General features: G+C 39.6%; 94 protein-coding genes, 1 other RNA gene and 2 pseudogenes. 43 read left to right on the forward strand and 54 right to left on the reverse strand.

All coding sequences use genetic code 11. The features are described 5' to 3' along the window. The first annotated feature begins 275 nt into the window (after positions 1-275). Both mnmA and ACKWB9_RS12030 read left to right on the forward strand, forming a co-directional pair. Positions 276-1,466, forward strand: coding sequence for a tRNA 2-thiouridine(34) synthase MnmA (mnmA, locus tag ACKWB9_RS12025; RefSeq protein ID WP_414003266.1), 1,191 nt, complete (start codon positions 276-278; stop codon positions 1,464-1,466). A gap of 4 nt (positions 1,467-1,470) precedes the next feature. Then, complete coding sequence (locus tag ACKWB9_RS12030; protein ID WP_414003267.1) at positions 1,471-2,418, forward strand: NAD(P)H-dependent flavin oxidoreductase; 948 nt, start codon at positions 1,471-1,473, stop codon at positions 2,416-2,418. On the opposite strand, the gene ACKWB9_RS12035 is transcribed toward ACKWB9_RS12030, so the two are convergent. Further along, positions 2,415-5,729 (reverse strand): HEAT repeat domain-containing protein, encoded by a 3,315-nt coding sequence (locus ACKWB9_RS12035; protein ID WP_414003268.1) that lies wholly within the window; start codon positions 5,727-5,729, stop codon positions 2,415-2,417. The two genes, ACKWB9_RS12030 and ACKWB9_RS12035, sit on opposite strands and share 4 nt — an antisense overlap. A 471-nt stretch (positions 5,730-6,200) precedes the next feature. Between ACKWB9_RS12035 and ACKWB9_RS12040 the strand changes: the two genes are divergently transcribed. After that, positions 6,201-7,145, forward strand: coding sequence for a 3-keto-disaccharide hydrolase (locus ACKWB9_RS12040; protein ID WP_414003269.1), 945 nt, complete (start codon positions 6,201-6,203; stop codon positions 7,143-7,145). 318 nt (positions 7,146-7,463) lie between these two features. On the opposite strand, the gene ACKWB9_RS12045 is transcribed toward ACKWB9_RS12040, so the two are convergent. Further along, complete coding sequence (locus ACKWB9_RS12045; protein ID WP_414003270.1) at positions 7,464-8,603, reverse strand: Gfo/Idh/MocA family protein; 1,140 nt, start codon at positions 8,601-8,603, stop codon at positions 7,464-7,466. A 60-nt stretch (positions 8,604-8,663) separates the two neighbouring features. Next, positions 8,664-10,064, reverse strand: a complete 1,401-nt coding sequence (locus ACKWB9_RS12050) for a short-chain fatty acid transporter (RefSeq protein ID WP_414003271.1) — start codon at positions 10,062-10,064, stop codon at positions 8,664-8,666. A gap of 322 nt (positions 10,065-10,386) precedes the next feature. Between ACKWB9_RS12050 and ACKWB9_RS12055 the strand changes: the two genes are divergently transcribed. Then, on the forward strand, positions 10,387-10,761 hold the full coding sequence (locus tag ACKWB9_RS12055; protein WP_414003272.1) for a hypothetical protein: 375 nt from the start codon (positions 10,387-10,389) through the stop codon (positions 10,759-10,761). On the opposite strand, the gene ACKWB9_RS12060 is transcribed toward ACKWB9_RS12055, so the two are convergent. The 6 genes from ACKWB9_RS12060 to ACKWB9_RS12085 are packed head-to-tail and all read right to left on the reverse strand — an operon-like array spanning position 10,756 to position 16,873. Then, on the reverse strand, positions 10,756-12,087 hold the full coding sequence (locus tag ACKWB9_RS12060; RefSeq protein ID WP_414003273.1) for a DUF58 domain-containing protein: 1,332 nt from the start codon (positions 12,085-12,087) through the stop codon (positions 10,756-10,758). The two genes, ACKWB9_RS12055 and ACKWB9_RS12060, sit on opposite strands and share 6 nt — an antisense overlap. Continuing rightward, positions 12,088-13,086: an AAA family ATPase gene (locus ACKWB9_RS12065; protein ID WP_414003274.1), complete on the reverse strand. Its 999-nt coding sequence runs from the start codon at positions 13,084-13,086 to the stop codon at positions 12,088-12,090. Beyond that, complete coding sequence (locus ACKWB9_RS12070; protein ID WP_414003275.1) at positions 13,076-14,296, reverse strand: DUF4350 domain-containing protein; 1,221 nt, start codon at positions 14,294-14,296, stop codon at positions 13,076-13,078. The genes ACKWB9_RS12065 and ACKWB9_RS12070 overlap by 11 nt, the downstream gene beginning before the upstream one ends. Beyond that, positions 14,289-15,029, reverse strand: coding sequence for a DUF4129 domain-containing protein (locus ACKWB9_RS12075; protein ID WP_414003276.1), 741 nt, complete (start codon positions 15,027-15,029; stop codon positions 14,289-14,291). Before ACKWB9_RS12075 ends, ACKWB9_RS12070 begins: the two co-directional genes overlap by 8 nt. Before the next feature lies 1 nt (position 15,030). After that, the gene (locus ACKWB9_RS12080; protein ID WP_414003277.1) at positions 15,031-15,915 is read right to left on the reverse strand and encodes a hypothetical protein; all 885 of its coding nucleotides are present in this window, start codon (positions 15,913-15,915) and stop codon (positions 15,031-15,033) included. Continuing rightward, positions 15,890-16,873 (reverse strand): stage II sporulation protein M, encoded by a 984-nt coding sequence (locus ACKWB9_RS12085; RefSeq protein ID WP_414003278.1) that lies wholly within the window; start codon positions 16,871-16,873, stop codon positions 15,890-15,892. Before ACKWB9_RS12085 ends, ACKWB9_RS12080 begins: the two co-directional genes overlap by 26 nt. Before the next feature lie 34 nt (positions 16,874-16,907). On the opposite strand from ACKWB9_RS12085, the gene ACKWB9_RS12090 reads away from it, so the two are divergent. The 3 genes from ACKWB9_RS12090 (at position 16,908) to ACKWB9_RS12100 (ending at position 18,765) form a co-directional block, all read left to right on the forward strand. Further along, positions 16,908-17,624, forward strand: a complete 717-nt coding sequence (locus ACKWB9_RS12090) for an RDD family protein (protein WP_414003279.1) — start codon at positions 16,908-16,910, stop codon at positions 17,622-17,624. Between the two features lie 3 nt (positions 17,625-17,627). Continuing rightward, positions 17,628-18,233, forward strand: a complete 606-nt coding sequence (locus ACKWB9_RS12095; protein WP_414003280.1) for a trimeric intracellular cation channel family protein — start codon at positions 17,628-17,630, stop codon at positions 18,231-18,233. Between the two features lie 295 nt (positions 18,234-18,528). After that, positions 18,529-18,765, forward strand: coding sequence for a hypothetical protein (locus ACKWB9_RS12100; protein WP_414003281.1), 237 nt, complete (start codon positions 18,529-18,531; stop codon positions 18,763-18,765). An 18-nt stretch (positions 18,766-18,783) separates the two neighbouring features. Here the strand turns inward: ACKWB9_RS12100 and ACKWB9_RS12105 are convergent, their stop codons facing one another. Beyond that, positions 18,784-19,500, reverse strand: coding sequence for a peptidylprolyl isomerase (locus ACKWB9_RS12105; protein WP_414003282.1), 717 nt, complete (start codon positions 19,498-19,500; stop codon positions 18,784-18,786). Between ACKWB9_RS12105 and ACKWB9_RS12110 the strand changes: the two genes are divergently transcribed. Together ACKWB9_RS12110 and ACKWB9_RS12115 are read left to right on the forward strand one after the other, a co-directional pair. Continuing rightward, positions 19,499-20,140: an NUDIX hydrolase gene (locus tag ACKWB9_RS12110; protein ID WP_414003283.1), complete on the forward strand. Its 642-nt coding sequence runs from the start codon at positions 19,499-19,501 to the stop codon at positions 20,138-20,140. The genes ACKWB9_RS12105 and ACKWB9_RS12110 overlap by 2 nt on opposite strands. 24 nt (positions 20,141-20,164) lie before the next feature. Further along, the gene (locus ACKWB9_RS12115) at positions 20,165-20,962 is read left to right on the forward strand and encodes a lysophospholipid acyltransferase family protein (RefSeq protein WP_414003284.1); all 798 of its coding nucleotides are present in this window, start codon (positions 20,165-20,167) and stop codon (positions 20,960-20,962) included. A gap of 5 nt (positions 20,963-20,967) precedes the next feature. On the opposite strand, the gene ACKWB9_RS12120 is transcribed toward ACKWB9_RS12115, so the two are convergent. Both ACKWB9_RS12120 and ACKWB9_RS12125 read right to left on the reverse strand, forming a co-directional pair. Beyond that, positions 20,968-21,618, reverse strand: coding sequence for a hypothetical protein (locus tag ACKWB9_RS12120; protein WP_414003285.1), 651 nt, complete (start codon positions 21,616-21,618; stop codon positions 20,968-20,970). A 4-nt stretch (positions 21,619-21,622) separates the two neighbouring features. Then, positions 21,623-22,117, reverse strand: coding sequence for an RNA polymerase sigma factor (locus tag ACKWB9_RS12125; RefSeq protein ID WP_414003286.1), 495 nt, complete (start codon positions 22,115-22,117; stop codon positions 21,623-21,625). Positions 22,118-22,360: 243 nt separating this feature from the next. Between ACKWB9_RS12125 and ACKWB9_RS12130 the strand changes: the two genes are divergently transcribed. Next, positions 22,361-23,653, forward strand: a complete 1,293-nt coding sequence (locus ACKWB9_RS12130) for an NAD(P)/FAD-dependent oxidoreductase (RefSeq protein WP_414003287.1) — start codon at positions 22,361-22,363, stop codon at positions 23,651-23,653. On the opposite strand, the gene ACKWB9_RS12135 is transcribed toward ACKWB9_RS12130, so the two are convergent. Beyond that, positions 23,650-24,618, reverse strand: a complete 969-nt coding sequence (locus ACKWB9_RS12135; protein WP_414003288.1) for a site-specific tyrosine recombinase — start codon at positions 24,616-24,618, stop codon at positions 23,650-23,652. The genes ACKWB9_RS12130 and ACKWB9_RS12135 overlap by 4 nt on opposite strands. 140 nt (positions 24,619-24,758) lie before the next feature. Between ACKWB9_RS12135 and ACKWB9_RS12140 the strand changes: the two genes are divergently transcribed. From ACKWB9_RS12140 to ACKWB9_RS12150, 3 genes are all read left to right on the forward strand, one after another. Beyond that, entirely contained in the window at positions 24,759-25,274 is a 516-nt protein-coding gene (locus ACKWB9_RS12140) for a hypothetical protein (RefSeq protein ID WP_414003289.1), read from the forward strand. A gap of 129 nt (positions 25,275-25,403) precedes the next feature. After that, on the forward strand, positions 25,404-25,817 hold the full coding sequence (aroQ, locus tag ACKWB9_RS12145; RefSeq protein WP_414003290.1) for a type II 3-dehydroquinate dehydratase: 414 nt from the start codon (positions 25,404-25,406) through the stop codon (positions 25,815-25,817). A gap of 75 nt (positions 25,818-25,892) precedes the next feature. Further along, positions 25,893-27,065 (forward strand): PQQ-dependent sugar dehydrogenase, encoded by a 1,173-nt coding sequence (locus tag ACKWB9_RS12150; RefSeq protein WP_414003291.1) that lies wholly within the window; start codon positions 25,893-25,895, stop codon positions 27,063-27,065. Here the strand turns inward: ACKWB9_RS12150 and ACKWB9_RS12155 are convergent. The 4 genes from ACKWB9_RS12155 to ACKWB9_RS12170 all read right to left on the reverse strand — a co-directional run bounded on the left by ACKWB9_RS12155 (position 27,062) and on the right by ACKWB9_RS12170 (position 30,219). Next, positions 27,062-27,343: a DUF3817 domain-containing protein gene (locus tag ACKWB9_RS12155; protein ID WP_414003292.1), complete on the reverse strand. Its 282-nt coding sequence runs from the start codon at positions 27,341-27,343 to the stop codon at positions 27,062-27,064. The genes ACKWB9_RS12150 and ACKWB9_RS12155 overlap by 4 nt on opposite strands. 83 nt (positions 27,344-27,426) lie before the next feature. After that, positions 27,427-28,818: a dihydrolipoyl dehydrogenase gene (gene lpdA, locus ACKWB9_RS12160; RefSeq protein ID WP_414003293.1), complete on the reverse strand. Its 1,392-nt coding sequence runs from the start codon at positions 28,816-28,818 to the stop codon at positions 27,427-27,429. Between the two features lie 216 nt (positions 28,819-29,034). After that, complete coding sequence (gene msrB / locus ACKWB9_RS12165; RefSeq protein WP_414003294.1) at positions 29,035-29,535, reverse strand: peptide-methionine (R)-S-oxide reductase MsrB; 501 nt, start codon at positions 29,533-29,535, stop codon at positions 29,035-29,037. A gap of 144 nt (positions 29,536-29,679) precedes the next feature. Next, positions 29,680-30,219, reverse strand: a complete 540-nt coding sequence (locus tag ACKWB9_RS12170) for a collagen-like protein (protein ID WP_414003295.1) — start codon at positions 30,217-30,219, stop codon at positions 29,680-29,682. Positions 30,220-30,395: 176 nt separating this feature from the next. Between ACKWB9_RS12170 and glgB the strand changes: the two genes are divergently transcribed. The 4 genes from glgB (at position 30,396) to ACKWB9_RS12190 (ending at position 37,060) form a co-directional block, all read left to right on the forward strand. Further along, positions 30,396-32,291, forward strand: coding sequence for a 1,4-alpha-glucan branching protein GlgB (glgB, locus tag ACKWB9_RS12175; RefSeq protein WP_414003296.1), 1,896 nt, complete (start codon positions 30,396-30,398; stop codon positions 32,289-32,291). Positions 32,292-32,390: 99 nt separating this feature from the next. Beyond that, positions 32,391-34,790, forward strand: a complete 2,400-nt coding sequence (locus ACKWB9_RS12180; RefSeq protein ID WP_414003297.1) for a glycoside hydrolase family 31 protein — start codon at positions 32,391-32,393, stop codon at positions 34,788-34,790. Positions 34,791-34,842: 52 nt separating this feature from the next. After that, the gene (locus tag ACKWB9_RS12185) at positions 34,843-35,652 is read left to right on the forward strand and encodes a M48 family metallopeptidase (RefSeq protein WP_414003298.1); all 810 of its coding nucleotides are present in this window, start codon (positions 34,843-34,845) and stop codon (positions 35,650-35,652) included. A 76-nt stretch (positions 35,653-35,728) separates the two neighbouring features. Then, positions 35,729-37,060 carry an MFS transporter gene (locus tag ACKWB9_RS12190; RefSeq protein WP_414003299.1) on the forward strand — a complete coding sequence of 444 codons (1,332 nt, stop codon included), beginning with the start codon at positions 35,729-35,731 and terminating at the stop codon, positions 37,058-37,060. A 42-nt stretch (positions 37,061-37,102) separates the two neighbouring features. Here ACKWB9_RS12190 and ACKWB9_RS12195 read toward each other — a convergent pair whose 3' ends face one another. From ACKWB9_RS12195 to ACKWB9_RS12210, 4 genes are read right to left on the reverse strand one after another with little or no spacing between them, the layout of a single operon-like run. Beyond that, a complete protein-coding gene (locus ACKWB9_RS12195; RefSeq protein WP_414003300.1) occupies positions 37,103-37,828 on the reverse strand; it encodes a head GIN domain-containing protein in 726 nt (241 codons plus the stop codon). Positions 37,829-37,849: 21 nt separating this feature from the next. Beyond that, complete coding sequence (locus ACKWB9_RS12200; protein ID WP_414003301.1) at positions 37,850-38,941, reverse strand: DUF4097 family beta strand repeat-containing protein; 1,092 nt, start codon at positions 38,939-38,941, stop codon at positions 37,850-37,852. Continuing rightward, complete coding sequence (locus ACKWB9_RS12205; protein ID WP_414003302.1) at positions 38,922-39,482, reverse strand: hypothetical protein; 561 nt, start codon at positions 39,480-39,482, stop codon at positions 38,922-38,924. The genes ACKWB9_RS12200 and ACKWB9_RS12205 overlap by 20 nt, the downstream gene beginning before the upstream one ends. Further along, entirely contained in the window at positions 39,482-40,036 is a 555-nt protein-coding gene (locus ACKWB9_RS12210) for an RNA polymerase sigma factor (protein ID WP_414003303.1), read from the reverse strand. Before ACKWB9_RS12210 ends, ACKWB9_RS12205 begins: the two co-directional genes overlap by 1 nt. Before the next feature lie 327 nt (positions 40,037-40,363). On the opposite strand from ACKWB9_RS12210, the gene lon reads away from it, so the two are divergent. Both lon and cmk read left to right on the forward strand, forming a co-directional pair. Next, positions 40,364-42,814, forward strand: coding sequence for an endopeptidase La (lon, locus tag ACKWB9_RS12215; RefSeq protein ID WP_414003304.1), 2,451 nt, complete (start codon positions 40,364-40,366; stop codon positions 42,812-42,814). Positions 42,815-42,943: 129 nt separating this feature from the next. Further along, entirely contained in the window at positions 42,944-43,636 is a 693-nt protein-coding gene (gene cmk, locus ACKWB9_RS12220) for a (d)CMP kinase (RefSeq protein ID WP_414003305.1), read from the forward strand. A gap of 111 nt (positions 43,637-43,747) precedes the next feature. On the opposite strand, the gene ACKWB9_RS12225 is transcribed toward cmk, so the two are convergent. After that, the gene (locus tag ACKWB9_RS12225; protein ID WP_414003306.1) at positions 43,748-44,128 is read right to left on the reverse strand and encodes a LysM peptidoglycan-binding domain-containing protein; all 381 of its coding nucleotides are present in this window, start codon (positions 44,126-44,128) and stop codon (positions 43,748-43,750) included. Between the two features lie 263 nt (positions 44,129-44,391). Between ACKWB9_RS12225 and rpsA the strand changes: the two genes are divergently transcribed. The 8 genes from rpsA to ppk1 all read left to right on the forward strand — a co-directional run bounded on the left by rpsA (position 44,392) and on the right by ppk1 (position 52,561). Further along, positions 44,392-46,254 (forward strand): 30S ribosomal protein S1, encoded by a 1,863-nt coding sequence (gene rpsA / locus ACKWB9_RS12230; protein WP_414003307.1) that lies wholly within the window; start codon positions 44,392-44,394, stop codon positions 46,252-46,254. A gap of 213 nt (positions 46,255-46,467) precedes the next feature. Continuing rightward, positions 46,468-47,007, forward strand: a complete 540-nt coding sequence (pyrR, locus tag ACKWB9_RS12235) for a bifunctional pyr operon transcriptional regulator/uracil phosphoribosyltransferase PyrR (protein WP_414003308.1) — start codon at positions 46,468-46,470, stop codon at positions 47,005-47,007. A gap of 2 nt (positions 47,008-47,009) precedes the next feature. Then, positions 47,010-47,939 carry an aspartate carbamoyltransferase catalytic subunit gene (locus ACKWB9_RS12240; RefSeq protein ID WP_414003309.1) on the forward strand — a complete coding sequence of 310 codons (930 nt, stop codon included), beginning with the start codon at positions 47,010-47,012 and terminating at the stop codon, positions 47,937-47,939. A gap of 4 nt (positions 47,940-47,943) precedes the next feature. Beyond that, entirely contained in the window at positions 47,944-48,276 is a 333-nt protein-coding gene (locus ACKWB9_RS12245; protein ID WP_414003310.1) for a ribonuclease Z, read from the forward strand. Continuing rightward, the gene (locus ACKWB9_RS12250; protein ID WP_414003311.1) at positions 48,273-49,178 is read left to right on the forward strand and encodes a ribonuclease Z; all 906 of its coding nucleotides are present in this window, start codon (positions 48,273-48,275) and stop codon (positions 49,176-49,178) included. The genes ACKWB9_RS12245 and ACKWB9_RS12250 overlap by 4 nt, the downstream gene beginning before the upstream one ends. A gap of 151 nt (positions 49,179-49,329) precedes the next feature. Continuing rightward, positions 49,330-49,977 carry a pyridoxamine 5'-phosphate oxidase gene (gene pdxH / locus ACKWB9_RS12255; RefSeq protein ID WP_414003312.1) on the forward strand — a complete coding sequence of 216 codons (648 nt, stop codon included), beginning with the start codon at positions 49,330-49,332 and terminating at the stop codon, positions 49,975-49,977. Positions 49,978-49,991: 14 nt separating this feature from the next. Then, positions 49,992-50,480: a SixA phosphatase family protein gene (locus tag ACKWB9_RS12260; RefSeq protein WP_414003313.1), complete on the forward strand. Its 489-nt coding sequence runs from the start codon at positions 49,992-49,994 to the stop codon at positions 50,478-50,480. Continuing rightward, positions 50,477-52,561, forward strand: a complete 2,085-nt coding sequence (gene ppk1, locus ACKWB9_RS12265) for a polyphosphate kinase 1 (RefSeq protein WP_414003314.1) — start codon at positions 50,477-50,479, stop codon at positions 52,559-52,561. Before ACKWB9_RS12260 ends, ppk1 begins: the two co-directional genes overlap by 4 nt. Before the next feature lie 25 nt (positions 52,562-52,586). Here ppk1 and ACKWB9_RS12270 read toward each other — a convergent pair whose 3' ends face one another. Next, positions 52,587-53,168, reverse strand: coding sequence for a MiaE family protein (locus ACKWB9_RS12270; protein ID WP_414003315.1), 582 nt, complete (start codon positions 53,166-53,168; stop codon positions 52,587-52,589). A 169-nt stretch (positions 53,169-53,337) separates the two neighbouring features. On the opposite strand from ACKWB9_RS12270, the gene ACKWB9_RS12275 reads away from it, so the two are divergent. Genes ACKWB9_RS12275 through ACKWB9_RS12305 form a run of 7 tightly spaced genes read left to right on the forward strand, consistent with a single transcriptional unit; the run spans position 53,338 to position 60,084 of the window. Continuing rightward, complete coding sequence (locus tag ACKWB9_RS12275) at positions 53,338-54,168, forward strand: EboA domain-containing protein (protein WP_414003316.1); 831 nt, start codon at positions 53,338-53,340, stop codon at positions 54,166-54,168. A gap of 7 nt (positions 54,169-54,175) precedes the next feature. Further along, positions 54,176-55,084 (forward strand): TatD family hydrolase, encoded by a 909-nt coding sequence (locus ACKWB9_RS12280; RefSeq protein ID WP_414003317.1) that lies wholly within the window; start codon positions 54,176-54,178, stop codon positions 55,082-55,084. A gap of 1 nt (position 55,085) precedes the next feature. Next, entirely contained in the window at positions 55,086-55,985 is a 900-nt protein-coding gene (gene eboC / locus ACKWB9_RS12285; RefSeq protein ID WP_414003318.1) for a UbiA-like protein EboC, read from the forward strand. 5 nt (positions 55,986-55,990) lie between these two features. Beyond that, positions 55,991-57,151: a 3-dehydroquinate synthase gene (locus tag ACKWB9_RS12290; RefSeq protein WP_414003319.1), complete on the forward strand. Its 1,161-nt coding sequence runs from the start codon at positions 55,991-55,993 to the stop codon at positions 57,149-57,151. Between the two features lie 7 nt (positions 57,152-57,158). Further along, positions 57,159-58,358: a metabolite traffic protein EboE gene (eboE, locus tag ACKWB9_RS12295; protein ID WP_414003320.1), complete on the forward strand. Its 1,200-nt coding sequence runs from the start codon at positions 57,159-57,161 to the stop codon at positions 58,356-58,358. Beyond that, positions 58,355-59,725, forward strand: coding sequence for an alkaline phosphatase family protein (locus ACKWB9_RS12300; protein ID WP_414003321.1), 1,371 nt, complete (start codon positions 58,355-58,357; stop codon positions 59,723-59,725). The genes eboE and ACKWB9_RS12300 overlap by 4 nt, the downstream gene beginning before the upstream one ends. A gap of 5 nt (positions 59,726-59,730) precedes the next feature. Continuing rightward, a complete protein-coding gene (locus tag ACKWB9_RS12305) occupies positions 59,731-60,084 on the forward strand; it encodes a transmembrane 220 family protein (RefSeq protein WP_414003322.1) in 354 nt (117 codons plus the stop codon). Here ACKWB9_RS12305 and ACKWB9_RS12310 read toward each other — a convergent pair. Further along, complete coding sequence (locus ACKWB9_RS12310; protein ID WP_414003323.1) at positions 60,073-61,953, reverse strand: DNA polymerase III subunit gamma/tau; 1,881 nt, start codon at positions 61,951-61,953, stop codon at positions 60,073-60,075. The two genes, ACKWB9_RS12305 and ACKWB9_RS12310, sit on opposite strands and share 12 nt — an antisense overlap. Before the next feature lie 107 nt (positions 61,954-62,060). On the opposite strand from ACKWB9_RS12310, the gene rnpB reads away from it, so the two are divergent. After that, positions 62,061-62,375: RNase P RNA component class A (gene rnpB, locus ACKWB9_RS12315), an RNA gene on the forward strand. Positions 62,376-62,430: 55 nt separating this feature from the next. Here the strand turns inward: rnpB and ACKWB9_RS12320 are convergent. The 4 genes from ACKWB9_RS12320 to ACKWB9_RS12335 all read right to left on the reverse strand — a co-directional run bounded on the left by ACKWB9_RS12320 (position 62,431) and on the right by ACKWB9_RS12335 (position 65,159). Further along, the gene (locus ACKWB9_RS12320) at positions 62,431-62,988 is read right to left on the reverse strand and encodes a hypothetical protein (protein ID WP_414003324.1); all 558 of its coding nucleotides are present in this window, start codon (positions 62,986-62,988) and stop codon (positions 62,431-62,433) included. Between the two features lie 173 nt (positions 62,989-63,161). Continuing rightward, the gene (locus tag ACKWB9_RS12325) at positions 63,162-63,698 is read right to left on the reverse strand and encodes an RsmD family RNA methyltransferase (RefSeq protein ID WP_414003325.1); all 537 of its coding nucleotides are present in this window, start codon (positions 63,696-63,698) and stop codon (positions 63,162-63,164) included. Continuing rightward, positions 63,698-64,534: a DUF3822 family protein gene (locus tag ACKWB9_RS12330; RefSeq protein ID WP_414003326.1), complete on the reverse strand. Its 837-nt coding sequence runs from the start codon at positions 64,532-64,534 to the stop codon at positions 63,698-63,700. Before ACKWB9_RS12330 ends, ACKWB9_RS12325 begins: the two co-directional genes overlap by 1 nt. After that, complete coding sequence (locus ACKWB9_RS12335; protein ID WP_414003327.1) at positions 64,512-65,159, reverse strand: hypothetical protein; 648 nt, start codon at positions 65,157-65,159, stop codon at positions 64,512-64,514. The genes ACKWB9_RS12330 and ACKWB9_RS12335 overlap by 23 nt, the downstream gene beginning before the upstream one ends. Positions 65,160-65,261: 102 nt before the next feature. Here ACKWB9_RS12335 and ACKWB9_RS12340 point away from each other — a divergent pair, with 102 nt between their 5' ends. From ACKWB9_RS12340 to ACKWB9_RS12365, 6 genes are all read left to right on the forward strand, one after another. Then, positions 65,262-66,695 carry an ATP-dependent DNA helicase gene (locus ACKWB9_RS12340; RefSeq protein WP_414003328.1) on the forward strand — a complete coding sequence of 478 codons (1,434 nt, stop codon included), beginning with the start codon at positions 65,262-65,264 and terminating at the stop codon, positions 66,693-66,695. Positions 66,696-66,779: 84 nt separating this feature from the next. Further along, positions 66,780-67,352 carry a DUF4126 domain-containing protein gene (locus ACKWB9_RS12345; protein WP_414003329.1) on the forward strand — a complete coding sequence of 191 codons (573 nt, stop codon included), beginning with the start codon at positions 66,780-66,782 and terminating at the stop codon, positions 67,350-67,352. Between the two features lie 203 nt (positions 67,353-67,555). Continuing rightward, positions 67,556-68,269: a 3-deoxy-manno-octulosonate cytidylyltransferase gene (gene kdsB, locus ACKWB9_RS12350; RefSeq protein ID WP_414003360.1), complete on the forward strand. Its 714-nt coding sequence runs from the start codon at positions 67,556-67,558 to the stop codon at positions 68,267-68,269. After that, a complete protein-coding gene (locus tag ACKWB9_RS12355) occupies positions 68,260-68,958 on the forward strand; it encodes an HAD family hydrolase (protein WP_414003330.1) in 699 nt (232 codons plus the stop codon). Before kdsB ends, ACKWB9_RS12355 begins: the two co-directional genes overlap by 10 nt. An 8-nt stretch (positions 68,959-68,966) precedes the next feature. Next, positions 68,967-70,094 (forward strand): iron-containing alcohol dehydrogenase family protein, encoded by a 1,128-nt coding sequence (locus ACKWB9_RS12360; protein ID WP_414003331.1) that lies wholly within the window; start codon positions 68,967-68,969, stop codon positions 70,092-70,094. 105 nt (positions 70,095-70,199) lie between these two features. Continuing rightward, positions 70,200-70,742: a 1-acyl-sn-glycerol-3-phosphate acyltransferase gene (locus ACKWB9_RS12365; protein WP_414003332.1), complete on the forward strand. Its 543-nt coding sequence runs from the start codon at positions 70,200-70,202 to the stop codon at positions 70,740-70,742. On the opposite strand, the gene ACKWB9_RS12370 is transcribed toward ACKWB9_RS12365, so the two are convergent. From ACKWB9_RS12370 to ACKWB9_RS12430, 13 genes and pseudogenes are all read right to left on the reverse strand, one after another. Continuing rightward, positions 70,739-71,248, reverse strand: coding sequence for a hypothetical protein (locus ACKWB9_RS12370; protein ID WP_414003333.1), 510 nt, complete (start codon positions 71,246-71,248; stop codon positions 70,739-70,741). The genes ACKWB9_RS12365 and ACKWB9_RS12370 overlap by 4 nt on opposite strands. 245 nt (positions 71,249-71,493) lie before the next feature. Then, a complete protein-coding gene (locus ACKWB9_RS12375; protein WP_414003334.1) occupies positions 71,494-74,697 on the reverse strand; it encodes an efflux RND transporter permease subunit in 3,204 nt (1,067 codons plus the stop codon). Then, positions 74,694-75,911: a signal peptidase I gene (lepB, locus tag ACKWB9_RS12380; protein WP_414003335.1), complete on the reverse strand. Its 1,218-nt coding sequence runs from the start codon at positions 75,909-75,911 to the stop codon at positions 74,694-74,696. Before lepB ends, ACKWB9_RS12375 begins: the two co-directional genes overlap by 4 nt. A 64-nt stretch (positions 75,912-75,975) precedes the next feature. Continuing rightward, on the reverse strand, positions 75,976-77,478 hold the full coding sequence (locus tag ACKWB9_RS12385; protein WP_414003336.1) for a TolC family protein: 1,503 nt from the start codon (positions 77,476-77,478) through the stop codon (positions 75,976-75,978). After that, positions 77,468-80,533 carry an efflux RND transporter permease subunit gene (locus ACKWB9_RS12390; protein ID WP_414003337.1) on the reverse strand — a complete coding sequence of 1,022 codons (3,066 nt, stop codon included), beginning with the start codon at positions 80,531-80,533 and terminating at the stop codon, positions 77,468-77,470. Before ACKWB9_RS12390 ends, ACKWB9_RS12385 begins: the two co-directional genes overlap by 11 nt. Next, positions 80,534-82,513, reverse strand: a complete 1,980-nt coding sequence (locus tag ACKWB9_RS12395) for a discoidin domain-containing protein (protein WP_414003338.1) — start codon at positions 82,511-82,513, stop codon at positions 80,534-80,536. It lies immediately after the preceding gene. Positions 82,514-82,522: 9 nt separating this feature from the next. After that, entirely contained in the window at positions 82,523-83,605 is a 1,083-nt protein-coding gene (locus ACKWB9_RS12400; RefSeq protein WP_414003339.1) for an efflux RND transporter periplasmic adaptor subunit, read from the reverse strand. Between the two features lie 111 nt (positions 83,606-83,716). Beyond that, positions 83,717-83,797 (reverse strand): annotated as a pseudogene (locus tag ACKWB9_RS12405) (hypothetical protein); the annotation flags it as partial. A 173-nt stretch (positions 83,798-83,970) separates the two neighbouring features. Further along, positions 83,971-84,747 carry a hypothetical protein gene (locus ACKWB9_RS12410; RefSeq protein WP_414003340.1) on the reverse strand — a complete coding sequence of 259 codons (777 nt, stop codon included), beginning with the start codon at positions 84,745-84,747 and terminating at the stop codon, positions 83,971-83,973. A 2-nt stretch (positions 84,748-84,749) separates the two neighbouring features. Further along, positions 84,750-85,856, reverse strand: a complete 1,107-nt coding sequence (locus ACKWB9_RS12415; protein WP_414003341.1) for a 6-bladed beta-propeller — start codon at positions 85,854-85,856, stop codon at positions 84,750-84,752. A gap of 122 nt (positions 85,857-85,978) precedes the next feature. Continuing rightward, entirely contained in the window at positions 85,979-86,209 is a 231-nt protein-coding gene (locus tag ACKWB9_RS12420; protein ID WP_414003342.1) for a hypothetical protein, read from the reverse strand. A gap of 232 nt (positions 86,210-86,441) precedes the next feature. After that, positions 86,442-86,666 carry a hypothetical protein gene (locus tag ACKWB9_RS12425; protein ID WP_414003343.1) on the reverse strand — a complete coding sequence of 75 codons (225 nt, stop codon included), beginning with the start codon at positions 86,664-86,666 and terminating at the stop codon, positions 86,442-86,444. Between the two features lie 59 nt (positions 86,667-86,725). Further along, on the reverse strand, positions 86,726-86,869 hold the full coding sequence (locus tag ACKWB9_RS12430; protein WP_414003344.1) for a hypothetical protein: 144 nt from the start codon (positions 86,867-86,869) through the stop codon (positions 86,726-86,728). A 241-nt stretch (positions 86,870-87,110) separates the two neighbouring features. Between ACKWB9_RS12430 and ACKWB9_RS12435 the strand changes: the two genes are divergently transcribed. Continuing rightward, positions 87,111-87,377: a transposase gene (locus ACKWB9_RS12435; RefSeq protein ID WP_414003345.1), complete on the forward strand. Its 267-nt coding sequence runs from the start codon at positions 87,111-87,113 to the stop codon at positions 87,375-87,377. Between the two features lie 74 nt (positions 87,378-87,451). After that, the gene (locus tag ACKWB9_RS12440; RefSeq protein ID WP_414003361.1) at positions 87,452-88,222 is read left to right on the forward strand and encodes an IS3 family transposase; all 771 of its coding nucleotides are present in this window, start codon (positions 87,452-87,454) and stop codon (positions 88,220-88,222) included. 256 nt (positions 88,223-88,478) lie between these two features. Here the strand turns inward: ACKWB9_RS12440 and ACKWB9_RS12445 are convergent, their stop codons facing one another. From ACKWB9_RS12445 to ACKWB9_RS12505, 13 genes and pseudogenes are all read right to left on the reverse strand, one after another. Further along, a complete protein-coding gene (locus tag ACKWB9_RS12445; RefSeq protein WP_414003346.1) occupies positions 88,479-88,889 on the reverse strand; it encodes a hypothetical protein in 411 nt (136 codons plus the stop codon). After that, entirely contained in the window at positions 88,886-89,950 is a 1,065-nt protein-coding gene (locus ACKWB9_RS12450) for a BF3164 family lipoprotein (protein ID WP_414003347.1), read from the reverse strand. The genes ACKWB9_RS12445 and ACKWB9_RS12450 overlap by 4 nt, the downstream gene beginning before the upstream one ends. Positions 89,951-90,471: 521 nt before the next feature. Further along, positions 90,472-91,227, reverse strand: coding sequence for a redoxin domain-containing protein (locus tag ACKWB9_RS12455; protein ID WP_414003348.1), 756 nt, complete (start codon positions 91,225-91,227; stop codon positions 90,472-90,474). A 9-nt stretch (positions 91,228-91,236) separates the two neighbouring features. Next, positions 91,237-92,346: a 6-bladed beta-propeller gene (locus tag ACKWB9_RS12460; RefSeq protein ID WP_414003349.1), complete on the reverse strand. Its 1,110-nt coding sequence runs from the start codon at positions 92,344-92,346 to the stop codon at positions 91,237-91,239. A gap of 205 nt (positions 92,347-92,551) precedes the next feature. Continuing rightward, positions 92,552-92,758, reverse strand: coding sequence for a hypothetical protein (locus ACKWB9_RS12465; RefSeq protein WP_414003350.1), 207 nt, complete (start codon positions 92,756-92,758; stop codon positions 92,552-92,554). Positions 92,759-93,259: 501 nt separating this feature from the next. Then, complete coding sequence (locus ACKWB9_RS12470; RefSeq protein WP_414003351.1) at positions 93,260-93,466, reverse strand: hypothetical protein; 207 nt, start codon at positions 93,464-93,466, stop codon at positions 93,260-93,262. Between the two features lie 12 nt (positions 93,467-93,478). Then, positions 93,479-95,686 carry a hypothetical protein gene (locus ACKWB9_RS12475; RefSeq protein ID WP_414003352.1) on the reverse strand — a complete coding sequence of 736 codons (2,208 nt, stop codon included), beginning with the start codon at positions 95,684-95,686 and terminating at the stop codon, positions 93,479-93,481. A 177-nt stretch (positions 95,687-95,863) separates the two neighbouring features. After that, positions 95,864-96,322 carry a hypothetical protein gene (locus ACKWB9_RS12480; protein WP_414003353.1) on the reverse strand — a complete coding sequence of 153 codons (459 nt, stop codon included), beginning with the start codon at positions 96,320-96,322 and terminating at the stop codon, positions 95,864-95,866. A 20-nt stretch (positions 96,323-96,342) separates the two neighbouring features. Then, a complete protein-coding gene (locus ACKWB9_RS12485) occupies positions 96,343-97,533 on the reverse strand; it encodes a DUF4221 family protein (protein WP_414003354.1) in 1,191 nt (396 codons plus the stop codon). 98 nt (positions 97,534-97,631) lie between these two features. Next, positions 97,632-97,865, reverse strand: coding sequence for a hypothetical protein (locus tag ACKWB9_RS12490; RefSeq protein ID WP_414003355.1), 234 nt, complete (start codon positions 97,863-97,865; stop codon positions 97,632-97,634). A 396-nt stretch (positions 97,866-98,261) separates the two neighbouring features. Further along, positions 98,262-98,930, reverse strand: a complete 669-nt coding sequence (locus tag ACKWB9_RS12495) for a response regulator (protein ID WP_414003356.1) — start codon at positions 98,928-98,930, stop codon at positions 98,262-98,264. Between the two features lie 7 nt (positions 98,931-98,937). After that, positions 98,938-100,842, reverse strand: a complete 1,905-nt coding sequence (locus tag ACKWB9_RS12500) for an O-antigen ligase family protein (RefSeq protein WP_414003357.1) — start codon at positions 100,840-100,842, stop codon at positions 98,938-98,940. 379 nt (positions 100,843-101,221) lie between these two features. After that, a pseudogene (locus tag ACKWB9_RS12505) lies at positions 101,222-101,327 on the reverse strand (IS982 family transposase); the annotation flags it as partial.

Below are 101,327 nucleotides of genomic sequence, written 5' to 3' on the forward strand. Positions count from 1 at the left end.
TATATTTCTTCTTTAAAAAAAACTTAGTTGTCAACGGGTTTAATTTGTATGCTAAAAGGAGCTTACCTGTTGTTAGACCTCTAAAAAAACCTTTCCCGTTCATATTTTCGGTAAGTTCAGCATTGACATCCCATTGACATCCGAATAGGGTCTATCCTTGATTTGCCCCGGCAGTTTAAAATATAAAAGTATAGGGGAGGGTAATTTCATATTAAAATGGATGGTCTATCCCTTGGCATGTAATTTTGTATTTTTGTATCCACTTAATGTGAGTTATGAAAAAAGTTGTTATTGGACTTTCTGGTGGAGTGGATTCCAGTGTTGCCGCATATTTGTTAAAAGAACAGGGATATGAGGTAATCGGTCTTTTTATGAAGAATTGGCATGATGAATCCGTGCTGATTTCCGAAGAATGCCCTTGGTTGGAAGACAGTAACGATGCCCTTATCGTAGCGGAAAAATTGGGAATCCCTTTTCAAACGGTGGATTTAAGTGTAGAATACAAGGAAAGGATTGTAGACTATATGTTTCGTGAGTATGAAATGGGCCGTACTCCTAATCCGGACGTACTTTGTAATAGGGAAATAAAGTTTGATGTGTTCTTAAAGATCGCATTGGAACTTGGTGCCGATTTTGTGGCTACCGGTCACTATTGTCGAAAAGGAACCACACTTCATTCCGATAATACGAAAACCTACCAGTTATTAGCGGGCAAGGATAATAATAAGGATCAATCCTATTTTCTTTGTCAATTATCGCAGGAGCAGTTATCAAGAACATTATTTCCCATAGGGGAACTTACCAAACCGCAAGTACGGCAAATAGCTGCCCATATGGATTTGATCACGGCGGATAAAAAAGATTCCCAGGGCCTGTGTTTTATCGGTAAGGTCCGGTTACCCGAATTTTTACAGCAGCAATTGAAGCCCAAGACCGGAAAAATTATAGAAGTTCCTGATTCTGTGGAGCATTACAAAAAGGAGGTACCCGAATTTTTTACCAAGGAGGAAGAACTTGCCTTTTATGCTGAAAAACCATTGTACCATATAGAAGACGGAAAAATAGTGGGGGAGCACCAAGGGGCGCATTATTTCACCAAAGGACAGCGTAAAGGCCTGAATGTCGGGGGGACCAAAGAACCCTTATTTGTGATCGAGACCGATGTGGAGAACAATGTAATCTATACGGGGCAGGGTAAATCACATCCCGGTCTTTACAGGCGTACCTTATTCGTTAAAGAGGAAGAAATTCATTGGATTCGCCCGGATTTAAAATTAAATACGGATCAAACGTTGGATGTTGCCGCCAGGATCAGATATAGGCAAAACCTTCAGGAAGCAACCTTGTATAAGATTGAAAATGGTATTTATGTGGATTTTAAAGAAGAACAATCTGCCATTACCGAAGGTCAGTTCGTGGCCTGGTATCTTGATGATGAGCTTATTGGATCGGGAGTAATCAGTTAGTATCATGCAAAATAGGATCACTTCCCTTTTTAACATTGATTATCCTATAGTTCAGGCCGGTATGATCTGGGCCAGTGGCTGGCGACTTGCCGCCGCCGTATCCAATTCGGGGGGATTGGGAATTATAGGGGCGGGATCCATGTATCCGGAAGTGTTGAGGGAGCACATTCAAAAATGTAAAAAAGCCACGGACAAACCCTTTGGTGTGAATGTTCCTCTGCTCTATCCCCAGATCGATAAGCTCATGCATGTCATCGTAGAGGAAGGTATTAAAATCGTATTTACATCCGCCGGAAATCCCAATACCTGGACTCCTTTTTTTAAGGGGAACGGCATTATTACCGTTCATGTGGTCAGTAGCGTCAAATTTGCCATAAAAGCCCAAGCCGCAGGAGTAGATGCCATAGTTGCCGAAGGTTTTGAAGCCGGGGGGCATAACGGCAGGGATGAGACTACCACTTTGGTATTGATACCCGCTGTAAAAGAAAAAATTACCGTTCCCGTAATAGCTGCCGGAGGCATATCTTCCGGAAAATCCATGTTGGCCGCCATGGTTTTGGGTGCGGACGGGGTACAGATAGGGAGCCGTTTTGTAGCAAGTGAAGAAGCATCTTCACATCTTAATTTTAAACAAAGGGTTATAGCTGCGGGCGAAGGTGATACCCAGCTCACCTTAAAGGAATTGACTCCCGTGCGATTGCTTAAAAATAAATTTTATAACGATGTACAACAGGCATATGCCAATTGTGCATCACCAGGGGATTTAAAAAAATTACTGGGCAGGGCAAGGGCCAAAAAGGGAATGTTCGAAGGGGATATGGAAGAAGGGGAACTGGAAATAGGTCAAGTTTCAGCCCTGATCCATAAAATCCAGCCTGCCGAACAGATTATCGATGAAATAATGAAAGAATTTCTACTCACTCAAAAGAGTACCGCCCTATTTACTTACTAGGTCCCTTTTTCTTTTTTTAAACTACTTAAATATTCCACTAAATCACGTAACTCCCTCTTACTGATCATGCGCCCCATAGGTGGCATTGAAGAAACTGAATTTTCCCTTTTCTTGATTCTTCCCAATGGAACTTCCATAGGCTCTGCTTCGGAGGTACGAAGCAATATGCGACTCTTATTTTCCTTTATAGGTACGCCTCTTACCTGTTGGCCATCGGTTAATGTAAGGGTAACGGTTCCATAACCGGGTGCCAATCGGGCACTGGGTTCTATGAGTGATTCCAGAATCTGTTCCCTTGTTAATGTATTGCCGATATTGTCCAGGGCCGGACCCACTTCACCACCAGATCCCCCCACGGCATGGCATCGTACACATTGGGCGGTAGGATTGTTACCAAAAACATCTCGGCCATTTGCCCAATTGCCACCGTAAAGCGTTTCTTGATAGGAATCAGTTGTATACCCTACTTTTTTTAATCTGTCCAATTGAGTTATAAGCAGGCTATCCTGAGTATCTTCCACTGCCTCCATCAAGTCAAGGATTACCCTTTGATCCATCTCCTTTTTGGATGCTTTCTGAATAAGCTTGGATAAAATAGTACTGCTCTTTTCTATTGTCAAATTACCCAGAACACTCAATATTTCCTGCTGTTCCCCTTTTGAGCCTTGGGTAAAGATGGGATCGACCAGATCAGGTAGGCTTTCTTTTGATAGGTCGAGTTTGGTCAAAAGTCCGATTGCCGTTCTACGTACTTTTTCTTTAGGGTCTTGCATACCTTTGGCCATAACCTGTTCCATCTGGTCATAATTGAGATTGCCCAGTGTCTTTAGAATGGCGGCCCTAACTTTTGGCGACTTATGTTCCATAAATATCCTGTGAAGTTCCTTATTGTGGTCGGTAATCCCTAAGTTTCCTATAGCCTTTGCCGTTTCTATTATAATTTCAGGATGTCGGCTTTCTAAAAACCCTGGAATATCTGTTTTGACCTTTCGCTTTAAAATACTGTTATCCCTAGCGATCTCTCCACGATAACGCCCATCTACCCTATCCAAAACAGAGGGGTTGCTCCAGGTTCCCAAAGCTGCCAATGCCTCGCTTCTCAAATGATTGGGTAACGTTTCCCGTTTTGCGAACTGTATAAGGAATTCCAATTCTCTTTCCGAACCTACCCTTAGTGCGGCATTTATGGCTCTCCGCAATAGAGGTTCCGATGAAAATTGATCTTCGTTCAATATAGCGGCCAAGGCAGGTAGCGCCCCCTCAATAGACCAATCGTCATTAATGGCCCTTGCCGCTTCGGTAACAATATATTCGTCCTTATCGTGTAAAAATTTAGAGACTCCGGGATGTCGTAATTTTCTAAGCACAAGAACTGCGGCCAAACGTAGGCTTTTATGGTCGTTGTTCACCAGATTTAGTAAAGGATCCGCTTCACCTATTCGAGACAATGCCAATACTGCAGCATGTCTTAAATAATGGTCTTTATCCGCATTGTCGGCGATCATTTTCAATAAGGGTGCGATCGCTCCTTTGTGTTCAATGCGCCCCAAAGCCTGAGCGGCATAAAACTTTACACGGTCGTTCCGGTGTCCTAGTAATTCAATATACTTCTTAGCTGAATCTTCATACTTTAAATCGCCTAGAACCTTTGTGGCCTGTACTATTATTTCCGGGTCTTCATCATCCAATAGGTCAATCAAAACTTTTGCCTTATTCTTATCGTTTGCCGCTATCTGTCCTATTCCCCATATGGCATGGATGCGGGCAAATTGATTTTCCTCTGTTACAATGGCTTTTTTAAGTGCCCTATAGCCCCAAAACGTCCGTTTTGCCAATTCAAATTGTGCTTTTTTACGAATCCGCATATCCGGATAGCCAAGCAGCTTGACCAGGGTCTCGGTATCCTCTTCCCCATAGTCATGTACCATTAGTTTCTGGGTTGTAGCGCGTTCTTCGACCAAATCGTTTTCAGCTTCGGTTACATCCAATTTCCAAACTTTGCCATAGTTTTTTGCCTCCCAACCACTGATCCAATCCGCTATGTACAAAGCTCCGTCGGGACCAAACTCGATTCCCGTGGGAAGAACACCACTTAAAATATCCTGTTCCGTGTTCAACTCAAAAGAAGCTCCTTTGTGTTTTAAATCGAAAGCCCAAATATGTGAACCATTGGGGCCTCCGACAAATTCTACCAAGAAAAACTTATCCTTCCATTTTGCCCCTAAAGCCGTTCCCGGATTATAGGTCATTCCCGTAGGGCCATTGTGAAAATTGGTGATGGGAGGAATAATATAAGCGGCCTGTCCCTCCCATCTGGGTATGTATAGTTTTTCATCCATCCAGACATTATATCCATTGTTGTTAGAATCTGTGTATTTGCCATATTGCCAATTGGCCCTCCATCCGGCATCCGAACCTTCTACAATGTGCACCAATCGTTCGCTTTCGCCTTTGTGGTCCCCGTCGTTATCGGAAGAAATAATGTTTCCATAGGCATCAAAAACAAATTCGTGGGTATTTCTAAGGCCATGTGCGAAGACCTCAAAGTTGCTCCCATCGGGATTACTGCGGACGATTACACCTTGGTTGGGATATTTAAAATTTTCACCCGTTGCTGTTGTAATATTGGCCCCAATGTCCCCGATGCCCCAATAAATTTTGCCATCAGGACCTTCAATGGCACCGGACATGCCATGGCCTCCAAACCCGATGTGTACACCAAAACCGGAAGCTATGCTCGTTTTTTCATCCAGGATTTGATCTTCATTGGTATCCCTTAATCTATACATATCCGGTCCAATACCTAAGAACACATCTTTTTTTCTGACAAGCAGGGCACCCGCAACATCATTTACCTCATTGTTAAAGTCATTTAATATCCGGGTCGAGATATCGGCCAGTCCATCTTGATCTTGATCTTCCAACATCCATATTTCATCTTTTTCAACGGCCAAATCCTTCCAGTCGTGGACAGCGTCCTTATTCAAATCTTCCAACCAATTGTTTTGTTCACTTAATTCCGGAGCAAAGGTCTTATGCAAAAAAGCCCTTCGTTCTTCCACGGATTGCAGTGCTATGGAAGATGTCATCCAATCCCTATGCCCGCGAATGTCAAACTCCGAGTTTTTTTGTCGGTTAGAACGGGTGAGGTAAATTTTACCATAATCGTCAATATCCATTGCAATGGGATCGGGAGCAAGAGAGTCCGAGGCCCATAAACTTAGCTCTAGTCCTTTTGCCATTATGGCGGTAATACTTTTTCTGGCCAACTCCGCCTTTTCTTTTATGGTTACGGAGTCTTCATAAATCACGATGGGAGTTTCCTTTGGTTTTTTATTTTGGCAAGATGTAAAAAGACATATATAAAGAAGGAAAAGTGATTTAAACAAATGACGACTGAAATTCATTTTCGGAAGCTTAATTTTAAGCTTTCAAAATTAAGGAAATCCAAGGGATTCAAGGCGTATGAAAAAAAACGAAAGGATTCTAAAATACATATCCTTATTTTGGCCGGTTTGGGTTCAAGATACTATAAATCTACTATAGATTTTTTTGTATTATTCTGTTAATCAGTAATTTATTTATACCTGGAATTTAAAAATCCATTGGCTTTATGTAGCTTATTGTTCTTGTAATCCGTGAATTTTTATGATCCGGGTTTTCTGTTAATCTATAGTTAAAATTAATCCTTTGCCCATGTTTTTGTCTTTTTCACATCTCTATTATAAAACTCAAAAAAATTAAACGAGTTCATGGTATATTTGCGGAAAGCCAATTTAAAAATGAACAAGACATTTAAATATTGTTCCGTATGGATCGGACTCCTGTTTTTAATAAACGTGAATGGCCTGACCGCCCAAAAGACGGATTCCTTGGAAGGGCAGTGGAATTTGACCATTTTCCAAGAAGGGAAGGAATTGCCTGGCTGGTTGGAAATTAACCATTCAGGTGTCAGTACACTTACTGGTAGGTTTACATATGCCTTTGGAAGTGCAAGGCCTATTGCCGAAGTGAAAAAATATGGGGATACCTTCTATTTTTCCATTCCACCGCAATGGGAACCGGGCGCGTCCAATATGGAATTTGAAGGAAAAATGTTAGGAAACGAACTTAAGGGTACTATGATCTATGCCGATGGCAATACATACCAATGGAGTGCAAAAAGATCTCCTGAACTTTCGTATACGGAGCGTCCGAAATGGGGAAGGACAAAGACGCTTTTCAATGCCAAAAATTTAATGGGTTGGAGAACGAATAGAGAAAACCAATGGCAAGTGATCGACGGAATTTTAACAAGTTCCAAGCCTGGGGTAAATCTTATAACGGAAGAGGAGTTTATGGATTTTAAACTGCATGCGGAGTTTAGATATCCGGAAGGGAGCAATAGCGGACTTTACCTTAGGGGGAGATATGAGGTTCAAATAGCCGATAACAAAGGATCGGAACCTTCCCCAATTTTGTTTGGTGGTATCTATGGGCTGCTTACTCCAAATGAAATGGTCGCCAAAAAAGCAGGTGAATGGCAAACGTACGATATTACCTTGATCGGAAGACGTGTTACCGTTGTTGCCAATGGGAAAACCATTATTTCCGAGCAGAATATCCCTGGAATGACCGGTGGTGCTTTAAATAATGACGAAGCTGCTCCGGGTCCAATTATGATTCAGGGTGATCATGGACCCGTCGAGTTCCGTAAATTGGAGATAACGCCTATTTCCGAAAGATAGGATTGAGTTTAAAAATTATGGAAAACCTTTATTTAAAGGTTTTCCATATGGTTATTTCTAATTTCTGTAATTATTTCCTTGACCCTGCCCACTTCATCCGTATTTGCATAGGTTTCTATGGGTTCATGGGTCAAACCAAAACCTGCCAATCGTGCCGATTCCCCTTCGTTCTTACTAATCTGGATGATTCCAATTTCTTTAATTCGGCCTTAACCCTTTTTCCCATTAAAATATTGTCCGTATAAACTTTGTGATAATCGATTTTCATCAAATAATATGTATTCTAAAAAGATATATTGAGGGTATCAATTTGTGATGTTAATCGGTTATTTCTATCGTTTTTTTCTTGGTTGCGCTATCTATGGCCGCTTGTAGAATTTGCATGGTGATCATATTATTTTCCAGGCTATAGGGGTCAAAGGAATCCAAGATCAAACTCCCGTTTACAACCGAAGCAAAAACCGAAAAAGGATCATCGAATGGTTTTTCCCTTTCGGAAAATTTCATTCGTTCTTCTGTATAATTGCTATAACCTTCTGAAATTCGTAAGGTCAGGTTATTTTTATCCTCGGCATATATGGCACCTTTTTCACCGTAAATTTCCATATCCTTTCGGCCTATGGGCCAGTTCCATGATGGTTCTAAAATGGCCATGGACGATTCATAGGTGAGTATAATAGTGGCATCGTCATCTACCTTTGGATTGTTTTCTGGCTGGAGCTGTTGTGTAACGGCCGTTACAGTTTTTGGTCTTTCCCCATTTAAGATCCAAGTCATAAGGTTGGCCCCGTAGCAACCAAAATCCATTATAGCTCCCCCGCCATTAAGAACGGGATCCGTAAGCCATTCTAAAAATTCCGGGTTTACCCCAATTTTTTTTGGGCCTTTATGACCATCCCGTACAATAACTTTTCTCAAGTCGCCTATAACACCTTCCGTAAGTAACTTTTTTGCCCTTTCATTGGTGGGATACCAGGATGTCTCATAATTTGTGAGTAAATGAATGTTGTGTTTTTTCGCCAGGGAGGCCATCTTTTTAGCATGTTCCAAACTAACGGCCAATGGTTTTTCTACCATGACATGAATGCCTTTTGGCGCACAGGTTTCCACTATATTTAAGTGATCGTATATCGTTCCGAAGGCGGCGACCGCTTCGGGCCGGGTTTGGGAGATCATGGTATCCATTGTATCAAAGACCATATCTATATTAAAATTATACTGTTGAGCATAACGTTGCGCCAATTCCTTGTTCGGTTCCACAACGCCCACCAGATCGATATCGCCCATATCTTGCCGACTTAAAATCCAATGAACATGGGAATGGGTCAGCCCTATAACACCGAGTTTTACTTTCTTCTCTTGTGCATAACTTTGGAACATCAATAAAATAAGCAAAACGGGAATCGTTATTTTTATATGGGCTGTTTTGTGCCTATAAGATGTTTCAACTAGATCCATAATGGGATATTTTTTTTAAATATAGAAAACTGCCTGTGAAAATTGTGCGTTGACCCATATTTAAAATGGAACAAAAACCACTAAGAGTGATTGAATGCCAAAAAATAGGATAAATGGAATGACCAGATAACCAACAATATCCCTGGCCTGTAACTTGACACCTATACCCATAATAGGAAAAACAATGAGCAAATAAAAGGGTTGCAGTAAGTTGCTTAGACTTTCCCCGTAAGCAATGGACATGGCCGCACGGGCCACCATTTTGGTCGTTTCCAAAGGAGATATATGGGCCTCTAGGGCCAAATTTTGAACGGCCTGTACAACACTTGGCCCGATTACGGCAAATTCCCCACCTGCGGAGGGAATGGCAAAATTGATCAGTCCGCCCGATAAATAGGCGAAGAAAGGAAAAGTTTGTAGCGTAGCTACCTCACTTATTTTATTGCCTATAAGTTCTCCTAATCCTGTTGAGAGCATTATTCCCATAATGCCGGCATAAAATGGAAATTGAAATAAAATACCGGATATATTTTGACTGGCCCTTTTCATGGAAATACTGTATCGCAAAGGTGTCACATGAAGAAAGAGGCCCAACATCATAAAAATAAAGATCATAATATTGAAATTGAGGTCAAAACCGCGAGTAATAAAATGATAACCGATATAAACGAAACCTACAATGGCTATGCTCATTTGAAGCCAAGCCGCATTGTTGAGCATGTCCGACAAAGCACGATATGGTAATTTATAGGAATTGGCCTCTTCTTTTACCGTTTTTTCTTCCGTGACCTTTTTGTTGACCAAAAGATCATGCAACTCCTTTCCTTTTGCCTTTGGGGCCAATACTATAAAAAGGAAGGGGCCTAAAAGAAGAAATACGGTAATCATGGTAACGTTTAAAAAGCTTCCTAAGGTCAATGCTGTTGGAATGACATCGGCAAGTATTTTTTCTTCGATCAAAAAATTATTGGGCGTATTCAGCAATAACGAAATGGAACTTGAGGCACCACTTACCCAGCCATTCATCGAAAAATAGACACAGGCGATCAGAAAGGGATAGTTGACACCTTTAATGTGCAATGCCAGGGCCCTGGCCAAAATAGCGACGACAACGATCATCCCAAAACTGACAAGCGATAAGGCCCCTCCGATCAAAACTACCCAGAAATAGACCTGTTTAGGGGTTTTTATATATTTTGAAACATAATCTATGCCTTTTTCGACCGGTGCCGATTGTGCAATACTGTAGGCCGTGACTATAATCAGGGCAATCTGCATTCCAAAAGTGAGCAATGACCAAAAGCCCCCATACCAGCCGGCAACAATTTCCATGAATCCCGTTGCTGTTATAAAGAAGGCGCATGCACCGGTAATGATGGTCAATAATAAAGCGAACACATAAGCACTGGGCATGTATTTAACAAAAATATCCGCAAATTTTTGACCTAAACGTATAATCATATGTAAGTGCTATAAAATAGCCATGGAAAAATAGACAATTAATTATACTTTTTGATTAAAAAGGATTTTAATTGCCTTTGCCGAACAGGACAATGGGCAATATCTGCATTTCAATTATGCATTAGTAAGAGTCGTTAAACCTCGATTGTTCTAATATTGGGAACGTTCAACGAAAAAAGAAAGCATATAAAGATTCTTGGTGTAGTTTTAAGACCGATTAAACCCCGATATAGCATGAAAAACATAACAGCGTCCATATTTTTCTTCCTATTTTATGTTTTTGGAACTGTACAGGGTGTTGAAAATGCGGCAAAACATGTAGGTGCCTGGAGCCGTTGGCGGATATGCCGCCCATAAAATATTTAACGGACAACGGGGATGGACCTGGGCCGGAGCGGTCGGGAGCAGCCTTGTTGCGGGCCTTGTCAAAGAGACCGACCGATCAAGGAACGGTGAATGGCAGACAGACGATGTGCTGTACACCACCTTGGGAGGAATTATTTCCGGTCTGACTGTGGATTTGTTGTTAAAGAACAACAAAAGGAGAGGAAGCCGCCGACGTGGAAAAAACTGTGGTTGTTTGATCGTATATTATCCCAGTACCAATTTTGGGGCTTTTATGGGTTTTGCCGAAAATGGCTCATGGGACCTGGGGACGGCTATGCAGGCATCCTATCTTATGGACAGAGGTTTATAGTAATCCCCTTGCCTTTATCTCCAGATATTTATTGATAGCGTTAATGGTGAGTTCTTCCGGTCTGGTAAGTATGGTTTGAATACCATAATTCTGAAGTTCCTTTTGCATTAATTTTTTCTCCAATGAAAATTTTTCCGCAATGGTCTTATGATATATGGCCTGAAGATTTTCGGCATCGGAGGAAATAAGAGTTTCCAGTTCCGAATTTTCAAAGAATATGACAACAAGTACATGTTTTTTTGAGAGTGCCAATAAAAAGGGCAGCTGTCTTTTTAAAGCGGATATATGCTCAAAATTAGTGTAGAACAGCAATAAACTTCTATGGTTGATCTTGCGTTTGATATGACCGTATAATATGCCAAAATCGGAATCCGTGAATTCCGTGTCAATATTGTAGAGTTGTTCCAGAATGGTATTTAGGTGTGTCGGTTTTTGGGCCGCGGGAACAAAGGTCCCTATATTTTTGGAAAAGCCGATCAACCCTGTTTTATCGTTTCTTTTTAAGGCTACATTGGAAAATGCCAAGGTACTGTTTATGGCGTAATCTAGAAGCTTAAGCCCGTTAAAGGGCATTTTCATTACCCGACCTGTATCAATGATCGAATAGACGGGTTGTGATTTTTCATCCTGATATTGATTCACCATTAACTGATGCCGTTTTGCGGTAGCTTTCCAATTTATGGTGCGGATGTCATCTCCCCGAACATAATCCTTTATTTGCTCAAACTCCTGGGTATGGCCTATTCTTCGGATTTTCTTCAATCCTACGTCGGATATCCGATTACTTATGGCCAAAAAATCATATTGTTGCATTTGTACAATGGATGGATATACGGGTACCATCCGGTCTTTTTGAAAAGTGAACCGTCTTTTAACGATCCGCAAAGGGGAGGACGCATAAATGTTGAGGTTGCCAAAAACATATTCTCCCCTGTCCACGGGTCTCACATTATATTCAAATGTTGCCTCATTTCCTTTAATCAGTATAGTTTTATATTCAAAATCGCGCTTTTGAAACTGAACGGGCAATTCATCAATAACGGAAATCCAGGTTTTAAACGGATATTCGGTCTTAAAATTAACGGTTACGGGATTCAGGTCACTGTTGGATAGTTTTTTCGGAAGCAATCTGTCCGCCCCTATCCCTTTTGCGGTGCCATAGAGCAAAAAAATGTCAAAAAGGAAGAGACCTATCAATACCAATGTCAATAACCAAGCAATAGGATATAGGCTCTTAAACCCATAGGAAAGTATAAAACAAGCCGAGAGTATCGCCAAATATTTGAAGAAGGTATGATGTATGTAAAAAGATTTTAGAAATTGCATTTAGCGTGGAATTTCAACACTTTCGGTTATCATTTGAACGACGCTTTCCGCCGTCATTCCTTCCATTTCTCGCTCCGGGGTTAGTATAACCCTGTGGTTTAGCACGGGTACCAAGGCTTTTTTTACATCTTCGGGAATTACAAAATCCCTTCCGTTGATGGCCGCAAAGGCCTTGGCCGAATTTAAAGCGGCAATAGAGGCCCTGGGAGAACCTCCCAGGTATAAATGAGGATGATTACGTGTTTTTCCGATGATATCCGCAATGTACTTGAAGATTTTTTCTTCTACTACCACTTTCTGGATTTGTGCTTTGAAGGTTGCCAAAGCCTTAGGTTTCAAGATATCCTTGATTTCCGTTTGCGGTAGTTTTCCCTTTCGTTCATGATGCGTTTTTAAAACGAGAATTTCCTCGTCTAGAGATGGGTAATCTACTTTTATCTTAAAAAGGAATCGGTCCAATTGGGCTTCCGGTAATGCGTAGGTCCCTTCCTGTTCAATAGGGTTTTGCGTGGCCAAGACCATAAATGGGGTTTCCATGGTATATGTTGTGCCGTCTACGGTTGCCTGGCGTTCCTCCATGGTTTCAAAAAGTGCCGCCTGTGTTTTGGCGGGCGCACGGTTTATTTCATCGATTAAAATGATATTGGAGAAAATAGGACCTTTTTTGAATTCAAATTCCGTGGATTTTACATTGAATATGGAGGTGCCCAAAATATCACTGGGCATTAGGTCCGGGGTGAACTGTATTCTGCTGAAATCGGTTTTTAGGGTTTTGGCAAAAAGTTTGGCGGTGATGGTCTTTGCTATGCCCGGAACACCCTCAATAAGCACATGGCCATCTATCAATAGGGAAACGATCAGTAATTCTATAAATTTTTCCTGGCCTATGATGACCTTGGCCAATTCGGATTTGATGTCGTCTACGGCCTTTTGCAGGTTTTCCAAGGGTATGCGATTGTCAAATTTTAGGTCATTGATATTTTCTTCATTATGCTCCATGGGATCCGGATTTAAATTTTTGTATTAAGGTGTTCAATTTTATGAGTTCGGCATCGGACACTTGTGGTTTGTTCCTGATTTCTTCCATGAACAGGAAAAAAAATCGTATCCATTGGTAAGAATGTCCACTTCGGGAAGCCAGGTTCTTATATAAGTCGTCCTTTTTTGTAATGGTTCCCAAATAATAGGTAGAGCGAATTTCATCCAAAAAATAATTGATCCGATGTTCCGCAATATTCTTTTGATCTCCCTTTTCAAAATACATATCCGAAATTGTTCTCGTAAATGCAAGTGTCCGATTTTTTAATGGCATTACTACAGGTACGGCCCGTTGTTTTCTTTTTCCTTCGGACAGAATATAAATGAACGCACCGATGAGGACGATGTAATAGGCCCATTTTAATTCTTTGGTGTTTAAAAAAATGTATAGGGGCGATGTATAAAAGGATTTCCCGCTTTTGTAGTGATTGTCTACATAAACAGGCCCTGTGTCTTTTAGGTAGGAGAGAAGCCCCGTAGTGTATTCCCTGTTGTTTTCTTTTAATATAAAATAGTTGGTAAAGGCTTCTGGAAAGGTAGATAATATAAGTTGGCCTTTTCCAAACGATTGCCGAACGGTAGTGCAATTTTCCCGATCGTGGAGCTCGGCATTTTCGCTAGCGGTTCTTACGGTTCCCAAAACGGTCGTTCTTAACGTATCCAAACTACTGAAAAAGGAAGTGTACGTATTTTTACCAAAAACAACGGAATCCGAAGTCTTTAAGTTCGGATTGACCAATTGGTGCCATTGTTTTTGGCCGACCTCAAACCCTCCGTAAACATTTCTGGTTTCTAATTTTAAAGTGTCCATTAATTTTTCCTCAAAACTTCTGGAAGCCATAAAAAGGGTATTGCCTTTGGAGGTCCAGTTCAAGAGTTCCTCCAGTTCGGTTTTTTCAAAGGTTAGCTTATCATTTATAAATAGATAGGTGCCTTTTATACTATCTTTTTTGCTTAAGAATTCAAAAGGAGGGGTATGCACTTGCTGTATTTGTCCTGGTAATAGTTTTGGTAAGAATGAATTAAGAACATAGGTCCCGTAGGGAATTTTATGGGTTGCTACATAAGACCTGAACCAGTTTATTTTTTTTGGTTGGTTGTATTGCAAAAGCATGAGTATCCCTATGGCCACTATGGTAATAACAACATATACCATGGATTTCTTACGCATGTGGCAACAGGTTTTGCAAGGATTTAAAAGAAGATTCTACTTTTATATAGTTGCCTTCGTCAATGGGGAAATCCCCGTACCAAATATAATCGTACAATCGGGTAATCGTTACAAAAGAAGTTTTTAGTTCTTTGTTCTTGATTTCTTTGATATAATCATCGTTCGTTTTCTGAAGCTGCCAGTCTATCAATTCTTTTTTGCTCATTAATTGTAGCATATACAGATAATAATAGCGTACGGCCAGGCGATAGTTTTTATTGGACAATGCTTTGGAAATCAACTCCTGAATGTCCTCATTTTTGATGATATGCTCCTCATCCGATAATGTTACGGCAGATGAGTTTTTTTGGGCATGAACAATGGCTCTTGCGTTTACGTTCAAGAAAAACTTTATTAGGATAAAAAGTAAAATAACGACCAATACATAAGGAAGAATTTGCAAGAAAGTATGGAAGGCACCGGCAGCTCGTTCAACACCAAAAAGCCACTCAAAAACCCTGAGAAAAATATTACCTATCCAATTTTTAAAGGCGATCCACCATTCGGGGACCTCATTCTTGGCAACTTCATAATCGAACTTCGGATCTTCTTTGAATAGGTCCAACTCCCCATCTTCAATACTGAGTTTATGAAGTACGATAGTATCATATTTTAGATGGAGCGAATCTTTTTGTCCCCGAACAAGAATAGTATTACAGATAAGGAAAAGTATGATACAAAGGTGTTTCGGCATATTAATTTTCCGGTGTTTGTCCTAAACTTTCAATGCGCTCATAGGTTCCAGTAAAGTTCTTTTTTTCGTTCAGGTTAAAATAGATAAAGACCCCTGCGATAACACTTATCAGATTCAAAAGAAACTGCCCTATTGTTGCTATAATGTTCAATAGAATATAGATAGGGTCCTTAAAGACATTCAGCATATTTTCGGCATCCATTGCCCCAGAGAAAATTCCCATTTTCATCCATTGGTAGATGGCCGTTGGTATAGCAAATGCATAGGTTGCGATTACCACAATGATCCCTACCACAAAAAAAGTGGCAAAAGTCATCCACCATTCATCCTTAACGAGCTTAAAAGTATAGCCATAAGCATCCGAAGCTCCCATTCTGTTGAATACCAATACACTAAATGAAAGTGCCAATGGCACATAAAGATAGACGCCCGGAAGAATACAGAGCATAAGCCCTATTCCAATGGATAGTCCCGCCATGATACCCAGACCTATAAAACTCCAAAAACTGGCATATACTTCTTTTTTGATCGTTTCAAAATCGGTGATTCCGTTACCATTGGCATAGGATTTTATATAGTGCAATACCGTAGATTGAGACATGGTATAAACCGCTACCATAGATAACAAATAAATCAGGGCGATAAGAAAAGTTACGGCTATGTTGTCCGCTTCATTTCCGTTACCAAGAAATATGCCACTGAAAGCACTGCCCGCATAATACATATAAAGCACGAGCGAAAGAATCATAACCATTAAAAATGGGCCTACTACCTTAAAATAGGTAGTGAAAAATGGTTTATACTCTTGCCTTAAAAAAGCAAAGGTGTCCGAAAGTATTTCTCCTAATTCCCGTTGCTTTTTAAATATTACGTAATCGGTTTTCATGTATGTTCAAGTTTTTATTCAGTTGGTATGGATATATAATGTAATAAAATAAAATCAAGGCCAATGACCCAAGGATAATGATGAGCGCCAACCAGTCCGGCATTTCGGTGTGCCGTGTTACAAAACCTTCCAGAAATCCGGCAATAATAAAAAAAGGAACGGTACTTATCATAATTTTAAGTCCGTTTTTTACTCCTCTTTTAAAAGATTCCAATCGTGTGTATGTTCCGGGGAAAAGCATTCCGTTCGCCAAAACCAGGCCTGCACAACCCGCGATAATGATTACGGAAATTTCAATAGTACCATGGATCCATATCGTTCGGACAGACTCCCAAAGCAATCCCTTTTCGTAAAAAAAATATTGAAAACTCCCGAGCATGATACCGTTTTGCAACATGACCATCAAAGTGCCTATGCCCAGCATAATACCGTACACGAAAGCCATAAGGGCAACACGGATATTGTTTATGGTGATTCCCAGGAACATATTAAATTCGCCCATTTTCTTATATACGGCCATGGGATCGCCATTTTCTATATTGTCCAGGGTCATATTCACATAGGCATCCCCTAAAATGGAACGCACAAAATTACCTTCATTGGCTGCGGAATAGGCTCCCACGAAGGAGAAGAACAAGAACACCAAAAAGGCGATGAGCAATTCCCTATGGTGATGGGCGAACATATGGGGAAACTCGGTTTTCCAAAAACCAATGATCCTGTTTTTTGGTTCCCGTTTGGTCCTGTATATTTTTTGATGTGCCTGAGACGCTAACGAATTCAGATAAAATGCTGTATTACTGGAAGGGTAGAAGGTCTTGGCATAGCTGAGGTGGTCCGTAATTTCAATATAAAGGTCGGACAATACATCCGGTGCCAAATTCGTTTTGTTAGCCAATGCATTTTCAAAAGTAGACCATTTGTCCTTATTTTGCTTTACAAAGGCAGCCTCGCGCATGAACTGATAGGGTTTATACCAAAGAAACAAAACAATGGAACAATTTCAAATAGAAACGGCTCAAAATATAAGTATAGACCAAAATACGGCCCATTTGGGAGATCGTATGCTGGCCTATATAATAGACACCTTGATCATTGTTATTTATTATGTACTTATGTTTTGGTTCTTACTGGCCTTGGATATGGAACCTGGCGATCAGTGGGCCATATATATGTTAATGGGCCTTCCCGCTTTTTTGTATTATGTGCTTATGGAAACTTTTATGGATGGCAAGACCATAGGAAAAAACCTGATGCAAATCCGGGTGGTTAAATTGGATGGTACCAAACCTAGTTTTGCCAGTTTCTTTGTGAGATGGATACTTCGTATATTGGATATTTCATTGAGTTCGGGAGGTATAGCCGTTTTTACCATTTTAATACGGGGAAAAGGACAACGAATCGGTGATATAGCGGCCGGTACTACTGTAATTAGCGAGAAAAAAAGAATTTTCTTAAAGGATACGCTCTTGAGGGAGCTTCCAGAAACGTATAGCCCTAAATTTCCTCAGGTGACCGTTTTTAAGGATAGCGAAATGCAGACGATTAAAGAGCTTTATGATAATGCAAAGCAAAATGGCAATCATAATATTGTCCTTTCCCTAAGCGAACGAATAAAAAAAGTAACCGATATTGTTACGGATTTAAAACCGATCGATTTTGTAGATGTGGTGATCAAGGACTATAATTACTATACGCAGCAACCGTAGCTTATGTTTTATCTGGTGATAGATATTTTGGGAACCGTTGCTTTTGCCATATCGGGCGTGTTGGTGGCCATGGAAAAGAAACTGGATGTATTCGGTGTTTTTATCATTGCCTTTGTAACCGCTGTAGGTGGTGGCACCTTACGGGATTTGTTGATTGGAAACACCCCTGTAGGTTGGATGAAAGCACCTATCTATATATTTACCATTTTGATTACCGTAATAGTTGCCATTCTGTTTGTACACCAATTAAAACATTTTAGAAAATCCCTGTTTTTATTTGACACCATTGGGATCGGTCTATATACCATGATCGGTATAGAAAAAGGATTACTTGCTGAACTTACACCGATTATATGCATTGCCTTGGGAACCATGACGGCAAGTTTTGGGGGTGTTATCCGGGATATCCTATGCAATGAAATTCCGGTAATCTTCCGAAAGGAAATCTATGCGACGGTGTGCATTTTGGGAGGAATTATCTATTTTGTTTTGATTCAGTTTCCTATAGATGGAACCATAGCCTATATTGCTGGAATCCTTTCCATTATTGCCATGCGTTTATTGGCCGTGAAATTTAAAATTTCACTACCGAATATTTATAGGAGTTAGTCGATAATTGATTTTTTTTAAATACCGGGTTCATTCCAATAAAGAGCATTTCTTAGTGCTAAATGATATTTTATATTGATCTCCAGACCCATATTGCACGACGTTACGTGACTCTATCTCCCGATTAACGACTCCTTTTTCCGGTAAGGTGTTTTTGGGCGGGGTGCCGTTAATCGAGTGGATTTTACACTTAATCCGAGCTTTTGCCCGATAACGAGAATCGGGTGCCCTTCACCGATCCACGACCCCTTGAAATACGCTTGCGCAAGTTATAATAGTGTAACAAACGCAAGTCATGAAAACAATAGCCACCATCATCTTCACCATCTTCATCGGGATCGCCGCACAGGCACAGTCCACCACTGCCGAAGTCAAGGTCGAGACTATTGGGATGACCATCGTTACCGAGACCGCTTACGGGTTGGATACGGAGACCAAGGCCGAGGTTGCCAGGTTGTACAAGTTCAAGAACGCCAGGGTAAAGAAGGCCCTTTCCTTCACTACCAAAAGGAACAAGGCCAAAATGGCTTAATTCATTAGAACTCTTTAATTACTCAATAACTTCCGCTTTTTCAATATAAATATTCTGTGATGGCCAATCTCCTTTGTCAACAGGTCGGTTATTGATCTTATCAACAATATCCATCCCTTGTATTACTCTTCCAAAGGGTGTGTAATCTCCATCCAGGTGATAAGAGCCTGGTTTGGTCACTACAATAAAGAATTCATATGGGGAGGCCAACATATGCGGATTGTTGATCTCACTACTGGGCATGGATACCGTACCCCTGTGGTGTTTATATCCTTTTCGGGTATCCGGGGGAAGCAGGTAACGACCTATCTCCCGTCTTTTCCTTGCAGTTTTCTTATCGTCCGAATTGCCCCCCTGGATAATGAAGTTCTTGACCACTCTATGAAATTGTGTATAATCAAAATAACCTTTACGTGCCAGATAAATAAAATTGGACTTGTGATAGGGGACGTTATCGTAAAGGGCTATGGTAAAACTACCCAAATTGGTCGTTATTTTTACCTTATCCGCTTTCAGCGTTTTATGATAATCAAAAAAGAAATCTATAGCGTTGTCTTCCGTAAGTATAAATTTCTCTTCTTTCTTTGATGATGAAATAGGATCTTTGTCTATGACCAGATCTTTTTGGATCTCTTTTTGACTTTTTGTTGTTTCTGATTTGTTCGGATTATCTTTGCAGGCCCAGTATGGGATTGAACATAGTAATAACAGTGACCATAATTTAAGCAGACGCATGGATTTCGAAATTTTTGAGCAACGAATTTCAAAAATAAAAGATCTGCCCCTTCCGGGCGAAGCTTCACATTATAAAATGGCTCCGGAAATACGTGTCAAGGAACTTTTGAAAGCCAGGTCACAAAAGAAAATCCCCAGAAGGGCCGCTGTGCTGGCCTTATTTTATCCAGATAGACAAAGACGGACCCATCTTTTGTTCATATTGCGAAAAACCTATGAAGGGGTGCATTCCGATCAGGTAGCCTTTCCGGGAGGTAAAACAGAGGAGGAAGATGAAAGCCTGGCAAGGACCGCCCTAAGGGAAACCCATGAAGAAGTGGGCGTTCATCCCAATGATGTTACTTTGATACGGGAAATTTCGGAAGTATATATTCCGCCCAGTAATTTTGAGGTATCCCCTTTTATCGGTCTATATAAGGAACCCCGGCCCTTTGTCCGTCAGGAATCCGAGGTAGCCGAACTTTTAGAGGTTTCTTTGACCGATTTTCTTTCGGACACAAATATTGTTACCAAAAGATTGAGTACTTCCTATGCAAAGGAAATCGATGTACCTGCTTTTAAATTAAACGGTTACATTGTTTGGGGGGCCACGGCCATGATGATGAACGAGATTAAGGTCCTGTTGAATCAAGTGTTGTAAACCTTATTTACTATTTTAGCATTTATGGGATTGTTTAAAAAGAACCCTTTTGGGCATAATCTTTTTCTGAAAAAATGGTTGATACGCATTTTGGCGATGATGTCACATCAACGTTATAAGCGATTCAACAAATTGGAAATAGAAGGATCGGATATTATTCGGAACCTTCCGGATAACAATGTACTTTTTGTGAGTAATCATCAAACTTATTTTGCCGATGTAGTGGCCATGTTCCATGTTTTTAATGCGAGTTTGAGCGGGCGTGAGGATTCCATCAAAAATTTAGGGTACATCTGGCAGCCTAAATTGAATATGTATTATATAGCGGCTGCCGAGACCATGAAAAAAAGCCTTCTGACCAAAATATTGGCCTATGCCGGATCCATAAGTGTTGAACGTACCTGGCGATCAGAAGGTAAAGAGGTCAACAGGCAGGTTAAAATGAGCGATATTACCAATATAGGGACCGCTTTGGACGATGGTTGGGTCATTACATTCCCACAAGGGACTACAACACCGTGGAAACCCCTTAGAAAGGGTACGGCACACATTATCAAAAAATATAAGCCCCTTGTAGTACCTGTGGTCATTGATGGTTTTAGGCGTTCTTTTGATAAAAAAGGGTTGCGTGTCAAGAAAAAGGGCATCCTACAGTCTATGGTCATCAAGGAGCCCTTGGAAATAGATTATGACGAGGAATCCACGGTATCCATTATAGAGAAGTTGGAATATGCCATTGAGCAGCACCCTTCCTTTTTAAGGGTTATATCCAAGAAAGACCTATTGGCCTATGAGGAGGAGAATAAGAAGCGAAAATGGTAGCTTACTTAAATTTCAAGCTGTTTTAGTTCGCTGTAATTCTTCTTCAATTTTCTGAGCAACAGGCCGTATAATAAAAAGTAGATTCCGCCCATAAACAAGGTAAGCAGCACCCCAAAAACACCTATGGCCAACATTAATGTGAATTTGAGTTTTTCTGGCGAAATAGTTTCAAGCTTACCGGTGAACTCCGGGAAAGCACCTGCGATATCGTTACTGAGAAATATTCCTATGACCATCATTAATACGGTCACCATAATCATGGACAAGGAAAAAATTATGTAGTGTTTTACGGTCTTTCTGGTCTTGATGATTTTTTGCATCAGGCTTTTGGAATCGTCCAAAACGGATATTTCCTTAAATCGTTTATAAAACTGAAATATAAAATAGATGGCGACACCATAAGTGAGTATAGATGCTATAAAGAGATAATTGGAAATGCCTATGTTTTTATATACCTCCATACCCTCCCGCATAGAAGGCAATAAATAGAGTAAGTGTGGTAATGTAAACTCCAAAATACTGATAACCAATATCCAACGTACTATGGAAGATGATTTTTTCCAGATCATCTTGTGAATATCCGAATAGGATAATTTGGGCAGTTCTGTACTTTTTTTCTGCCAGTCCCTCTTTAATAATTCCAGTTCATCCGTCATAACCTCAAGGATTCAAAATGGTTCTTAATTTTGTCTTTATACGGTTCATTTTCACTCGGGCATTCACCTCGGTAATACCCAGGGTTTCCGAAATTTCGGTATAGCTTTTATCTTCCAAGTACATAAAGACGAGTGCTTTGTCTATATCACCCAGCTGTTTTACCGCCTTATACATCAATTTTAATTGTTGCTCTTCCGTTTCATCATATTCGTCGGCCTTTATTTTAAAAATTACCGATTCATAATTTTGTGTATCGATTCGTCGCTTGGATTTTCGATACAGCGTAATGGCCGTGTTCAAGGCTACCCTATACATCCAGGTGCTAAATTTGGCCTCGCCCCTAAACTTGGGATAGGCCTTCCATAGCTGGATCGTTATTTCCTGGAACAGGTCATTATGGGAATCACGGTCGTTTGTATATAAGGTGCACACCTTGTGGACAATATTCTGATTGTCCTGAAGTTCCGTCACAAATTGATGTTCCAGTTCTTTATTCACTGTTGGTTGGTTGTTCTTACGGAATAAGTAGTTTATTGATCTCTTTTGTTACAGCTTGGGCAAGGTTATTTTTAGGACGTGTGAATTTATTTGATTCATTAAATATGCCGATTTGGTTTCCGTAATCAAGTATAGGCTTTTCATTTGAAACATTCCACGGAACTGGTTTATAAATGTACTAAAAACCATATATCCTTTTCAATTGGGAAGTGATTGATTAATTTTACGGGATAGATATAGACTATGAACATACCACGCTCTAGCCATCCTAGAATCGTTATTATTGGTGGTGGCTTTGGAGGAATTTCCTTGGCTAAAAAACTCGGTAAAAGAGAGGTACAGGTAGTGCTGTTGGACAAAAATAACTACCATACGTTCCAGCCGCTTTTATATCAGGTATCCACGGGAGGCTTAGAGCCGGATTCCATTGCTTATCCCTTAAGAAAAGTATTGATCGGTTATGACAACTTCTTTTTTAGATTAGCGGAGGTAACCGAAATTCTACCTGAAAAGAAGACGTTACATACCACTATAGGGGAACTTACCTATGATTACTTGGTGATAGCAACGGGTTCCAAGACCAATTTTTTTGGCAATACGGAATTGCAGGAACATGCCATGGCCATGAAATCCATACCACAATCATTGAACCTGAGAAGTCTGATCTTGGAAAACTTTGAGCAGGCGTTATTAACGGACGACTATCACGAAAGGGAAGCGTTAATGAACTTTGTGATTGTTGGGGGAGGGCCTACAGGAGTGGAGCTCGCCGGGGCATTGGCCGAGATTAAAAAAGGAATATTACCTAAGGATTACCCTGATCTGGATACAAGGCGTGCGCAAATTAATTTGGTACAGGGCGGAGATCGGTTATTGGATGCCATGAGCGAACAGGCTTCCAAAAAAGCGGCCGATTTTTTGGAAAAACTTGGGGTACAGGTATGGAAAAACGTGCGTGTTACCGGTTACGATGGTAAAACAGTGACCACCCAAAACGACTTATCATTTAATACGGCGACCTTGGTTTGGGCCGCAGGCGTCATGGGGGCCACCATCAAAGGACTGGAGGCCAAAAAACTAATTGCTGCGGGAAACAGATTAAACGTTAATGAATTTAATCAAGTTGATGGGCATCCCGAGATTTTTGCGATAGGCGACATCGCCTGTATGCAAAACAGGGAATATCCAATGGGACATCCCATGATGGCACAACCTGCCATTCAACAGGGAAGGAACGTTGGCGAAAATTTAATTCGTTTACTGGCGAATAAACCACTTAAACCCTTTATTTACAGGGATAAGGGCAGTATGGCCACAGTAGGACGAAACAAGGCTGTCTGTGATTTAAAACAAATTAGGTTTCAAGGTGTTTTTGCCTGGTTTGTATGGATGTTCGTACACTTATTCTTTTTGATAGGGTTTCGCAACAGGGTCGTGGTCTTTGTGAACTGGGTCTATAATTACATTCGTTTTGATCGTGAAGCCCGGTTGATAATCCGTCCATATAAAAGGGATTACGATCAGTTTAAGAATTAGTGTTTATCTTGTTCAATAGCGTCTTGTTGGGTAGAACTTTGTTCAGCAGGGTCCAGTTTAGGAGTTTCGGTCCTTCTTGGATGGTAATTTTGAAGTACGTCCGCTAAATGGGTACGGTCTACGTGCATATACACCTCTGTGGTGGTGATGCTTTCATGGCCCAGCATTTGCTGGATCGCCCGGAGGTCGGCCTTATTTTCCAATAAATGGGTGGCAAAAGAATGTCTGAACGTATGCGGGCTTATATTTTTGTTCAGCTTTATTTTTTCCGAAAGGTTTTTTACAATGGTAAATATCATGGCCCGCGTAAGCTGTTTTCCCCTTCGGTTTAAAAAAAGGATATCTTGAAACCCTTGCTGAATATTTTGATGTACCCGAACTTCATACCGGTAGATATCGATATATTTTTTATTGACTTTGCTAATAGGTACAAAACGTTGCTTATCACCTTTGCCCGTAACTTTTATAAAATCCTCATCAAAATAGAGGTCGGATATCCGTAAGCCGATCAATTCCGAGACCCTAAGGCCACAGCCATATAAGGTCTCCAACATGGCCCTGTTGCGTTCCCCTTCGGCCTTGCCCAAATCTATAGCATCGATTAATTTATTTATTTCCTTAAATGTAAGTGTATCGGGCAATTTTCTTCCAATTTTTGGGGATTCTATCAGATCCAGGGGATTATCGGCCCTATAATCCTCAAAGACCAGATAGTTGAAGAAACTTTTTAAGCCCGAAATAATACGTGCCTGCGATCTGGGGTTTACGATCTTTGCCGTCTCGTAAATAAACCGTTGAACGGTATCCTTATCAATTTTGGTCGGGGATTCCACAATATGGCACGCTTCTAAAAAACGGGTCAGTTTCTCCACGTCCAAAATGTAGTTTTTAATGGAGTTTTGAGTCAGGCCACGCTCTAATTTTAGATAGTGCCCATAATCCGCTATGGCCTGTTTCCAATTCATGCTATAAATATAGTGCCTTTTGTACGCTATAACATTATACAGAGGTTTAACAACATATTTTGGATCGATCACAACTTAAATTATCCAATGGGGATAGAGATAGTAAATTTGTGTCTTAATCAACCAAACTATTTTAATATATGAAAGTATTTTTGACAGTATGGGCATGCATTGCTACTTCTTTTTTGGTGCAAGCACAAGTAGATCGTACAAATTTTAGGGCCGGTGTAAATGCCGGTTTGGTCATTGGGGATTTTTCCGAAGCCTATAGCCTTTCTTTAGGATTGGATATTTATCAACATTGGGGCGTTTCAAGGGAATTGGACGTGGGCCTTACCACTGGTTTTTCCAATGCTTTTGGGGAGAAACAGAGCGTATCTGCCGGAGGTGTTGTCGTGGAGACGGAATTTGATAATGTTCAGTTCATACCCGTGGGCGGTTCTATACGGGTTTACCCCACTTCTGGTTTTAAATTTGGAGGTGATGTTGGTTATGCCGTGGGAATCAATAAGGGAAACCAGGGAAGTTTGTATTATAGACCTTCTATAGGTGTGGATTTGAACGGGGGAAGTTCAGAATTGAACATTTCCTATTTTGCCGTGAACGACGATGTTGTTTTTTCAACGGTATTGGTAGGATTCTTGATTCTTTTTTAGAACGGGTATCTATTATAGAACGAACATTTTTTTCTTGCCCTTTTTAGGGTATAAAACATAAGGTGAGGAAGCGGTAATCTATGGTTGCCGCTCTTTTTTTGAGGCAAAATTATTAGTACTTTTATCCGCATGCGAATTATCATAATAAATGGCCCCAATCTTAATTTATTGGGAAAACGTGAACCTGAGGTTTACGGAAGCAAGACCTTTGAAACCTATTTTGCCGAACTGCAATTGCGGTTCAAGGAAATTACCCTGGAATATTTCCAGTCCAATATAGAGGGTGAACTGATTGGTAAAATTCAGGAAACGGGATTCTCATACGATGGTATCGTGTTAAATGCCGCTGCATATACGCATACTTCGGTAGGAATAGGGGATGCCGTAAAAGGAATTGAAACGCCCGTAGTGGAAGTCCATATATCCAATACGCACAAAAGAGAGGATTTTAGGCATGTTTCCTATATCTCGTCAGGTGCCAAAGGAGTTATCCTGGGGTTTGGCCTTCAAAGTTATGACCTGGCCATAGCGAGTTTTTTATAAGCTTCCATTGATTCGGTCCCGGTCTTACGTCTAAAAGGATTCTTTCTTTCGTACATAGTATAAACCCCCGGAGTTATGCTAAAATTCCCTTTTATTCTTATAACTGCCATACTACTGCTTTTTTGCTCTTGCAATTCGGATAGTAATGTGGTACCGACACCTGTTCCGGATGACAGTTTAGACCTTATCAATGCATTTCCCAACCTCGGTTTTTCAAGGCCCTTGGATTTTCAGAGTCCATCCGATGGAACCGATCGGGCATTTGTGGTGGAACAGGGTGGAAGTATAAGGGTATTTCAAAATGAAGCCTCCGTATCCGAAGTTTCGGAGTTTTTAAATATTGGGGATAGAATCGTTAGTTCGGATGAATTGGGCCTTTTAGGTCTTGCCTTTCATCCCGATTATGAAAACAATGGTTTTTTCTTTGTTACCTATACACCTTCGGAAAACTTAGCCGTTGTCTCACGGTTTAAAGTTTCGGATACAGATGTCAATATGGCGGATCCAGGTAGTGAAACCGTCTTAATGCGGATTCCCCAACCCTTTACCAATCATAATGGGGGGCAGTTGGCCTTTGGGCCGGACGGCTATTTGTACATAGCCTCTGGAGATGGAGGTTCGGGAGGTGATCCGGATGGAAACGCTCAGAATTTAGGGAATCTGTTGGGGAAAATATTACGGATAGATATAGATAACACCGATGATGGATTGGAATATGCTGTTCCAAATGACAACCCTTTTATAAATACCGCAAATGCAAGAGGTGAGATCTATGCATATGGTCTGCGCAATCCCTGGAGGTTTAGTTTTGATGTACAGACCAATAACATCTGGGCAGGTGACGTGGGCCAAAATAAATTAGAAGAAATAGATATTATAGAGAAAGGAGGGAATTACGGTTGGAATATTTTGGAGGGTACATCCTGTTTTGGTTCCGATTCCTGTGATAGTTCCGGTACAATAGCCCCCGTATTTGAGTATGGGCATGAGGCCAATGATAGATCCGTGACCGGGGGACATGTATATAGGGGAACCCTAGTGCCCTCTTTAAAAGGGCTTTATATTTATGGCGATTTTATTTCCGGTCGTATATGGGCCTTGACCACAGATTTGAACAATACGTTAGACAACCAATTGTTGTTGGATACCAACATAAATATCTCCTCATTCGGCACCGATAATAACAATGAGATATACATCTGCGGTTTTGATGGAAAAATCTACAGGTTTGAAGAAATTAGTAACTAAACCGGTTCTCGAAGGTATTTTTTCTCCACATAAAAAGTAGCGAATGGCAAAAGGGAGGCTATTCCAAAAATAATGAACCGTTTCATGCCCCACTTTTTATACAGGCACAATAGCAGGGCCAGTAGTACAAACAATATAAAAAGGGCACCGTGAATATAACCTACAGTTTTATTGGGGCCTGTTATTCCGGCCAAATATTTTAAGGGCATGGTTATCCCAAATAGGGCCAAATAAGAAATTCCTTCTAAAATGGCAATTATCCTAAAAAGTATCAACATTCTTTTTAAGCTTATAGGTTGATGGGTCTATGAACGAATTTATACTGCGGATAAATCCGTCTGATCATAAACAAATAAATATTTTATAGATGAATTACCTCATCATAGGCATCTGCCACGGCCTCCATTACAGCTTCGCTCATGGTAGGGTGCGGGTGTACCGCTTTTAAGACCTCATGGCCCGTGGTTTCCAGCTTACGTGCCAAAACGGCTTCTGCGATCATATCCGTTACACCGGCACCGATCATATGGCAACCTAACCATTCACCATATTTGGCATCGAAAATCACCTTTACAAATCCGTCCGAGGCACCGGAAGCTTTTGCTTTTCCACTGGCCGAGAAAGGAAATTTACCTACTTTGATATCCATACCTTTTTCCTTGGCCTGTTTTTCCGTTAATCCTACGGAAGCTATTTCGGGAGAGCAATAAGTACATCCGGGAATGTTTCCGTAGTCCAATGGCTCAACGTGCATTCCCGCAATCTTTTCCACACATAAGATTCCCTCCGCGGAAGCTACGTGGGCCAATGCGGGTCCCTGTGTAACATCGCCAATGGCATAATACCCCGGGATATTGGTCTGATAGTAATCATTGACCAAAACTTTGTCCCTGTCGGTAGCGATCCCAACATCTTCCAAGCCTATGTTTTCAATATTCGTCTTTATCCCAACTGCGGACAATACCATATCCGCTTCCAAAATTTGTTCTCCTTTGGATGTTTTTACCGTTGCCTTTACGCCTTCACCGGAAGTATCAACGGCAGTAACCTCCGCAGAGGTCATTATCTTTACCCCTGATTTCTTAAAACTGTGTTCCAATTGTTTGGAAACCTCTTCATCTTCTACCGGAACGATATTGGGAAGGTATTCTACAACGGTAACCTCCGTTCCCATGGCATTATAGAAATAGGCAAACTCTATGCCAATGGCACCACTGCCCACTACGATCAATTTCTTGGGCTGTTTGTCCAGGCTCATTGCCTCACGATACCCGATTATTTTTTTGCCGTCCTGTGGCAGACTGGGAAGCTCACGACTCCGTGCACCTGTCGCAATGATAATATGCTCCGCACCGTACACGGCCTCTGAACCGTCTTCCGCCTTTACGGAAACTTTTTTCCCCGATTTTAAGGTTCCATAACCTTTAATGACTTCGATTTTGTTCTTTTTCATCAAAAATTGAACTCCCTTGCTCATACCATTGGCAACACCACGGCTTCTTTTAACAACGGCATCAAAATCTTTGTCCACGCCATCCGCAATTAATCCGTAATCACCGGCATGTTGTAAATATTCAAAAACCTGGGCAGATTTTAATAGCGCTTTTGTAGGGATACATCCCCAATTCAAACAAACACCACCTAGACTTTCCTTTTCAACGACAGCCGTTTTTAATCCGAGTTGTGACGCCCTTATAGCGGTAACATATCCTCCTGGTCCGCTACCCAAAACAATAACATCAAAAGTACCCATATCTTTAGTTTTATGAATTTTAGTAAAGTTGCCTTAAAGCCGTGCAAAAATACAAAACCAAAGGATAAAGGCAATGTTAGAAAAGGAATTTTAAAAAGGGCCCGAAGGCTATTTCTTAATTGCATAATTCCCTACGGTCGTTGATTTTGTCAAAAATAAAACCGGATGCCCGCCAACATTAGTGGGCATCCGGTTTTTTATAAGGAATTTTGAATATTATTTAGAAGCAGGGATAAAATTCAGCGCTACCCCGTTGATGCAATGCCGCTTTCGAGTCGGAGCGGGACCATCATTAAAAACATGTCCCAAATGTCCCCCGCAGGTAGCACAATGCTCTTCTGTACGGGCATAACCTATTTTGTAATCCACATCATAGGCTACGTTCCCTTCTATTTCCTGATAAAAGCTGGGCCATCCGGTTCCGGAATCAAATTTTGTGCTGCTTTTAAAAAGCGGGGTTGCACAAGCTGCACAGACATAGGTGCCTTCTTTTTTATTGTCCAGGAGTTCACTGGTAAAGGCGTTCTCCGTTGCCGCTTTTCGCAATACATAAAATTGTGCATCGGTCAGTTCCTTTTTCCATTCCTCTTCTGTTTTTTGGATCGGGAACTCTTTTTTTGTTTTCATGGTAACATCCGAGGCCATTTCCTTTTTCTGTGTTGTTCCCTTACAACTGGTGAACAGTACCAAAAGCACAGTTAGAGCTTTTAAATTCATAGTTTTCATTTTCTTTTTTTGACGAAATTTTTAAACCAACCTTTCAAAAATATTTCACATGCTCTATTTTTTGGATACGAGACCCGTTAAAAACCAATTCCGTAAATTTTAAGGGTTTATGGAATTGGTTTTAGTAGCAAGGGTCTAATCCAACCTTATTTTTTGAATGTCCTTTTCGGAAATACCAAACCTACCCATTACCGCATGAATATTTGAAGTGTCCAATTTACCCGTTTGCAGTGCTTCCGCAGGTAGAACGGCTATTCTAAATACTTGATTGTCCGTATCGCCCGGCAGTAACGTGCTTAAATCGAAGTCGGACTCCAAAAATATATTTACGTCCAGGAACGTATGGTCAAAATTATATTGCAATAACCCTTGATCCAAAATACGGGTTTGTGGCAATAATCGCCAAATATCCACGGCTTCCCCATTGGAATCTTCGGTTTGGTCCCATAACAGGTATACGAGGACCACATCAGTTTCAAAAACCTCTATGGTCTGGGGGAATTCATATAAAATGCTGTATTCATTGGTTGCATCAAATGTACCTTCTATATCAATGACCGTACCCGTTATATTAACACCATCTTCACCATCTATACCGTCTCTTCCATCAAGACTTTCGCACGAGATAAAGAGTAGGGTCAAAAAGGCACCTAGTAAAACGCTTATTTTTTTCATAATGTATAATTTTTTTGGTTCAAGAGAATCTAAATTTCAATTACCTTTTCAAAAAGCGTTCCATTTTTGGTGGTTTAACATTTAAATCGGAAATTATATCAAATTATAAAGTAAAATAATGAACACAAAGTAGTTAATCCAAAGTTGATTAGATTTGCCGCTTAATACTAGAATATATGTCCAAAATAATTTCGCATTCCTTGTTTACCGATTTTGATATCGATCTTTTTAAAGGAGGTAAGCATTATCGGCTCTATAATAAATTAGGTTCGCACCCTATTGAGTTGGAGGGACAACAAGGTACTTATTTTGCGGTATGGGCGCCATCCGCCAAATCTGTTTCCGTAGTGGGCGATTTTAACTTTTGGAATGAAAACGAGCATAAACTTAATGTGAGGTGGGATTCCAGCGGCATCTGGGAAGGGTTTATCCCCAATATAGGTCAAGGAGAAAAATACAAGTATAAGATACAGTCCCATAATAGTGATATATGGACGGAAAAGGCAGATCCCTTTGCCCGTTTGTGCGAACACCCTCCTAAGACCGCATCGGTCATTTGGTCGGCGGACTATGAATGGAAGGATGGGGATTGGATGGGATACCGAAAAGAGAAGAACGGATTGGACAGGCCCTATTCTGTCTATGAAGTGCATTTGGGATCCTGGAAACGGGATGAGGACAATAATTTTCTTTCCTATAAACAATTGGCCAAAGACCTGGTATCCTATGTAAAGGAAATGGGCTATACCCATGTGGAGTTCATGCCCGTTATGGAATATCCCTATGACCCTTCCTGGGGATACCAGCTAACAGGTTATTTTGCACCTACCTCAAGATTTGGAACACCGGAAGAGTTTAAATTATTGGTAGATGCATTTCACCAAAACGATATAGGGGTTATTCTGGATTGGGTCCCTTCCCATTTTCCCGAAGATGCCCATGGCCTTGGATTTTTTGATGGCTCCCATTTGTACGAACACCCGGATCGGAGAAAGGGATACCATCCCGATTGGAAAAGTCTGATTTTCAATTACGGACGAAACGAGGTGCGTGCGTTTCTCATAAGCAATGCCCTTTTTTGGTTGGAGCAATATCATGTGGACGGGCTTCGGGTAGATGCGGTAGCCTCTATGCTCTATTTGGATTATTCCCGGGAAGATGGGGAATGGGAACCCAATATGTACGGAAACAATGAACATTTGGAAGCCATATCCTTTATTCGTGAACTGAACCGGGAGGTTTATGCCAGTTTTGATGGAGTACAGACCATTGCCGAAGAATCCACCGCTTTTAAAGGGGTTTCCAAGCCTGTTGATTTGGGTGGTCTTGGTTTTGGTATGAAATGGATGATGGGGTGGATGCACGATACACTGGAATACTTTAAAAAAGAATCCGTTTATAGAAAACACCATCAGAATGACATCACTTTTAGTATGACCTATGCGTTTACGGAGAACTTTATGTTGCCCTTCTCCCATGACGAAGTGGTTTATGGCAAACAATCCCTGATCTATAGGATGCCCGGGGACGAATGGCAACGTTTTGCCAATTTGCGGTTGCTCTTTGGTTATATGTTTACGCATCCGGGTACCAAATTAATGTTCATGGGAGGAGAATTCGGGCAGACCGCCGAGTGGAATTTTCAACAAAGTTTAGATTGGCATTTATTGCAATATGGGGGGCATGCCGGCGTACAACAATTTGTAAAGGACCTGAACAAACTTTACAGGAATGCCCCGGCACTGTACGAGAAACAATTTAGCGGGGAAGGGTTCCAGTGGATAGATTATGGAGATCATGAAAATTCCGTATTGATCTATATGAGAAAAGGGCACGATGAGAAAAACGATATGATAGTGGCCTGCAATTTTACACCCGTTCCAAGGGAAAAATATAGGATAGGGATTCCTAAAAAGGGTAGGATAGTTGAAGTTTTAAATAGCGATGCAAAAGAATATGGTGGAAGTGGTCATTTAAATACGATCATAAAATCATCTACAAAGGCTTGGCACGGGCATAAGAAATCGGTAGAAATAACGATTCCTTCCTTAGGAATTGTCATTTTAAAGTAGCTTTCCTTATAGATATCGTTATAGTTTATAATTGCTTGGATTATATTTCCTTTTTTCCCGTTTATATACTTTTTTTGTTAGGTTTTAAATACGAGTACGATGATCACGAATACAGAATTAGAATATAAAGGGAATTTATATCCCAACCAGATAGTAGCGTATAAGCAGGATACGGATAAGATTTATTTCACTACCGAAAATGGGGTGATTTTGCAAATTACCATTCTTAGGGGAAGTTTGATTCGCTTTAGGTATGCTACCGGTCATAACTTTGAACCCGATTTCTCTTATGCCATAGACCGGAAAGCTACCCTGGGATATAGTGCTTTAGAGGTTGATGAGACCAATACCGAATATCTGGTTAAAACGGCCAAGCTCCATATTTTGGTAGATAAAAAGACGTTACGGGTTCAAATTTCAGATTTGGAAGGAAATATTATCAATGAGGATGAATTGGGTTTTCATTGGGAAGAGAATTATGAATATGGGGGCAATACCGTAAAAATGAGTAAGATTACCCAGGCGGGCGAGAGTTTTTATGGAATGGGGGATAAATCGACCCATAGTAACCTTAAGGGAAAGAGGATGCATAATTGGGTTACCGATCAATATGCTTACGGTAAGGACCAAGACCCCTTGTACAAAGCTATTCCTTTCTTCATTGGACTTACCAAGGGAACCGCATATGGGATTTTCTTTGATAACAGCTTCAAGACCCATTTTGATTTTGCGCACGAGAGAAGGAATATTACCAGTTTTTGGGCGGATGGCGGAGAAATGAACTATTACTTTTTCTATGGCCCTAAGATGTCGCAGGTAGTAGCCGCTTATTCCAATCTTACGGGTACCCCGGAACTACCCCCTATGTGGGCTTTGGGTTATCATCAGTCCAAGTGGAGCTACTATCCCGAAAGTAATGTAAAGGAGATTACAAAGCAATTTCGCGATTTAAAAATACCCTGCGATGCCATTTATCTGGATATAGATTATATGGACGGTTTCCGATGTTTTACCTGGGACAAGAACCGTTTTCCAGACCCCAAACGTATGATCGGTGAATTGGAGGAAGACGGATTCAAAACGGTAGTGATGATAGATCCCGGGATTAAAATAGATCAGGATTATTGGGTATATCAAGAAGCCATGGAAAAAGATTATTTCTGTAAACGGGGCGATGGCCCTTTAATGCAGGGCAAGGTTTGGCCGGGAGAATGTAATTTCCCCGATTTTACCAATCCAGAGGTTCGTGAATGGTGGGCAGGGCTGTATAAGGAATTTATGTCCGATCTGGGCGTTCATGCCGTTTGGAACGATATGAACGAACCCGCCGTTATGGAAGTACCTTCAAAAACGGCTCCTTTGGATACCCGGCATAATTATGACGGTCACCCCTGTACCCATAGAAAAGCACATAACATATATGGTATGCAGATGGTAAGGGCCACGTATGAGGGGGTGAAAAAATATGTATATCCCAAAAGACCGTTCGTTATTACCAGAGCGGCCTTTTCGGGCACCCAACGCTATTCCTCTACATGGACCGGGGATAATATAGCTACCTGGGAACATCTTTGGATCGCCAATGTTCAGATGCAACGTATGAGCATGAGCGGATATTCCTTTGTAGGGTCGGATATTGGTGGTTTTGCGGAACAACCCAATGGCGAATTATTTGCCAGATGGGTACAGCTGGGGATTTTTCATCCTTTTTGCAGGGTGCATTCCAGTGGCGATCACGGCAATCAGGAACCCTGGTCGTTCGGTACGGAGATTACGGATATCGTTCGGAAATTCGTAGAGATACGCTATCAATTATTGCCTTATCTCTATACCATGTTCTATAAGTATAGCAAAGAGCAAAAACCCATGTTGCAATCCTTGGTATATTTTGATCAGGAAGACACGCAAACACATTTTAGGACAGATGAGTTTATTTTTGGGGAAAAGATTTTGGTCTGCCCTATTCAAGAGCCCAATGCCCAAGGTAGGAGAATGTACATTCCCCGAGGGAAATGGTATGATTTTTGGACCAATGAACCTGTTGAAGGTGGTGTGGAAAAATGGGTGGTCGCAGAACTGGATAAAGTACCGATCTTTATAAAAGAAGGGGCAATTATTCCAAAATACCCTGTACAGCAGTACGTGGGTGAAATTAAGATAGAGGAACTTATTTTAGATGCATATTACAAAGAAGGCGTAGAATCTTCCGAAGTCTATGAAGATGCCCAGGATGGTTATGATTATAAAAAAGGACGGTATTCCTTTAGAAATTTTAAATTAACGGGAAAAGAAAGATCGTTGAGCGTCCAACAATTTAAGGATGGAAGCTTTTTGACGGAATATCAAACCTTAAAATTTAATTTTCACGGTTTGCCCTTTGAGATTTCTAAAATACTGGTAGACAACGAAGAGGTGGATATCAAAACTATAAAACCCAATGGGGAGAATAGTTTGCATATCGACAAAAACTTTAGCTTGTTGCATATCCTGGGAAAATAATTATTTTGTATTTTTCTAAGGAACAAAGTTCTTATACTAAACACTATACAAAATGAAAAAGTTAATTTTAATAACCACGCTTTGCTTAGGGGTCTCGGCATGTAAGGTAAATCCTTTTACGGGCCAAAAAACATTGAATTTTTATCCCAATAGCCAAATTTTTCCTATGGCTTTTGCCCAGTACGATCAATTTTTGGGAGATAATAAGGTGCTAAAAGGGACAACGGATGCGCACATGATTACCAAGGTAGGTCAGCGAATTTCTGCTGCTGCAGAGCGTTGGCTGTCCGCAAATGGCTATCCAGGATACTTAAAGGATTATAAATGGGAATATAACCTAGTGGATGATAAAACCGTGAACGCATGGTGTATGCCCGGGGGAAAGATTGTGTTCTATACGGGGATTTTACCGATTACACAGACAGAGACAGGTGTTGCCGTGGTCATGGGACATGAGGTAGCACATGCTTTGGCAGACCATGGGGCACAACGTATGAGTGCCGGAACACTCCAACAAGTGGGTGCCGTGGCCGGAAATGTTGCGATAAAGGACCCTAAAAAAAGAAATATGTTCAATCAGGCATATGGAATAGGTTCCCAGGTGGGGGTGATGCTACCTTTTAGCCGTGGTCATGAGACCGAAGCCGATCGTATAGGATTGCAAATCATGGCCATTGCCGGATATAATCCCGATGAAGCCGCAAACCTTTGGAGGAGAATGAAGGCAAATAGTGGAGGGCAGGCTCCTCCCGAATTTTTGAGCACGCACCCTTCCAATGATACCAGAATAAATAATTTAACCGTTTGGGCTCCATTGGCCAAGGAAGAAGCTGCAAAATTTGGTGTAACCAGTTACAAATAACAGGTATTATTAATTTATTGTATATTGAAAATCGTTCCCTAGGAACGATTTTTTTTTGACCGATAATCAATGATCTATGACCAAGACTATAGCACTAAAGGGGAGTAAAAAACTATTGAACGCATGGGCGTTCTATGATTGGGCCAACTCGGTATATAGCCTGGTCATTACATCCGCTATTTTTCCTATATTTTATGGAGCGTTGTTCCGTGTTGCGGAGATTGAGAAAGTAAGCATTTTTGGAGGTGAGATCGCACGGGCCCCTTTAATAAGCTATACAACTTCTTTGGCCTTTGTTTTTATTGCTGTCGTTACTCCATTGATTTCAGGAGTAGCGGATTATCTGGGGAACAAAAAGGTATTTATGCAATTCTTTTGTTACTTGGGAGGCCTGTCCTGTATAGGGCTTTACTGGTTTTCTTTGGAAAACGTTTATATAGGTCTGTTATGTTATTTCTTCGGTCTTGTTGGTTTTTGGGTGAGTTTTGCCATTAACAATTCTTATCTGCCGGATGTAGCTTTTCCGGAGCAGCAGGACAAAATTAGCGCAAAAGGTTTTTCCATGGGGTATATAGGTAGCGTAATCCTATTGCTGTTCAATCTGGCCATGGTCATGAAACCCGAAGTATTTGGAATCGTTTCGGATGAAGGAGGGGTTGCCGAAATTAAGGCCATGAAATACTCGTTTGTCTCCGTAGGGATTTGGTGGATCATTTTTGCACAATATTCCTTTTTTCATTTGCCCAAGGGGTATAAAAAAGAAGGCGTCAGGACCAATGTTGTTCTAAACGGGTTCAAGGAACTAAAGCAGGTATGGTATCAATTAGGGACGCAAACAAGGCTCAAGCGTTATCTGGTAGCATTTTTTGTATATAGTATGGCCGTACAGACCGTAATGCTTATCGCTACTTATTTTGGCGAGGAAGAAATTGCCTGGGGGTCGGACAGTGAACGCACGACCGGGCTTATTGTTAGTATTTTGGTGATACAGTTGGTCGCCATTATCGGAGCTACGGTTACGGCCCGGGCTTCCAAACATTTTGGGAATATCAAGACCTTGATCGTAATCAATGCTCTTTGGGTAATCATCTGCATCTATGCTTATTTTTTGATTACCCCTATGGATTTTTACATCGCAGCCGGATGTGTGGGAATTGTTATGGGAGGTATACAGGCGTTGTCACGATCTACCTACTCCAAGTTTTTACCGGATACCACGGATACGACGTCATTTTTTAGTTTTTATGATGTCTCCGAAAAGATCGGGATTATCATTGGTACTTTTTTGTATGGTTTTGTTGCCCAGTTTACAGGTAGTATGCGGAATGCCATTATTTTTCTCGGGCTGTTCTTTTTAATGGGGATGTTCTTGTTGTTCAGGGTGAAACAAATAAAAAAGCCCCTATAGAAGAGGCTTTCCCAGTTGTTGATTGTTCGTTGTTTTGATGTTTTAACTTTTGGAAATATCTCCCGAACCGGAAGTTTTTGTATCTACTTTTTCAGGATTTCCTTTATAGGTGATATCGCCGGAACCGGAAACCCTTGCCTTTAACGTTTTGTTGGCCGTAACCTTAATGTCCGCGGATCCTGAGACTATGGCCTCAACATTGTCCGCCTGAAGACCAAAAGCCTTTATGTCTCCACTACCGGAGATGGAAGCATTAAAATTAGAGGTGTTCCCGCTCAAGGTAATATCCCCCGAACCGGACATGGCCGTTTCTATAGCATGGGCCTCTATCCGAAGCGTAATATCCCCGGAACCCGACATTGCCGTTTTTAGATTGTCCGATTTAATGGTTTTTTTACCAACAATATCGCCTGATCCGGACAATGAAATAGCATGTACGCTTTCAACGGGAACGGTTATGCGTATACCGCTGTTCCAATTGGAAGGCCTTAAGTTGATTCCCTTTTCGGTTTTAATAACCAATTTGCCATCTTTTACATCGGTTTTGATGTATTCCAATAAATTGGATTCACCTTCTAATGTAAGTTTACCTTCCTTACCGTCCACCAGATCTACATCAAACCAACCTGCTACCGCTATGGCGTTGTAATCTCCCGTGGAACGATTAATGGTAACTTTATTACCGTTTCCTTTTACCCTTTTTTCCCATTGCGCTGTACAAGAGCTGGTGAATATTGCTACTAAAATAAGTACTGCTAAATTTTTCATTGTTCGTTCGTTTTTTGATGGTTATTTTTTTGAAAAGTTGATACTTCCGTAATCACTGTTCAGGGTAATAAGATTTCCACTTCCCTTGCTTCCATAGTAACCTACATAGTGTTTTGAGGAAGATCGTTCCTGACTAATACTTATTTCAAAATTATCCTTACCGCTTACACCGGCATAGTCCGTGGTAATGTCAAAATCAAAATGATATTGGGCATGGTATCCTATTTTAATTCCGGTATAGTCCGTTCTTATGGATACGTCACCTGCATCTGCTGCCAGTTCATCAATTCGTATGGAACCGTAGTCCGCAGTGATATCCACATTGCCGTGTACGGTTCCCATTTTTACCGCAATATAATCGCCGTTTCCCCTAATATTATTTACCTCTCCAATCTCCATAGAACCATAATCACAACTGTAATCCAGGTTATCCATCGTTTCGATCTTGGCGTTGGTATAATCTGCGTTTATTTTTAGATCCCCCGCCTTTTCAATGGTAATCCCTGAATAATCTGCACGGATTTCTCCACTGTTGATGTATTCTATTGTTGATTTGGAGGAATAGTCAAAGTTCAATTGATTGTTTCTTCCTCGCAATTCACCTATTTCCAAACGACCATAATCACAGTTTATCTTGGCATGGCCATCAATACGGTCCAATAGTATATTTCCATAATCATTGTCCAGGTGTATGCTATTTTTTACGGGTAATTTAATAGTATAATTAATTTGCATACTTACATTGTTGTTCTTGCCCCAGCTCCAGCCCCAGTTGTTTTTCTTTGCGCCATAGGTGGTTTTTGCATAGACCATACTGTTATTTGCTTCAAAATTAACCGAGATGTCGTCTAATTTGCGCTGTACTTTTTCCTCGTTGTTACCATTTGTTTTAATGTGAACTTCAATTATAATCCGGTTTTCGTTCCAGGAAGTGATATTAAGGTTTCCGTAATTGTTGTTCACTTTGAGCAAAGCATCGGTATTTACATCAAATTCCTTTTTGATGGTCTTCTCTTTGGTGTATTTGCCCCTGAATTTGCCATGATCGGCCATGATGAGCCCCGGACTCATCATGATCAATAGAAAGGTATATTTAAATAGTAAAGTTCGCATCATTATAGTTTTTTATATTCTTAATTGTTTCAATTTGGCCAAGAACATCGTTTAATAAATCTATTCTTATTTGAAAATTGACGACCATGGCACTCAAGATCAATTTACTATTGCCGCCTTTTAGGAGTTCCCGTTTAAGATCGGTATAGTCCGTTTCCAGGCTTTTTAATTGGATCAACGTATCGGAAATGATTTTTTCCGTTTCGGGGGTGCTTTCTTTTTTCAATTCCTTCACCTGTTCCTCTATTAAGCTGGCGAAGTAGAATTGTGTTTGGCCTACCTCCGGGGAAATCTCTGCAACTTGTTCATCAATACTTTGATTATTTCCCAATTGGGAGAACGCCCACCCACAAATTATCGCAATAGAGGCGGCAATGGATATGGGTTTCCACCAATTGATCTTCTTTTTATCCATAACCGTGATTCCCTCGGCGGCGTTTAGTTTTCTTAAAAACCGCTGTTGATGTCCCTCGGCAGGATTTTCAATGTCCAAAGTGCCATCAAGTCCGTTGAATAATTCCTCTAAATCGTCTTTTTTCATTAGTTTGCGATTAATAGTTGCTGTCTTAGGCTTTCCTTTGCCCTGGAAATGGTAGTTCTGCAATTTGCATAACTAATATTCATTATTTGACTGATTTCATTATAATCGTACCCTTCTATTAAATGTAAGGTCAAAGAAAGTCTGTAATTATCTTTTAAGCGCTTCATGGTCTCCATTACTTTTTGAGCCTTTAGTTCCGTAAACACATGATCCAAAGCGATTCCGTCATTATCTTCGACCTTGTACATTATGTCTTCCAATGCCACCTCATTCTTTTTTTGTTGCTTTCTGTAATGATAGATACTATTGTTTATCACGATCCGCTTTAACCAGGCCCCAAAGGTTACTTCTCCCTTAAAGGAATACAGTTTTGTAAATGCTTTCAAAAACGATTCCTGCATAACATCTTCGGCTTCCGCACCATTCTTTACAATGCGCAATGCCGTGTTGTACATGGCTTTGTAATACCGATTGTAAATTTCCAGTTGTGCATTTTGTTTTCCTTCCATACACAATTGCAATAGCACATCTATATGTTCCTTTTTATGGCTCAAAAAGTGATCGGTTTGTTATAGAGATGGTTGAATTTACAGATTGTTACAGTTTGATGGAAAAGATTTTTATCCTCTGCCAGTTAGGTTTTTGAGGATTTTTTTGATCGAAAGGAGCTTCTTGGGGCTTGCCTCCGAGGTAATAGGCCTCAAGAAATTCTTTATTCTATTGTGATTTTTATTGATGTTGGCATAAGAATTGAATTATGGTTTTGAAAAAAAGAACCGAAAGCTCGTAAAGCCTATAAAATAGGCAAGCTTCATAGTAATAATAAAGATAAATAATTTGAGTCACTGTCAATTTAATGACAGAATGACCGATACATAGTTATGGGAGATTCCAAATTTTCAAATTTTGACAATATGTCCTTACAGGGAATTGATGAGGATTCAGAATTAATACCCTTGTTGACGGCCGAGGATGAAGAACAAATGAATAGTGAACTGTTGCCGGAGACCTTGCCTATTCTACCGTTGAGGAATACCGTTTTATTTCCGGGGGTGGTTATTCCCATTACGGCCAGCAGGGATAAATCCATTCGTTTGATAAAAGATGCGAACAACGGTTCCAAGGTGATAGGGGTAGTATCCCAAAAGGATGAGGAAACGGAAAATCCGGATGTCAAGGATATAAATACATTGGGAACGGTGGCCAGGATACTTCGTGTACTCCAAATGCCGGACGGTAATACTACGGTCATTATACAAGGTAAAAAACGATTCGAGGTAGCAGAGGTACTGACCAAGAAACCCTACATAACGGCTACGGTAAGGGAAACCCCAGAGATCCGTCCTGAAAAAACAAGTAAGGAGTTTTTGGCCATTATAGAATCTATTAAGGATTTGTCCCTAAAGATCATTCGTGATAATCCGAATATTCCCAGTGAGGCTTCCTTTGCCATTAAAAACATTCAGAGCAATTCTTTTCTTATCAATTTTGTCTCTTCCAATCTTAACTTGGATGTTAAGGACAAACAGGAACTGCTGGAAATAGGTGATCTTCAGGAACGGGCCTTGGCCACTTTAAAGTATATGAACGTGGAGCTTCAGAAATTGGAGCTTAAAAACGATATACAGTCCAAAGTACGTAATGATTTGGACCAACAGCAGCGGGAGTATTTTCTACATCAGCAAATGAAGACCATCCAGGAGGAACTGGGCGGGGTCTCCTATGATGAGGAATTGGAAGAAATGCGTGCGAGGGCAAAGAAGAAAAAATGGGCAAAAAAAGTAAAGGAGCATTTTACCAAGGAACTTTCAAAAATGCAGCGCATGAATCCGCAGGTGGCGGAATATTCCATACAACGTAACTACCTGGACCTGTTATTGGATTTGCCGTGGAACGAATTTTCTACAGATAAATTTGATTTAAAAAGGGCGCAAAGAATCTTGGACCGTGACCATTATGGCCTGGAAGATGTAAAACGAAGGATCATTGAATACTTGGCGGTCTTAAAATTACGGAACGATATGAAATCGCCTATTCTTTGCTTGTACGGCCCTCCGGGAGTGGGAAAGACCTCATTGGGTAAATCCGTTGCGGAAGCTTTGGGTCGGGAATATGTACGGATGTCGTTAGGTGGGCTGCGGGACGAAGCGGAAATAAGAGGCCATAGAAAGACCTATATAGGCGCAATGCCGGGGCGTATAGTGCAAAGCCTAAAAAAAGCAGGGACGTCCAATCCCGTCTTTATTTTGGATGAAATAGACAAGCTTTCCAATAGCCACCAGGGAGACCCTTCTTCGGCCATGTTAGAAGTGTTGGATCCTGAACAGAACAGTGAATTCTATGACAACTTTTTGGAAATGGGGTATGACCTATCCAAGGTTATGTTCATTGCTACGGCCAACAATCTGGGGAGCATTCAACCCGCATTGCGGGACCGTATGGAAATCATTCATGTAAACGGCTATACGATCGAGGAAAAAGTAGAGATCGCCAAAAAACATTTATTGCCCAAGCAATTGACAGAACACGGCCTGGATTCTAAACATTTGAAAATTGGTAAGCCACAGCTCGAAAAAATTGTGGAAGGTTATACCAGGGAGTCCGGTGTGCGGTCCTTGGAAAAGCAAATTGCCAAAATGGTACGTTATGCGGCCAAATCCATTGCTATAGAGGAGGATTATAATGTTAAGGTGAGCAATGGAGATGTTGTTGAGGTATTGGGTACCCCGAAACTGGAACGCGATAAATATGAAAACAACCAGGTTGCAGGAGTGGTAACCGGTTTGGCGTGGACCAGTGTAGGCGGGGATATTTTGTTTATTGAATCCATATTGTCAAAAGGTAAGGGAACACTCAGCATTACGGGGAATCTAGGAAAAGTGATGAAAGAGTCCGCTACGATTGCCATGGAATACATAAAATCCAATGCAGATCGGTTTAACCTGAACCCTGAAATCTTTGATAAATACAATGTGCACATTCATGTGCCGGAAGGCGCAACGCCCAAAGATGGGCCCAGTGCGGGGATAACAATGCTGACATCTTTGGTCTCATTATTTACACAACGTAAGGTAAAGAAGAGTTTGGCCATGACCGGTGAAATTACCTTAAGGGGAAAAGTGCTGCCCGTAGGTGGCATTAAAGAGAAAATTTTGGCGGCCAAGAGGGCCAGGATAAAGGAAATTATTCTTTGTGAGGATAATCAAAGGGACATCAAGGAAATTAAGGAATCTTATTTAAAAGGGCTCACGTTCCATTACGTAAAGGATATGCATGAGGTAATAGATATTGCCCTGACCAATACCAAAGTCAAAAACGCAAAAAAATTGTAACCTTTTTATGGTGTTCTTCCCTAATTTGATAAGCGAATAAAAAGTGAGATTTTAGTTGTGTGGGGATAGGAAACGAATCATTTTTAGGATTTTTAATTTGAGTTGCAATTTCTCCCTATTTTTGACTTGATGAAAAAAATCACCATTGCCGTAGACGGTTTTTCCTCTACGGGGAAAAGTACGTTGGCCAAACAATTGGCAAAAGCTTTAGGTTATATCTATGTGGATACCGGGGCCATGTACCGGGCAGTAACATTGTATGCCATGCGTAAAGGATATATCGGTGAAGAAAATCAAAATATTCCGGACCTGATAAAAGCGCTTCCCCATATGGAGTTGAAGTTTGTTTATAATGAAAATCTTGGATTTTCCGAAATGTATCTGGACCATGAAAATGTGGAACAGGAAATACGAACATTAGAAGTTTCCAAAAACGTGAGCAATATTGCGGAAATAGAGCAGGTGCGGTTAAAGTTGGTGGACCTACAGAAGAAAATGGGAAAGGAAAAAGGAATCGTTATGGACGGCAGGGATATAGGTACCGTTGTTTTTCCCGATGCCGAATTTAAGATATTCATGACCGCTTCACCGGAAAAAAGGGCCTACAGGAGATACAAGGAACTTTTGGATAGAGGGGATAAGGTAGTTTATGAGGATATTCTGGAGAATGTGCAAAAACGGGACTATATAGATTCACATCGTGAGTTTTCCCCCTTAAGAAAAGCCGAAGATGCCATAGAATTTGATAATAGCGATATGGGTTTAAGAGAACAGTTTGAGCGTATCCATGGTTATGCATTGCGAATAATAAAAGAGGAATGATCAACTTTGTCCTGTCAGGTTTTCAAAACCGGTCTGGTCCAAGGACGAAAACAGATAAAAAAATCCCGTTATTTTCAACGGGATTTTTACTTTCTAGCACCTAGCATTCTCTCACGCATTTGGAATCACCAATACCTGATCGGGATGAATCACATCCGGATTGCTTAAAATATTGGTATTTGCGGAGAAAATCTGCTTGTACTTCATAGCGTCACCATAATAATGCTTTGCAATTCTGCTTAGGGATTCCCCGCTTTTAACAACGTGCCTGTGGTACACGGAATCATCGGTAACGGTAATATTGGCTTTGATGTCCGAAGCGTTTTCACCTCCTAGTTGCTTTATTTTATCCCACAAAAGATTTTTTTCATAAGGGGTGTTCGCTTCACCCTTTATTTTGAGTACACCGCCCTCTTCTGTTACGCTTCCACCCTTGATTCCTAATTGCTCACCAAGATTTAATACCTCTTGATATTTTGCTTTTACACTCATTGTCTTAAAATTTAATGGTTAATATTTATAAAATGAAAGATAAGGATATTTGGATCATTATCCCGATAATAAATCGGCAAATACAAATTAAGCCAAAGTCTTGGGTTTTAAATGTTTGTTATTAGGCAATTAAGTTGTATTTTTGCACTCCTTTTTTGCAAAACTATTCAAGAGGAAAAAGGGCAAGAAAAAACTATTTTAACTTCTTTCATAATAGATGCTTAACTCTTGAGGTATTATGAAATACAAATTATTATCAGCAAATGGCTGAAGAAAAAACAACGGCTGAAGTAGAAGAAACTACAACAGCTACTCCTGAAACTGCCGAGACAGTTCAAGAAACTAAAGAACAGGCCCCTGTTCAAGATCCAAAAGAATTTCTGGAAAACTTTGATTGGGAAAAATACGAGCAAGGTATTGAGCGTGTCGAGGATTCCAAATTAAAGGAATTTGAGGAATTGGTCGCGGAAAACTTTGTAGATACCGCAGATGAGGAAGTAGTAGAGGGCAAAGTAGTGTATCTTACGGATAGGGAAGCTATTATTGACATCAACGCAAAATCCGAAGGGGTAATCTCCTTGAACGAGTTTCGTTACAATCCGGATTTAAAGGTCGGGGATAAAGTAGAAGTATTGATCGATATCCGAGAGGATAAGAGTGGTCAGTTGGTACTATCCCATAGAAAAGCAAGAACGATTATGGCTTGGGACCGTGTAAATGCGGCCCATGACAAAGAAGAAATCGTTAGCGGTTTTGTAAAATGCAGGACCAAAGGAGGTATGATCGTTGATGTATTCGGTATTGAGGCGTTCTTGCCAGGTTCCCAGATAGATGTGAAACCGATTCGTGATTACGATCAATATGTGAACAAGACCATGGAATTCAAAGTGGTGAAGATCAACCATGAATTTAAGAACGTTGTGGTATCGCATAAAGCATTGATCGAGGCGGATATCGAAGAACAGAAAAAAGAGATCATTAGCCAGTTGGAGAAAGGACAGGTATTGGAAGGTATTGTTAAAAACATTACTTCTTATGGTGTCTTTATCGATTTGGGTGGTGTTGACGGTCTTGTACATATTACCGATCTTTCCTGGAGTAGGATCAACCACCCGAACGAGGTTGTGGAGTTAGATCAAAAATTGAATGTTGTAATTCTTGATTTTGACGAAAATAAATCCAGGATCCAATTAGGTCTTAAACAATTGGAGAAACATCCTTGGGAAGCCCTTAGCGATGAGATCAAAGTAGGTGACAAAGTAAAAGGAAAAGTAGTCGTTATTGCAGATTACGGTGCTTTCATTGAAGTAGTGGAAGGTGTTGAAGGATTGATCCATGTTTCCGAAATGTCGTGGTCTACACACTTACGTTCCGCACAGGACTTTGTAAAAGTAGGGGACGAGGTAGAAGCGGTAGTATTGACATTGGATCGAGAAGATCGTAAAATGTCATTGGGTATCAAGCAATTGACCCCAGACCCATGGACGGATATTACCTCTAAATACCCTGTTGGTTCAAGACATAAGGGTATCGTACGTAACTTTACCAACTTTGGTGTCTTTGTAGAACTTGAAGAAGGTATAGATGGGTTGATTTACATCTCCGATCTTTCCTGGACCAAGAAAATCAAACATCCATCTGAATTCACCAATGTAGGTGATACCTTGGAAATTGAAGTATTGGAACTGGATGTTGAAGGACGCAAATTGAGCTTGGGCCATAAGCAGACCACGGAAAACCCTTGGGACAAATACGAAAAGGAGTTTGCCTTGGATACTGTTCACACGGCTACCATTACAGAGGTGGTGGACAAAGGAGCTACCATAGACTTTAATGAGGATATTACGGCCTTCATTCCACAACGTCATTTGGAAAAAGAAGATGGTAAAAAACTTGGAAAAGGCGACGAAGCTGAATTCAAGATCATTGAGTTCAACAAAGACTTTAAACGTGTAGTGGCAAGTCATACCGCAATTTTCCGGGAAGAGGAACAACGCAATGTAAAAGCTGCCGTTAAAAGACAGGCTGCAGCAGCAGACGAGGCCAAGCCTACCTTGGGCGATGCCAACGATGCATTACAAGCGTTAAAGGACAAAATGGAAGCAGATTCTAAAAAGAAGAAGTAAACCATAATTTTTGTAGATAATACGAAGGTCCCGACAAAATGTCGGGACCTTTTTGTTTTCAAAGGTTTGTAGATATTGAACTCATTAAAACAAGGCATTAAGGCGCTATATTTTGAATACTACGGCTCTTTTTGATCAACAGCTATAAATCGATCAAAGATCATTTAGAAGAATTCCCTATTTTTGTGGAGCTAAAAGTGTGGATGCTCTACTATGGGTCAAAAAGTACTACTCTCCTCAAAAGAAATAAATATCATTCTGCACCGTTTGGCTTGTCAACTTCTTGAAAACCATTTGGATTTTAAAAACACGGTATTGATCGGGATTCAACCACGTGGTATTTTTGTAGCGGAACGATTGTGTAAAATCCTAAAGGAGGAATATGGGGTGAAAGAAATTGACCTGGGGTTTTTGGACATCACGTTCTACAGGGACGATTTTAGAAGAAGTGATAAGCCATTGGAAGCTACCAGGACAAAAATCAATTTTTTGATAGAGGATAAAAAAGTGGTACTGATAGATGATGTATTGTACACGGGAAGAAGTATCAATGCGGCGTTAACGGCCTTACAGTCCTTTGGAAGACCTTCCGAAGTAGAACTTTTAACGCTGATCGATAGGCGTTTTAGCCGTCATCTGCCCATACAGCCCAATTATAGGGGGAGACAGGTAGATGCCATTGCCAATGAAAAAGTAAAGGTCATGTGGCAAGAGAACGATGGTGAGGATAAAATATATTTGATCAATAGATAAGGATGGGCGAACTGAGTGTAAATCACTTATTGGGAATAAAATATCTGAAAGAAGCGGATATTCAACTCATTTTTGAAACTGCGGACCATTTTAAGGAAGTCATAAACCGATCCATTAAAAAAGTCCCATCATTACGGGATATAACCATTGCCAATATCTTTTTTGAAAATAGTACCCGAACAAAACTCTCTTTTGAACTGGCCGAAAAAAGACTCTCTGCGGATGTGCTTAATTTTTCGGCAGGCCAGTCTTCCGTTAAAAAAGGGGAGACTTTGATAGATACGGTCAATAATATCCTTTCCATGAAGGTAGATATGGTCGTTATGCGCCATCCAAATCCGGGAGCGGGCATATTTTTGTCCAAACACGTAAAAGCCTCTATTGTTAATGCCGGCGATGGTGCCCATGAACATCCTACACAGGCGTTATTGGATTCCTATTCAATTCGGGAAAAACTGGGCGACGTAGCAGGTAAAAATATAGTGATAGTGGGGGATATTTTGCATTCCAGGGTGGCCCTGTCCAATATATTCGCCTTAAAATTACAAGGTGCCAACGTTAAGGTCTGTGGACCACGGACCTTGTTGCCAAAACATATTGAATCATTGGGGATAGGGGTGGAAACCGATCTTAAAAAAGCATTGAATTGGTGCGATGTGGCCAATATGCTCCGTATCCAAAATGAAAGGCTAGACATTAGTTACTTTCCTACTACCAGGGAATATACCCAGCAATTTGGGGTAAACAAAGCCCTGTTGGACAACTTGGACAAGGAAATAGTGATTATGCACCCAGGGCCCATAAACAGGGGAGTGGAGATAACCAGTGATGTGGCCGATTCAAAACAATCCATCATTTTGAATCAGGTAGAAAACGGTGTCGCCGTTAGAATGGCGGTTATTTATTTATTGGCTTCCAAAATTAAACAATAAGGTTATGATTTTTAATAAGGATGGAACCATTACTACGGTATATCAGGAAAAAATATCCCTAACTACTTTTTTAAAGAACTTGAATGAAGGTTATCCAAAACTTCAAAATGATAATCTTATTTTAAACTTGTTCACTTTTAATGACTTGACTGCGGGCGATGTTCTGGAATTTCTCAATATTTCCAATACCCATAGGAGTAGGGGAAAGTCCTTTGTAATCGTTACGGATAAGGTAACCTATGAAGAGACCCCGGAAGAAATTATAGTGGCACCAACCTTACAAGAAGCCCGGGATATTATAGAAATGGAGGAGATAGAAAGGGACCTGGGATTTTGAAATTGACCATTCTAGGCTGTTACGCCGCTACACCAAGAACGCTGACCAACTCCACCTCACAGGTGTTGGAGATTAAAAATCACATGTTTTTGATAGATTGTGGTGAGGGTACTCAAATACAGTTGCGAAAAAACAAGGTCAAATTCTCCAGGATCGATCATATTTTCATCTCCCACCTTCACGGAGATCATTTTTTTGGTCTGCCGGGATTGATTTCTACATTTCGGCTTTTAGGCAGGGATAAAGAGTTACACATTTACGGCCCAAAAGGAATTAGAGAAGCCATAACGCTGCTGTTAAAATTGGGAGATTCATGGACGAATTATCCATTAATTTTTCATGAATTGACTTCAAAGGAAAAAACAGTGGTTTTTGAGAACGATAAAGTTTCGGTAGAGACCATACCTTTAAATCACAGGGTATATACCAATGGATTTCTGTTTAGGGAAAAATTGGGCGAACGAAGGTTGAATATTGAGGCCGTAGCTAAATATAGGATAGATAAGGCCTATTTTCAAAATATTAAAAAAGGCCGGGACATTGTTCTTGATAATGGGGACAAAATTTCCAATACAACACTAACATTTGATCCCGTTCCGGCAAAATCATATGCCTTTTGTAGTGATACGGCCTACAAACCGGATATTGTCCCCCAAATCAGCAATGTTGATGTGTTATATCATGAGGCTACCTTTTTGGATTCAGAAGCTCATTTATCGGCCAAAACAAAGCATACAACAGCCAAGGAAGCGGCGACAATTGCAAAATCTGCCGGGGTAGATACCCTTGTTTTAGGACATTATTCCACCCGTTACAAATCCATAGAACTTTTTAAAGAAGAAGCATCCGTAGTTTTTCCGAACACAGTGTTGGCAGAAGATGGAAAATCCTTTGATTTTTAGGAAGTTATAAGATTGGTTTAATTTTTTTTGATCATCAGGAATTGCGCATTTCACGGTTTGCTCAAAAATACACTACAAAAGCGGCATACTTTCTTCCAAATTCCCCTTCTTTTCAAGAACTTTGAGTATCTTGTTTTTATAGTATGAAACTATGCAGAAAGATTTAGGGAACTACAGGAAATCGTACGAAAAAAGTGTGTTATCGGAAGGTAACATATCGGATAATCCCATGCAATTGTTCCAGACCTGGTTTTATGAAGTGGAAAAATCGGATACCGTAAACGAACCCAATGCCATGACGCTAGCTACGATCGGTTTGGATGGTTATCCGAAAAGCAGGGTTGTCCTGCTCAAAAAATATACGCATGAAGGCTTTATTTTTTATACGAATTATGAAAGTGAAAAAGGAAAGGCCATAACGGATAACTCTAATGTTTGCCTGTCCTTTTTTTGGCCCGGTATGGAACGCCAGGTCATTATAAAGGGAAAGGCGGAAAAAATAGCGGAAAATTTGTCGGACGGTTATTTTGAATCCAGACCGGAGGGGAGTAAGCTTGGGGCCATTGTTTCCGACCAAAGCAGCGTAATTGATTCCCGGGAAGATCTGGAAAGGCAATTGCGACATGTAACAAAGGAATTTGAGGGAAAAGAAATTAAAAGACCCGTATATTGGGGAGGATATATTGTAAAACCGATATCTATTGAATTTTGGCAAGGTCGGCCCAATAGATTGCATGATCGGATACGCTATACCTTAATGGAGGATTATAATTGGAAAATGGAGCGATTGGCACCTTAAATCGAAGATTTATAATGAAGAATTTAGTGTTGATGCGCCATGGAAAATCCTCATGGGAATATGATGTAAGCGATCAGGATCGCCCCCTTTTACAAAGAGGAATGAATGATGCTCATTTGGTAAGTTCGGAATTTGCAGGAAAAGGGATTTCCATCGACTTTGCTTTTTCAAGCCCGGCGAACAGGGCATTACATACCGCTACAATTTGTTTGAGAATACTGCGATATCCATGGGGAAAATTTAAAGTAACACCAGAACTGTATGATTTTTCCGGAAATCAAGTATTGGATTTTATCAAGGGTTCGGATGATAACCTCCAGACTATTTTAATTTTTGGCCACAACCACGCCTTTACCCATATAGCCAATACTTTAGGGGATAAGTATATTGAAAATGTCCCCACAAGCGGTTTGGTGTCCATAACGTTCCAGACCAATTCATGGCGGTCTATCCATCAAGGCAAAACCGAACAGATCATATTCCCAAAACAATTAAAAGGATGATGAAGAGTAAAAATCAATATATAAATAGAGAGATCAGTTGGTTGCACTTTAATGAAAGGGTGTTACAGGAAAGTGCGGACAAAAATGTACCGTTGATAGAAAGACTGCGGTTCTTGGGAATCTTTTCGAACAATCTGGACGAATTTTTTAAGGTACGCTACGCTACCGTAAAGCGTATAGTAGAGTCGGGAAAAACCGGTAAAAGCGTATTGGGTGGTGAAAAGGCCAAAGATTTGTTAGAGGAGATTACAAAAATTGTCATAAGACAACAGGCAAAGAGTATAGCAATTTTAAAAAGCGTAGAAAAAGAACTTGAGGACCACGATGTTTTTTTACTAAGGGAAACCCAACTTTCTGAAAATCAGGCAAAATTTATAAAGAAATATTTTATTCAAAAAGTAAGCCCCCAGCTCATGACCATTATCCTGAATGATCTGGCGGAATTTCCCCTGTTAAAGGATACGGCGGCATATTTGGCCGTTAAAATGATATTGAAGCGGGACGATCGGACCCGACAAACTTCGGACAGAAGGGAAAAAAGATATGCCTTGATAGAGATTCCCAAAGGAATCGATCGTTTTGTGGTGTTACCCAAAGAAGGGAATAAGGACTATGTAATCATGCTGGACGACGTTATACGCTATTGTATGGATAGCATATTCCCGATGTTCGATTATAGTTCGGTTTCTGCCCATATGATCAAGATTACCCGCGATGCCGAACTGGATATCGACAATGACTTGAGCAAAAGTTTTATCGAAAAAATATATTCAAGCGTAGAACACCGTAAAATAAGTGATCCGGTACGTTTTGTATATGACAAGAATATTGGTACGGATACCTTGGAATTTCTCAAAGAGAAAATGGAAATAGAGGATACGGATAGTGTTATCCCAGGGGGTAGATATCATAATAAAAGGGATTATATGGGCTTTCCCAGTTTGGGAAGGAAAGATCTATTATACGATAAAATCACCCCGCTTCCTGTAAAAGGGTTACATCTGGAAGGAAACCTGCTTGAAAAGATAGCCGAAAAAGATTATTTACAGTATACGCCCTATCATACATTTTCCTACGTGTTGAAATTTCTTAGGGAAGCTGCTTTGGACCCAAAGGTAAAAACGATAAAGATAACAGTGTACCGTTTGGCCAATGATTCCCAGGTTGCCGCGTGTTTGACCAATGCGGTCAAAAATGGAAAACAGGTGACCTTGCAGATAGAACTCCAGGCACGTTTTGATGAACAGGCCAATATTAGATATGCCGAGGAATTACAGGCCGAGGGTGTAAAACTTATTTTTGGGGTGCCAGGCTTAAAAGTGCATAGCAAGACCTGTCTTATAGAACGTGAAGAAGAAGGGCAAATGAAACGTTATGGATTCATTAGTACCGGAAATTTTAATGAATCTACGGCCAAAATCTATACGGATTATACATTGTTCACGGCCCATGAACCTATCCTTAAGGAACTCAACAAAGTTTTTGATTTTTTTGAAACCACTTATAAAATCAACAAATACAAACATTTGGTCGTATCGCCCCATTATACCAAAGCGGTGTTTAAACGGATGATAGATCAGGAAATAGAAAACGCAAGGGCGGGGAAAGAAGCATATATCAAGATCAAAATGAACAGCTTTACCTCCTATAAAATGATCGACAGGCTTTACAAGGCCAGTAATTCCGGCGTAAAAATTCAACTTATCATACGCGGTATCTGCTGTTTGGTTCCAGGGGTTAAGGGTATGAGCGAAAATATTGAGGCCATTAGTGTGGTGGATAAGTTTTTAGAACATCCCAGGGTATTTATCTTTTGTAATGGAGGAGATCCCAAAATATATATATCATCGGCAGACTTTATGACCCGTAATCTGGAGAATAGGGTTGAAGTTGGTTGTCCAATTTATGATGAGGATATTAAACAAGAGCTGATAGATACCTTTGAAATATCCTGGAGGGATAATGTAAAAGCCCGTCTCTTTAATGAGGCGCAGGACAATGCCTATCGGGAAAATAATAAAGAAAAGGTGCGTTCCCAGTTTGCGTTGTACGATTATTATTTGGATAAGCTTTCAAAATAGTTTTATTAGTGAATAACAATAACAACTACCCGTGAATGGTTTGGGATTTGCCCAAGTTTTTCATGATTTCGGCCTCATAATCCAATAAGTCCTGCCATTTTTCATCCACTTCGTTTCGATCGCCGTATTGGCGGGCAAATTTTAGGAACATGGTATAATGGCTTGCCTCACTGATCATTAGTTTATGGTAGAATTCGGCCAGTTCCCTGTCTTCAAGCTCCTCCGATAACAAACGAAAACGCTCACAACTTCTAGCTTCGATCAAGGCGGCATACAAGAGCCGGTGTACCAGTTGTGTAGTACGGCTTCCGCCCTTGGGAAAAAACTGGACCAATTGTAAAACGTAATCATCTTTTCTGTCCCTTCCCAGGGTTTTTCCACGAGCAATGATTCTATCGTGTACCATTTTAAAATGTCCCATTTCCTCTCGGGATAGCGCGATCATTTCCTGGGTCAATTCTGTGTATTCCGGAAAACTTACAATAAGTGAGATAGCGGTACTGGCCGCTTTTTGCTCGCAATACGCATGGTCCGTAAGAATATCATCTATATTTTTTTCTACAATATTGACCCATCTGGGATCTGTGGGTAATTTTAAGCCTAACATACTTTTCTTTTGACAAAATTAAGAATTTACCTTTATAAAATTTCTTGTAGTTTGAAGCGATATGAACAGGCCAATTTAACTTATAAGTCTTATTTTTGGGGAAGGCACTTTATTCTTAAAAGTGCCCTGTGGTTTTTAAAGGGCAATCCATTAAATTTTCAGAAAAGTTTTGGGATTATATCGGATAATTGAACGTAATGTGGATTCTAAAATATTAGCTTCTTTAGAATCCAAATTAACACATATTATAAGTTCCAGATCGGTCAGGGAACTTTACATGACCTATAGTTTGTTGGCGCGGGATTTTGGATCGGATATATTTCCTGTTTATGAAAAAGATGAAGACGGAGAATATTTAAGTTCCCATAATGCCGATCTATTGGAGGTTTCCAGAATTTACCTGCTTTCTAGAGTACTGGAAGGCGATAAGGAGTTCTTTTCGGATAAAGTAGCTAATATTATTCAAGTAGCGGATACGGGTGAACTGGAAACATTTCTGAAATTCCTGATTCTATTACCGGGTCCCGAAACCTTTAAAGAGACGGCCGTAGCGGCATTACGGACCAATATCTCTACAGTATTTGATGCCATTACCTTGAATAATCCGTATCCGGCAAAGTATTTCAATGACCAACAGTGGAACCAAATGTACCTAAAAGCCGCTTTTATGGAAAGGGATTTATCATTGATTCATTCCACGGATCAGCGGGCCAATGAGGATTTGGCAAGAATAATATCTGATTATGCACATGAAAGATGGGCGGCTTCAAGAAAGATAGATCCCGTGTTTTGGCGACCTGTCACAAAATTTTTGAATTCGGTTTTATTGTCGGATATGAGACGACTTCTGAACAGTGATGATATCCGGGAAAACAGTGCCGCGGCATTGTGCTGTTTTTATTCGGAAAATAAGGAGGCTTTTATACTTTTAGAGGAGCATAAGGCCCTTGTAGATAAAATAAGAATCAAAGAATTAACCTGGAATACAGTAAAGAGTTAAAAAGATTATGGACGATAACATGATGATAATTGACCCACATATTCATATGACCTCGCGTACTACGGATGATTATGAAGCTATGGCCAAAGCGGGCATCGTAGCTATTATTGAACCTTCTTTTTGGCTGGGACAACCGAGAACACAAGTAGGCTCATTTCAGGATTATTACAGTAGTCTGGTAGGTTGGGAACCTTTTAGGGCAAGCCAGTTCGGGATAAAACATTACTGTACCATTGGTTTAAACTCCAAAGAGGCCAATAATGGGGCCCTGGCGGAACAGGTAGTCGAATTATTGCCCCTTTACCTACATAAGGAAAATGTAGTCGCCATTGGTGAAATAGGTTATGACGACCAAACCCCGGAAGAGGATAAATACTTTCGGATGCAATTGGATATGGCCAGGGAATTGGACATGACGGTCCAGGTGCATACGCCACATCGGGATAAAAAAGCGGGGACCATAAAAAGCATGGAGGTATGTATGGAACATGGTTTGGATCCGTCCAATGTTATAATTGACCATAATAACGAGGAAACGGTACAAGAGGTACTGGACAGGGGTTTTATTGCCGCTTTTACCATTTACCCAAAGACCAAAATGGGGAACGAACGCATGGTGGAAGTTGTCCGTAAATTTGGAAGTACCAACATTATTGTAGATAGTTCGGCAGATTGGGGCGTGAGTGATCCCCTTGCCGTGCCAAAAACAGCTTCTTTGATGTTGAAGCGGGGCATAGCCAAAGAAGATGTAGTAAAGACCTGCTACCAAAACGCTTTGGACGCTTTTGGCAAAAATGGAAAAATGAAGGAAGGACATTGGTTGAATCCTACCGGTATTGACCAATCGCGGTTGTTTAACGATAACAGTGTACTCAGAGGACAAACACCAAGAATAGATACGGATCAAATCACTTGATATGAGTGCAAAACTTATGGGTTTTGTCCGTTTGGCAAGACCTGCCAATTTACCTACGGCAGCAGCGGATATATGTGCAGGTATGGCCATAGGTCTTTTTTTTCATGGTATTGAAATGATGGATTTTATTCAAAAAAATCCGGCTCAGGTTCTCATGCTTGTCTTTTCTTCGATCTTTTTATATGCCGGCGGGGTAGTGTTCAATGATGTTTTTGATGCCAAATTAGATGCCATAGAACGCTCTGAAAGGCCAATACCTAAGGGAATCGTCAAACTGCCCCAGGCAATGATTTGGGGTATATTTTTACTTTTAACAGGTATTATTTTGGCATTTTTAACGACAAAATGGAGTGGTTATGTGGCTTTGGTATTGACCTTGGCGATATTTACTTATGATGCCTCAGCTAAAAAACATGCTTTTTTTGGCCCTTTGAATATGGGAATATGCAGAGGGTTGAACCTTATACTGGGTATTTCCGTTATCGGAACAGTGGCATTGGCATGGATAGCTATAATTCCCGTACTCTATATTTTTGCCATTACCTTGATCAGCCGGGGTGAAGTTCATGGGAACAACAAGAGCCATCTGCTTTGGGCAGGTGTACTTTTTGCGATGGTCATCATCGGTATGGCTGTATGTACACATATTTTTACCGGGAACCTGGCTTTGGGAATCCCCTTTCTTTTATTATTCGCTTTTTTGATATTTCGCCCCTTGATAAGGGCCTACCGGATTAATTCCCCGGAACGAATTAAAAAAGCGGTGATTTCAGGTGTACTTTCCTTAATAGTTATGGATGCCTGTTGGATGGCAGGTTTTTCAAATTGGTCCCTTGCGTTAGGCGTATTGCTGTTTTTGCCCCTATCTTTGTTACTTTCTAAATTATTCGCAGTTACTTGATACCTATGGAATTAAAGCCCATTAAACAATCATTTTCCGTACCCTATGAATACAGGCTCTATTTTACAAAAGGGTTGTTTCAATTGGGGAATAAGCTGTTCGTGGATATCATAAAAGGTTACAAGGACTTTGAACCTGTAAGACTGTTTTTTGTAGTGGATGACGGAGTAGACCGATATCATCCCGATTTGATTAATGAAATAAGATCCTATTGCGCACATCATGATCGTCATTTAAAACATACGCAAATACTAACGGTGCATGGAGGAGAACGATCCAAAAATGGTGATTCCCAAGTGGAACAAGTGCTTAAGGGAATCAATGAAAATGCCATTTGTAGGCATTCATTTGTTGTCATTATAGGAGGAGGTGCCGTTATAGATATGGCGGGTTATGCAGCGGCTATTGCCCATAGAGGGGTGAAATTGATTCGGATTCCTACGACCGTACTTTCCCAGAATGATTCGGCAGTAGGAGTCAAGAACAGCATAAATGCTTTTGAAAAGAAGAACTTTTTGGGAACATTCGCACCACCTTATGCCATAATAAATGATAGTGATTTTCTTGAAACACTGGAGCAGCGGGATTGGGTTTCGGGGATAGCCGAAGCAATTAAGGTCTCCCTCATCAAGGACAAGAAGTTTTTTGAATATATCTCGGAACATGCCCAGGAGTTGCAAAAACGTCAAATAGAACCCATGCAATACGTTATCTATAAATGTGCGGAGATGCACATGCAACATATTGCCGAGGGAGGAGATCCTTTTGAGATGGGTTCTTCCAGACCTTTGGATTTTGGGCATTGGGCAGCCCATAAAATGGAGCACATGAGCGGATATCAATTGCGCCATGGCGAAGCGGTTGCCAAGGGAATAGCATTGGATGTCACCTACGCACAGCTTATCGGATTGATTTCGGAAAGGGAATTACGGTTTATTTTAGATGTAATGCTGGCTATTGGTTTTGATTTATCATTGCCCGTAAGTTCGGCATCGGAAATTTTGGGCTTATTGAATGGTATTGAGGAGTTTCGGGAACATCTGGGAGGGCAGTTGACCATTACGCTTATCTCCGAAATCGGAAAGAAACAAGATGTACATACCATAGATATGGAGGTAATGTCCCAGGCCGTCCAACAATTAAACCATCAATTTTCCTTAAAATAAACTGTTCATGCATATTGCCGGTAAATACCAACTTTCCTATTGTACCAATATACATCCGGGGCAAGATTGGGAAACTACTTTTGAGAATCTAAAAAGGTATGTTCCGGAGATTAAAAAAGCGGTTTCCGCGGATAAACCTTTCGGTTTGGGATTGCGTTTATCCAACAAAGCGAGCGAGGAATTGGCAATGGGCGATCGCATGGCGAATTTTCAAAAATGGTTAACGGAAGAAGACGTTTACGTGTTTACCATGAATGGATTCCCCTATGGAAATTTTCATGACGAACGTGTAAAGGATAAAGTTCATGCCCCGGATTGGACTACACAAGAAAGGTTGGTTTACACCAATCGGCTTTTCGATCAATTGGCGGTACTCTTGCCCAGTAACGTGTCCGGAGGGATTTCAACATCCCCTATAAGTTATAGGCATTGGCATGCTGCCCCTACCGATAAAAAGAAAGTCTTTGAAAAGGGGGCGGAAAACATGATCAGAGTTGCCCTGCATTTATCCCAATTGGAAAAATCCACCGGAAAGTATATGCATTTGGATATTGAACCAGAACCGGACGGACTTTTGGAGAACACGGATGAGGTGCTTTCCTTTTTTTCCGATCATTTAATTCCTATGGGAATTAAAATACTGGAAAACGAATTGAATTTGAACGACGTTGAGTCCGAAAAACTCATCAAACGTTATATCACCATTTGTTATGATATTTGCCATTTCTCCTTGGCGTATGAAGAACCGGAGATTACTTTTAAAAAATTTAGATCGGCCGATGTACAAGTGGGAAAAATTCAGGTAAGTGCGGCCTTAAAGGTGATATTCGGGACACCGGACCATGAAAGTATCTGGAACGCCTTGGCCCAATTTAATGAACCCACCTATTTGCATCAGGTAACGGAACAAAAGGATGGAATCGTCAAAACCTATAACGACCTGCCTCAAGTACTGGAGAAAAAAGATGGTCATAAAGAATTAAGGGCACATTTTCATGTCCCTATTTTTTTAGAGCGGTACGGTAATTTGTTTTCTACCCAGGACCATATCATAAAGACCCTGGACTATTTAAAGGACCATGTCGTTTCCGAGCATTTGGAAATTGAAACATATACTTGGGACGTACTTCCAAAAGATTTAAAACAAAACTTAACGGAATCTATTATTCGTGAGATCGAATGGTTGAAAACTAGAATCGTCCGATGAAAAAAACGATCGTCATCAATGTCGTAGGGTTGACCAAACGATTGGTCGGAGAGCATACACCGTTTATACGTTCTTTTTTGAAAAAGGGAAAAGGAGCATACATAAAACCGATAGTACCTGCCGTTACCTGTTCTATGCAATCTACCTATTTAACGGGAAAATGGCCTTCCCAACATGGTGTCGTTGGGAATGGTTGGTACTTTAAGGATGAATGTGAGGTTAAATTCTGGCGGCAATCCAATAAACTGGTGCAATCGCCTAAAATTTGGGGCGATTTAAAAAAGGAAAACCCGAATTTTACCTGCGCCAATCATTTTTGGTGGTACAATATGTACTCCAATGTGGACTATAGTATTACACCGAGGCCCAATTATCTGGCAGATGGTAGAAAGATCCCGGATATTTATTCCCATCCACCGGAATTACGGGATATGGCCCAAGCAACCTTGGGGACTTTTCCTTTGTTTGAGTTTTGGGGGCCAAAGACCAGTATCCGTTCGTCACAATGGATAGCGAATTCGGCCATACTCACGGATAAGGAGTATGACCCCACATTAACATTGATCTATTTACCGCATCTGGATTATAATTTACAACGCTACGGGCTGAATTTTGATAAAATATCCAAGGATTTAAGGGAAATAGATGGTGTAGTAAAACAATTGGTCGAATACTATACAGCAAAAGATACACGAATATTATTGCTTTCGGAATACGGGATTACCAATGTACATAGGCCGATCCATCTTAATCGTGTGTTACGGCAACATGGCTATCTGAATGTACGTACGGAAAGAGGTTTGGAACTTTTAGATGCCGGGGCCAGTGATGCTTTTGCTGTAGCGGATCATCAAATTGCCCATATTTATTGCAAGGATCCAGAACACCTGGAAGCCGTAAAAAAATTGTTATTGCAACAAAAAGGTGTTGAAAAGGTATTGTCAGAAGAAGAAATCAAAAGAGAACACCTTTATCATGACAGGTGTGGGGATTTGGTGGTAGTTGCCGACAAGGATTCTTGGTTTACCTATTATTTTTGGCTGGATGACGCCAAAGCACCGGACTTTGCCAGAATGGTGGATATCCATAAGAAACCGGGCTATGATCCCGTTGAAATGATGACGGATCCCAAGGATAAATGGACCATGGCCAAGGTTATCGGAAAACTGATGAAGAAAAAACTGGGCTTTAGAACGGTCATGGATATTATTCCGTTACAAGCGGAGTTGATCAAAGGTTCGCACGGTAGGATTCCCGAGGATAAAGACGATTATCCGTTTCTTATGACCAATACGGATTTACTTGAAAACGACCTGATAGAAGCAATAGATGTTTATAACGTCATAAAAACACACCTATTAAATTAACAGCTATGCATACTTTTTTTAAATTCCTTGGATTTTTGTTTACCGTATTATTTACACTGGGTGCCGTAGTGCAATACAATGATCCGGATGCATTTTTATGGATAATTATTTATGCGATCGCGGCCCTGATTTCGCTTTTATTTACCTTGGATAAAATAGGATATATCCTTCCCATGATACTGGGGATTTTAGGACTTATAGGCTTTACGTATTTATACCCATCTGATTTTCAAGGATTTGATTTGAATGATGGTGATATTAAGACCGTTGAATTGGGCAGGGAAGCTTTTGGGTTGTTGATTATAGCCCTGGTTTTGTTACTTTTTGCCTTTCGAATCAAGAAGGCATCAAAGATCTAGATCGAACTCTTTTCGGAGCAAGTCTATAACGGGATTCTTTTCCCGTAGTTTTTGGTATTTTTCCTCTGGGGTAAATGCAAACTTCTTGGCACTTTCCTCGTTCACTTTGATCTTCAATTGAATAAAGTGATTGTTAAGGTTGTTTCGCAAATAGGTCATTAGTTCGAACTGTTCCCGTTCGATCTCTTTCTTCATGGTGCCGTTGGGCAGTTCGATATGGATGGTATGGTTATCTCCCAGTTTGGGAACATCGGTATTCAGGTTGGATGCCAGGATTTTTTGGCCTTTAGTATCGATCAATGTCACAAAATCGGCCCAATGACGTTGCAAATCTTCGGCTGTAAAATCTTCATTGGGAAGATCATCCTCATCAACTACGACCTCTATTTTATTGAGTTCGTGTTCTTTCTTCGCTTTCAGGCTAGAAATGGATAATCCGGAAACACGTTTGTTGGGTGATGAAATCTGTATTTTTTTTGCGGTCGGTTCCTGAACCACCGTTGTTGTTTCTCCACTAGCAAGGGAAGTGATCGGTGCCACTGCCTCCTTAACAGGTAGTTCGGATGTTTCCGGTTTCAGTGTGCTTGTTTGATCCGTCCCGGCCTTTTGTGCTTCAAGGGGAGCGATTTCGATCTTGGGCGGGGGCGTAACCGTTGTAACGGGTTCTTCCGTGATTGTTTCTATCGTTTTTTCTTCGGCTACGGGTACTTTATTTTTCTTTGGAAGTACAGCTTCTTGAAAAAAGGCCGAAGGGGCAATAAAATTGACCGTAGTATTCTGAAGTGCTACAGATTCAGGATTTTTTTTTTCACCATCAAAATTGATGGAGGCCAGTTTCATTAAGGTAAGTTCGACCAATAAACGCTGATTTTTACTGGTCTTATATTTTAAGTCGCAATCATTGGCCATATCCAGGGCTTGTAATAAAAATCCGCTGGAGGTCTTTTGGGATTGCTCCCGATAATTTTTTTGTGCCGCTTCCCCTACCTCTAATAAGGTTATGGTATCCTGGTGTTGACACACCATTAAATCCCTGAAATGGGAAGCAAGCCCAGCTATAAAATGATGACCGTCAAAACCGAGTGCCAAGGTCTTGTTGAACAAAACCAAAAGTTGTGGAATATTATGTTGTAGGATCAGATCTGTTGCCTCAAAATAGGTGTCGTAATCCAATACGTTCAAGTTTTCCGTAACCGCTTTTCGGGTTAATGTTTTTCCTGAAAAACTCACGACACGGTCAAAAATAGAAAGGGCGTCCCGCATGGCACCATCCGCTTTTTGGGCAATGATATGTAATGCGTCCTCTTCGGCGTTTACCCCTTGGCTTTCTGCGATATACTTTAAATATTCGGCAGCATCTTTAACGGTAATTCTTTTAAAATCAAATATTTGACAACGTGAAAGTATCGTGGGGATGATTTTATGCTTCTCCGTAGTGGCCAAAATAAAAATGGCGTGCTTTGGCGGCTCTTCCAATGTTTTTAAAAAGGCGTTGAAAGCCGATTGCGAGAGCATGTGTACCTCGTCAATGATATAGACTTTATATTTTCCTACCTGTGGTGGAATACGTACCTGGTCTATTAAACTTCGGATATCGTCCACAGAATTGTTGGAGGCCGCATCCAGTTCAAAAATATTAAAGGCAAAATCCTCATCGGCACTTTCCGTACCATCGGAATTGATCTGTTTGGCCAAAATTCGGGCACATGTGGTCTTTCCTACGCCCCGTGGCCCACAGAACAAAAGTGCCTGCGCTAAATGATCGTTGTCTATGGCATTTTGGAGCGTATTGGTAATGGCCTGTTGCCCCACAACGTCCTTAAAGGATTGGGGCCTGTATTTACGTGCCGATACAATAAAAGGTTCCAAAATATTTTGATTTAGTACTAACACAAATATAAAAATCGTGTCGTATTCTTGGATGTATTTAAGTTAGAGATCATCCTTAGTTATCAACAATTACAGTACATTTGCGCCTAGCAGGCCACCTTATCGCGGTTCGCTCTGGCGAAACGAGGAAAGTCCGGACACCATAGTGCGGTATAGCGGGTAACACCCGTCTCCCGATAGTTATCGGGACGGACCAGTGCAACAGAAAGCAAGTACAGTTCGGCTGTAGTGAAATCAGGTAAACTCTATGCGGTGAAACGTCATGTAAATCGGCAATTAAGGGCGGCACGTCCGAGCCGAAGGGTAGGCGGTTGGAGCCTTGGGGTAACTTAAGGTCTAGATAAATGATAAGGGTCCGTTTTTTGACGGAGACAGAATCCGGCTTATGGCCTGCTTAATTAAAAAAGACCGAATATCGATTCGGTCTTTTTTAATTTATCCAAGTATTCGGATGTTTTATTCGATTCGTTTTAACTTAATCGTTGAATCAACAGATGTGTTGATTGGGGATTCTGCAATATCTGTGGCCACATTTTGAATGAATACTAATTCTCCATCCGTATTAAAAGAAGCCTTAAGGGCTTGGTCTTCGGAGAATTCACTAAACTCTACGTCATTTGCATCAAATTCGAACAAGACACCATCAAAAGTAATGGAGTCCTCGGAAAAACTATATGTTCCCGTTTCAGAAACTCTGTCAATAGTTTGGGTATCGGCATCAAAGGGAACACCGTTTATTTTTCCTGTGGTCACAATATCATAACTGCCTTCAACCGTATAGGTTGTTTCGGTCAATGTGAGAATATAATCAAAATTTTCGCCTACGCTTTTGGTAGAGCTGTTAAGTGGTATTTCCGCTATTTCCCCATCTATATTTATATCTACAATAAAAGATGTTACCGCCCATTTACCGATTAAAGATTGAGCATCTATTGGGGTGGTATCTTCATCCTCTTTGTCACAAGATAGGAAAAGAACAGCTAGGAAAAGTGTAAATATTCTTAATGATTTCATGATTTGGTATTTTTAGTTCTTACCAAAACGATTAAAAATGAAAATACGTATAAAAAGAGTTTTTATTTTTGGCGATAGTTTATGTGGGATAAGGTCAAGAAAAAATTTCCTTAGTATCAAAAAGTCAACACTTTTCTTAGGGCTGTTGTAACCAAGAGGAGGTTTGTTAAAAACTAAACACTAAAAAAACTAAACACGCTTCCGCCATATTTTCTAAAGCGGTCAAAATGGGGGAGGTGCTCCAAACTCATTTGTTTGGCATGTTCAATGATCAACGTCCCATCTTCCATAAGGAGGTTGTGTTTAAAGACCAGTTCGGGCAACTTTTCAAAATCTTCTTGAGGCATATCATAGAAAGGGTCGGCAAAGATGATATTGAACCGTTCCGTGTTTCTTTCCAAAAAAGAGAACACATCACTTTTTAGGATTCGGATACCCATCTCCAAATCTTTGGAAACCTTATCCACATAGTGCACGCAACCCGTATGGGCATCAATGGCCAGAATATCCGTTGCACCACGGGAAGCAAACTCAAAGCTAATATTGCCCGTTCCGGTAAAAAGGTCCAATACTTTTACATCCTCAAAATAATAGCTGTTGTTGAGGATGTTGAACAGCCCTTCTTTGGCCATATCCGTAGTAGGCCGTACAGGTAATTTCTTTGGGGCGGTTAAGTGCCTGCCCTTGTGTTTTCCAGAGATAATACGCATTAAAGGGTGTTTAGTACGGTAAAGTCAATGGAATTGGTTTGGGGCTCGCCCAATTCCAGATGGTGGGGTACGGGAGGTACAAAAATAGTGATATGTTGTATATAATTATAGCAAAGTTGAAAGAGGGCATCGTCCTCTTCTATGGCACCGAACAATTTTACGGCAACGGTTTCGGTATCCAACTCCAACTGCTCCAGAACGAACAAAAGGTAATAAGCAAAATCCTCTTTGGTCCGATACAAAAAGCTATTATAGAGCAATAGTTGTCTTTGCCTTATGACTATAATATCCAATTGCTCTTTTCCTACATGGGCGTAGCACACGGTATCTTTGAGTGATCCATGATTGTTGAGAAGGGATTGTATCAGTACCGTGCCATTGTGCATATAGGTGAATTCCCCAAAAAGCCCGTACACATAATTGTTGATGTTCATATAGGGTACGTACACGTTCATCATATCCTGATTTTCAATTTCGTCGTATGCCAAAACATCGGTAGGCAATACTTTGGTATTGAATTTTAGGTAATGGGAAAGTTGATCGGGATCGAACAAGGGTTTGGGAACCAATCCAAACAAAATATTCTGGTGTACCACTACCACTTCGTCAAACTGTTTTTGTGCTAGTCGGTGTTTTTCCATCAACTCTGCAAGTTTCTTTTGCAGTGTTATTGGGTTTTGTTCCCTTGGAAAAATTATATTATCGGAAATCAGAATCCGATGCGAAACCGTATCGGCCACACAAAAAGAAAGTCCATTCAAGCTTACCTGAATGGACAATTTTTTAAAATTCCTATTCGCTATGTCTAAGCGATTATTGGTCGTCTTTTTTGTCATAGATCGGAGGCCAGTTGCCGCTGGTGCTAACTTCTTGTAGGGAACCTACTATTATTTCGCTACCATTTACTTCTTCTACGCTGATCTGTGCATTTTCCCGAGATACCAAATCCTTGGGTTGATCCGCCAATAAAATGCTTTTTGAGACTTTAGCTTCAAAAACCGGAGCCCTATAACCACTTTTTTCAATAACACTTGCTTTCATCGTAATTTTCTCTCCGGAAACCCCGGGAACGTCCATCAGGTTTTTATACCGTGTATCTTTTTTGAACAAAGAATCCTTTACGGAGACAAATCCTAAAGTATCGATAATAACCGTATCCTTTTGTAAATCGATTTGATATGTTTTGTCATAGCGCATAAAGGAAGAATCCTTTTGCGTAGTAATGACATATTTTCCGGTATCCACAAACTTGATCAAACTATTAAAATTCCCCGCATATCTACCATTGACCGTTTTATAAGCTTCTTGGGAATTTCGGATGTCCTTTAACTTGGCAACGACCTTACCAAAGCGTTCTTGCTTGACCTTCTTAAATTCGATAGGTCCTGTTATGGAGTTATATATAAGGTAACCTAAAAAGATACATCCAATCCAAAGTACAATCTGTATAATGGTCTTCATTTTCGTAAGTGTTAATTTAATTTTGTGGTTCTCACAAATCTACAATTTTTTTTTAATGGGAAAAGTTTTTGACCTAAAAATCATCTTTATCTTTGAGCCTTTATGAAACCGCTCACACCTGTTAATTTCTTTAGTTTGTTGGAATCCAGGTTCCCACATGAACCTACCTTAAAACAGGAAGCGGCCATGCGGAAATTGGCCGCTTTTATTTTGGGGGACAGGAAAGAGGAAGTCTTTCTTTTAAAAGGGTTTGCGGGAACGGGAAAGACCACGCTGATAGGTACTTTAGTGAACAGTCTCTGGAAAGTACGAATGAAATCCGTGCTTATGGCCCCTACGGGACGTGCCGCCAAGGTCATGGGCAATTATTCCGATACACGGGCATTTACCATTCACAGGAAAATCTATTTTCCAAAAAAACACAGTGGGGGTGGAGTACAGTTTATTTTGGCTCCCAATAAACATAGGGATACGGTCTTTATCGTAGATGAAGCCTCCATGATTCCGGATACACCGGCCGATTCCAAGCTATTTGAGAACGGTTCGTTACTGGATGATTTAATGATGTTCGTCTATTCCGGTCACAATTGTAAATTGATCTTGATCGGGGATACGGCACAATTGCCTCCGGTACATTTACAATTGAGTCCCGCCTTGGATGGGGATAAACTCTCCTTGAACTATAATAAGGAAGTAATCCCTTTAGAACTGGATGAAGTAGTGCGCCAAGCCCAGGATTCAGGTATTTTGGTGAATGCCACCCTGCTTCGGGAACAATTGCAAGGGCATTATTTTGATGAGTTTCGATTTAATGTGGAACCTTTCGGGGATATTGTCCGTTTGGTAGATGGTCATGAAATACAGGAAGCCATTGACGGTTCCTATTCGGAAAACGGCAAGGAGGAAACCGCTATAATAGTCCGCTCCAATAAGAGGGCCAATCTATATAATTTGAACATTAGGGAGCGTATCCTCTTTTTGGAAAATGAATTGGCCGTTGGGGATTATATGATGGTGGTGAAGAACAACTACTTTTGGTTGAAACCCAATTCCGAAGCTGGATTTATTGCCAATGGGGATATTATAGAAATTTTGGAAATTTTTGCGTTCAAGGAACTCTATGGGTTCCGGTTTGCGGAAGTGAAGGTACAGATGGTGGATTACCCCAATATGAAACCCTTTGAGACCGTTTTGTTATTGGATACGATAAAGGCCGAGTCCCCGTCACTGTCCTATGAAGATGGAAACAGGCTTTATCAGGAAGTAATGAAGGATTATGCACACGAGAAATCCAAATACAAGAAATTTTTGGGCGTAAAGAACAACAAATACTTTAATGGGCTACAGGTCAAATTTTCCTATGCCATAACCTGTCATAAATCCCAAGGGGGACAATGGGATACCGTTTTTGTGGAACAACCTTATTTGCCCAATGGCCCAGATCGTGAATACTTACGTTGGTTATATACCGCAGTGACCAGGGCCAAGCAAAAGTTATACCTTATTGGTTTTAAGGATGATTTTTTTGTTGCTTAAGAAAAGGGTAATTTAGTAACAAGGAAAAAAACAAGAACAGATCGATACATATTATTTTTAAATCTGATACTTGAACTTTAAAAAATGACATCCGAAACCATTATCAGTATTTTTTTGGGAATAGGCCTGGCGGCATCCGTAGGCTTTCGGGTATTCCTGCCCTTGTTCGCTTTAAGTCTTGCTTCCTATTTTGGGGTGTGGGATTTGAACGAAAATTGGGAATGGATCGGTAGTTTGGTCGCGGTTCTTACTTTGGGTATCGCCACAGTGGTTGAAATCTTCGCTTATTTTATTCCGTGGTTGGACAATGTACTGGATAGTATTTCGGTTCCTTTGGCCGCCATTGCCGGAACTGCCGTAATGGTCTCCACGATCGCCGATTTAGATCCGGTGGTTACATGGTCCCTTGCCATTATTGCCGGAGGTGGTACCGCAACGGCCATAAAGGGAGTAGGGGCAACGGGGAGACTGGCCTCCACTGCAACTACGGGTGGATTGGCAAATCCGGTGGTCTCAACAGTGGAAACGGGTACGGCGGTAGTGGTTTCCATCGCCTCTATTTTTGCGCCAATTCTAGGAGCTATACTGGTCATCATTATTTTGACCGTTATTTTCAGGATATATAGAAGTTTAAAACCCGGGAAAAAGAGTACTTAGTTATGGGGCGGGAATAAAGAAGTAGGCGGTATTCAGTAGGCAGTTGTAGGTTTGGATTTCCCGGTTCGTGTAAATTCGTGAAATTATTTTCGGTCTAAAAAAATATTGAAAAGCAAGAATATAGGTTCATGAAACCTGCCTGTATAAAATCGAGTATGTATCAATTATAAAACCAAAATAGAGAACAAGTGAAGATTATTGCAATGATACCCGCCAGATATGCGGCTTCCCGGTTTCCGGCAAAATTAATGCAGGACCTACACGGAAAACCTGTAATTGTTAGAACCTATGAAGCGGCTATGAAGACGGGGCTTTTTGACGATGTATATGTGGTTACGGACAGTGATGCCATTTATGACACTATTACCGGAGAAGGGGGTAAGGCTATTATGAGCCTAAAGGAACACGATTGTGGGAGTGACCGTATTGCGGAAGCGGTCATGAATATGGATGTTGATATTATTGTAAATGTTCAGGGCGACGAACCTTTTACGGACCGTGAGAGTTTGGCCGGGGTCATGGAGGTTTTTCAAGAGGATGTGGACAACGAAATAGATTTGGCCTCTTTAATGGTAAAGATTACCGATGAGAATGAAATAAACAATCCCAATACGGTAAAGGTAATTGTGGACAATAGAAATTTCGCCCTTTATTTTTCAAGGGCGCCCATACCGCATCCAAGGTCAAAAAATGACCGTACCGTACACTACAAGCATAAAGGGATCTATGCTTTTAGAAAGAGGGCTTTGATGGACTTTCAACGTTTGCCCATGTTGCAATTGGAAGCCACGGAAAAGATCGAGGCCATACGTTATCTGGAGTACGGGAAGAAAATAAAAATGGTAGAGACCTCGGTTCAAGGGATCGAAATAGATACGCCCGAAGATTTAAAGAGGGCACAGGCCGCATGGAGATAGATTTTAAGGGAATAAAAGTCATTGGGTTTGATGCCGATGATACACTTTGGGTGAACGAAACCTATTTTAGGGAGACAGAAGAAAAATTTTCCAAACTTCTGGAAGATTATGAGACCAGAAACAAAATAGACCAGGAACTCTTTAAAATGGAAATGAAAAATCTGGAGCTGTACGGTTACGGTATCAAGGGTTTTATGCTGTCCATGATAGAATCTGCCCTGGAATTGTCAAATAATGGGATTTCTCAAGCAACGCTTTTGGAAATATTGAATCTTGGTAAAAAGATGATCGCACATCCCGTGGAATTGTTGGATGGGATAGAAGAAATTTTGAATAAATTACAAGGTAAATATAGATTGATTGTCTTGACCAAAGGTGATTTGCTCGATCAGGAACGAAAACTGGAACGCTCGGGCCTTTCCAAGTACTTTCATCATGTAGAAGTATTGAGCGACAAAAAAGAAAAGAATTATAGAGATTTGTTGGAGCATTTGAATATTGATGTAAAAGAGTTTTTAATGATCGGCAATTCCTTAAAATCGGATGTTCTGCCTATCGTGAATATCGGTGCTAAGGCTATACATGTTCCTTTTCATACCACATGGAAACATGAAGAAATAGCCGAACCTGAACAAAAAACAGGATATATGGGTATTAATTCCTTGAAAAAGATATTACAGTACCTTTAAAAGTAAGAATGGAGTTAAAAAAAGAAATAACATTGAAGAAGATACCTACTAAAGCTTCGGAACAATACAGGAATTTTCCCATGGTGCCAAGAGTGGTCTTTGGCAATGGAAGTTTTGACCGTCTTGGAGATATTCTAATGCCCAAGAGAAAACACTCGGAAGCCCCTATGATCTATTTGGTGGACGATGTTTTTGAAGGAACCGGGCTTCCGGCCCGCATCCCGAAAATATTTTGTGATCAGATTATTTTTATTTCAGCGGATGAAGAACCTAAAACAGCGCAGGTAGATGCCCTGGTCAAAATGATCCGCAAGGAATTTTCCGCACCGCCTTCCGGCATTATTGGTATAGGCGGCGGTACACTTTTAGATCTCGCAAAGGCCGTTGCTATTTTAATGACCAATAAAGGAAGGGCGGCAGATTACCAAGGTTGGGACTTGGTCAATAAGAAGTCCGTTTATCATGTGGGGATACCCACGATCAGTGGTACCGGAGCCGAGGTTTCCAGAACTACCGTACTTTTGGGGCCCGATAAAAAACTGGGTATAAATTCAGATCATACCACCTTTGATCAAGTAATCCTTGACCCCGAATTAACGAAAGGCGTTGATCCAAAACAATGGTTCTATACAGGAATGGATTGCTATATCCATTGTGTGGAATCCTTAAATGGAACCTATTTGAACGCCTTTAGCCAAAGCTATGGGGAAAAGGCCCTTGACCTTTGTAAAGAAGTGTTTTTAACAGATTTACCTGAAGATAAATCCAGGGACAAACTTATGATGGCCTCTTGGCATGGAGGTATGAGCATTGCTTATTCACAGGTAGGTATCGCACATGCCATGAGCTATGGCCTGGGGTATCTTTTAAAGATAAAGCATGGTATAGGTAATTGTTTGGTGTTTCAACATTTGGAAGCGTTTTATCCAGAAGGTGTTGCCCTATTTCATAAAATGATGGAAAAACACGGTATTGAACTGCCTAAGGGGATATGCGGACATTTGTCCGAATCCGAATTTGATAAAATGGCTGCTATAGCCTTAGGGATGGAGCCATTGTGGGAAAATGCATTGGGGGAAAATTGGAAAACTATCATTACGGTCGGGAAATTAAAATCCATTTATCGTAAAATTTAGATGACGACTTTATTGCTGTGTTGTTAATATACCCTTTGAGAGATGAGTACATGCCTGCCTATATACATGTCAAGGAACTAAATAGGGTCTATTTAAAAATATACAATGAGGGGTCTTGCCAAGTTCATTTATTTTAAGGTATTGGGATGGTCGCTCAAGGGAGAGTTTCCTTCCTATTTGGCCAAATGCGTTATTATAGTAGTGCCCCATACCAGTTGGTGGGATTTTTTATTGGGACTGCTCATTCGCAAGGTGTGGAACGAGGAAATCAATTATATCGGCAAAAAGAGTCTTTTTGATTCTCCTTTTGGGTGGTTTTTTAGATGGACGGGCGGTGCGCCCATTGACCGTAGTAAGAACAATGATACCGTTAACGTCACGGCAGAAATTTTCAGGCAACGTAAGAAATTCCGATTGGCATTATCACCTGAAGGAACACGTAAAAAAGTAAAACAATGGAAAACGGGATTCTACTACATTGCAAAAACAGCTCAGGTTCCTATCGTTCTTGTGGCCTTTGACTATGGTAAAAAGGAAATCAAGATTTCCGAACCCCATTTTATTTCAGGGGATAGGAATACGGATTTTAAGGACTATAAAATTTTTTTTAAAGATGTGAAGGGCAAAGTACCCGAATATAGTTTTTAGCCACGATTTCGTTCTATTAATTTTTTGACCGGTGGCTCCTCTGGCTCCTCTTTCTTTTTGGTGTTTCCCGGAAATACCATGGAAGTGCTGGAATAAGAGGTTCCAAAGGTTGCCGCTGCGGCATATACCTGATCTATGGCATCCAAGACCTGATGTTCGGAAAGTTCTTTTAACGGATGTATAAAAACGGACCAAATGATTTCATCGCTCAAGGCATATTTAACGTCCAGGGCAGAATGAAAATTAGCGACCATGGCATTTAAGAGTTGATCCTCCTCAATTTCTTTCCGTTCTATGATCGGAGAAATTATCCGCATCCTATTGGCATTGGTATCATAAACACAGATCAGAGGGCGTTCTTTGTATAGGAATTGGTAGGCATTGCCATTCACAATGGTAGTATCCGATACTTGGGTAATGAGCTCTCCGAGTTTTTCTCCACTCATTTGCTGGGCGGTAAGGGCAACAGGAATAATAATAATGAGCAGAAGGAAGATATTTCTCATAATAATCGGTTTACCAATAAGTCGATTGTATTGTATGGGAATTACAACCACCCAATAATCTGAGCTGAAAGGGAGGTTGACCAACCTCCTTTTTATCATTTTATAAAATGTTATTCCTGCATCGTATGGTGCACGTTCTGTATACTGTCTTTATAATATTGAGAAAATTTATTTTGTTCAATATAAGTATATGAATATTTCAAAAATCGATTGAAAATTGCTAAACCATATATGATTTGATTTCATTATGGATGTGATTTACCCTTACTATATAAAAATTGACCAGCATTCATATCTCGAACTACACCTGACTTTTTGATAATAAATAAAGGCAAGTACAAAAAGATTCCAATAAGGGAGAAAACCAGTCCGCCGATTGATCCGGCAGCAAATGCAAACCAGAATACCTCGTTCTGTCCGTCGAATACAAAGGGAATAAGGCCCACAATGGTAGAGACTATGGTTAGCAGAACGGGTATGATCTTATAATTGAACGCTTTGAAATAAATTGATACAACATTTTTGTGGGGGTTCCGTTTTTTTAAATTATTGAAATCGTTGATGATATAAAGAGCTGAGTTCACACTAATACCGCTCAACAAAATGAATGAGGCATATCCCCCTTGGTCAAAGTTAAAGTCGAACCAATAAAAGGTAAGGAACACCCCCACGAACGAAATGGGCACCATGCTAATAATGGCCAGAGGTAGCTTTAATGATTCGAGCAATATGGCACAAATAAAAAAGATGATTACCACGATGACAAACAGGTAATAATATTGTTTTTTGTCGTTTTTGTTCCACCAACCGTTGTATTGCGGGGCCAACACTTCATAGCCTATGGGCAATAAGGCAGAAAATTCCTCTATTTGCCCATCCTTGAACTTTTTGGCCAAAGGTTGGGTCCCTATAAAATTATAGGAAATGACCAAACGATAGTTTTGATTGATTTTTTTAATGGTATTTCCGCTCTTCCGTTTGGTTATGGTAACCAATTCCTTTAATTTATATTCGTTGCCGTTCAAGGTAATAGGAGTTTGTTTTAAGTCCCAGACATTGAATTTTGCATATGTATTGGACATCAACTTTACCTGTTGTAACTCATTATCATTGATTACCGATTGCAACTGGCCTGAATGCAATCTGTCCTTGAGAGATCCATAAAGTTGTGATTTTGAAATATCGGCCAAGGCCAAACGCTCTCCATCAAAATCAAGGTAGTATTCGAATAAAGGACTATCGCCCCATTCACCACTGCCAATTTCAACCTCCTTTACCCGTCCGTCGGACTCTTTTTTTAATTGCTCTTTTAAAATTTCCGCATAGCGGTATAGCTTATCATAGTTATATCCTTGCAAGATAATCCGCTCACTCTTGTAGCCCGTGCCCAGGGCATTGGAAAAGCCCCTTCCGACACCGCTCACCGTCCAGTCCAACCCACCAAGGCTTATGGACTTCGCCTCCAAAAGACTTTTTAGTGTATAAGGAAACGATCCGAATTCATATTCTTCTTTAAAATAGATATTGATATTGGAGTTTCTGTAACTTGTAACCCGGGTTTCAAAAAGTTCCACTTCGTCAAAGGAAATTATGTACTGCTCCATTTTTTGTACGGCCACATCCAACTGCTGTATGGTACAACCTTCCGGCATGGCACCGGTGACCCGTAATGTGGTGCGCTCCGGTTCGGCATAATAGGAATTCTCAAACACATTTTCTGTAAACAATCGCAATGTACCGCCAATGGTTTTTTCCAGAATAGGGCGTATCTCGTTGGAAAACCACTCGTTACCCATGGTGTCATTGTATAGCTCTCGCCAAAAGCCTTCACCCTCTATTTTTTGTGGGGCTAAATGTAATGGTAGGCCAAAACCGAGTACGAAAAGGGCCAATAATACCCATTTGGGCAATGGTCTTTTAAAAAGGCCCATCACACGTGCATACCCCTTGGTAAAATGGACAATCCTTCGCTTTCGTTTTCTGGAAAAATGTTTTCGTTTTTCCACTATTTCGAACTTATCCAAAAGGGCCGGTATAAAATGGAAGGATATAAGCAACGAAACCCCGATGTTTATGGCAATGACCAGCGCAAAGTCCCAAAGATTCAAACGTTGACTTTCTTCTAATAAAAAGATGACCAACACGGCTCCAATAGTGGTCAGGGTGGCTGCCAAAATTGCCCAGAAAGCTTTTTTGTTCCTCTTGTTCCGCAAATGGTCCATCATAACAATACTATTGTCAATGATAATCCCAAACGAAATGGTAATGCCTGCAAAGGAGTAGAGTTGTAATTGGATGTCCAAAGCGTAATAAAAAATAACGGCCACCAAAAGGTTCACTGCGATGCCTAGAAAAAGAACGATCAGGTATTTTAGGTTTCGGTACACTACAATGACAAGCACCAAGAGTATAAACAGTGAAAATAAGGTCCGTAACTCTATTTTTTGCAGTTCCTCTACTAGGAACTCCGTGGTATCCTGGGTCAGTTTGATTTGGTAGCCCGAATCCAGATCGGTCTTTAACTGGTTTATCTCTTCCCTAACAGTCTTGGCGAGTTGAATGGTATTTACTCCTTTCTCGGGATAGATGACCATGTTCAGGGTGTTCAATCCATTAATTCGATAATAGGCGTTTACCGGCCCTTCTTTAAAACGTATTTGGGCAATATCTCCTAAATATATCATCCGATTCCCGGTTTTTTTGATGGGAATCTTCTCCCAGTCCAGCTCCTTGACAGGTCTGTACAAAAGCTGTACGGCCAGTTCGTGCAGACTCTTTTGTTCGTCCGATTCATAGACAATGCCTACACCCAGTTCGTTTTTTTGCAGGTACCCATTTATGGCACCACCTACTTCTTCGACCGACAGCTTCAATCGGAGCAACCTATCGGCACTGTAGGTAATGGCCCATTCGTACGGGGAGGCCCCATATACATCGGCTCTTGCCACTCCTTTGATATAAGACAATTTGGGCAAAATGTGGTCATCCGCATATTTTTTGATGTAATAGGGACTTTCGTTGGAATTGATGCTGTAGGACAAAATAGGGGAATTTCCTTCAGAAGCAGCACTGATGGAGAGGGCCGGATACCCCACTCCCAATGGCAGTTTGGGATAGGCCTGACGAATTAGATTGGCCACCTCAAAACGTACGGCATCCATATCCGTCCCCTTCTTGAATCCTATGTTGATACGACCGTTCCCCTTTTGGGAGGTGGAATTGATTTCCTTTACCCCCTGCACTACATTAAACAGTCCTTCCAATTTGGAAGTCACTTCCTGTTCCATGACCTTGGCCGAAGCATTGGGCCAGGAATAACTTACGGAAAGAGATGGCGTACTGCGGTCACTGGTCAGCTGTACATTGAGAAATGGCACCAGACAGATTCCTATAATGGATAGGGCCACAAAAGTGGTAATGATACTGAAGGAAGATAAATAACGCTTCATTGTATATCATCTATATTTTTAAAAAATCTATCCCAATTAAACCTTTCCTGGTAATTGGAAAACAACACATATTGAACCTTACCAATGGTATTCTCCTCTGGCACAAAACCAATGTAACGGGAGTCCATGGAACCTTTTCGGTTGTCGCCCATTACAAAGCAATAATCCTGTTTAAAGATATATCGATCCACTTTTTTTCCATCCAAATAGTAATGTCCGTTGCTTTCAACTAATTGTACTTTTTCGTGTTCCTTTAAAGCTCTTTTATAAAGTGTATGGGTAAAGAAATCCAGTTTTACGGTCATTCCCTTTTTGGGTATAATCATCGAACCCATATCGTCCAGGGTCCATTGAGTTCCCTTTGGCAGGGCAAAAAGTCCTTTTTTGATATCAAAAGTATCCAGCTCCATTTCCACTCTCTTGACTTCCGATAGATTTTCCAATAGCCGTTTTTCTTTGTGGGAGAAGATACCTTTCAGCATTCCAGGGATTTTATTGTCAGGATAAACCGATATTTGGAGTGCCAAAGAATCCAGTTGTCGATAGAACTTTCGTTTGTTCCCTATTTGCAATTGATAGGTATTTTTAATGGTTTCCGGTTCTATATATTGTTTCTTGTTTATAAATACTTTTCCCTTATCGATGGAAAGTGTATCCCCAGCTACTGCCACACAACGCTTGACTACAAAAAAATTACGGTTAAGCTGATAGACCAACACATCCCCTTGCTTTATATGATGATTTCCACTCAACCGTTTATAAGGCCACCAGTTTTCATCCATGGCCATACGTGCTTTTTCATTCATATAGAACAATAGGTTCACCCATGAAATCTCAAAAGGACTTCGGGGTAATTTAGGGCCATAAGTCAATTTGTTGACCAGAATTACGTCTCCCGGAAATAGAGTGTTTTCCATGGAACTACTGGGAATCCGATAGATGTCTACAATCAATAGTTTTATCCCTATACTGGTCGTAAAAATGAACAAAAAGAAAAAAATTCCCTTGGAAATTCTATGGATCGTCCTATGCCTTATCCTCTTAATGTTGTGGAATATCAATACGTAGACAACGACCAATCCAAAGAGCATCAAAGCCAACCAAAAAAGGCTCAGAAATAACAAGAGTGAAAGCAGTAAGAAGAAAAATATTTTTCTCCAATGCTTTTTTATGTACATGGTTTCCAAGCGTCTCCCTTTTAGAATTTCAATCATTTTTTATTTTTACGGCACCAACACAAGGAGTATCTATTTAATACCAAAAAATTCATTTTAATAACTATCTTCTCAGGAGTTTTTCAAAATCCTCGTTCAAGGTGGACCGATCCATAAAATTATAGAGGGTCATCTGTTGCACCCCATGGTAGTACTCCCAATACTGTTGCAAACTCTGTACATAGTTTTCCGATGCTGTTTGCCATGCCCTACGGGCCGTTAATAGGCGTAACAGATCTACCTTACCGGAAAGGAACCGCCGCTCTGTAATGGTATAGGATTCTTCGGCAATATTCCTTGTCCTTAGAGCCACCGCCACCAGACCTTCCTGAAGGTTATAATTGTTTACTTTTTGTGATAGTTGCTGTTCTATATCATTTTCGGCCTGTTTATTTTCAATATCGGCCAATTCTTTGTTCATACGGGCTTTTTGGATATTTCCTTTGCGTTCCCCCCAATCCAACAGGGGCATGCTGAACTGAACGGCCACCAACTGCTGATCTAAAAAGTTGCTATAGGCATTGGCAAAATCATCTGCCTGTTGGTTAAGGCCATAGCTGGCATTGATGGAGAGATCAAAGCGGTTTTCCTTAATGGCACGGTCTAGATCCCGCTCTGCATTTATCTTTTTGATTCCGATATCCAATAATCCGGGATTGTATCTATGGACCATCTCCCGAGCCTCTTCCAAGCTTATCTTCATACTGGAAATGACTTCGGGCAGTTCTGGAACAAACCCGGACAGATTTCCCTGGTCCAGAAACAGTTGCAATTCTGATACCACTTCCTGTAATTGTTGTTCTGTCTGGGCCAAGTTGGTGTCTGCCGTAAAGGTCTCCAATTCCAGATTCAAGAGATCGTCCCGTTCTATGGTTCCAAGGGGATATCGTTTCTGACCTATCTTAAAAAGTCGATCGGCATTTTTTTTGTTCTCGACCGCAATCAGCACCTTGGTATTGGCCAAGGCCCATTGAAAGAAAAGGGATATTGTTTTTACGTTCAAAGCCTCTTGTTGGGAAATGTATTCCTTTTTGGCCCTTTCATATTCCAATGCAGCTGTCTTATTCTGCCATTTGAGTTCATTAAAGGCCATCAATGGTTGGTTCAGCCCTATACGAACAGGGGTGGTACTGTAATTTTTGATAGTCGCGTCGTCACTGAAGTTCACAAAGCGATTAAAGGTGGAATTGACGAACACAGTTGCCCCTGTGGCCATGATGTTCTGGTTGATGGAAAGCTGTCCGAAGGTATTCAGGTTACGCTGTTGACGATACACATCAATATTGTTGACAGGGTCATAGCGTTGTACAAAAGATCGGTTGAAAGTAAAAGGTTGCAGATCCAGGTTCACTTTTGGAAGCAACCTGGCCTGAAAGGAACGGTATTCCCAGTATCCCACGGCATACTGGCGTTTGGCCCTAAAGGCATCCAAGGCACTTTCATGAGCCATTTTCATGGCCATTTCCAACGTTAATGTCTTTTTTTCCTGTGCTTTTACGGACATTGAAAAAACAATGCATACAATGCATATCATTTTCCCGAAAGGAAAGGTCTTTCTATACCACATAATTTTTCTTTTTTGCCAGTTGATAGTAACACAAGGGAATAAAATAGAGGCTTACCAAAGTACCTATCAACATGCCCCCTATCAAGGCCACTGCCAATGGAGCTTGCAATTCTCCTCCCAAGCCTCCGGTCAAGAGCACGGGGACCAAGGCCAAAATAGTGGTCAAACTAGTCATCAATATGGGTTTAAGCCTCCGCTGTCCTGCCACTATCAAGGCTCGTAACAATGAATGGCCCTGTCGTTGCAATTGAAGGATGGTGTCCATTTTTAAAATGGAATCATTGATAATGATACCGCTCATGACCACAATGCCGATCATGGACATGAGATTAATCCCCATCCCAAAAATCAATAAAAAGAAAAAGGCCCCTGCCATGGCTACGGGAACTTCCATTAAAATAATGAAAGGCAGTACCAAGGATTCAAATTGGGATGCCAGGATAAAATACAATAACAGCAAGGTAATGGCCAAGACTACTGCTAATTCCCCGACCAATTTTCGATTGTTGATCAAGCTTCCCCCAAAGGATACGTCATAGTCGCGATTTTGACCTACTATTGACTTTGTGATACCCACAACTTCTTTCTCTTGTCTTCTATTTATAAAAAAGTCAACAGGGTAATATTCCCCTTCCTTACCGGCAGTAATGGTCCTCAAATCCTTGGTATGGGCTTTGGTAAGAAAATCATTCACATTATAATAGGTACTATCATTGGTCTTGACCGTAGTTTCCTGAAGCACTTCTTGTATCGTTTTTTCCCTGCCCCCTAAAATAACGGGCACAAAATCCTGATTTTCTACCAAAGACAGAACCTCCTTCTCATTAAAGGCACTTTTCAATGCATTGTCCATAAGGTTTTTGGACACTCCGTAGACTATCATTTTCTCAGGGTCCGCCGATAAGGCAATTTGGTCTTCCCATGCAATAGGCTGCATACTCGTATGGGGTAGGTTTTCCTGCAATTCATGGATGAGTTTCTCCAATCGGCCATTTTGGGAAGACCCTATATTTTCTACACTTCTAATTTTGGCGGTCAAAGGAGCCAAATCATCAGAAAAAATAAGGGTAAAAAGATTGTCCACATTTTCAAAATTCACTATGGCCATAGAATAGTCCTTCTGTAGTTGATTGGTCAAACTTCTTTTTATGGCCTCCAATCCATTTTCCATACCTGCATGTAGATATAGCGTGGATTGTGACGATTGGGCATTGGTATTCCTATCCAACAAAAACTGCTGTTGCCCCACCAACGCATTATATTCCTTTAAGTTGTCCCCCATGGACCCCAGCATATGGACAATTCTACGCTTACCTTCTTCCACATTGATCGGTTCGTTCCAATCTATGGTCGCCAAAGTCTCTGTATTGGTCAATTTTGGCATTTGTTCTTTGGGCAAAATCATAAATAATACAGCACTCAATAGGGCCAATATGCCAAATACCGTAAAAGCCATGACTTGTTTTTTCATGACACCACGAAATCCCTTTTCATAGCGTGTTCCGTAGTCAATTCTATTCCATTTTTCCAATGACCGACCCATTCTGTAGAGCCTTCCCTTTTTCAGATGGATCAATCGGTACAGTACGGGCAACAGTGTAATAGAAACCAACAATGATACACATAGCCCTATGGTAATGGCCATAGCCTGATCATAGAACAAAGCTCCGGTGATACCACTCAAAAATATGAGCGGGATAAATACGGCACATGTGGTCAACACAGAGCTCAACAAGGGCCTAAACACCTCATTGACCCCTTTTACACAGGCCAAAGGCAGTGTATGCCCCATTTCCCTGTACTGGGCAATATTGTCGATTACGATGATGGAATTGTCTATCATTAGACCAATCCCCAGGATGAGCCCCGAAAGGGAAATAATATTGACAGAAATATGGAACAGATGGAAGAACAATAGACAGACCACCATAGAGATCGGAATGCCGATACCGATTAAAAGAGGGGATTTTACATCCCTTAAGAAGAGAAACATGATCAAAAAGGCCAAGAGTGTTCCCCAGAACAGGCTCTGTCCCAGACTGACTATGGCATGGTCCAACAAACGGGTCTGGTCCCTTACAATGGAAAAATCAATCTCTGGATAGTCCTTTTCCATAGAACCCATGGATTTGTCGAGAGCTTTTTTAAGATTCTCCATTCGGGCACCATCCTGTTTGATGATGGCCATGGTGACCGCTTCCTTGCCATTGTGTAACACTGCTCCTTTTCGTTTTTGAGGCAGTTCTTTTATAACGGCCAAATCTTTGAGCTGGAATATCCTGTCATCTTTACGGATATGTATATTGCCCAAATCCGATATATTGGATAGAGTGCTCCCCAGACGCAGGTTGTACTGGTATTGACTATCCTTGACCAGGATGCTCCCTATTTCCAGGTCCTCTTTCTTTATGGCCGATTCCAAATCCCCTAGTCCCAAGCCTAAGGCAATTAGTTTATGCTCATCGGGCACCACGATAATCTGGGGGTGTATCAATCCACTTATATCGACCATGGCCACTTCGGGAATCTGCTCGATCCGTTTGCGTACCACCTTGTTGGCAAAACGATTAAAATCCAAAAACTCCTGGGTGATTTGTCCATTGGAATCAATTCCCTCCTTATCCTTTAATGTAAGGTTAAGATAAAAAACGGGAATATCGGTGGCACTGGCCCTGATCACTCTGGGACGCTCCAGATCACGGGGCAATCCCGCCATGGCACGGTCTACCTTTTCATTGACTTCCACAAAGGCGTATCCCATGGGCGTGCCATGAACAAACTTTATCTTGATCAAGGCCCTTCCATTGGAGGTCTCACTCTTCACATCTTCCAAGCCGTGGAGCTGTACCAAATGGGAGCGCAATGGTTTTACCACGGCACCTTCCAACTCACGTGCGGACATATTACCCCCATCTACCTGAATTGTAATCTCCGGGACATCAATATCGGGCATCAATGAAATGGGCACATAGCCCATGGCCAATAATCCCAGAATCACCACTCCTAAAGCAGTCATCAATACGGCTATGGGCCTATGGATGAGAAAGTTTACCATTTATCCCCAGATTTGTTTGCCGTCCTTCATAAAGAAAATCATCTCTTCCTTGCCCTTGGTCAGGTTCCTGAGCCAGAGTACCGGATTCCCGGGAACGGTATATTCCAAATAGTCCGATCTCGCCTTTTGCCTGCCCAGCGATTTCCATTCATTCTCCCAATACAAGAGCTCATATTCATCACCGGGTTCAATGGTGTTGAAGGAGTTTCTAAACAGGTGTTTTATCTTGGATATCCGTTGGGGGCTTCCCAGGTCGAGCCCTATCCAGCAGGATCCTTCATGGTTGAAATTGGTCCGGATATCGCCGTCAAAGGCGTTCCCGATATCCCCCATCGATTCTGGTGACGACCCTATGGGGCTTCCCTTCAACTTTTCGCCGTTACCATTGTAGAAGGCCACTTCGGCAACGTACATGGAGTTGTCGTAAAATTCCATCCGGAAGTTTTTGTTGTTCTCGGCCCTGTACCTGACGAACCGAAATTCTTTTTGGGTTTCCACCTGGCCCTCATCTGCATGCGACGGTTTGGCCTTTATAGTGAAGAGTTCGGTTGCATTTGTAAAACTCCTATCGTTGGAACCTTCAAAAACTGTATGTACCATTAGGTCGGAAAAGACATGCTCCATCAGGTTCAGCCCAATTTTGCGATATATCCTTTCCTTCTTTTTTGCATTGACATCGCTTTTTAGAACAATGACCTTCCTATCCTTGTCCAAATAGAAGGGATTTCCGGCCGGATAATAAGTCCCGCGAGAGTAATAGGTGGGAAGATAGATACGTTCCAGCCCCATCTGATCAAAAACCACTTTTCCACCCTTGATCTTTCCCCAATGGGCCGCTTCCCATCTTTTTGTTTCATCATTGAACACGTACAAGTAGGCAAAATCCGTTTTTCTGCGTGGAGGCATGGTAAGTTCCACTTCCACATCCATGGCATCCGTATGGATTTGGGTAACGTCCTTTTGATCTCTTCTTTGAAATAATGGGGGAATGTCATATCGATTCACACCTTCGAACGGATCGGGCTGTATTTTATAGGTGGCCATAAAGATCTTGGAGTATCTTTCCTTTCGAAAATCATCAACGTATTCCCCTTTATCCAGTACATGGCCGGATTCCCACTCCAAGAACCCCTTGTCGGTGTCCGGAACCGCCGCCCAGGAGGTGCCGTGCAACCCTTTTAGTTGTACGATTGGTATGCCCAAAGACCTAAAGGCCGCTATCTTCTTGCTGGAATGTTGGCGACATGTGCCGTACCTTATCCTGAACATATCTTTTAAGGGCATTTCATCAAAGTTAAAAAAGGAATCGTGAAAGTATATGTACAGACTGTCATTGACCATTTTGGCGGTATCCGACAACCCCTTTCTTTCCAATGAATCCACTGCCCATCCAAATGCTTGCGACATCTCCTCCCTCCACGGATTGCCCGGTACGTCATGGACATTGCGATAAGGCAGCACATATTCACAAAATTCTTCAAAGGTAAATTGATCCGCCAGTGGCGATCTCTCCCACGTTTTAAACGAACGGTCAATGTTATCGATGAGCATTTTTGAAGTAACGACATTTACATCGAAGACAGGGGCTTCGGCATACGTGCTATATTCTTGCCGTATTTTGGACCATCTTGCATCAATGGAGCCGAGAACGGTTTCGGTGTTCAGCTCGGGATGGGACAGGTGTTTCGATTTTTCCAATAGCGAATCCAAGAAGGCAAGGTATTCCTTCTGGGCGGAATTGTACGGGCGAAAGTATTTATTGGCCATGTTCCCGATCAAAAAATGGGCGGCCTTGAGTTTTAGGCTATCTTTTGGGTTCTGGTAGTGGTCAAATACTTTTTTTAATTCACTACTGTTTTCCCCTGCCAGATCCAGTGTCATTTGAACATCTTTGGGCACGTTGTCGCATGAACCAAATCCCAATAATAAGGATAATACTCCAAGTACATGTATTATCCCGCTTTTCTTTTTCAATTTCATTTGTTATTCTTATTTAATGGTCACTTCCACATCATGGGCCAGGTTCAAATTGTTCGATACGATAATGGTATCGCCTTCAACCAAAGTTGCGGAACTTTTGTCGGGATGGGGAATGATGGCATAGAATCGACTGTTTTCATGGATGGTCTGAACATAGGTCCAATACGTTTTTCCACTTTGGTATTTAAAGAGTACTTCCTGGTTTTGCCGAAGGATAACTGCCTCTTTGGGTACTACAAATTGATTGAGAACATCTTTTTGAATACGCACCTTAACATTCATCCCCTCTAACAATACCCCATTGTTCTTTATCCTGGCTTTGACCAATACAGTGCCGTTCTCTTCCACCAAGGGGTTGATGCTAGTGATTCTGCCCTCATATTCCTTTTCGGAACCAAAGGCCAGTACCTCTACAATTTGTCCCAATTTAATTTTATCCATTTCGGATTCAATGAGGTAAAACTCCACCTCAAAAACGGAATCGTCGATCAAAGTCATAAATTCTGTGCCAGCATTGACTTGTTCGTATTGTTTGTACTGAATATTTGCTATTTTACCTCCAAAGGGAGCTCTTAGGGTAGTGGCATCCAACTCAAAACGGGCATCGGCCAGTCGGTTCTTTGATTCCCGGTAACCGGAACGGATGGCCGCCATTTCATAGATATTGTTCGGGATACTATCTTTTTGGGCCAGATCGTAGCCCCGCCCTACCAACATGTCCTCAAAGTCGAGGGCCGCCTTTTTAAGGGCCAGTTCGGCTTTGTCAAAAGCTTGTTGGTATTTAAACTTTCCCAAAACAGCCAAGGCTTGGCCTTTTGGGGCCTTCTCACCATTTTTTTTATATAGCTTTTCCAAAGCCCCGTTTACCTCAAACTTTAAAACATTTTTTTGCAAGGCTACCAACCTGCCATTGGCCAACAGTTCTTCTTGAAAAGGCCGTTTTTTTAGTATTTGGATGTTGACCTCATTTATTTGAGGAATAACTTGGGACTTTGCAAGGGCATCCCCTTTAACGGATTTGGTGTCTTTGCAGCCAACTAGGCAAAATATACATAATATTGCTCCATATACCGCAAAAAAAGGAATCTTCATATTAGATTGCATTAATTTTTTATCTCCAAATTCAAAAGTGTATAAATATAAGTCAGATTTGACTTACACGCACAAAAAATATATGTTAAAGAAGCATTATATTTATTGGAATTATATGGACTTTCTTTTTATGTCTCGACCGATCGCAAAATATAATATGGCCCCTATGAAGTTCAAAAATAAAACAATGAGTACCTATGCGATTTTATAATTGTCCTTAAATTTTTTTCTAACTATATCTACAAAGGCAATAAGAGGAAGAATACCCATCTTCACATTTCAATTTCATTAAAAAGCTCAAAAGTAAAAGAACCCTATTTTCGTATATATGAAATCCCTTTGATATCACATCACTCATTTATGTATCATTCAGACAATTTAATTATATAGACACCATTTTTACCTTTATGACCGTATTCCTTTTCCCCATTTTCAGAATCTAAAACAGAAATAGATTCTATTCTTTGTGAATCTAAATCATGTATATAAGATTTTGGTTTTAAAACTTCTTCTTCATTGATTATATATAATACCATATACTGCTCTATTAACGAAAGGACTGTTTGGCGAAATTTTAAATTTAATTCTCCATTCTCCATCCGAGGAATATAGATATTACTGACCTGCCCATTTTTCCAAATAAAGTAGCATGCAGCCCCTGTGGCCCATTGTTCGCTATTTTCAAATCGATTATACAGTCTTATGTTTTTAAGTTTATGTGAATTTGAAAAAGCTTTAAATTCATTGGATTCTTCATAGGAAGTAATTACTACAATGCGATCTTTTAAACCTTTATTCATACTTGCAAATGTGTCAAGTTCTTTCAACTCCTTTTCAAGACAGGGGGAACAACTCTCAGGCAGAATGAATAAAACTAATAATGTCTCATCAGAGAAAACATCAACGCCATCTATATTTTTATAGTTGTAATCATTTAAAATCCATTTCTCTGGAAAAAAAGATTTTGCTTGAAACATAATTTCTTTTTCCCTTATGGATTGAGATCGGTTGTCCTGCTCTAGAAGTGGTGATGCTTCTTTTTTGACTTTATCAACTATATCATTCTTTTGTTTGTATAAAACAAAAGAAGTTATTGCGAGAACAGCTATTAACAGGTATAATATGGCACCTTTTAACTTCATAATCACTTTAATTTGAATTTGATAATTATAAATGGATTATCATCGTCCGACGATATATTCACACCTCTATTATTCAAAATATCGAGATTGTCCATCTCATAAGTCCTGACTATTGCATACCAAAATTGATTATGAAAACCTACAATTTCAAAATTAGTGGTACCTAATCCTATATCATCAATAAAAGTTTTTGCGCAAATTGAGGTTTTTTTGGTCTTATCATAGAATGTATTATATCTATTTCCTTCCACATAAAAACCTAAATATGATTTTTCTTCCGATTCAATAAAACGTAGAAATTGCACATACGATTTCATCCCATCTGACCATTCAAATACAGTATTATTATAATACTTCTTGTAAACATCTATTGGAGGCCATTTGTAATGAGTAAAATTCAGCTCATATTTTGGGGTGATAGCACCAAGTTCATTTATCGAATAGACAATGTTAGAATAATCTGTACAAAGATTTAAAGTTTTTCCATATTTTGAAAAAGGATAAACATTTCCATTCAAATACTTGTCCCTAAAAGGTTCAAACGGTAGATTCCCATCTATCAATGTTGTCATATCTCTATTCCATAAATGAAAAAAATAATCGCTTTTAAGCCTTGCCCCTGGATGATGACTGCCTACTACCATAGAGTCGGTGAGATAAAGATGAGAAATATCCATCGAACTTATTTTTGTTTCCTTAATATAATTCCCTTCCTGATTAAACCATAATCGCTGACGATTCCCTATATCAATAATTTCTACACACTCTTCTGAATTAACTAGATAATCAGTAATCATTGTATATTCTCCCGGACCTCTTCCTTGTTTTTTTATTTCATATACATATTTCCCTGTTATATCAAATTTTATTATTGATTTCCCTATTCTATCGTGAATATAAAATCCATCATTGCCAATCTTTATCATGGAAATGTCACCTACCACCTTTACTTTATCCAAAGTAATAAAGGATATCGAGTCCATTACCCTTGAAAGTTTCACATTTTCTCCTTTGCCAATATTAATTGTTTCTTTAAATTCCGTTTTCTCAAAATTTTCATTTTTACAACCAATACTTAATAAAAGTAAAACCCAATAAATTAATCTCATATATATTTTTTAATACTAAAGTTATAACCCGCTAGACAAAGAAATGACTCCTTTAAATTTAATAGTAAAATTTTAGATATATAAAGTAATTTTTTTTTGCCAAGCGGGCTTAAATGACTATCCTATAATACGGGGCAACAACTCAGGCCAGAATTAGCAAAGCAGTCCCAACCACCACCTGGTCTTGATTTAACCAAATACCATGAACCTACACAACCTGTTTCAGCTTCAGCATGATTCAAAGAAATCAAAGATGTCAAATCTACTCCATTTGAAAAACTGAAGGTGTTCGAATTTAAAAACATAGTTAATGCGAAAGCTACAATTACGATAATTCCTAGTACTTTTTTCATTATTTTTAAATTTTAGTAATTAATAATCAAATTCATTTAAACCTCTTTCAGATTAGATAAAAAAGAACTGTTTTTGTACATATTTTTTGCCTTTTTTCGTACCAAATAGTCTTTGTCAAGCTAGATAATCGCTTATTTATATACTAATCCAATAAGTTTAAATGAACTAATCGAAAAAATGTTTATAATAATACATGTTATAGTAATATCCTTTGCTCTCTCTAATAAGAAATTAAAGAAGAGGACAACAACTATAACCTCCAGAAATGCAACGCCATCCACCTGGTCTAGGAAGAATTATAAAATGGTTACCTATACAGGGAGCCTCAGCTTCTGCTTTATTTATTGATGTTAAAAAAGTTAAATCAATTTCATTAGAACCAGTAGTAACTGATGAATTTGCGTATACAGCAATCGCCATAACGGCTACTCCCAAAAGTCCAATTACTTTTTTCATAATATTATTTTAAATTATTCTTGGGACTATTCCCATTTTTTGTTATTTTCTTGCAAAAGTCATATTGGAGGCACTACCTTTGCCAAACGCCATATCCTACCACCATCCGTGGATAGATATCGTTTAAAAACTTCCCCTGGTCTGTTTGTGTTTACATAGGCATTGGTTTTAATGATTAGACATTCAAATAGTTTCTTTATCATTTTACCCTAGGGGATTTTTCCTCTAAAGTTTGTTTGACCATTGGTATTTCTGTTCCCATATTACCATATACCCAATAACTTGCTATAAATGTAAAAAACACATAACAATAAATTGATGAGATTTTCCTCATAAAAATTACGGTTTTCCTCATTTTTGAACCATTATATAAAACTGAAGACTTACCCGTTTTGAAGGCTTCCCTGTTTTTCGTACAGTTTAAAAATCAATTATTTTTAGATTATGAAGAAAAGCAGATTTACAGAAACACAGATCGTTGCGATGTTGCAACAGTACGATTCGGGAATGAAGGTCACCGACATCTGTCGTGACAAAGGGATCACCACCGCCACTTTTTATAGTTGGAAGCGCAGGTACGGCGGCATGGACGCCCAACAGCTCAAGGAACTCAAGTCGTTACAGCAGAAGAACCGTAGGCTCGAACAGATGTACGCTGACCTTGGCCTCGACCATAGGATCTTGAAGGACATCATCGAAAAAAAGCTCTGAGGCCTTGCGGGCGAAGGGAACTGGCAGAGGATATCGTAAAGGAGGAAGGCCTGAGCATAGCAAGGGCCTGTACGATCGTATGCCTCTGCCGTTCGATGTGGTATTATCGCAGCCGTCGTGACGATACGGAAGTAATCGACAAACTCACCGAGTTGGCCGAGGCCAAACCCGATAGGGGTTTCGATTGGCTCTATAACCGCATCCGCAAGCAAGGCCACAAGTGGAACCGTAAACGTGTATTGCGGATCTATCGCCTATTGGGCATGAGGTTAAGGGGAAAAACCAAGAAACGGCCGCCCAAACGGATAAAGGAACCCTTGGCGGTACCGGACGCGCCCAGGGAGGTATGGAGCGCGGACTTCATGTCGGACAGCCTTGTAACGGGGCGGAGCTTCAGGATATTCAACCTGATGGACGACTTCAACCGTGAAGCACTCTGCATGAAGGGGAACTTTTCCATGCCGGGAATTCGGGTGATAGGATACCTCAGGGAGGCCATAGAGGTTTACGGCAAGCCTATGGCCATAAGGGTGGACAACGGACCTGAATTTTTATCCAGGGTCTTTGTCAACTATTGCGAGGTAGAGGGCATCGAGATAAAATACATACAACCGGGCAGGCCGAACCAGAACGGTTATATCGAAAGGTTCAACAGAACCTACCGTGAAGATGTACTGGATGCGCATCTGTTCAGGGATATCGAGGAAGTGAACTTGGAGACCGAACGATTCAAGGAGGAATACAACCGCTTCCATCCGCATAAAGCATTGGGAAGGAGCAGCCCAAAAGAATATTTGGAAGAATTTTCAAAGGGGCATGCCCCTTTGAAACATCATTTTGTTTAATTTAACCCCTGTACGAAAACGGGTAAGTCTTCACCTTAAAACCTTGGAATCTGTATCTGTTGAGGTGAAAATCTGTTCTTCCTTGTAACACTGTTTAAAATTAAGATTATTATTCTATTTTTAAATTGTCAGGTTCAACGGAAAGAGATCATGAGAAAGAACACACGATTAAGAAAGGTGAAATTTTGCCTTTTATTAAATTTACTGATTTTTATCATAATTAATTATTGTATTTTTAAATTTTTCTTGCACCTGATTATCCATAAGAAACTTTAGACTTCTTCAGTATTTCATAATTAGAATTCACCAATAATAATTTATTATGCTTTAATACATTTTCATTTTTCTTATAAAAATGCGATGTGGAATCTATAATCAAATTTCCTTTAAAGTCTATTTTATCTAGATTGTAATTTATTAAAACAGTATCTGTTGTTTGTGTTATTATGGTAAGGGGGGTATCTGATAAATTTTTATTAATATTCATTATATTCCCATAACAAAAAGAGCATTCTCCTTCAAAGTAACAAATAATACCTAATTCTCTCGAAGAATTATTTATTTCTCTTTTTATATTCTCCGAAACTGAAAGTTTTTCTAGTTCTACAACTTTCTCATTACATGCGATAAAAGAAAGCAAGATTAACATTTTATAAATATTTCTCATATTTTCTCGTTTATATCAAACACAATAATTTTAGCTTCAGGGTCAATAGTAAGCGCATATATCTTTTTATTTTCCCAATCAAAATCAAAGGATATTATTGGAATATCGAAGACATACTCTCTTTTTGGTTCACCATCCCAAGAGAAACAAAAAATACGTTTTGGATAACTATCCTCTAAACTACGTTTTACTCCTTCAATAGTTTCATATCCAATGTAACCAACACAGAACTCATGCTCATTTGCTACTACATTATAAAATGCCCTAAAAGGAGGCGTAGTTTTAAATATTTTGTTGCCCATTCCAAGATCTACACCTTCCGCCTCAATTTTAATACCTTTAGGACCATGAAGCCGTTTTTCCAAGCCTTTATTTATGTCATATATTTCCAAAATATCTGTTTTATCACAAGCTAAAACAACCTTATTATTAGGTCCTCCTGCCATAAAGGAGATAAAAACAATATTATTTGGCTCTACTTGATTGCTTGAATGAATTAAAGGAAACTCTCCTATTTTCTTAACGTTCTTATTTCTATCATAAATAGTCAGTCTATTTGTATCAGGAAAGCATAAGCCTATAATGGTACTATCATTCAGCGCAGAACCTACCAGACAAGTTTGGTCATCTAAAGATAAATTATCAGAGATGTAAAATTGACGTTCATCATCATAAGACAATTTTAACATTTTTTTTAATTGTCCACCATAAACCCAAATATCTTTATCTACAACATTAATTCCCCAAGCAGAAACCATTTCATTAGGCCCTCTTCCTTTATCTATAATTTCCTGAATTTTTCCTGTCTTTAAATCTATTATTTTCAACATTTTATCATTTCCCAATTCTTGTACTATCACAAATGAATCGGGATGATATCTAATCCATCTTGAATCTCCTAGCAATAAGCTATCATTCTTTAAATAATTACCATTATTTAGAACATACTGCTTAGGAAAAGAATTAATTTTAAAATCAGGATCCAAACCTGAATGTGCTTTTTTACAGGATTGCAAAAATATTACTCCAATAAAAAGAGAACATATTACTTTTAAATTCATATATGATTTTTATAATTAAATAAACAATCTTAAACTTTTAATTTAAAATTAGTACCTTTCTCTAAAGTGCTTTTTACTTAAAAAACCTCTGACCAAATTAATTTCAAACATAAAAATTGTAATAAATTTTAGACAAAAATTGATGTTCTATAAATTTAGTTTTAGAAAAAGCACTCCAAGAACATGGTCTTAGGGCACCTATCTTTAATTTATGAAGTCTATGGAGTATTTGAGTTGCCATGACAATAAGTCCATCCATCTCCACATCCAAGTATACAAGAACTACCAGAATAACAATATGCATTGCAAAAAGGAACAAAATCTTGGCAAAAATCATCGATTGAACAAAATATTTCGGTAATTTTAATGGTAGATATCATAAGTAGAATGTTTTGTAATAAATTGAATTCCAGTACTTTAATCTACTAAATATTCTGCTTTTTTCATATCATAAACCCATATTTCTTAGGTCGAACTCACGTTATTTATCAATTATTGAGTATTTGCGGATATTCAAATATTCATTTATTTGTAATAATATAAACCCCATTCTCCCCTCGTTTTCCATATCTCTTTTTTCCTTCCTTAGGATTTAATATTTGAATATATTCAACATTACTATCATCGTATTCAGTTAAAAAAAGTTTCGATTTAAAAAATTCTTCCCCGTCAATAATATACAATGCTAATTCTTCATTATGGTCAATTAATTTTTTAAACATGGTATTACGAAATTCCGTATTTAGCCTTTTTTTATCGTCAAAACGAGGTCTAAAGAATTTTTCGATTTTTTCTTTATTCCAAAAGAAATAACCAGCAAAATGGTACTTATCAGGTTCAATTAAATTTATTCTATTATACAACTCAATACTATCTAACCTAAGTGAATTTACAAAGGCTTTAAATTCGTTCATTGTTTTAAAAGTACTAATGAATAATACTTTATTGTTAAAGTTTGCATTTCTTCTTACGGATTTATTAAGTTCAACTAATTCTTCTTCCACGCAGGAAGGGCATGATTCTTCCGAAATAAAGAAAACCATTAATGGCTTATCTTTAAAAATATCAACTCCAGATAAAGTTTCTCCTTTGTAGTTTATTAATTGCCAATCTTTTGGATTAAGAGAAATATTTTCTTTGCTTATTTCATTTGCTTGACTTGTATTGTTCTTAGACGTTTTTTTTTGATTAGAAACCTCAATATAATTATAAAGCATAATGGCTCCTGTTAAAAAAAATATACAGAATATAACAACAACTGACTTTTTTTTATTCATCCTTACTTTTTATAGCTTAAATTTTATTATAATAAATGGAGCTTTTTCAGAAATATTTATTCCTTGTTCTTTTAAAATTCCAATATTATCCATGTTTAGGGTTTCCGCAATCGCATACCAATATCCTTCGTGATTGGCAACAATATCGAAATCCGTGGTCCCCAATCCTATGTCATCTTCGAACTTGCTAGCACATAATACTTCCTTTGTAGTTTTGTTAAAAAAAGCATGAATCTTATTTTTTTCTTGATAAAAAGTTATACAAGCTTTTTGATCATCTTCAATGAAATTCAAAAAATGTATATATTCTTCCATACCATCGAAAAACTTATATGGATTTGTGTCATAAAACTTTTTGTATTCTGATTCAGGTGGCCATTCATAATGATTAAAATTTAACCTATATTTAGGTTGTATGATTCCCTGTTCGTTTATCGAATAAATAATATTGCTAAAATCACCACAAAAATTCAAAGTGTTCTGATATTTTGAAAACGGATAAAGACTCCCGTTTAAAAATTTATCTTTGTACTTTCCAAATTCAATATCCTCATTTAATAGATTATTTAATTTATCATCCCATATATGTAAAGCAAATTTGCTTTTTAAATTCATTCCGGGATGATGATAGGATATAATTTCAGATTCATTGAAATAAGTATGATTGAAATCCATTGAAGTTATTTCTGTTTGTTTTAAAAAATTGCCCTTTTCATCAAACCAAAACCTTTTATGACTTCCTACGTTAAGAATTTCTACTCTTCCAGATTTATCTATTATAAAATCCGTTATTCTTAGGTATTCTTCAGGTCCTCTTCCTGATTTGGATATTCTATAGCTAAACTCCCCTACATTATTATACTTTAAAATAGATTTACCAAGATTATCGTGGATATAAAATCCATCCTTAGTAATTTTCATTTTATAGATTTTACCTATGAGTTCTTTTTCATCTAGCGTTATGTATGAATATGACTTAATTAGCTTTGAAAGTTTAAGTGTTTCACCTTTTTCTATGTTAATTTCTTCTTTTATTTCTATTTTTTTTATGTTATCGGATTTGCATCCTAAAAAAGAAAAAACAACAACTATAGTGAGATAACGTATTAATTTTTTCATATACTTCCTTTTAAATATTGAGTACTAATAATTCCTATTAAGGTTATATCTATATAATTCAATGATTGAATATTATGAATTCATTTAAAAGCTTGTTTTGATAACTCAAAAAACTTCTCTTAAACTTTTCAAATAAACGATTTTCATGATATTAATCCTTCCCATACAAAATAATATACAGGAAGGATTGTTCTTTTAATATTAATTATGGACAGCAATAATAGCTACCGCCACCAGGACATTCCACTCCATTTGGCGTGTGATAAGGGTCATAATTTTCCGATTCAGTACAACCACCTTCAGCATTCGCTTGATTAATTGTTATTAAAGAAGCTAAATCCATATCGGTAATGTTTCCATCAGCGGTTGAACTTAAAGTAAATGCAACCAATAGAGCAATGGCTGCGAGCATTCCAAAGATTTTTTACATGATTATAAATTTTAATTAAACGTACTATTTTTTGCAAAAGTCTTAAAGGTGACATTACCTTATCAAATGCCATATCCTTCCACCATCAATGGATGGATATCGTTTAAAAAAACTTCCCCTGGTATGCTTGTATTTACATAGGCAAATGTTTTAATGATTGGACCTTGTTTTATCTTAACTTCTTATCATTGGAAATCCGGGGGGGGGCATCAGATCTTTAGTCCAAACTTGATTCGATTATTGTCCCATTTCTCTTTTACCGTTGCCCTTCAAAATGCGTCTATCAGATGGGGCCGTCCAGCTTAAATCTTTGTGTTTTTTAATCTTAAAAATCATAACTGTATGATTTCTAATAATTTAAAATGATTTTATTTTTAATTTATCGCCTTATGGAACTTTTACGTTATAAATGTAAAAAATACATAACAATAAATTGATGAGGTTTTCCTTATAAAAATTACGGTTTTTTTCATTTTTGAACCATTATATAAAACCTCTTTCCCTTGCAATATGTAGCAGACTCCTTTCATTGAACCATTGATCTTTATCATTCAAAAAGAACTCTTTGAGTTTTCGCTTTCGTTTTTCAATAGAGGATAGAGAAAGGTTCATTTTTTTGGAAAGCTCCTTAACAGGCATCCCAATGGACAGCAAATGGAGCAATTCCCGATCCATCTCGTCCAAAACCATTCTTAAAATTTGCTATTCCCTTTTCTCAACAAAAAACACGAAGGTTTGACGGCCTAGTTGCCCATCTCCATTAACCCCTTCTATTAATCCAATAAACCTTGTGTTCAGACTTGAAGTACTGAATTCCAATTCAGCCTCACCATTATTGTCAGTTATAATATTGGGTTTCCAGTAAAGAGTATTTCTATGGTCCGGGAAACTGTTTAAACTCTCCTCTTTATCATAAATAGGATTATAAAATGCCTTTTTACCATAATATCCCTTAATTCTGGTCAAATTGAATTTTCTTAATAGTTCTTGCTCAGTCAATATGGGGAAATGATATGTAACATCTATCATTCTCCGACCGTTGTAACCAAAATAAAAGGGGTGTGATGTAGGTATATCGTTCCCTGTCAACATGGAATAAGTATGACCTTCGATTGGTTTTGTTCCACTATTGCATGCAGGACAATTTAAAATACCGCATTTATCACCAACATAATCCGTATTCATTTCCAGTTTTGCCAGACTGTCCAGTGTCCCCATGTATTTGTCCCTGAAAATGCGTTTGGTTTTTCCCGTTACGACTACTTCGTCCAGCTTGTTCACGTCATTGGCCAGTATAAAAGGCCGTGGGTCTATGATTCTTTTTGGTCTGGGTTTTGGTGCTCTGGGGTAACCAAAAGCATTTTCTTGGCGTAATCGGTCAATTATGCTGAAAGAGGGGTCGTCTATAACAATGTTTATTTTTCTTTTGGGGTCGGTCAACAATAACTTTAGGTACAGATACCCCTGTTTTGCCTGTTGGATGTCTTGGGGGTAGATCCTAAACCCGCCTAAGGTATCTACATTTATAAGCGATTTTGAACTTTGCTTATCCGCCGTGAAGCTCATAATATATTGTTGTGGCAACGATGCTTGGTCTTTTAGCTTTTTGGCAACGAGCCTACCGGTTACCGTATCGTCTATTATCGGGTGGGGCTTTTTTGCTTCTTGCTTTAGGTTAGCCTCTGTCCATTGGTAAGCCCTCCATCCTTGGGTCAATAAAAGCAAATCCAAGGCCAGTTTTCTGTTGTTGTTCTTTTCGTTGAAATAATAGCCGGGGTCATATAACCTACCTTTTAACTGGGTGGACAAATGATAATGGCTCTCAATGGTTTTGGCGTCATTTTGGTTGATGTAAAGGGCATCAAATATACTAAGCCCCAAATGGGCCACCACAGGGTTGTCTTCCTGGTCGGTTATCTTTAATTTTAATTTGGCATTGTCTTTTGTCAAATATTTTCCCTTGTCCAAAGCTGTCCTTATGTTCAGCTTTTGGTCCTGATTCACATATACCAGTCGTTCCGCCAAGGGCCGTAAGTCCTGATCGAACAGGGTCACTTCGGCAATTCCTTGGGGAATATCCTTCAAGGGGATTTTAATTAGTTTTTCTTTCTCCACTTGTGCCTTGGCAATACTATAGACAACACCGCGCACCTGCACACGGAGATATAATGTCTCTTTTAAGAGGTCGGTGTTCTTTGATACCTTCAAGGTCAAAGCCTCTTTAGTGTTTTTCAATAGTTGTAATACATGCCCTTCGGTCTTAATGTCTGGAAGGTCATATTTCTTTTTGGGTGCAACGGAATCCATAACAATATGGTAATCCTTGTTTGTGTTCGGCGTGAACATAAAGCTGCCCATACCGGCATGCAGGCTTTTAAAGTGTAAAAGTACCTTGCCGTTTTCATATACCTTGCCTTTTACAGATTTGGGATTGCCTTTTGTGTCCAAGGCCTTAAAGCCAACCTTGCTTGTGATACCCGACACCAAATGACCTCCTTCGGGGAAAAGCTGAAAATTTATAGAGGGATTCTTGTTTTTAAGAGGTGCCAGAGTATCTTTCTTTTTGTTGTGCAAGTGTTCTGTTATGGTTTTGACAATCTTTAATGCTCGAATCGATTCAATAGGTCGGTCGCCGTCATAAAATGAATAAGGAGTAAAGGCGGCCAATGTATAGTTTCCTGTCCGTAAGGTATCCTGAATATATATATGCCCATCGACAAAACCATTTTCAATCTCATATTTTTCTTCCCAAACAGCTTTTTTAGTAGTATCTTCAATCAATTGTACGTATAGGGTCTCACTCTTTCTTGAAGGTATTAAATGTTGGCTATCAAGTATATACCCCTTAAACCATAGGTCCTCGCCCGTTTCATAAATGCCCTTGCTGGTTTGTATGTAAACCGATTCCAAAGTCCTTTTTTTTGATGCATTATGTAGTTGGTCGGTTAATTCATGAGGGATGATTGTTTGGTTTTGGGCATACAACAACGAACAGATAAGCGAATGGAAGAACACCCACAAAAAAGGCACCGTTTTTTTATGTAGTTTATTGTTATGCAACCTTATGTTTAATATAATTCCGGTCGTCTATATTCGGGCTTTCAACTTTTCAAAGGCATCGCTGCTAACAGGCGATTGAAACCCGTGGGATCTTAACTTCCCTTCATTTAATTCCACTATACAAGGATAAATGGCATTATCCGTTGGCAAATCGAATAACCTGCCTCGGTCTATGTAAATGTTATTATGTTCCTTGATGTTGATGTTGATCTTTTTTTGTAGGATTTTCAATGATTCTATTTTGGTCAGCACAAATAAAATATCCTTATTATCAACATATTCTTGCATGAAGGCTTCACCTTCTTGTATGCAGCCATGGCATCCCAAACCCGGCAATATGACCAACCATTTGTAATTTGGTGAGATTTTTATCTTTTCAATGGAATCCGAGATATGATTGGCTTCTATTTCTTTGTCCTTTTGTTTACAGCTGCCTATCAATAATATAGCGAATAGAAATAGTATATTATATTTATTTTTCATCATTTTCCTTATAAATGTCTAATTTAAATATCTTTAACAGTGAATATTTTTAAGATCAGTGCAACTTCATCAATATCATCCTCTTCCAAATATTCGATGTTCAGGCCTTCTTCGGTAACAAAACTGTTCTGCCAATTCCATTCTTTTCCTATGCCAAGTATAGTCTCTCCCAAATATTTAAAATCCTTGTCCATAATAATGATGCCTACTGGTTTTTCTTCTAAAGAAGTATGAATAGTGGCATCAGGAATAGCTCTACATATAAACCTATAGTAAATTTTACGATATTTGTCATATTTTAAGGCTCCATATAAATCTTGTCCAAGTATAGATCTTCCCAATATTTCCCTATTGGTTTTCTTAATTTCTTTTTGGATTGATGAAATACTACCTGCTTCGTTACTGCCCGCATACATTTTTTGGTAACCTTCCGAATATAAACTCGTTATATATACATCATGGGATATTGGGAAACTATAAATAAGTTTGTCGCCATCGGGGTGTAATTCCAAAAAGGCATCTGTTAATATCTGGTCATTCCAATTATATCCATGGCCATAAAGCTCTTTTGGATAACCATGACCAAACTCGATAGCGTTCATATTATAATCGATATTCGCCGTTAGTTTAAAAGTGTTAATTATGGAATCTGGAACTGAAAACATAAATTGTCCTGTGAACAGTAGTTTTTTAGGTGTTTCTAAAAAAGGGGTCACTGTTCTGGGATAATATTGTGGATATCTATAATACCAAGGTGATTTTTTTAAGTTATTTGATCCAGCCAAAGATTTTTTTGTTAAAACTTGTCCTTTACCATTAGTTAAAAACAATTCTATGAAAGGCATATTGTAGACATATATGGAATCCAATGTTTTTATATGATAGCCCATAGGTCCTAATATACCATCAGGCCCTTCTTTATCGTAGGTTATTTTTTTTATAAATTCTAAGGAATTATAATCATAAAAATAAATAGAATTGGTATACCTATTCAAAAAGGTGAAGTTTCTAATTCCTGATGTGTCTTTAAATATTTGTATATACTGTGGTTTTGGTGCTGTATCGGCATCTAATAATATTTTTTTTGTCTCTACTAATTTTAAAGTTTTTGTAGCGTGTAATTTTCCTTTATTAGGGTTATTTATTTCAATGGTTTTAGTGTTACATGATGCCAATAGGCCAACAGCAATAATAACCAAAAATCGAAATTTCATATATTCATCAGTTTAATCGATTTGTTTTAAAACAGGCTCATCGTTTTTAATATATGAACCTGTTTTTTTATACTCACAAAGACAGTTGTTATAGAGTTTTAAAGCCAAGGAGCGGAAGTATCACAATTTATTGGATTCCTTCCCCAAAAACAGACTATACCTGTATAGCTACAGCTTCCGTTATTTATAAAAGATGGGCACTCCGCATCCGCTTGATTTAAAGTAGTTAGACTTTCTAAATCTATATCTCCATTGTTAGTCACATTATTTGTACTGGCAAATAACACCATTGCAAATATGGCTAGACCTAATACTACAATTACTTTTTTCATTTTTACTATTTTTTAAAAGATTAATTTAATGGAATTACGTGTTCCTATTATATAATGGTTTTGTAAAAGTCTGTTAAGGACGCTACTTTTGAAACATTAAAACTGCTTAATTCGTTAAAGAGTTTTAAAAATTGCCTGTTTCTCAGGAATGACAATTTTCCCCTTACGTGCTTGTATTTACATAGGCAAATGTTTTAATGATTGTACATTGTTTTATCTTAGCTTCTTATCATTAGAGATCCGGTGGATTTTTCTTCTAAAGTTTGTTTGGTCGCCGGTATTTCTGTTTCCATATGGCTATATATCCAATAACCTGCTATAAATGTAAAAAACACATAACAATAAATTGATGAGGTTTTTCTCATAAAAATTACGGTTTTCCTCATTTTTTAATCGTCATATAAAACCTCTTTCCCTTGCAATATGTAGCAGACTCCTTTCATTAAACCATTGATCTTTATCATTCAAAAAGAACTCTTTGAGTTTTCGCTTTCGTTTCTCAATAGAGGATAGGGAAAGGTTCATTTTTTTTGAAAGTTCCTTAACAGGCATCCCAATGGACAGCAAATGGAGCAATTCCCAATCCGTCTCATCCAAAAGGCAATTCCCGGTACGGTTCTGCAACAGTTTGTGAAAGGCGGGACTATAGACCATATTTCCTTGTAGCACCATTTTAATAGTGTCTATTATAAAATCCTCATCCATATCACTTTTTATAAGTATGCCATCAGGGTTTATATTTTTAAAAAGTCGATATAGCCTATGCCCATCCATCAAATAGGTAACTATTATAATTTTGGTGCGTGAATGCCTTTTTCGCAATAAAAGGCCCAAATCCTCCCCAGAAGTGATTCCTTTTTCTGGATAAGCGGGCATTTGGACATCCAACAAGACCAAATCAAAATAACCGATGGTTGCTTGTGCGATTAAAGCATACCCTTCCTTACAGTTATGGGCCTCTGTTATACAAAAATCCATTTCGTGGTCGTTTTGCAAAAACATTCGATAGGCCCTGCATAACATGGGTTGGTCTTCCAAGATCAACAACTTGATTTTCTCTTTCATTATTCGCCTAGTTGCTATTCGTTGGGTTTTCCAAAATTTTTCTCATCTCCATTTGTATCTCTTCAATGGCCCTTGAAGGCACCTTCACTTCTTTTTTTAACAATTCCTCCGCTTTTTTCATCGCATTGGTCCGCTGCCCGGATTCTTCATATAACTTGGCCAATAAATATTGAGGATAAAACCGATGGGGAACCATTTTCGCTGCACGTTGATATGCCTTTTCCGTTTTTTTATAACTACCTATTGCCTTGTAGGAATCCCCCAATGTGGTTTCTATAATGGTCGTATTCAAATGTTTTTTTGCCTTTTCCAAAATCTCGATCGCTCTTTCATTTTTTCCGGCCATGGCCAATGCCTTACCATAGTTCATTAAAAAATCGCCTTGATTTTTCAGTGTTGGCCAAGCTTTTTCAAATTCTTCGATACTGTCTTCATAAAGACCGTAATTATAGGTTTCCAGAGCATTCTTCCATGTCCGATGTGCTTCTCCCATCATTTTGATACGAGAATACCCCGTCCATATCAAAGCCATTGCCCCTAATAAAACGATTGCTTTGACCATAAGCATTTTTTGGTTTTCTATGGGACGGGACACATTTATTTTGTCCTTATCGATATGTGCTATTACGGCCAGAGCCAAAACCCCTATCATTTTTATGGGCAATATTTGGGCGGGATAGGCGAACAGTCCAAAAATCCCAATGGATGTTAATAGGGCAAAAGCAAGTATTTTAAAAAAAACATATCTTAATGCAACCGATTGTATTATACTCCAAAAAAGCATCCCTGTTATCAGTATTCCTATGAGACCATTTTCCATCAAAAATTGTAATGGCTCGTTAAAGGCATAATAACTATTGTCCGCTACCCATGCTTCCTTTGTTTCCTCTTTGCGGGAAAAATAATCGGCCTGTGCATCCATATAATATGCCTTAAAACGATCTAGGCCCACTCCAAAAATGAGGTTCTCTTTTACGATGTTGGTAGACACTTTCCATATCAGCACCCGTCCATCGGCGGAACCTTTTTTAAAGTGATACAGTCCGTATAGGGAGATTCCTATAATAAGGCAACTTACCATTACAATTCCCCCTCTTTTTTTCCAACCGAACGAACGGAACTTTTTAAGGATACCATACCTGACCATCAACAGCAAGGCACTGCTTACCAATACGGCCAACCAGGCCGCCCTGGAACGGGTAGCGGGCAATACAATGGCAATCGAGGCCATACCGATAAGAGGTATATATTCAAATAGGGCCAGAATACTTTTTTTCATTAAAACACCGCTCTTAATTTTGAGGGGAAATACCACTGCCCTTATCTTATCCTTAAAAAGGTACATTCCCAATGCCATGGGCCATACACTTGCCAAAAAACCTGCGTACGGACCCGGATTAAAATAACTTCCACTAATATTAAAGCCTGAATGTAGGGAAGGGTAGTAGCCAAATAGCTGAAGGTTTCCGTATATTGCCTGTACGATACCCGAAAGGATTACGGCCAATCCAATCCAAATAAAACCCTTTGGGCCTAAAGAACGGAGCAAGATATATAATACCACAAGTCCCAAAAGTTCGATAAAACGTAATGAAAAGCCATAATTATCTTGAACCAGATATCGGTTGATGATTATAAATGCAAAAAGTGCGAAAAGGGCAAGGTCTATTTTTGAGAACTTTAAAACAAACGCTTTGGTATTTTTGAAAAAAAAGTTCAATACAAATACTACCATGGCCCCGCCAAGACCATATATAAAGAAAATGGTCTTTGCGGTCAGTGTTGATTGGACCAAACTTCTATCGTTCAAAGAAGCAACAAGGATATATAAGGCGATGATGATTAATGTAGTAGGGTCATCTGTAGTACTGGAAAACCTTTTTTTAAGAAAAACGGGGACGTTAACACGCAAAATCTAAAATATTTTGTATTTCTTTTTATAGGGGGAGTAAAAAACAATGAATAATGTTCTCAGATAAAAATAACGTGTTTTATTCTCCTAACCAATTAAAGACTATAAACAAAGTAAAATTTAACATTAAATTATTATAATATTTTAATTACAAAAAATAAAGAATTAGATGTGTTTATCAATCAATTGTTCAAATATTTACTTGGAAAGTATTTATGGATAATTCTTTCATTGCAATGATGATCTTCTCCCGATAGTTATGGCTGGTACCTAAAATATAGGAGGAGGTCAAAAATCAGATGAGTTCTAATTCTAAATCATGACCATTAGAAGCAACAAATCCCTTATCAAAAACAATATATTTAACCCATTGTGCATTTTAAACAATGCTGATTTTAATGTTGTTTATATTTCTATCAAAGACGAACCTGTTAACGAACTGAACCATTGTCAAGGCAGTGATTTTGGACAGCACCCTTGTCTTG

Source organism: Maribacter spongiae (assembly GCF_047345125.1).
GTDB lineage: Bacteria > Bacteroidota > Bacteroidia > Flavobacteriales > Flavobacteriaceae > Maribacter.

Excerpts from the sequence above, each read along its gene's own strand:
- mnmA (WP_414003266.1), top strand. The coding sequence starts at position 276 with ATGAAAAAAGTTGTTATTGGACTTTCTGGTGGAGTGGATTCCAGTGTT.
- ACKWB9_RS12030 (WP_414003267.1), top strand. The coding sequence starts at position 1,471 with ATGCAAAATAGGATCACTTCCCTTTTTAACATTGATTATCCTATAGTT.
- ACKWB9_RS12040 (WP_414003269.1), top strand. The coding sequence starts at position 6,201 with ATGAACAAGACATTTAAATATTGTTCCGTATGGATCGGACTCCTGTTT.
- ACKWB9_RS12045 (WP_414003270.1), bottom strand. The coding sequence starts at position 8,603 with ATGGATCTAGTTGAAACATCTTATAGGCACAAAACAGCCCATATAAAA.
- ACKWB9_RS12050 (WP_414003271.1), bottom strand. The coding sequence starts at position 10,064 with ATGATTATACGTTTAGGTCAAAAATTTGCGGATATTTTTGTTAAATAC.
- ACKWB9_RS12060 (WP_414003273.1), bottom strand. The coding sequence starts at position 12,087 with ATGCAATTTCTAAAATCTTTTTACATACATCATACCTTCTTCAAATAT.
- ACKWB9_RS12065 (WP_414003274.1), bottom strand. The coding sequence starts at position 13,086 with ATGGAGCATAATGAAGAAAATATCAATGACCTAAAATTTGACAATCGC.
- ACKWB9_RS12070 (WP_414003275.1), bottom strand. The coding sequence starts at position 14,296 with ATGCGTAAGAAATCCATGGTATATGTTGTTATTACCATAGTGGCCATA.
- ACKWB9_RS12075 (WP_414003276.1), bottom strand. The coding sequence starts at position 15,029 with ATGCCGAAACACCTTTGTATCATACTTTTCCTTATCTGTAATACTATT.
- ACKWB9_RS12080 (WP_414003277.1), bottom strand. The coding sequence starts at position 15,915 with ATGAAAACCGATTACGTAATATTTAAAAAGCAACGGGAATTAGGAGAA.
- ACKWB9_RS12085 (WP_414003278.1), bottom strand. The coding sequence starts at position 16,873 with ATGCGCGAGGCTGCCTTTGTAAAGCAAAATAAGGACAAATGGTCTACT.
- ACKWB9_RS12090 (WP_414003279.1), top strand. The coding sequence starts at position 16,908 with ATGGAACAATTTCAAATAGAAACGGCTCAAAATATAAGTATAGACCAA.
- ACKWB9_RS12095 (WP_414003280.1), top strand. The coding sequence starts at position 17,628 with ATGTTTTATCTGGTGATAGATATTTTGGGAACCGTTGCTTTTGCCATA.
- ACKWB9_RS12100 (WP_414003281.1), top strand. The coding sequence starts at position 18,529 with ATGAAAACAATAGCCACCATCATCTTCACCATCTTCATCGGGATCGCC.
- ACKWB9_RS12110 (WP_414003283.1), top strand. The coding sequence starts at position 19,499 with ATGGATTTCGAAATTTTTGAGCAACGAATTTCAAAAATAAAAGATCTG.
- ACKWB9_RS12105 (WP_414003282.1), bottom strand. The coding sequence starts at position 19,500 with ATGCGTCTGCTTAAATTATGGTCACTGTTATTACTATGTTCAATCCCA.
- ACKWB9_RS12115 (WP_414003284.1), top strand. The coding sequence starts at position 20,165 with ATGGGATTGTTTAAAAAGAACCCTTTTGGGCATAATCTTTTTCTGAAA.
- ACKWB9_RS12120 (WP_414003285.1), bottom strand. The coding sequence starts at position 21,618 with ATGACGGATGAACTGGAATTATTAAAGAGGGACTGGCAGAAAAAAAGT.
- ACKWB9_RS12130 (WP_414003287.1), top strand. The coding sequence starts at position 22,361 with ATGAACATACCACGCTCTAGCCATCCTAGAATCGTTATTATTGGTGGT.
- ACKWB9_RS12135 (WP_414003288.1), bottom strand. The coding sequence starts at position 24,618 with ATGAATTGGAAACAGGCCATAGCGGATTATGGGCACTATCTAAAATTA.
- ACKWB9_RS12140 (WP_414003289.1), top strand. The coding sequence starts at position 24,759 with ATGAAAGTATTTTTGACAGTATGGGCATGCATTGCTACTTCTTTTTTG.
- aroQ (WP_414003290.1), top strand. The coding sequence starts at position 25,404 with ATGCGAATTATCATAATAAATGGCCCCAATCTTAATTTATTGGGAAAA.
- ACKWB9_RS12150 (WP_414003291.1), top strand. The coding sequence starts at position 25,893 with ATGCTAAAATTCCCTTTTATTCTTATAACTGCCATACTACTGCTTTTT.
- ACKWB9_RS12155 (WP_414003292.1), bottom strand. The coding sequence starts at position 27,343 with ATGTTGATACTTTTTAGGATAATTGCCATTTTAGAAGGAATTTCTTAT.
- lpdA (WP_414003293.1), bottom strand. The coding sequence starts at position 28,818 with ATGGGTACTTTTGATGTTATTGTTTTGGGTAGCGGACCAGGAGGATAT.
- msrB (WP_414003294.1), bottom strand. The coding sequence starts at position 29,535 with ATGAATTTAAAAGCTCTAACTGTGCTTTTGGTACTGTTCACCAGTTGT.
- ACKWB9_RS12170 (WP_414003295.1), bottom strand. The coding sequence starts at position 30,219 with ATGAAAAAAATAAGCGTTTTACTAGGTGCCTTTTTGACCCTACTCTTT.
- glgB (WP_414003296.1), top strand. The coding sequence starts at position 30,396 with ATGTCCAAAATAATTTCGCATTCCTTGTTTACCGATTTTGATATCGAT.
- ACKWB9_RS12180 (WP_414003297.1), top strand. The coding sequence starts at position 32,391 with ATGATCACGAATACAGAATTAGAATATAAAGGGAATTTATATCCCAAC.
- ACKWB9_RS12185 (WP_414003298.1), top strand. The coding sequence starts at position 34,843 with ATGAAAAAGTTAATTTTAATAACCACGCTTTGCTTAGGGGTCTCGGCA.
- ACKWB9_RS12190 (WP_414003299.1), top strand. The coding sequence starts at position 35,729 with ATGACCAAGACTATAGCACTAAAGGGGAGTAAAAAACTATTGAACGCA.
- ACKWB9_RS12195 (WP_414003300.1), bottom strand. The coding sequence starts at position 37,828 with ATGAAAAATTTAGCAGTACTTATTTTAGTAGCAATATTCACCAGCTCT.
- ACKWB9_RS12200 (WP_414003301.1), bottom strand. The coding sequence starts at position 38,941 with ATGCGAACTTTACTATTTAAATATACCTTTCTATTGATCATGATGAGT.
- ACKWB9_RS12205 (WP_414003302.1), bottom strand. The coding sequence starts at position 39,482 with ATGAAAAAAGACGATTTAGAGGAATTATTCAACGGACTTGATGGCACT.
- lon (WP_414003304.1), top strand. The coding sequence starts at position 40,364 with ATGGGAGATTCCAAATTTTCAAATTTTGACAATATGTCCTTACAGGGA.
- cmk (WP_414003305.1), top strand. The coding sequence starts at position 42,944 with ATGAAAAAAATCACCATTGCCGTAGACGGTTTTTCCTCTACGGGGAAA.
- ACKWB9_RS12225 (WP_414003306.1), bottom strand. The coding sequence starts at position 44,128 with ATGAGTGTAAAAGCAAAATATCAAGAGGTATTAAATCTTGGTGAGCAA.
- rpsA (WP_414003307.1), top strand. The coding sequence starts at position 44,392 with ATGGCTGAAGAAAAAACAACGGCTGAAGTAGAAGAAACTACAACAGCT.
- pyrR (WP_414003308.1), top strand. The coding sequence starts at position 46,468 with ATGGGTCAAAAAGTACTACTCTCCTCAAAAGAAATAAATATCATTCTG.
- ACKWB9_RS12240 (WP_414003309.1), top strand. The coding sequence starts at position 47,010 with ATGGGCGAACTGAGTGTAAATCACTTATTGGGAATAAAATATCTGAAA.
- ACKWB9_RS12245 (WP_414003310.1), top strand. The coding sequence starts at position 47,944 with ATGATTTTTAATAAGGATGGAACCATTACTACGGTATATCAGGAAAAA.
- pdxH (WP_414003312.1), top strand. The coding sequence starts at position 49,330 with ATGCAGAAAGATTTAGGGAACTACAGGAAATCGTACGAAAAAAGTGTG.
- ACKWB9_RS12260 (WP_414003313.1), top strand. The coding sequence starts at position 49,992 with ATGAAGAATTTAGTGTTGATGCGCCATGGAAAATCCTCATGGGAATAT.
- ppk1 (WP_414003314.1), top strand. The coding sequence starts at position 50,477 with ATGATGAAGAGTAAAAATCAATATATAAATAGAGAGATCAGTTGGTTG.
- ACKWB9_RS12270 (WP_414003315.1), bottom strand. The coding sequence starts at position 53,168 with ATGTTAGGCTTAAAATTACCCACAGATCCCAGATGGGTCAATATTGTA.
- ACKWB9_RS12280 (WP_414003317.1), top strand. The coding sequence starts at position 54,176 with ATGGACGATAACATGATGATAATTGACCCACATATTCATATGACCTCG.
- eboC (WP_414003318.1), top strand. The coding sequence starts at position 55,086 with ATGAGTGCAAAACTTATGGGTTTTGTCCGTTTGGCAAGACCTGCCAAT.
- ACKWB9_RS12290 (WP_414003319.1), top strand. The coding sequence starts at position 55,991 with ATGGAATTAAAGCCCATTAAACAATCATTTTCCGTACCCTATGAATAC.
- eboE (WP_414003320.1), top strand. The coding sequence starts at position 57,159 with ATGCATATTGCCGGTAAATACCAACTTTCCTATTGTACCAATATACAT.
- ACKWB9_RS12300 (WP_414003321.1), top strand. The coding sequence starts at position 58,355 with ATGAAAAAAACGATCGTCATCAATGTCGTAGGGTTGACCAAACGATTG.
- ACKWB9_RS12305 (WP_414003322.1), top strand. The coding sequence starts at position 59,731 with ATGCATACTTTTTTTAAATTCCTTGGATTTTTGTTTACCGTATTATTT.
- ACKWB9_RS12320 (WP_414003324.1), bottom strand. The coding sequence starts at position 62,988 with ATGAAATCATTAAGAATATTTACACTTTTCCTAGCTGTTCTTTTCCTA.
- ACKWB9_RS12325 (WP_414003325.1), bottom strand. The coding sequence starts at position 63,698 with ATGCGTATTATCTCTGGAAAACACAAGGGCAGGCACTTAACCGCCCCA.
- ACKWB9_RS12330 (WP_414003326.1), bottom strand. The coding sequence starts at position 64,534 with ATGACAAAAAAGACGACCAATAATCGCTTAGACATAGCGAATAGGAAT.
- ACKWB9_RS12335 (WP_414003327.1), bottom strand. The coding sequence starts at position 65,159 with ATGAAGACCATTATACAGATTGTACTTTGGATTGGATGTATCTTTTTA.
- ACKWB9_RS12340 (WP_414003328.1), top strand. The coding sequence starts at position 65,262 with ATGAAACCGCTCACACCTGTTAATTTCTTTAGTTTGTTGGAATCCAGG.
- ACKWB9_RS12345 (WP_414003329.1), top strand. The coding sequence starts at position 66,780 with ATGACATCCGAAACCATTATCAGTATTTTTTTGGGAATAGGCCTGGCG.
- kdsB (WP_414003360.1), top strand. The coding sequence starts at position 67,556 with ATGATACCCGCCAGATATGCGGCTTCCCGGTTTCCGGCAAAATTAATG.
- ACKWB9_RS12355 (WP_414003330.1), top strand. The coding sequence starts at position 68,260 with ATGGAGATAGATTTTAAGGGAATAAAAGTCATTGGGTTTGATGCCGAT.
- ACKWB9_RS12360 (WP_414003331.1), top strand. The coding sequence starts at position 68,967 with ATGGAGTTAAAAAAAGAAATAACATTGAAGAAGATACCTACTAAAGCT.
- ACKWB9_RS12365 (WP_414003332.1), top strand. The coding sequence starts at position 70,200 with ATGAGGGGTCTTGCCAAGTTCATTTATTTTAAGGTATTGGGATGGTCG.
- ACKWB9_RS12370 (WP_414003333.1), bottom strand. The coding sequence starts at position 71,248 with ATGAGAAATATCTTCCTTCTGCTCATTATTATTATTCCTGTTGCCCTT.
- ACKWB9_RS12375 (WP_414003334.1), bottom strand. The coding sequence starts at position 74,697 with ATGAAGCGTTATTTATCTTCCTTCAGTATCATTACCACTTTTGTGGCC.
- lepB (WP_414003335.1), bottom strand. The coding sequence starts at position 75,911 with ATGATTGAAATTCTAAAAGGGAGACGCTTGGAAACCATGTACATAAAA.
- ACKWB9_RS12385 (WP_414003336.1), bottom strand. The coding sequence starts at position 77,478 with ATGTGGTATAGAAAGACCTTTCCTTTCGGGAAAATGATATGCATTGTA.
- ACKWB9_RS12390 (WP_414003337.1), bottom strand. The coding sequence starts at position 80,533 with ATGGTAAACTTTCTCATCCATAGGCCCATAGCCGTATTGATGACTGCT.
- ACKWB9_RS12395 (WP_414003338.1), bottom strand. The coding sequence starts at position 82,513 with ATGAAATTGAAAAAGAAAAGCGGGATAATACATGTACTTGGAGTATTA.
- ACKWB9_RS12400 (WP_414003339.1), bottom strand. The coding sequence starts at position 83,605 with ATGAAGATTCCTTTTTTTGCGGTATATGGAGCAATATTATGTATATTT.
- ACKWB9_RS12410 (WP_414003340.1), bottom strand. The coding sequence starts at position 84,747 with ATGAAGTTAAAAGGTGCCATATTATACCTGTTAATAGCTGTTCTCGCA.
- ACKWB9_RS12415 (WP_414003341.1), bottom strand. The coding sequence starts at position 85,856 with ATGAGATTAATTTATTGGGTTTTACTTTTATTAAGTATTGGTTGTAAA.
- ACKWB9_RS12420 (WP_414003342.1), bottom strand. The coding sequence starts at position 86,209 with ATGAAAAAAGTACTAGGAATTATCGTAATTGTAGCTTTCGCATTAACT.
- ACKWB9_RS12425 (WP_414003343.1), bottom strand. The coding sequence starts at position 86,666 with ATGAAAAAAGTAATTGGACTTTTGGGAGTAGCCGTTATGGCGATTGCT.
- ACKWB9_RS12430 (WP_414003344.1), bottom strand. The coding sequence starts at position 86,869 with ATGATAAAGAAACTATTTGAATGTCTAATCATTAAAACCAATGCCTAT.
- ACKWB9_RS12435 (WP_414003345.1), top strand. The coding sequence starts at position 87,111 with ATGAAGAAAAGCAGATTTACAGAAACACAGATCGTTGCGATGTTGCAA.
- ACKWB9_RS12445 (WP_414003346.1), bottom strand. The coding sequence starts at position 88,889 with ATGAGAAATATTTATAAAATGTTAATCTTGCTTTCTTTTATCGCATGT.
- ACKWB9_RS12450 (WP_414003347.1), bottom strand. The coding sequence starts at position 89,950 with ATGAATTTAAAAGTAATATGTTCTCTTTTTATTGGAGTAATATTTTTG.
- ACKWB9_RS12455 (WP_414003348.1), bottom strand. The coding sequence starts at position 91,227 with ATGAATAAAAAAAAGTCAGTTGTTGTTATATTCTGTATATTTTTTTTA.
- ACKWB9_RS12460 (WP_414003349.1), bottom strand. The coding sequence starts at position 92,346 with ATGAAAAAATTAATACGTTATCTCACTATAGTTGTTGTTTTTTCTTTT.
- ACKWB9_RS12465 (WP_414003350.1), bottom strand. The coding sequence starts at position 92,758 with ATGCTCGCAGCCATTGCTCTATTGGTTGCATTTACTTTAAGTTCAACC.
- ACKWB9_RS12470 (WP_414003351.1), bottom strand. The coding sequence starts at position 93,466 with ATGGTTTTGGACGAGATGGATCGGGAATTGCTCCATTTGCTGTCCATT.
- ACKWB9_RS12480 (WP_414003353.1), bottom strand. The coding sequence starts at position 96,322 with ATGATGAAAAATAAATATAATATACTATTTCTATTCGCTATATTATTG.
- ACKWB9_RS12485 (WP_414003354.1), bottom strand. The coding sequence starts at position 97,533 with ATGAAATTTCGATTTTTGGTTATTATTGCTGTTGGCCTATTGGCATCA.
- ACKWB9_RS12490 (WP_414003355.1), bottom strand. The coding sequence starts at position 97,865 with ATGAAAAAAGTAATTGTAGTATTAGGTCTAGCCATATTTGCAATGGTG.
- ACKWB9_RS12495 (WP_414003356.1), bottom strand. The coding sequence starts at position 98,930 with ATGAAAGAGAAAATCAAGTTGTTGATCTTGGAAGACCAACCCATGTTA.